The 114315-nt window shown below is 69.8% G+C and carries 105 protein-coding genes (2 of these 105 only partly in view); 59 read left to right on the top strand and 46 right to left on the bottom strand.

What is annotated here, in order from left to right:
* Positions 1–695: the 5' portion of a carbohydrate ABC transporter permease gene (locus tag CLV49_RS06095; RefSeq protein ID WP_106562740.1), read on the bottom strand. The gene continues 271 nt to the left of window position 1, outside the view; only the first 695 of its 966 coding nucleotides appear in the window; it begins with the start codon at positions 693–695; the stop codon falls past the left edge of the window.
* Entirely contained in the window at positions 692–2062 is a 1371-nt protein-coding gene (locus CLV49_RS06090) for an ABC transporter substrate-binding protein (protein ID WP_127054557.1), read from the bottom strand. The genes CLV49_RS06095 and CLV49_RS06090 overlap by 4 nt, the downstream gene beginning before the upstream one ends.
* Before the next feature lie 205 nt (positions 2063–2267).
* On the opposite strand from CLV49_RS06090, the gene CLV49_RS06085 reads away from it, so the two are divergent.
* Entirely contained in the window at positions 2268–3308 is a 1041-nt protein-coding gene (locus tag CLV49_RS06085) for a hydroxyacid dehydrogenase (protein ID WP_106562738.1), read from the top strand.
* Positions 3309–3446: 138 nt separating this feature from the next.
* Here the strand turns inward: CLV49_RS06085 and CLV49_RS06080 are convergent, their stop codons facing one another.
* Positions 3447–6353 carry a glycoside hydrolase family 9 protein gene (locus CLV49_RS06080; RefSeq protein WP_127054555.1) on the bottom strand — a complete coding sequence of 969 codons (2907 nt, stop codon included), beginning with the start codon at positions 6351–6353 and terminating at the stop codon, positions 3447–3449.
* Positions 6354–6536: 183 nt separating this feature from the next.
* On the opposite strand from CLV49_RS06080, the gene CLV49_RS06075 reads away from it, so the two are divergent.
* From CLV49_RS06075 to CLV49_RS06050, 6 genes are all read left to right on the top strand, one after another.
* Positions 6537–7643, top strand: coding sequence for a LacI family DNA-binding transcriptional regulator (locus tag CLV49_RS06075; protein WP_158261913.1), 1107 nt, complete (start codon positions 6537–6539; stop codon positions 7641–7643).
* A 1-nt stretch (position 7644) separates the two neighbouring features.
* Positions 7645–8667 carry a LacI family DNA-binding transcriptional regulator gene (locus CLV49_RS06070; RefSeq protein ID WP_106564919.1) on the top strand — a complete coding sequence of 341 codons (1023 nt, stop codon included), beginning with the start codon at positions 7645–7647 and terminating at the stop codon, positions 8665–8667.
* A 117-nt stretch (positions 8668–8784) separates the two neighbouring features.
* Entirely contained in the window at positions 8785–9948 is a 1164-nt protein-coding gene (locus CLV49_RS06065) for a Gfo/Idh/MocA family protein (protein WP_106562735.1), read from the top strand.
* Positions 9945–11141, top strand: coding sequence for a DUF993 family protein (locus tag CLV49_RS06060; RefSeq protein ID WP_106562734.1), 1197 nt, complete (start codon positions 9945–9947; stop codon positions 11139–11141). Before CLV49_RS06065 ends, CLV49_RS06060 begins: the two co-directional genes overlap by 4 nt.
* Positions 11138–12010: a sugar phosphate isomerase/epimerase family protein gene (locus tag CLV49_RS06055; RefSeq protein WP_106562733.1), complete on the top strand. Its 873-nt coding sequence runs from the start codon at positions 11138–11140 to the stop codon at positions 12008–12010. Before CLV49_RS06060 ends, CLV49_RS06055 begins: the two co-directional genes overlap by 4 nt.
* The gene (locus CLV49_RS06050) at positions 12007–12711 is read left to right on the top strand and encodes a ThuA domain-containing protein (protein ID WP_106562732.1); all 705 of its coding nucleotides are present in this window, start codon (positions 12007–12009) and stop codon (positions 12709–12711) included. Before CLV49_RS06055 ends, CLV49_RS06050 begins: the two co-directional genes overlap by 4 nt.
* A gap of 144 nt (positions 12712–12855) precedes the next feature.
* Here CLV49_RS06050 and CLV49_RS06045 read toward each other — a convergent pair whose 3' ends face one another.
* The 6 genes from CLV49_RS06045 to CLV49_RS18290 form a co-directional block, all read right to left on the bottom strand.
* Positions 12856–13755: a proline iminopeptidase-family hydrolase gene (locus tag CLV49_RS06045; protein ID WP_106564918.1), complete on the bottom strand. Its 900-nt coding sequence runs from the start codon at positions 13753–13755 to the stop codon at positions 12856–12858.
* 18 nt (positions 13756–13773) lie between these two features.
* Positions 13774–14547 carry an HpcH/HpaI aldolase family protein gene (locus tag CLV49_RS06040; protein WP_106562731.1) on the bottom strand — a complete coding sequence of 258 codons (774 nt, stop codon included), beginning with the start codon at positions 14545–14547 and terminating at the stop codon, positions 13774–13776.
* The gene (locus CLV49_RS06035; RefSeq protein ID WP_106562730.1) at positions 14544–15395 is read right to left on the bottom strand and encodes an alpha/beta hydrolase; all 852 of its coding nucleotides are present in this window, start codon (positions 15393–15395) and stop codon (positions 14544–14546) included. Before CLV49_RS06035 ends, CLV49_RS06040 begins: the two co-directional genes overlap by 4 nt.
* A complete protein-coding gene (locus CLV49_RS06030) occupies positions 15392–16684 on the bottom strand; it encodes an aminotransferase class I/II-fold pyridoxal phosphate-dependent enzyme (protein WP_158261912.1) in 1293 nt (430 codons plus the stop codon). The genes CLV49_RS06035 and CLV49_RS06030 overlap by 4 nt, the downstream gene beginning before the upstream one ends.
* A 65-nt stretch (positions 16685–16749) precedes the next feature.
* On the bottom strand, positions 16750–17625 hold the full coding sequence (locus CLV49_RS06025; RefSeq protein WP_106562728.1) for a carbon-nitrogen hydrolase family protein: 876 nt from the start codon (positions 17623–17625) through the stop codon (positions 16750–16752).
* Complete coding sequence (locus tag CLV49_RS18290; RefSeq protein ID WP_158261911.1) at positions 17618–18310, bottom strand: RraA family protein; 693 nt, start codon at positions 18308–18310, stop codon at positions 17618–17620. The genes CLV49_RS06025 and CLV49_RS18290 overlap by 8 nt, the downstream gene beginning before the upstream one ends.
* A gap of 403 nt (positions 18311–18713) precedes the next feature.
* Between CLV49_RS18290 and CLV49_RS06015 the strand changes: the two genes are divergently transcribed.
* From CLV49_RS06015 to CLV49_RS06000, 4 genes are all read left to right on the top strand, one after another.
* Positions 18714–20384, top strand: coding sequence for a dipeptide ABC transporter ATP-binding protein (locus CLV49_RS06015; protein WP_106562726.1), 1671 nt, complete (start codon positions 18714–18716; stop codon positions 20382–20384).
* A 91-nt stretch (positions 20385–20475) separates the two neighbouring features.
* Positions 20476–22092 (top strand): peptide ABC transporter substrate-binding protein, encoded by a 1617-nt coding sequence (locus CLV49_RS06010; RefSeq protein ID WP_106562725.1) that lies wholly within the window; start codon positions 20476–20478, stop codon positions 22090–22092.
* A 71-nt stretch (positions 22093–22163) separates the two neighbouring features.
* The gene (locus CLV49_RS06005) at positions 22164–23084 is read left to right on the top strand and encodes an ABC transporter permease (RefSeq protein WP_106562724.1); all 921 of its coding nucleotides are present in this window, start codon (positions 22164–22166) and stop codon (positions 23082–23084) included.
* Complete coding sequence (locus tag CLV49_RS06000) at positions 23081–23983, top strand: ABC transporter permease (RefSeq protein ID WP_106562723.1); 903 nt, start codon at positions 23081–23083, stop codon at positions 23981–23983. The genes CLV49_RS06005 and CLV49_RS06000 overlap by 4 nt, the downstream gene beginning before the upstream one ends.
* Positions 23984–24110: 127 nt before the next feature.
* Here CLV49_RS06000 and CLV49_RS05995 read toward each other — a convergent pair whose 3' ends face one another.
* From CLV49_RS05995 to CLV49_RS05970, 6 genes are all read right to left on the bottom strand, one after another.
* The gene (locus tag CLV49_RS05995) at positions 24111–25415 is read right to left on the bottom strand and encodes a glycoside hydrolase family protein (protein ID WP_106562722.1); all 1305 of its coding nucleotides are present in this window, start codon (positions 25413–25415) and stop codon (positions 24111–24113) included.
* 91 nt (positions 25416–25506) lie between these two features.
* Positions 25507–26355 carry a carbohydrate ABC transporter permease gene (locus CLV49_RS05990; protein ID WP_106562721.1) on the bottom strand — a complete coding sequence of 283 codons (849 nt, stop codon included), beginning with the start codon at positions 26353–26355 and terminating at the stop codon, positions 25507–25509.
* Positions 26345–27307 carry a carbohydrate ABC transporter permease gene (locus CLV49_RS05985; RefSeq protein ID WP_208019875.1) on the bottom strand — a complete coding sequence of 321 codons (963 nt, stop codon included), beginning with the start codon at positions 27305–27307 and terminating at the stop codon, positions 26345–26347. The genes CLV49_RS05990 and CLV49_RS05985 overlap by 11 nt, the downstream gene beginning before the upstream one ends.
* A complete protein-coding gene (locus tag CLV49_RS05980; protein WP_106562720.1) occupies positions 27304–28599 on the bottom strand; it encodes an ABC transporter substrate-binding protein in 1296 nt (431 codons plus the stop codon). Before CLV49_RS05980 ends, CLV49_RS05985 begins: the two co-directional genes overlap by 4 nt.
* 26 nt (positions 28600–28625) lie before the next feature.
* Entirely contained in the window at positions 28626–30230 is a 1605-nt protein-coding gene (locus tag CLV49_RS05975; RefSeq protein WP_106562719.1) for an FAD-dependent oxidoreductase, read from the bottom strand.
* The gene (locus CLV49_RS05970) at positions 30227–31273 is read right to left on the bottom strand and encodes a LacI family DNA-binding transcriptional regulator (protein WP_106562718.1); all 1047 of its coding nucleotides are present in this window, start codon (positions 31271–31273) and stop codon (positions 30227–30229) included. Before CLV49_RS05970 ends, CLV49_RS05975 begins: the two co-directional genes overlap by 4 nt.
* A gap of 309 nt (positions 31274–31582) precedes the next feature.
* Between CLV49_RS05970 and CLV49_RS05965 the strand changes: the two genes are divergently transcribed.
* Complete coding sequence (locus CLV49_RS05965; RefSeq protein ID WP_106562717.1) at positions 31583–32215, top strand: DedA family protein; 633 nt, start codon at positions 31583–31585, stop codon at positions 32213–32215.
* 62 nt (positions 32216–32277) lie between these two features.
* Positions 32278–32643 (top strand): bleomycin resistance protein, encoded by a 366-nt coding sequence (locus CLV49_RS05960; protein ID WP_106562716.1) that lies wholly within the window; start codon positions 32278–32280, stop codon positions 32641–32643.
* A 3-nt stretch (positions 32644–32646) separates the two neighbouring features.
* Here the strand turns inward: CLV49_RS05960 and CLV49_RS05955 are convergent, their stop codons facing one another.
* A complete protein-coding gene (locus CLV49_RS05955; RefSeq protein WP_106562715.1) occupies positions 32647–33396 on the bottom strand; it encodes a VIT1/CCC1 transporter family protein in 750 nt (249 codons plus the stop codon).
* A 110-nt stretch (positions 33397–33506) separates the two neighbouring features.
* On the opposite strand from CLV49_RS05955, the gene CLV49_RS05950 reads away from it, so the two are divergent.
* The 3 genes from CLV49_RS05950 (at position 33507) to CLV49_RS05940 (ending at position 36608) form a co-directional block, all read left to right on the top strand.
* Entirely contained in the window at positions 33507–34550 is a 1044-nt protein-coding gene (locus tag CLV49_RS05950) for an LLM class flavin-dependent oxidoreductase (protein WP_106562714.1), read from the top strand.
* A gap of 373 nt (positions 34551–34923) precedes the next feature.
* Positions 34924–36114 (top strand): GAF domain-containing protein, encoded by a 1191-nt coding sequence (locus CLV49_RS05945; protein WP_158261910.1) that lies wholly within the window; start codon positions 34924–34926, stop codon positions 36112–36114.
* A 68-nt stretch (positions 36115–36182) separates the two neighbouring features.
* Positions 36183–36608: a DUF6157 family protein gene (locus tag CLV49_RS05940; RefSeq protein WP_106562712.1), complete on the top strand. Its 426-nt coding sequence runs from the start codon at positions 36183–36185 to the stop codon at positions 36606–36608.
* A 66-nt stretch (positions 36609–36674) separates the two neighbouring features.
* Here CLV49_RS05940 and CLV49_RS05935 read toward each other — a convergent pair whose 3' ends face one another.
* A complete protein-coding gene (locus tag CLV49_RS05935; protein ID WP_106562711.1) occupies positions 36675–37181 on the bottom strand; it encodes a septum formation family protein in 507 nt (168 codons plus the stop codon).
* A 314-nt stretch (positions 37182–37495) separates the two neighbouring features.
* Between CLV49_RS05935 and CLV49_RS18285 the strand changes: the two genes are divergently transcribed.
* The 8 genes from CLV49_RS18285 (at position 37496) to glgX (ending at position 47964) form a co-directional block, all read left to right on the top strand.
* Entirely contained in the window at positions 37496–37645 is a 150-nt protein-coding gene (locus CLV49_RS18285; RefSeq protein WP_158261909.1) for a hypothetical protein, read from the top strand.
* On the top strand, positions 37642–37731 hold the full coding sequence (locus CLV49_RS05930; protein ID WP_106562710.1) for a potassium-transporting ATPase subunit F: 90 nt from the start codon (positions 37642–37644) through the stop codon (positions 37729–37731). Before CLV49_RS18285 ends, CLV49_RS05930 begins: the two co-directional genes overlap by 4 nt.
* A gap of 2 nt (positions 37732–37733) precedes the next feature.
* Complete coding sequence (kdpA, locus tag CLV49_RS05925; protein ID WP_106562709.1) at positions 37734–39407, top strand: potassium-transporting ATPase subunit KdpA; 1674 nt, start codon at positions 37734–37736, stop codon at positions 39405–39407.
* 3 nt (positions 39408–39410) lie between these two features.
* Positions 39411–41570 (top strand): potassium-transporting ATPase subunit KdpB, encoded by a 2160-nt coding sequence (gene kdpB, locus CLV49_RS05920; RefSeq protein ID WP_106562708.1) that lies wholly within the window; start codon positions 39411–39413, stop codon positions 41568–41570.
* Positions 41571–41604: 34 nt separating this feature from the next.
* Positions 41605–42213, top strand: a complete 609-nt coding sequence (gene kdpC, locus CLV49_RS05915) for a potassium-transporting ATPase subunit KdpC (RefSeq protein ID WP_106562707.1) — start codon at positions 41605–41607, stop codon at positions 42211–42213.
* Between the two features lie 3 nt (positions 42214–42216).
* The gene (locus CLV49_RS05910) at positions 42217–44709 is read left to right on the top strand and encodes a DUF4118 domain-containing protein (protein WP_106562706.1); all 2493 of its coding nucleotides are present in this window, start codon (positions 42217–42219) and stop codon (positions 44707–44709) included.
* Positions 44710–44803: 94 nt separating this feature from the next.
* On the top strand, positions 44804–45577 hold the full coding sequence (locus tag CLV49_RS05905; RefSeq protein ID WP_208019874.1) for an SDR family NAD(P)-dependent oxidoreductase: 774 nt from the start codon (positions 44804–44806) through the stop codon (positions 45575–45577).
* A gap of 347 nt (positions 45578–45924) precedes the next feature.
* Positions 45925–47964 (top strand): glycogen debranching protein GlgX, encoded by a 2040-nt coding sequence (glgX, locus tag CLV49_RS05900; RefSeq protein ID WP_106562705.1) that lies wholly within the window; start codon positions 45925–45927, stop codon positions 47962–47964.
* A gap of 76 nt (positions 47965–48040) precedes the next feature.
* Here glgX and CLV49_RS05895 read toward each other — a convergent pair whose 3' ends face one another.
* On the bottom strand, positions 48041–48640 hold the full coding sequence (locus CLV49_RS05895; RefSeq protein WP_106562704.1) for a MerR family transcriptional regulator: 600 nt from the start codon (positions 48638–48640) through the stop codon (positions 48041–48043).
* Positions 48641–48833: 193 nt separating this feature from the next.
* On the opposite strand from CLV49_RS05895, the gene CLV49_RS05890 reads away from it, so the two are divergent.
* Positions 48834–49340: a DoxX family protein gene (locus CLV49_RS05890; RefSeq protein ID WP_106562703.1), complete on the top strand. Its 507-nt coding sequence runs from the start codon at positions 48834–48836 to the stop codon at positions 49338–49340.
* Positions 49341–49359: 19 nt separating this feature from the next.
* On the opposite strand, the gene CLV49_RS05885 is transcribed toward CLV49_RS05890, so the two are convergent.
* Positions 49360–49842 (bottom strand): hypothetical protein, encoded by a 483-nt coding sequence (locus CLV49_RS05885; protein ID WP_127054490.1) that lies wholly within the window; start codon positions 49840–49842, stop codon positions 49360–49362.
* Between the two features lie 300 nt (positions 49843–50142).
* Between CLV49_RS05885 and CLV49_RS05880 the strand changes: the two genes are divergently transcribed.
* Positions 50143–50682 carry a TetR/AcrR family transcriptional regulator gene (locus CLV49_RS05880; protein WP_158261908.1) on the top strand — a complete coding sequence of 180 codons (540 nt, stop codon included), beginning with the start codon at positions 50143–50145 and terminating at the stop codon, positions 50680–50682.
* A 71-nt stretch (positions 50683–50753) separates the two neighbouring features.
* Complete coding sequence (locus CLV49_RS05875) at positions 50754–51362, top strand: GNAT family N-acetyltransferase (protein ID WP_243696744.1); 609 nt, start codon at positions 50754–50756, stop codon at positions 51360–51362.
* 34 nt (positions 51363–51396) lie between these two features.
* On the opposite strand, the gene CLV49_RS05870 is transcribed toward CLV49_RS05875, so the two are convergent.
* The 3 genes from CLV49_RS05870 to CLV49_RS05860 are packed head-to-tail and all read right to left on the bottom strand — an operon-like array spanning position 51397 to position 54699.
* Positions 51397–51747 (bottom strand): iron chaperone, encoded by a 351-nt coding sequence (locus tag CLV49_RS05870; RefSeq protein ID WP_106562699.1) that lies wholly within the window; start codon positions 51745–51747, stop codon positions 51397–51399.
* 40 nt (positions 51748–51787) lie between these two features.
* Positions 51788–53341, bottom strand: a complete 1554-nt coding sequence (locus tag CLV49_RS05865; RefSeq protein ID WP_106562698.1) for a GMC family oxidoreductase — start codon at positions 53339–53341, stop codon at positions 51788–51790.
* The gene (locus tag CLV49_RS05860) at positions 53338–54699 is read right to left on the bottom strand and encodes an alpha/beta hydrolase (RefSeq protein WP_106562697.1); all 1362 of its coding nucleotides are present in this window, start codon (positions 54697–54699) and stop codon (positions 53338–53340) included. The genes CLV49_RS05865 and CLV49_RS05860 overlap by 4 nt, the downstream gene beginning before the upstream one ends.
* A gap of 282 nt (positions 54700–54981) precedes the next feature.
* On the opposite strand from CLV49_RS05860, the gene CLV49_RS05855 reads away from it, so the two are divergent.
* Positions 54982–55881, top strand: coding sequence for an SDR family oxidoreductase (locus tag CLV49_RS05855; protein WP_243696743.1), 900 nt, complete (start codon positions 54982–54984; stop codon positions 55879–55881).
* 39 nt (positions 55882–55920) lie between these two features.
* Here CLV49_RS05855 and CLV49_RS05850 read toward each other — a convergent pair whose 3' ends face one another.
* Both CLV49_RS05850 and CLV49_RS05845 read right to left on the bottom strand, forming a co-directional pair.
* Entirely contained in the window at positions 55921–56961 is a 1041-nt protein-coding gene (locus CLV49_RS05850) for a Gfo/Idh/MocA family protein (protein ID WP_106562695.1), read from the bottom strand.
* A gap of 94 nt (positions 56962–57055) precedes the next feature.
* On the bottom strand, positions 57056–57643 hold the full coding sequence (locus CLV49_RS05845) for a TetR family transcriptional regulator (RefSeq protein ID WP_106562694.1): 588 nt from the start codon (positions 57641–57643) through the stop codon (positions 57056–57058).
* Positions 57644–57738: 95 nt separating this feature from the next.
* Between CLV49_RS05845 and CLV49_RS05840 the strand changes: the two genes are divergently transcribed.
* From CLV49_RS05840 to CLV49_RS05820, 5 genes are all read left to right on the top strand, one after another.
* Positions 57739–58779, top strand: a complete 1041-nt coding sequence (locus tag CLV49_RS05840) for an NAD(P)-dependent alcohol dehydrogenase (protein WP_106562693.1) — start codon at positions 57739–57741, stop codon at positions 58777–58779.
* Between the two features lie 115 nt (positions 58780–58894).
* Positions 58895–60088, top strand: a complete 1194-nt coding sequence (locus CLV49_RS05835; protein WP_127054488.1) for an MFS transporter — start codon at positions 58895–58897, stop codon at positions 60086–60088.
* 86 nt (positions 60089–60174) lie between these two features.
* Positions 60175–61950 (top strand): glycoside hydrolase family 15 protein, encoded by a 1776-nt coding sequence (locus CLV49_RS05830; protein WP_106562691.1) that lies wholly within the window; start codon positions 60175–60177, stop codon positions 61948–61950.
* 176 nt (positions 61951–62126) lie between these two features.
* A complete protein-coding gene (locus CLV49_RS05825) occupies positions 62127–64475 on the top strand; it encodes a carbon starvation CstA family protein (protein WP_106562690.1) in 2349 nt (782 codons plus the stop codon).
* A complete protein-coding gene (locus CLV49_RS05820; RefSeq protein WP_106562689.1) occupies positions 64475–64735 on the top strand; it encodes a YbdD/YjiX family protein in 261 nt (86 codons plus the stop codon). Before CLV49_RS05825 ends, CLV49_RS05820 begins: the two co-directional genes overlap by 1 nt.
* Before the next feature lie 119 nt (positions 64736–64854).
* Here the strand turns inward: CLV49_RS05820 and arfA are convergent, their stop codons facing one another.
* The 4 genes from arfA to CLV49_RS05800 all read right to left on the bottom strand — a co-directional run bounded on the left by arfA (position 64855) and on the right by CLV49_RS05800 (position 69737).
* On the bottom strand, positions 64855–66390 hold the full coding sequence (gene arfA / locus CLV49_RS05815; RefSeq protein ID WP_106562688.1) for an arabinosylfuranosidase ArfA: 1536 nt from the start codon (positions 66388–66390) through the stop codon (positions 64855–64857).
* A 130-nt stretch (positions 66391–66520) separates the two neighbouring features.
* Positions 66521–67423 (bottom strand): carbohydrate ABC transporter permease, encoded by a 903-nt coding sequence (locus tag CLV49_RS05810; protein WP_106562687.1) that lies wholly within the window; start codon positions 67421–67423, stop codon positions 66521–66523.
* Positions 67420–68400: a carbohydrate ABC transporter permease gene (locus CLV49_RS05805; protein WP_106562686.1), complete on the bottom strand. Its 981-nt coding sequence runs from the start codon at positions 68398–68400 to the stop codon at positions 67420–67422. Before CLV49_RS05805 ends, CLV49_RS05810 begins: the two co-directional genes overlap by 4 nt.
* The gene (locus CLV49_RS05800; protein WP_106562685.1) at positions 68397–69737 is read right to left on the bottom strand and encodes an extracellular solute-binding protein; all 1341 of its coding nucleotides are present in this window, start codon (positions 69735–69737) and stop codon (positions 68397–68399) included. The genes CLV49_RS05805 and CLV49_RS05800 overlap by 4 nt, the downstream gene beginning before the upstream one ends.
* A 292-nt stretch (positions 69738–70029) precedes the next feature.
* Between CLV49_RS05800 and CLV49_RS05795 the strand changes: the two genes are divergently transcribed.
* Positions 70030–70845, top strand: coding sequence for a hypothetical protein (locus CLV49_RS05795; protein ID WP_127054486.1), 816 nt, complete (start codon positions 70030–70032; stop codon positions 70843–70845).
* Positions 70846–70915: 70 nt separating this feature from the next.
* Positions 70916–71416 (top strand): hypothetical protein, encoded by a 501-nt coding sequence (locus CLV49_RS05790; protein ID WP_106562683.1) that lies wholly within the window; start codon positions 70916–70918, stop codon positions 71414–71416.
* A gap of 126 nt (positions 71417–71542) precedes the next feature.
* Here the strand turns inward: CLV49_RS05790 and CLV49_RS05785 are convergent, their stop codons facing one another.
* From CLV49_RS05785 to CLV49_RS05770, 4 genes are all read right to left on the bottom strand, one after another.
* On the bottom strand, positions 71543–71743 hold the full coding sequence (locus CLV49_RS05785) for a hypothetical protein (RefSeq protein ID WP_106562682.1): 201 nt from the start codon (positions 71741–71743) through the stop codon (positions 71543–71545).
* Positions 71744–71809: 66 nt separating this feature from the next.
* Positions 71810–72199 (bottom strand): hypothetical protein, encoded by a 390-nt coding sequence (locus tag CLV49_RS05780; RefSeq protein ID WP_146145354.1) that lies wholly within the window; start codon positions 72197–72199, stop codon positions 71810–71812.
* Positions 72200–72266: 67 nt separating this feature from the next.
* Positions 72267–72524 (bottom strand): type II toxin-antitoxin system RelE family toxin, encoded by a 258-nt coding sequence (locus CLV49_RS05775; protein ID WP_106562680.1) that lies wholly within the window; start codon positions 72522–72524, stop codon positions 72267–72269.
* Entirely contained in the window at positions 72521–72769 is a 249-nt protein-coding gene (locus CLV49_RS05770) for a type II toxin-antitoxin system Phd/YefM family antitoxin (RefSeq protein ID WP_106562679.1), read from the bottom strand. Before CLV49_RS05770 ends, CLV49_RS05775 begins: the two co-directional genes overlap by 4 nt.
* A 257-nt stretch (positions 72770–73026) precedes the next feature.
* Here CLV49_RS05770 and CLV49_RS05765 point away from each other — a divergent pair, with 257 nt between their 5' ends.
* On the top strand, positions 73027–73893 hold the full coding sequence (locus tag CLV49_RS05765) for a pentapeptide repeat-containing protein (RefSeq protein ID WP_106562678.1): 867 nt from the start codon (positions 73027–73029) through the stop codon (positions 73891–73893).
* Between the two features lie 146 nt (positions 73894–74039).
* Here the strand turns inward: CLV49_RS05765 and CLV49_RS18125 are convergent, their stop codons facing one another.
* Together CLV49_RS18125 and CLV49_RS05755 are read right to left on the bottom strand one after the other, a co-directional pair.
* Positions 74040–74384 (bottom strand): hypothetical protein, encoded by a 345-nt coding sequence (locus CLV49_RS18125; RefSeq protein ID WP_127054484.1) that lies wholly within the window; start codon positions 74382–74384, stop codon positions 74040–74042.
* Between the two features lie 200 nt (positions 74385–74584).
* Positions 74585–74983 (bottom strand): hypothetical protein, encoded by a 399-nt coding sequence (locus CLV49_RS05755; protein WP_127054482.1) that lies wholly within the window; start codon positions 74981–74983, stop codon positions 74585–74587.
* A gap of 81 nt (positions 74984–75064) precedes the next feature.
* Here CLV49_RS05755 and CLV49_RS05750 point away from each other — a divergent pair, with 81 nt between their 5' ends.
* On the top strand, positions 75065–75250 hold the full coding sequence (locus tag CLV49_RS05750) for a hypothetical protein (protein WP_106562675.1): 186 nt from the start codon (positions 75065–75067) through the stop codon (positions 75248–75250).
* Between the two features lie 7 nt (positions 75251–75257).
* Here CLV49_RS05750 and CLV49_RS05745 read toward each other — a convergent pair whose 3' ends face one another.
* Positions 75258–76688, bottom strand: coding sequence for a zinc-binding metallopeptidase family protein (locus tag CLV49_RS05745; RefSeq protein ID WP_106562674.1), 1431 nt, complete (start codon positions 76686–76688; stop codon positions 75258–75260).
* 89 nt (positions 76689–76777) lie between these two features.
* The gene (locus CLV49_RS05740; RefSeq protein WP_106562673.1) at positions 76778–78001 is read right to left on the bottom strand and encodes a Fic family protein; all 1224 of its coding nucleotides are present in this window, start codon (positions 77999–78001) and stop codon (positions 76778–76780) included.
* A 219-nt stretch (positions 78002–78220) separates the two neighbouring features.
* On the opposite strand from CLV49_RS05740, the gene CLV49_RS05730 reads away from it, so the two are divergent.
* Complete coding sequence (locus CLV49_RS05730; protein ID WP_106562671.1) at positions 78221–80671, top strand: ATP-binding cassette domain-containing protein; 2451 nt, start codon at positions 78221–78223, stop codon at positions 80669–80671.
* A gap of 18 nt (positions 80672–80689) precedes the next feature.
* On the opposite strand, the gene CLV49_RS05725 is transcribed toward CLV49_RS05730, so the two are convergent.
* The 7 genes from CLV49_RS05725 to CLV49_RS05695 all read right to left on the bottom strand — a co-directional run bounded on the left by CLV49_RS05725 (position 80690) and on the right by CLV49_RS05695 (position 87918).
* Entirely contained in the window at positions 80690–81619 is a 930-nt protein-coding gene (locus CLV49_RS05725; protein WP_106564915.1) for an SMP-30/gluconolactonase/LRE family protein, read from the bottom strand.
* A 129-nt stretch (positions 81620–81748) separates the two neighbouring features.
* Positions 81749–82744 (bottom strand): ABC transporter permease, encoded by a 996-nt coding sequence (locus CLV49_RS05720; protein ID WP_106562670.1) that lies wholly within the window; start codon positions 82742–82744, stop codon positions 81749–81751.
* Positions 82741–83736, bottom strand: a complete 996-nt coding sequence (locus CLV49_RS05715) for an ABC transporter permease (protein WP_106562669.1) — start codon at positions 83734–83736, stop codon at positions 82741–82743. Before CLV49_RS05715 ends, CLV49_RS05720 begins: the two co-directional genes overlap by 4 nt.
* A complete protein-coding gene (locus CLV49_RS05710) occupies positions 83733–85316 on the bottom strand; it encodes an ATP-binding cassette domain-containing protein (protein WP_106562668.1) in 1584 nt (527 codons plus the stop codon). Before CLV49_RS05710 ends, CLV49_RS05715 begins: the two co-directional genes overlap by 4 nt.
* A gap of 37 nt (positions 85317–85353) precedes the next feature.
* Positions 85354–86490, bottom strand: coding sequence for a substrate-binding domain-containing protein (locus CLV49_RS05705; protein WP_106562667.1), 1137 nt, complete (start codon positions 86488–86490; stop codon positions 85354–85356).
* Positions 86491–86659: 169 nt separating this feature from the next.
* Complete coding sequence (locus tag CLV49_RS05700; RefSeq protein ID WP_127054480.1) at positions 86660–87475, bottom strand: SDR family NAD(P)-dependent oxidoreductase; 816 nt, start codon at positions 87473–87475, stop codon at positions 86660–86662.
* Positions 87472–87918 carry a GlcG/HbpS family heme-binding protein gene (locus CLV49_RS05695; protein ID WP_106562665.1) on the bottom strand — a complete coding sequence of 149 codons (447 nt, stop codon included), beginning with the start codon at positions 87916–87918 and terminating at the stop codon, positions 87472–87474. Before CLV49_RS05695 ends, CLV49_RS05700 begins: the two co-directional genes overlap by 4 nt.
* Positions 87919–88082: 164 nt before the next feature.
* On the opposite strand from CLV49_RS05695, the gene CLV49_RS05690 reads away from it, so the two are divergent.
* From CLV49_RS05690 to CLV49_RS05670, 5 genes are all read left to right on the top strand, one after another.
* A complete protein-coding gene (locus CLV49_RS05690; protein ID WP_106562664.1) occupies positions 88083–89708 on the top strand; it encodes a GMC family oxidoreductase in 1626 nt (541 codons plus the stop codon).
* A complete protein-coding gene (locus CLV49_RS05685; RefSeq protein ID WP_106562663.1) occupies positions 89705–90115 on the top strand; it encodes a gluconate 2-dehydrogenase subunit 3 family protein in 411 nt (136 codons plus the stop codon). Before CLV49_RS05690 ends, CLV49_RS05685 begins: the two co-directional genes overlap by 4 nt.
* A gap of 30 nt (positions 90116–90145) precedes the next feature.
* Positions 90146–90709, top strand: a complete 564-nt coding sequence (locus CLV49_RS05680) for a gluconate 2-dehydrogenase subunit 3 family protein (RefSeq protein WP_106562662.1) — start codon at positions 90146–90148, stop codon at positions 90707–90709.
* A complete protein-coding gene (locus tag CLV49_RS05675) occupies positions 90706–92358 on the top strand; it encodes a GMC family oxidoreductase (RefSeq protein ID WP_106562661.1) in 1653 nt (550 codons plus the stop codon). Before CLV49_RS05680 ends, CLV49_RS05675 begins: the two co-directional genes overlap by 4 nt.
* A gap of 170 nt (positions 92359–92528) precedes the next feature.
* Positions 92529–93233 (top strand): GntR family transcriptional regulator, encoded by a 705-nt coding sequence (locus CLV49_RS05670; RefSeq protein ID WP_106562660.1) that lies wholly within the window; start codon positions 92529–92531, stop codon positions 93231–93233.
* A gap of 12 nt (positions 93234–93245) precedes the next feature.
* On the opposite strand, the gene CLV49_RS05665 is transcribed toward CLV49_RS05670, so the two are convergent.
* Complete coding sequence (locus CLV49_RS05665; protein ID WP_106562659.1) at positions 93246–94259, bottom strand: LacI family DNA-binding transcriptional regulator; 1014 nt, start codon at positions 94257–94259, stop codon at positions 93246–93248.
* Positions 94260–94427: 168 nt separating this feature from the next.
* Between CLV49_RS05665 and CLV49_RS05660 the strand changes: the two genes are divergently transcribed.
* From CLV49_RS05660 to CLV49_RS05610, 11 genes are all read left to right on the top strand, one after another.
* Positions 94428–95681 carry an ABC transporter substrate-binding protein gene (locus CLV49_RS05660; RefSeq protein WP_106562658.1) on the top strand — a complete coding sequence of 418 codons (1254 nt, stop codon included), beginning with the start codon at positions 94428–94430 and terminating at the stop codon, positions 95679–95681.
* Between the two features lie 3 nt (positions 95682–95684).
* On the top strand, positions 95685–96668 hold the full coding sequence (locus tag CLV49_RS05655) for a carbohydrate ABC transporter permease (RefSeq protein ID WP_106562657.1): 984 nt from the start codon (positions 95685–95687) through the stop codon (positions 96666–96668).
* Positions 96668–97588, top strand: a complete 921-nt coding sequence (locus CLV49_RS05650; RefSeq protein WP_106562656.1) for a carbohydrate ABC transporter permease — start codon at positions 96668–96670, stop codon at positions 97586–97588. Before CLV49_RS05655 ends, CLV49_RS05650 begins: the two co-directional genes overlap by 1 nt.
* A gap of 95 nt (positions 97589–97683) precedes the next feature.
* On the top strand, positions 97684–98727 hold the full coding sequence (locus CLV49_RS05645; RefSeq protein ID WP_106562655.1) for a zinc-dependent alcohol dehydrogenase: 1044 nt from the start codon (positions 97684–97686) through the stop codon (positions 98725–98727).
* 2 nt (positions 98728–98729) lie between these two features.
* Positions 98730–99527 carry a sugar phosphate isomerase/epimerase family protein gene (locus CLV49_RS05640; protein WP_106564914.1) on the top strand — a complete coding sequence of 266 codons (798 nt, stop codon included), beginning with the start codon at positions 98730–98732 and terminating at the stop codon, positions 99525–99527.
* A 131-nt stretch (positions 99528–99658) separates the two neighbouring features.
* Complete coding sequence (locus tag CLV49_RS05635) at positions 99659–100732, top strand: zinc-dependent alcohol dehydrogenase (protein WP_243696742.1); 1074 nt, start codon at positions 99659–99661, stop codon at positions 100730–100732.
* The gene (locus tag CLV49_RS05630; RefSeq protein ID WP_106562654.1) at positions 100729–101493 is read left to right on the top strand and encodes an SDR family oxidoreductase; all 765 of its coding nucleotides are present in this window, start codon (positions 100729–100731) and stop codon (positions 101491–101493) included. The genes CLV49_RS05635 and CLV49_RS05630 overlap by 4 nt, the downstream gene beginning before the upstream one ends.
* Positions 101490–103148, top strand: coding sequence for a bifunctional 4-hydroxy-2-oxoglutarate aldolase/2-dehydro-3-deoxy-phosphogluconate aldolase (gene eda, locus CLV49_RS18525; RefSeq protein WP_158261907.1), 1659 nt, complete (start codon positions 101490–101492; stop codon positions 103146–103148). Before CLV49_RS05630 ends, eda begins: the two co-directional genes overlap by 4 nt.
* A complete protein-coding gene (locus CLV49_RS05620) occupies positions 103145–104392 on the top strand; it encodes an extracellular solute-binding protein (protein ID WP_106562652.1) in 1248 nt (415 codons plus the stop codon). Before eda ends, CLV49_RS05620 begins: the two co-directional genes overlap by 4 nt.
* Positions 104393–104472: 80 nt before the next feature.
* Positions 104473–105510, top strand: a complete 1038-nt coding sequence (locus CLV49_RS05615) for an aldo/keto reductase (protein ID WP_106562651.1) — start codon at positions 104473–104475, stop codon at positions 105508–105510.
* The gene (locus CLV49_RS05610) at positions 105507–106877 is read left to right on the top strand and encodes an L-fuconate dehydratase (protein WP_106562650.1); all 1371 of its coding nucleotides are present in this window, start codon (positions 105507–105509) and stop codon (positions 106875–106877) included. The genes CLV49_RS05615 and CLV49_RS05610 overlap by 4 nt, the downstream gene beginning before the upstream one ends.
* Before the next feature lie 43 nt (positions 106878–106920).
* On the opposite strand, the gene CLV49_RS05605 is transcribed toward CLV49_RS05610, so the two are convergent.
* Positions 106921–108414, bottom strand: coding sequence for an alpha-L-fucosidase (locus CLV49_RS05605; RefSeq protein WP_106562649.1), 1494 nt, complete (start codon positions 108412–108414; stop codon positions 106921–106923).
* A 212-nt stretch (positions 108415–108626) separates the two neighbouring features.
* Between CLV49_RS05605 and CLV49_RS05600 the strand changes: the two genes are divergently transcribed.
* The 4 genes from CLV49_RS05600 (at position 108627) to CLV49_RS05585 (ending at position 113245) form a co-directional block, all read left to right on the top strand.
* Positions 108627–109868, top strand: coding sequence for an ABC transporter substrate-binding protein (locus CLV49_RS05600; RefSeq protein WP_127054478.1), 1242 nt, complete (start codon positions 108627–108629; stop codon positions 109866–109868).
* Between the two features lie 93 nt (positions 109869–109961).
* The gene (locus tag CLV49_RS05595) at positions 109962–110912 is read left to right on the top strand and encodes a carbohydrate ABC transporter permease (RefSeq protein WP_106562647.1); all 951 of its coding nucleotides are present in this window, start codon (positions 109962–109964) and stop codon (positions 110910–110912) included.
* Positions 110905–111876, top strand: coding sequence for a carbohydrate ABC transporter permease (locus CLV49_RS05590; protein ID WP_106562646.1), 972 nt, complete (start codon positions 110905–110907; stop codon positions 111874–111876). Before CLV49_RS05595 ends, CLV49_RS05590 begins: the two co-directional genes overlap by 8 nt.
* A 13-nt stretch (positions 111877–111889) precedes the next feature.
* Complete coding sequence (locus CLV49_RS05585) at positions 111890–113245, top strand: alpha-L-fucosidase (protein ID WP_279432423.1); 1356 nt, start codon at positions 111890–111892, stop codon at positions 113243–113245.
* Between the two features lie 26 nt (positions 113246–113271).
* Here the strand turns inward: CLV49_RS05585 and CLV49_RS05580 are convergent, their stop codons facing one another.
* Positions 113272–114072: a FadR/GntR family transcriptional regulator gene (locus tag CLV49_RS05580; RefSeq protein ID WP_106562644.1), complete on the bottom strand. Its 801-nt coding sequence runs from the start codon at positions 114070–114072 to the stop codon at positions 113272–113274.
* A 74-nt stretch (positions 114073–114146) separates the two neighbouring features.
* Here CLV49_RS05580 and CLV49_RS05575 point away from each other — a divergent pair, with 74 nt between their 5' ends.
* Positions 114147–114315, top strand: the beginning of a protein-coding gene (locus CLV49_RS05575; RefSeq protein ID WP_106562643.1) for an alpha-L-fucosidase. 1922 nt of this gene lie beyond the right edge of the window; 169 of the gene's 2091 nt are visible here — the first part of the coding sequence; it begins with the start codon at positions 114147–114149; the stop codon falls past the right edge of the window.

Raw genomic sequence — 114315 nt, 5'->3', positions numbered from 1 at the left:
CGCACGCGCTGCCACACCGATGCGCCGTCGAGCTCGGCGGCCTCGTACTGCTCGGACGGCACACCCGAGAGGGCGGCGAGGTAGATGAGGATCGCGGTACCCGCACCCGACCAGGTCGCGACGATCACGAGGCTCGGCATCGCGAGCTCGGGCGACTGCAGCCAGGGGAGGGGGCCGATCCCGACCAGTCCGAGCAGGCTGTTGACGACGCCGCCCTCACCGGGGTTGAAGAAGGTCTTCCACAGGAGGACCGAGACCACAGGGGGCACGACGACCGGGAGGTAGGACAGCACGCGTGCGAGAGTGCCGCCGCGGCGCAGCTCGGAGATGAGGACGGCGCACAGCAGGGGGATCGGGAGACCGATCGCGAGGGACAGCACCGAGAACCACAGCGTGTTGAGTGCGGCCGTGGGAAGGAGCGGGTCGGCGAAGAGGGCGTCGAAGTTCGCGGTTCCCACCCACTCGGCGGGGGAGACGAGGTTCGTGCGCTGGAACGCGAGCACCACGCTGCGGCCGATCGGCCACCATGCGAAGTATCCGAAGAGGACGAGCGATGGCAGCAGGAAGACGGCGCCGGCGACGGCCGCGCGGCGACGCGCGCTCCCCCGGCCCCGGCGACGGGCGGGGGGAGGCGCGGTCGCCTCCGCGACGCGCGGAGCAGGCGCGTCGCGGAGGCCGGGTGGCGCGATCGTCATGATGCGTTCTGCGCCAGGATCGCGTTGACGCGGGTCTCCGCGTCGTCGAGCAGGGAATCGATGTCCGCCGACTCATCGGTCAGGATGGCCTGGACGAGCGGATCGAGTGCCGCGTAGATCTCCTGCGAGGCCACGGGCGGTTCGGCCACGTATTCGAGCGAGCCGAGCGAGTCGACGTACGACGCGAAGTGGTCGACGTCCACGTTGACGTACTCGGAGATCGCATCCGTGTAGGAGGCGTAGGTCTTGTCGTCGAAGATCGGCAGTACCGGTACACCGACGGGCAGGCCGTCAGCGGCGCTCGCCTTCGCGGTCTCGGCCGCGACCTCCGTGTCGTAGTTGGGACGCAGGGCGCGGTAGTCCATCCACTTCACGGCGGCTGCGCGCTCGGCGTCCGTCGCCTTCGCGTTCACCATGAGCACGGTCGCGCCGGCCAGGGTGGCGTCCGCTCCGCCCTGCGGCATGGCACCGGCGCCGAAGGCCTCGGGGTCGCCGCCGGAGGCGATGTAGTTCGGGTAGACGTCCGGTGGGGCAGAGATCCACATGCCCACGTTGCCGGCGGTGAATTCGGCGACGAGGTCCTCCTGCTTGCCGAGCACGTTGTCGCCGAGTGAGTCGTCCTCCCACCGCATCTGCTTCCACCACTCGAGGACGTCCTTGGTGGGCTCGTCGTTGAACGATGCCGTCCAGGTTCCGTCGGAGCCCTGCTCGATGACGCTGCCGCCATACGTGTAGGTGTAGCCGGTGAGGTGCCAGCCGCCCGAGTTGTTCGTCGTGATCTCCCCGAACCCGACCTTCCCGGTCTTCTCGGTGATGGCCTTGGCCGCCTCGCGCACCTCGTCCCACGTGGTGGGCGGGGCGTCGGGGTCGAGACCGGCCTGCTCGAAGAGCGTGCGGTTGTAGACGAGTCCGAACGCGTAGCTCTTCTCCGGGATGCCGTAGACCGCGCCGTCCTCCTCGAGGAACTCCATGACGCGCGGGTTGAGCGCGTCGAAGCTCTCGACGTCGGCGAGCTCGGCGGAGAGGTCGGCCACCTGCCCGCGCTCGATGAGCGACGGCGGTTCCGTGAGCGGCACCCGGAGCAGGGTGGGTGCGCTGCCGCCGGCGAGCCGGGTCACGAAGGTCTTCGCGTCCCAGGGCACGTCGGACGCCTCGATGCGGATGTCCGGGTTGAGGTCCTCGAACTCCGCCACCTGCTTCTCGAACAGCTCGAGGGCTGCCGTGTTGGTGGCGGCGGGCTTGCCCATGATCTCGATCGTGGTGATGTCGCCGTCGTCCCCACCGGCGTCCTGGCTGCACGACGCCGTGCCCAGGACCAGCGGGACCGCGACGATGGCCGCGATGGCCGATCGCGTGCGATTCTTCATCGTTCTCCTCCAGAGGATGTCGGCTGCTCTCTCGCAGCGTCGGGTGTCGGCACGAGTTCCGGTTCGGGAGGAGATCCCGAGCACGTCGGTGTGCGTCCTCGACCATAGTGGGACCACTTCACACGAAAAGCAATAGAAAATAACAAAAGAGAAATGCAAGGTTTAAGTCTTGTGAACTTGAACCGACTGTGGTCGAATCGCTCACATGGCTCCTCCCGCGTCGTCGTCACCGTCGATCCGTCGTCCACCCGCTCTCGTCGTGATGGGCGATGCGGCGTACTCCGATCTCTTCGACGCCGGCCTCGCCGCGCGGCTCTCCGCCCTTCTCGACCTCCGCGTCCCCCCTCGCGTCAGTGAGCTGAGCTCACCGTCCACGCGGTCGCGTCTGGCCGAGATCGAGGTCCTCGTCACGGGATGGGGTGCTCCGCCGATCGACCAGGACGTGCTCGATGCCGCGCCCGCGCTGCGCGCTGTGTTCCACACGGGCGGTTCGGTGAAGTCGCTCATGACGCAGGCCGCATGGGATCGGGGCATCGTCGTCACGTCGGCGGCCGAGGCGAACGCCATTCCGGTGGCCGAGTTCGCCCTCGCGACGATCCTTCTCGAGGGCAAGCGCGCGCGGCAGTATGCGCGCGGTCTGCGCGAGCACCGCGACGGTGACGACTCCTGGCGCCGCCACGTGCCACCGGCCGTGAACTACCGCGGCACGGTCGGTCTCGTCGGTTTCTCGCGCGTCGGTCGTCGGGTCGCCGAGCTCCTGCGGCCCTTCGACCTCCGCGTCCTCGTCTTCGATCCCGTCGTGGATCCCGGGGCGGTCGCCGCGTCGGGAGCCACGTCCGTCGACCTCGAGACCCTCGCCCGCCGCAGCGACATCGTGAGCCTGCATGCTCCGGAGCTCCCCGAGACGCGCGGGATCGTGGGTCGCCGGTTCCTCTCACTCCTTGCGGACGACTCCGTGCTCATCAACACGGCGCGCGGCGGGCTCGTCGATCAGGACGCCCTCGTCGCCGAGTGCGCGAGCGGACGCCTGCGGGCCGTCCTCGACGTGACGGAGCCCGAGCCCCTGCCCGCCGACCACCCGTTCTACACGTTGCCCACCGTGGAGCTCACGCCGCACATCGCGGGGTCCATGCACGCCGAGACGCACCGCATGACGGAGTCGGCACTCGGCGAGATCGACCGCTACGTGCGCGGCCTCCCGCTGCGCCACGCGATCGACGGCCGCGCCCTCGGCGTGCTCGCGTAGCTGCAGAAACGGAAGCGGGGTGGGTCGTCCTTCCCGGTCGTTCTGCGCCTCCGTCCGTTCGTCGATTCCGGCACGCACGACTCGTCCCCCCGGAGCGCGCATGGCGCACCCCGGGGGGACGAGACGATCACCGACCGATCAAGGGATCGTCGGGCCCGCCACCGGGGTGGTCGACACCACCCCCGACGTCGTGTCGGTCGTCCGCACCGAGTAGGTGTGCGGACCCCGTGGCAGGGTCAGCGTCACCGCGTAGGCCTTCCCATCGATGACGTTCGTGTCGCTCGCCGACACGGCCGTCATCGTCTTGATCACGCCGTCGACGACGAGCTGGACGACGTGGGGCGCCTGGCCGTCCGCGTCGGTGTAGGTGGTCGTGAACGTCACGGGCGTCGTCGCGCTCGCGCTGCTCGGCGAGAAACCGGTGCCCATGAGCGTCGGCGCCGTACCCGAGGCCTTATTGGTCAGCTCCACGTCGTCGACGAAGAGAGTGCCGTCCGTGTCGGCCGTCTGCTGCAACCACAGCACGATCTTGAGCTTCGACAGGTCGAGGTCGGGGAACGCCGTCAGGTCGAAGTCGTAGTCGGTCCACGCGTTCGGCACCGCCACGGGGGTGTTCCCCGACAGCTTGTAGTTGTGGACCCCGTCGGTGACGTCGATCCTCACCCGGTTGTTCGGCGATGGACTCTTCATCGTGAGTGACAGGAAGCCGTAGCCGCGCGCGTCGATCGAGTGATGCCACGGTTGGAACTTTGCCTGAGACATCGCCGTCGCCGGGTTCTGGAAGAATTTCGCCGCCGTGCGGCCGTCCTCCGTGACGTTCGTGACCGAGCCCACCCCCGCGTGGTTGTTGTACCAGTTGACCCACGTGTATCCCTGCATGCCGAAGACGCCGTCCTTGCCGAAGCCGTCGTAGAGCAGCGGTGTGGACGGGGTCGGCAGCGGCGGGGCCACCCGGTAGTGCGTCGAACTGTAGCTGTACGCGCCGCTCGCCATCGTGCCCCTCACGTCGACGCGTGCCGTCGTGAACGGGGCGAGCGCGTCCACGTTGAACGTCCCGGTCGAGACGCCGCCGGAGCTCGTCATCGGCGTCCAGTTCGGTCCGATCGCGTGGTTCGTGAGCGACGAGCCGCTCTGGGCGAAGACGGTGACGTCACCGGTCACGTAGTCGCCCGGCAGCGGCGACGTGACGGTGAGCGCGACGGGCGGAGTGCCCGTCGAGCTCGGGGCGTCGCCTACCGCGGTGAGCCCGAAGATCGAGTAGAGGAAGCCGGCCTGGATGCTGATGCTGTACTCGTTGTACCGCCACTGCTGTCCGCTGTCCTGCCAGACGGGACGGTCCTCGTACCAGGGCATCCCGCTCGTGGGGTCGAGCGGATCGGTCGCGTTCGGTCCGCTCACGAGGGCCCCGGGGAGGACGACGCCGGTGCCGGTCTGGCTCTGCGCCTCCTCGTCGAGGCGGGTGTGCAGGAATCGGACGCTGTCGCGACCCACACCCGAGACCCAGCTCGTGTTCCACGGGTTGTTGCCCATCATCCAGTACATGCCCTTGAGCACCGCTCGCAGGGCGCGCTGGTCGCCGAAGAGCTCGTAGTAGCGCAGGGTGTCCGCCATGTAGGACGCGTGCGGCTCGTTGACGCCGAAGTTCTTGAACTGGTCGACGACGCCGTACGGGGTGTCGTCGGTCGAGGAGAGCACGTAGTCGAGCTGCTGCTTGAGGTAGCGCTGGATGTTCGTCTTTCCGCTCGCCGTTGCGACGGGGTACAGCTCGGCCATCGACAGCGGCCCCATGTCCCAGTAGTTCGTCGACGAGAGCACCGTGAAGCTGGATCCGGCGATCGTTGTCTCCGCTGCCGAGCGGTAGGCCGTCTCCCCGGTGAGCAGGTGCAGCTGCACTTGCGCGTAGAGGAGCGAGTTCGCGATGCCCGCTCGCGTCGAGTACGAGCCGATGGGCCCCGACTGGTTGGCGACGGCGTAGTCGTAGTAGGTGAGTGCCGTCGACTCCGCGAGGGCGGCGATGCCCTCGTACTCGGTCACCACGGACGGGTCGAGGTGACCGTTGTCGATGGCGAACGCGATCGCGCGAGCGGTCGCGGCGAGAGTGCCGGCTGCCTTCGCCGATCCGCCGACGCCGAGCCCGGAGATCCGCCGGTCGTCGGCCGTGCCGACGATGTTGTCGGTGTGCTTGTCGGGGTGCTGGAATCCTCCGCTACCCTTGATGTCGTAGAGTGCGCCGTCGAACTCCTCGGCGAAGCGGATGAGGTACTCGCTGCCGAATACGGCCTCGTCCACGAGGTCGGGGACGCCGTTGTCGTCGCCGTCGAACGCGACGGCCGGGGTGTCTCCGTGCCGGAGGTAGGTGATCGCGATCTGTCCGCCCACCCACTGGTTGCCGGCGTACTTGCCGTAGTCGCCCGCGTCGTACCAGCCGCCCGTGAGGTCGTAGTGCTCGGTGCCGTCGGCGGAGGCCGCGTCGTCGAGGTGACCGGCGCCGTGGAAGATCTTCTCCGACGGGGCGATGCTGCTGTAGCCGTCTGGGTACACGTCCTCCGAGGCGACGCCCGCGCGCTGGAGGCGGTAGAACGCCGTCATCTCGTCGGTGTAGCCCTCCCAGACGTTCGTCGCGATGTCGAACGGGGGAGAGGCGACCCCGCCGACCTCGAGCGTGTACCCCGTTCCGACGGTCGCGAAGGACGTGAAGTCCACGACGTAGACGCGCTTCCCCCACGTGGCCCCGCGGTCGAGCAGCGTGCAGGAGGGAACCACGACGGTTCCGCCCTGGAGGATGCGACAGGTGGACCCGCCGACGGCTCCGTCGGCGACGACCGATGCCGTCTTGTAGGCCCCGGCGCTGTACCCGCCCTGGCTCACGGCGACCTCCTGCACGGTGGCGGCGTGTGCGGGCGTCGCGCTCAGGGTGGCGAGAGCGATCGCGGCGGCGGCGACGGCGGCTGTGGTCCGCGACCATCGGGCGGTGCGATGCGCGCCGCGACGTCGCATGGATGGGGGCTCGCTCGCACGGTGCCGGCGGATGGGTCGGTCGATCATCGTCATCACTCCTCGGGCCCGCGACGACGGTGTCGCGGCGCGCGGCCAGTCTGAACGTGATCGATCATTTAATCAACATATGGAAAGCAGATTGCACGTTTGTGTGAACCAGACCGCATTGCTCACCTTTTCGTGAACCTCGTTATGCTGAGATCCGGCACCCGCCGCTGGAAGGACGTCGACATGCTGGCTGCGGAACGACGGGCGATGATCCTGGCCCTCGCGAGCGAGGGTGGCGCCGTCCGCATCGGAGACCTCGTCGATCGTCTCGGCGTCTCCCACGTCACGGTCCGACGCGACCTCGAAGGTCTCGTCGCCGAGGGTGCCCTCGACAAGGTACGCGGTGGTGCCGTGCTGTCGGCCGACGCCAACGACTCGAGCGCCCTCCGCGGCGTGCGGTCGGGGTTCTCGGGGACGATCGGCGTCGTCGTGCCGACGTCGTACTACTACCGGCACGTCGTCGACGGGATCGGGGCGGCGCTCGAGCACTCCGGCGCGGAGATGAAGCTCGTGATCTCGGACTACGACCTCGCCGAGGAGCGTCGCCTCGTGGCGGAGGCCGTCGAGGACGGGGCTGCCGGCATCCTCATGGTTCCCTCCGTGCTCGAGCACGAGGAATCGAGCGAGCTCCTCGACTTCCTCGCGGCGCTCCCCGTGCCCGTCGTGCTGATCGAACGCGAGCTGCCGGGAGGTGGTCTCGGCGACATCACGTCGGTGCGCTCGGCGCACGAACGCGGCGTGTTCAGCGCCATGCGGCACCTCCACGACCTCGGGCACCGGCGCGTCGCCATGGTGAGCCGTGGTCGGACCCAGAGCGCCGACTTCGTTCGCGCCGGCTGGGTGCACGCGCGCGATGTGCTGGGGTTCGACGCCGAGTCGTCGATCATCGGAGGGGAGATGCTCGGCTTCGGTCCCACGTGGGAGCGCGGAGGGTCGAACGTCGTGCTCGATGCCATCGAGTCGACCGGTGCGACGGCCCTCTTCAGTCACGGAGACGAGAACTCGCTCTTCCTCCTGCTGCAGGCGGCGCGCGCTCGCGGACTCTCGGTGCCCGAGGATCTCTCGATCGTCGCCTACGACGACGAGGTCTCGGCTCACGCGGATCCGCCGCTCTCTGCGATCGCTCCGGACCGCGAACGGGTGGGCGAGCTCGCGACGCGACTGCTCGTGGAGGCCATCGAGCGTCCCTCGAACGACACGCCGCTGCACATCCAGGTGGAGCCGCGACTCCTCGTCCGGTCCTCGACGGCCGCTCCCCGTGCACGTGGCGGGCGCGACGCGGGGTCGTGACGTGACCGGTCGGCGACCGGCCACGCTGCAGGACGTGGCGGACGCCGCCGGGGTCTCGCTCGCCACGGCCTCGCGAGCGCTCAACGGCGGAACCCGGCGGGTGAAGGACGAGTATCGGGAGCGCGTCGAGGCCGCCGCCGATCGGCTCGGCTACAGCGTGAACTCGTCGGCGCAGTCGGTCGCTCTCGGGCGCGCTCGCTCGATCGCGCTCGTCGTGAGCGACATCGCCGACCCGTACTTCTCCCAGCTCGCGTCTGGGGCCTTCCGCGCCGCGGCCCGCGACCGCCTCGTCGTCACCCTCGCCATGACGGAATGGGATCCGGCGCGGGAGCTCGACATCGTGCGCGAGCTCCGGGGGCAGCGCCATCGGGCGATCATCCTGTCGGGGAGCCGCGTCGACGACGAGGACGCGGCCGAGCGGCTGCTCGCCGAGCTGCTCGCGTTCGAGTCGGAGGGCGGCCGGGTGATCGTGCTCGGTCGGCCCGGCCTGCCGTTCGCGACGCTCGAGATCGACAACGCCGGTGGTGCCGCGGAACTCGCGCGTCGCCTGAGTGGTCTCGGATACGAGCGGATCGCGGTGCTCGGGGGGCCTGCGCGCCTCGATGCGGCGCGGTCGCGCGTCGGCGGCCTCGTGACCGGGTTCGCGGCGGCGGGCGTCGCGGTGGACCCGTCGCTCGTGGTCGAGAGCGACTTCACCCGAGACGGCGGGTACGCCGCGGCCGGGGAGGTCCTCGAGAGGATCGCTGACGTCGACCTCGTCGTGGCGGTGAACGACGTCATGGCCGTCGGGGCCATGACCCGCCTTCGCGAGGCGGGTGTCGCCGTGCCTGGAGACCTCGCCGTCGCGGGTTTCGACGACATCGCGATGCTGCGCGACGTAGCCCCGAGCCTCACCACCGTGCGGCTGCCCCTCGAGGACATGGGTGAGCGGGCCCTCGTGCTCGCCACGGTGGAGGGCCGCGACCCCGTCCGCGAGGTCGTGAGCGGCGAGGTCGTCCTCCGCGACAGCACGCCTTCCCGCTGAATCCGGGCCCTCCGATCCTTCACGGCTCGTCGTGCGACAGTCGTGACTAGAAACGGAAAGCGCTTTCCGCTACCGTGTGGTCACGGTCGAAGCGGACCGCTGAGCGAAGGGCAGTCGATGTCGACGAAGACGATCGGGATCATCATGAACGGCGTCACGGGGCGGATGGGGTACCGGCAGCACCTCGTCCGGTCGATCGTGGCGCTGCGCGACGAGGGCGGGGTCCTCCTGAGCGACGGTTCGAGGGTGGCGATCGAGCCGCTGCTCGTCGGCCGCGACGAGGAGAGGCTCCGGCGGATCGCCGACCGCCACGGCATCGACCTCGTCTCGACCGACCTCGACGCGGCTCTCGCCGACGACCGGTGGTCCATCTACTTCGACGCGCAGATCACGAGCGCCCGGGTGGCAGCCATCACCCGTGCGATCGCCGCCGGCAAACACGTCTACACGGAGAAGCCCACGGCCGAGAGCCACGCCGATGCCCTCGACCTCGCACGGCGCGCGGACGATGCGGGCATCGTCAACGGCGTCGTCCACGACAAGCTGTACCTTCCCGGCCTCGTGCGCCTGCGCGAGCTCATCGCGTCGGGCTTCTTCGGGCGCATCCTCTCGGTGCGCGGCGAGTTCGGCTACTGGGTGTTCGAGGGCGACTGGCGTCACGCGCAGCGGCCCAGCTGGAACTACCGCGCGGAGGACGGCGGAGGGATCGTCGTCGACATGTTCCCGCACTGGAACTACGTGATCGAGCATCTCTTCGGACGCATCGAGGCGGTCTACACCCGGGCCGTCACCCACATCCCGTCGCGCGTCGACGAGTCGGGCGTCCGCTACGACGCGACGGCCGACGACGCGGCCTACGCGATCATCGAGGTCGAGGGCGGTGTGATCGTGCAGCTCAATTCGAGCTGGGACGTGCGCGTCGACCGCGGTGAGCTCGTGGAGTTCCAGGTGGACGGGACACTCGGCAGCGCCGTCGTCGGCCTCTTCGGGGCCAAGATCCAGCCGCGCGACGGCACGCCGACCCCCACCTGGAACCCCGACCTGCCCGACGCGCACGACTACGCCGCCGACTGGCTCGCGGTGCCGACGGTCCCGCCCGGAACCGAGCCGGTGAACGGCTTCCGCGCCCAGTGGGAGGAGTTCATCCGCGACGTCCTGGCGGGGCGGCCGCACGCGTACGACTTCGCCTCCGGCGCCCGCGGGCTCCTTCTCGCGGAGCGGGCCCTCGAGTCGAGCGGAACGGGTCGGCGGCTCGCCCTTGTGGGCGGGGAGGGGGCATGACCGCGGCGACGCTCATGCTCCTCGCGAGCGACGGGACGACGACGACCGTCGAGCAGACGGAGCCCTGGCGTTTCGTGCGGCCGGAGGCACTGCGATCGCGGACCGCGTTCGCTGCGGCTCACGTCGTCCCGCGGGTCGCCGGAGACAATACGCCAGGAGTGCCGGCCGAGATCGACTGGGACAGCACTCTCGCGTACCGCCACCACCTCTGGTCGTGGGGGCTCGGGGTCGCCGACGCCATGGACACGGCTCAGCGGAACATGGGACTCGACCCCGCGGCCGTGCGCGAGCTGATCGTCCGGTCCGCCGCGGAGGCCGAGGGTGTCGCGCGGCGGCGCGGTGCGGCTGTGAGCGATGTCCTCGTCGTCGGCGTCGGGACCGATCACCTCCCCGACGATGACCTCTCCCTCGAGGCCGTCGTCGAGGCCTACAGCGAGCAGCTCGCGGTCGTCGAGGAGACGGGTGCCGGCGTCGTCCTCATGGCCAGCCGGCACCTGGCGCGAGCCGCGCGATCTGCCGCCGACTACGCCCGGGTGTACCGGGAGGTCCTCGAGCGGGCGATGAGTCCCGTGATCCTCCACTGGCTCGGTCCCGCCTTCGACCCGCGGCTCTCGGGCTACTTCGGTTCCGTCGACACCCGCGACGCCCCGCGGGCCCTTCTCGACATCATCGCGGCCTCCGACCGCGTGCGAGGGGTCAAGATGAGCCTGCTCGACGCGGACCTCGAGATCGACGTGCGGCGGCGGCTCCCGGACGGAGTCCGCCTCTTCACCGGGGACGACTTCGGCTACGTCGACCTCATCGCGGGCGACGTCGGCGGGCACTCGGACGCGCTCCTCGGCGCGTTCGCGGCGATCGCGCCGCACGCCTCCGCCGCGATCCAGCGGCTCGACGAAGACGACGTCGACGGGTACCGGCGCATCCTGGGACCGACCGAGGTGCTGTCGCGGCGGATCTTCGCCGCCCCGACGCCGTTCTACAAGACGGGTATCGCCTTCCTCTCGTGGCTCAATGGGCGCCAGTCGGGATTCTCGATGGTCGGTGGTCTGCAGTCGGCGCGGAGCCTGCCGCACCTGAGCGCGATCGTGGAGGCCGCGAACGCGTGCGGTGCCCTCGAGGACCCCGAACTCGCCGCCGAGAGGTGGCATGCTCTCCTCGCGGTGGGCGGCGTCGTGCGGATCGGTCGAACATGAGCGCGACGGGCACCGCCCGGCGGCTCTCGATCAATCAGTGGACCGTGCGGCGCGCATCGATCCCCGAGCTCGTCTCGGCTGCCGTCGGGGCGGGTGTCCCCGCGGTCGGGCTGTGGCGCGAGGCGCTCGCCGAGTTCGGGGTGGCCGACACCGCGCGCGCCGTCGTGGATGCGGGGCTCCGCGTGTCGAGCCTGTGTCGCGGCGGCTTCTTCACCGACCCGGAGCCCCGCGCCGCACGAGCCGCCCACGACGGCAATCTCCGGGCCATCGAGGAGGCGCACGACGTGGGTGCCCCCGTCCTCGTCCTCGTAGCCGGGGGCCTCCCCGCCGGGTCGCGCGATCTCGCCGGGGCGCGGGAACGGGTCCGCGACGCGATCGGCGCAATCGCCGACGCCGCTGCCGCCGCTCAGGTGGTGCTCGCGATCGAGCCGCTGCACCCCATGTACGTCGCCGACCGGGCCGTCGTCTCGACCCTCGGCCAGGCGCTCGACATCGCGGAACAGTTCCCCGCCGATGCGGTGGGCGTGGTCGTCGACACGTTTCACGTGTGGTGGGATCCCGAGGTCCTCGCGCAGATCGCCCGGGCCGGCCGCGGCGGCCGCATCGCGAGCTACCAGGTCTGCGACTTCCCCACGCCCATCCCCGCCGACGTGCTCCTCGCGCGGGGCATGATGGGTGACGGGCACATCGACTTCGGACCGCTCACGTCCGCGGTCTCCGCTGCCGGGTATCGAGGCGACGTGGAGGTCGAGATCTTCAACCAGGACATCTGGGACGCCGACCCGTCCGGAGTCGTGCGGCTCGCGCGCGAGCGCTTCGAGGCACTCGTCGCGCCTTTTCTCGATCCGGCCGCGGAGGACGCGCGATGAGGCACCTGATCGTCGCCGCGGGAGACCAGGCGGGGTCGCCGCGCCGGACCGCGCTCCTCGTCTCCGGTGGTGGGCGGTACCTCGATCCGTGGCATCCGTTCGCCGAGACGTCGGCGGCACTCGCCGGCGTGATCTCGCGCGTCGGCCTCGATGTGGTGATCGACGACGACCCGGACACGGCCTTCGCCGGCCTCGCCGAGACGGACACGCCTCCCGATCTCCTCGTGGTGAACATCGGGAACCCGAGGCCGTCCGTCCCGGGCGCGGGGGCCGCCGAGGGGATCGAGGCGCATCTCGCCGCGGGGCGCCCCGTGCTCGCCGTCCATTCCTCGTCGACCGCGTTCACCGAATGGGCCCGGTGGCGCGAGATCCTCGGCGGCCGATGGATCCGGGGCGAGACCTTCCACCCGCCGCAGGGCCAAGGGACCGTCCGGCTGGCAGAGCGCCATCCGATCACCGAGGGCGCCGGGGTGTCGTCGGTCACCGTCGTGGATGAGTTCTACACGGCTCTCGCGGTCGATGACGTAGACGCGATCGGCTGGCACGGGCACGAAGGCGTCGAGCACCCGATCGCCTGGTCGCATACGTCCGGCCATGCCCGCGTCGTCTACGACGCCCTCGGTCACGACGGCGCGGCGTTCGCGAGTCGAGCGCGCCACGCCCTTCTCCGCGCCGAGCTCGCGTGGCTCCTCACCCCCTGACCCCGCCCGGCCTCCCCAGTCCCTCGTGAGGTAGAGCTTTTGCGCCGATCTGCGGCAGAAGAGCGCCGCGAGTCGGCGCGAACGCACGACGTGGGGGGCTCTGGTGAGTCCCGGCGGACGGGGACCGGACGGGCGGGAGGGTGTTCAGGCGTCGAGGAAGCGGGCGACGACGTCCACGTAGGCGGCGCGCTCCTCCCAGTGCGGCATGTGGCTCGAGTCCTCGAACCGGTGGTGCCGTGCGTCGGGGATGAGGTCGACGAAGGGCGCGACGGTGTCGTCCGTCGCCTCGTCGTACCGTCCGTTGATGACGAGGGTCGGCACTTGGATCCGGTGGAGCCGGTCCTCCACGCTCCACTCGCGCAAGGACCCCACGACGTGGAACTCGGTCGGGCCGTTCATCGCACGGTAGACGGTGGGGTCCGCGTCGAGCTGCGCGAACGTCGCGGCGACGTCGGGAGGCTGCGGGACGACCCGGCAGACGTGCCGGGCGTAGAAGACATCGCTCGCCGAGCGGTACTCCGCGCTGTCGATCGTGCCGGCGGCCTCGTGGGCGTCGAGCGTGCGCTGCACGTCCTCCGGCAGCTGGGCGCGCAGCTCGAGGGCGGCCCGTCGCCAGCGGGGCATCGAGGCCGGGGAGTTCGCGAGGATCAACCGGCGGAGACCCGCCGGTCGCCGCACCGCGTGTTCGGAGCCGAGCATCCCGCCCCACGACTGGCCGAGCAGATCGTAGGACCCCGCGATCCCGAGGGTGTCGAGAAGCGCGTCGAGCTCTCCGAGGAAGAACTCGACGGTCCACAGGCTCGCTGGCGCATCCGGACGGTGGGTCGATCGACCGTTGCCGATCTGGTCGTAGAAGACCACCGGACGACCCGGGCGGACGAGGTCGGTGAGGCTCAGGAGGTAGTCGAGCGTGCAGCCAGGCCCCCCGTGGACCACCACGAGCGGAGTGACACCCTCGGAACCGAGGACGTCACCGTCGTGCGCGACGACGCGGTAGGCGGTGAGCGCGCCGTCGTAAGGCGAGACTCCCTCGATGATCTGCATGATGGTCACCCTTTCTGTTCAGGAGGGGAAGGTCGAGCGCGCGGTACTGGCTGCCGACCGGAGGAACGTCACGTCGCTGCCGACCGTCACGAGGAGATGTCCGCGGCTGACCCACGCGGCGGCGTCACCCGGCGGGGCGAGCGCACCACCGAGCATCATCCCACCGGCCAGCGCGAGGGACTCGGTGCGGTCGAGGGCCTCGAGGTACCGCGGGTCCTCCCACGCCCCGAAGGCACCGACCGATCCCGACAGGTCGAGCGGGCCGATGAAGAGCATGTCGAGGCCGTCGACGTCCGCGAGGTCGGGGACGGCATCCGCACCCTCGGCGCTCTCGATCATCGCGATGAGGAGGAGTTCGCGCTCGGCGCCCTCGCGGTACTCCTCCGCCTGTCCGCCCCACCCGGCTGCTCTCGACACCGTGTAGTGGGCACCGCGTGTCCCGCTCGGCGGATACCGTGTGGACGCGACGAAGCCGCGCACCTCCGCGGCGGACCGCGCATCGGGGAGGAGCAGCCCTTCCGCTCCCATGTCGAGGAGGACGGCGACCTCGGCCGGGTCCCCGCGGCGGACGCGGACGAGCACGGTCGACTCCCCGGCTGACCGGATCGCGCGCACCTGCTCGAGCGTGCGTTCCATGCTCACCGCCGTGTGCTCGCGGTCGAGGATGAGAGCATCGAAGCCGCTGCCGCCCAGGATCTCGGCCGCGTCGACATCCGCGGTGAACAGCCACGCCGCGTTCTGCGGAACGCCCGACAGCAGGCGTCGCTTGAGGGCGTTCGGACGGAACCTCATGCGAGTCCTCCCCGACCCGGAGCGGTGGTCGGCGCGCCGTCCTCGACGGCGGGGAGGACGGCGTCGAAGAAGTGCTGGGCCGCTGTCGCGAGCGGCGGGAGCTCGTGAGCGACTCCCGCGAGGACCTCGTGTCGCACCTCGACTCCGTGCGCGCGCCAGTCCCCGACGAGCGACGCCAGCCTCGCCCCGCGCGTGACGCCGGCATCGTTCGCGCCCTCGACCCAGCGCGGCTCCGTCGGGTCGACGCGGATCGCGTCGCGTCCGTCGTCGGCGGCCCCGACGACGGCGTGGACGGGCACGGACCGGAGGGCGTCCAGGTCGAGGACCGCGCCGATCACCTCGTGGACGTTCCGCACGCCGGGCCACCATGCGCGGGGGGAGCCGATGAGCGTCACGTTTCCGGGTGCCGCGATGCTGAGCGCGGAGAGCCGGGCGGGATGCGCGAGGGCGAAGCGGTGGGCGAACTGCGCCCCTCCCGAGAAGCCGAAGAGCAGGAAGCGATCCGAGGAGATGCCGAACGTCTCCGCCGCTCGTGCCACCGCATCGAGGAGGACGAGGTCGTAGCGCAGCCCGTCGCCGACGAGCGCCTTGTATCCGTTCATCTCGCCGTCGCCCCGGACATCCCCGGGGAAGAGCGGGGCGACGAGCGCGACCCCGCTCCGTTCGGCCCAGTCGCGGAACGCGGCGACGGTGCCGACGGGGTCGCGATCGCTCCCGTGCACGAGCACGGCCGTCGCGCGCAGGTCTCCCGACGGTCTGAAGCCGCACCACGACATCCTCGGGTCGAGCGGGACGGCGCGGAGGGCGTGGAAACGCCCGGCTGGTGTGGGGGCGGCCGAGGCGCTCACGAGAACCGTCCAGCGGCCGATGCGATGAGATCGGCGAGCTGCGGCATGGCCTCGACGGTGAGCCGCGAGGTCGCGACGCGGACGTGAGGGGTCCCGTCGCCGGGGAAGGACGATGAGCCGCGGAGCACGACGACGCCGCGGGCGGCGAGCTCGGTCGTGGCGGCGACCTCGTCGAGCACCGGCACCCACACGCAGAACCCATCTCGCGCTGACACGGGGATGCCCCGATCACGGAGGAGGCCGACGAACGTGTCGAGCCGCTCGGCGTAGGTCCGTCGTGCTGTGTCGATGACCGCGGCCGTGCCATCGTCCTGCAGCATCCACTGCAGAGCGGACTGGAGGATGCGCGACGTCCACTGCCGCGTGAGCCGGATCTGGGAGTGCGTGTTGCGGATCACCGACGCCGAGGCGCCGATGACGGCGAGCCGGAGGTCGGGGCCGTACGACTTCTCGTACGAGCGGATCACGACCGTCTGCTCCGGGAGGTGTTCGGCCACGGAATGATGGGGCGCGCGCGTGAGTGCCCCGAGGTCGTCGTACTCGATGACGAGGGGCCGATGGGGTCCGCGGAGCGCCGCGGCGATCTCGCGCGCGCGCTCGCGCGAGGTCGACCGGCCCGTGGGCACGTGTGCGCGGGGCTGGAAGAAGACGGCGACGGGACGCGTCGCGAGCGCCTCGCGGAACGCGCGGATGTCGAGACCCTCGTCCCCGTAGGGCACGGGCACGAGGGTGAGTCCCAGGTCGAGCATGAGGCTCACGAGCTGCGGCTGGGTGGGTGATTCGACGACCACCCGGTCGCCGGGCACCGAGTTCGACTGGAGCACCGACCACACCGCGTCGGCCCCGCCGTTCGCGACGGCGAACCCGTCGGCCGTGGTCGGCCAGCTCGGCTCGATCGCCTCCTGGAGGCCCGGAAGGATCGCCGAGTCGTAGTACTCGTTGAGGTTCGGCTGACGCGCGGCCCCGATGAGCGCCTGGTCGAGGGCCGGAAGGAGCTCGGGGTCGGGGTAGATGAGCCGGAGGTCGTTCGTCCCCGGCATGGTCGCGTACACCTCGAGGCCTTGGACGAAGCCCACGGCGCTCGCGACGCGGATCCCCGACTTCCCCGTTCCCACGAGGAGTCCGCGCTTCTTGAGGAGTCCCCACGCGGCGGACACCGTGGCGGGGCTCACGCGCAGCTCGCGGGCGAGGATGCGCACCTGCGGGAGGACGTCGCCGTGGGCGATGCGTCCGGTCCTGATGAGCTCGGCTACGTAGGACGCGATCCCGCGCGACGACACGTCGAGCACTCGGGACGCCTCAGCCCACGGGGGCAGAGTGTTCGGTGGGGCGGCCGGCCGGCCCGCGTCGGCGCTCACGGTGAGGCGGTCCGCTCCCGAGCCGTCGTGGAGACGGTGAACCGACGCTGCGCGAGGAGCGGGAAAGCGCGGCGCACGTCGTCGAGCCGGGAACGGGAGAGGCTGGACACGAGCACATCCTCCTCCGATCCGAGCGCCGATTGGACGACCCCGTCGGGCGCGACGACGACGGAGCGCCCGATCCGGAGTCCTCCCGTCTGCGCGGCCCCGAGGAGGTAGACCGTGTTCTCGATCGCCCGGGCGGCGCACAGGGTGAGCCACTGCTCCTCCTTGAGCGGACCGCGGACCCACGACGTGGGCACGGCGATGACGTCGGCGCCATCTACGGCGAGCAGCCGGGCGAGTTCTGGGAACCGGATGTCGTAGCAGGTCATCATCCCCACCCGGAAGCCGTCGACGTCGAACGTCGACACGGGGCCGTCGCCCGGCGAGAACGTGTCGGATTCCCGCATTCCCGCGGCGTCGTAGAGGTGCATCTTCCGGTAGACGGCGATGACCGCCCCCGATCGGAAGGCGACGAGGGTGTTGTACGGCCGCCCCTCCTGATCCGCCTCGGTGACGGTCGCTTCGGTGACTCCGCAGACGACCGTCATGTCCAGATCGGCGAGGCCCGCGATGAGGCCGGACAGGAAGGGCCCATCGAGGGCCTGCGCCTCCGTTGCCACGGACACGTCGTCCGAGCGGCTGGACGCCGACTCGGGGAAGACCAGGAGGCGGACGCCGCGGGAGTCTGCATCGCGGGCGATCCGCAGGCAGTCGGCCAGGTTGTCGGCCGACGACAGCGCGCTCGTCGGCTGGACGCAGGCGACGACGAGCGAGGCCGACGGTGATCCGTCGGGCTTCGGCGCGGGATCGATCACGGTGTCACTCATGCCGTCCTCCGCCGAAGTGGCGCTCGGCTCCGGTGATGCGGCCGAGGGGCGTGCCGGCGGCGACCGTCGATCGGAGTGACCGGGTGACCGGGTCGGCCTCCATCTCCGCGAGTCGTTCGCTCACGTCGGCGGCCTCGGCACGCGGGATGACGCACACGCCGTCCTCGTCGCCGAAGACCACATCGCCCGGCATTATCACGACGCCTCCGATCGCCACGGGCACGTTGATGCGTCCCTCGAGGCCGTGGATCCGGGTGGTGAGCGGAGTGGCACCGCGCGAGAACACGGGGAGGCCGAGCTCGGCGATCTCCCGCACGTCGTTGGTGCGGCCGTTGGAGATCGCTGCGACGGCGCCGGCGTCCGCCGCGATCGCGGCGAGCGTACCGCCGAAGCTCGAGCGGTGATCATCGCCGGACTGGTCGATGACGACGACGTCGCCCGGTCGGATGAGCGACATCGCGTGGTGCACGGCGGTGGAGTCGGCATGAGGGATCAGCACGGTGAGCGCGGGCCCTGCGAACGGGCGGATCGGTGCGATGGGCACGAGACCGCGCACGAAACCGAAATCGGTCACGTGTCCGAGCATCGCGGGTGACGACGTCATCAACCGCTCGAGGACGGCGGCGTCGACGCGCGGCGGCGACGGCTCGGCACGGAACGGGACCGCCACCCGCAGCGCCGTCATCGGATGCACCCGTGGTCCGAGCAGATGCCCGAACGATCCACGGCATCGTGGTCGCCCGGTCGGAAGCGCGTGGCGGGGGTGATCGTCGACGGTCGCGGCATGCGGCGTCCTCCTGTTCGCCTCGGTGAGAAGAGCCGCGCGACGAGTCTGTCGCGTGGCTCCGGGCGCCCAAGCCCCGAATGGATGAAGTTCCTGGCCAGTATGGAAAGCCTGATGAACGGAAACAATAGTTTTTGTTATCGTACAAAAAGCGTGCCTCGCGCGCGCGTGCGACATGACGGGGGACGTCGGAACCCGTCCACATCCGCCCCGTAAATTCCGCGTTACGGACGGGTGCGGATCGGGCACCCACGGCGTACGGTGGTCTCGCGCCCAAGCCCCCTCGATTCCGAGGGGTACGTCCATGCATCGTGGATCGATCACCGAACCTCAACCCGAGGTCGTGCTGTCCGTCGACGGACTCACCGTCGCGTACAGCGACACCGAGGTCGTCCGGAACGCGTCGTTCACCGTGCGCGCCGGCGAGACGGTCGCGATCGTCGGCGAGTCCGGCTCCGGCAAGTCCACGATGACGGGGGCGATCCTGGGCCTGCTCCCGCGCACGGCCAGCGTCTCCGGCACGATCACGGCGTGCGGGACCGTCGTCACCGAGGCGACCGAGCGAGACATGCGCGCGCTTCGCGGATCGCAGCTGGCCTACGTGCCGCAGGACCCGATGTCGAACCTCAACCCGGTGCTCCGCGTGGGCCCGCAGGTGGCGGAGGCCGGGGGAGTGCACCGCTCCCAGACGCGGGCTGAGGCGCGCACGCGGGCCGTCGTCGCGCTCGAACGGGCTGGGCTCGCGGAGGCGGAGTCGCGCTATCGGCAGTTCCCGCACCAGCTCTCCGGGGGGATGCGGCAGCGCTCCCTCATCGCCATGGGCATGATCAACGACCCGACCCTCCTCATCGCCGACGAACCCACGTCGGCCCTCGACGTCACGGTGCAGCGCGTCATCCTCGACAACCTCGCCGATCTCGTGGCGCGGTCGGGGACGAGCGTGCTGCTCGTGACCCACGACCTCGGACTCGCCGCCGAGCGGGCCGACCGGGTCATCGTCATGCGAGGCGGCGAGATCGTCGAGCAGGGGCCCTCCCGCGAGGTCCTCTTCGCTCCCACGGCCGCGTACACGCGACAGCTCATCGGCGCGGCGCCCGTCGGCCGCACCGCAGCCCGCGTTCCGCGCCCGGTTCCGGAGGACGCGCCGGTCCTTCTGGCGCTCGAGAACGTCGGGAAGGTCTACCCGCCGAGGGGCCACGGCTCGCGGCGCACCGCGGCGGTGAGCGCGATCGCCGGCGTCTCGCTCGAGGTGCGCGCCGGTCAGACGCTCGCCGTCGTGGGCGAATCGGGTTCGGGCAAGAGCACGGCCGCGAACATCGCGTTGAAGCTCACGGAGCCGAGTTCCGGAGTGGTGCGCTTCGACGGTGCGGACGTGACACGACTCCGCGGTCCGGCACTCACCGCGTTCCGGCGTCGCGTCCAGCCCATCTTCCAGGACCCCTACGCGTCGCTCGACCCGATGTCCACCGTCGGACGGATCGTCGAGGAACCGCTCAGGGCGTTCCGGATCGGCGACGCGCGGTCGAGGGAGGAGCGGGTGCGGGAACTCCTCGACCTCGTCGGGCTGCCGAGCGCCCTCCTCGAACGCGCGCCCAGCGAACTGTCCGGCGGGCAGCGGCAGCGCGTCGCGATCGCCCGAGCCCTGGCGCCCGAGCCCGAGCTCATCGTGTGCGACGAGCCCGTCTCGGCCCTCGACGTCCTCGTACAGGCGACGGTCCTCGACGTCCTCCAGCGCATCCAGAGCGATCTCGGCGTCGCCTACCTCTTCATCTCCCACGACCTCGGTGTCGTCGAGAGCATCGCGCACGACGTCGTCGTGATGACCGGCGGAACGGTCGTCGAGCGCGGCACCGTCGGCGACGTGTTCACGGACCCGCAGGCCGACTACACGAGAGCCCTGCTCGACGCCGTCCCCGGCCGCTCGCTCATCGACGAGCTCGCGCTGCGCGGACGCCCCGCAGACCCCTCCTCCTGATCACCGGCCACGAGCCCGGCACCCGACCGAGACCCCGGTCAGCCCCACCTCCTCACCTCCCAACCCGCACCACCTCACCCAGAGAGGCATCATGACCCTCCCCTCCTCACGGCCCGCGCGCCGGGCCGGAATCGCCGGCCTCGTCGCACTCGCCGTCGTGCTCACCGGTTGCTCGACCGGGAACACCGGCGGCTCCGACTCCCCGACGGACGCCGACGCGATCCTCTCCGTCGGCATCCAGAAGCCCACGAGCCTCATCCCCGGCAACAGCTCTGGCCTCTTCGCCAACACGGTCGTCGGGGCGCTCTTCGACGGCCTCGTCGACTACGACCCCGAGACCGGAGAGACGCGCAACCTCGTCGCCGCATCGATCGAGACGACCGACCAGAAGGTCTGGGAGATCGAGATCGAGGACGGCTGGACCTTCCACAACGGCGAGCCGGTCGACGCGGAGTCGTTCGCTCGCGCGTGGAACGCCGCCGTCGACCCCGACAACGCCTGGGTGCAGTCCGATCAGTTCTCGAACATCGTCGGGTACGACGAGGTCGCTCCCGCCGAGGGCGAGCCCACCGCCGAGACCCTCAGCGGGATCGTCGTCGACGACGACCTCCACCTCACGGTGACGCTCTCGACGCCCAACAGCCAGTTCCCGTTCCTCCTCGGGCGCTCCTACTACTCGCCGATCCCCGCCGCGGCGCTGGAAGACCCGGATGCTTTCGCTGCCCAGCCCATCGGCAACGGCCCATACGAGATGACCGAGCCGTGGACGGGAGGCGACGAGATCACCACAGAGGCGTACGACGACTACACCGGGGAAGCCCCCTCGAACGGCGGCGTGACCTTCCGGATCTACACGGGCAACGACGTCGCATACACCGACTACCAGGCCGGTGCCGTGGACATCGTGACGCTCAACCCGGCCGACATCCCGGAGGCCGACGCGGCCTACCCCGGCCTCGTGAAGAGGTCCGCGACGGACGACTGGCGGAACTACCTCAGCCTGCCCACCTACCTCCCGGGGTACGACGACCCCGACATCCGCAAGGCGCTCTCGATGGCCATCGACCGTCAGGCGATCATCGATTCGCTCCTCGACGGGGAGGCCCACGTGGCCACCGACTACGACATCCCCGTGAGCGTCGGCTACCGGGACGACGCGTGCGGCGAGAGCTGCACGTACGATCCCGACGAGGCGAAGGCTCTGTGGGACGCGGCCGGCGGGATCGACGGGAAACTCGTCGTCACCTCCGTCACCGGTACCGGCCGCGAGGTCTGGGCCGAGGCGATCGCGAACCAGTGGGCCGACACCTTCGGCATCGACGTGACGGTCGAGCAGGTGGCGTCGGAGAACACCTGGTCGGGGATCCTCGGCAAGGAGGTGCAGTCGCCCGTCGCCCTCGGCGCCCCGGCGAACTACCCCTCGCCGCTCGACACCCTCGGCCCGTCGTACTCCTCCGCCGGAAGCGTCAACGGCTCGTTCTACGACAACCCCGAGTTCGACGCGCTCCTCGCGGACGCGGCGGCAGCGGGCGACCAGGCCGACCAGCTCGACCTGTACGCGCAGGCGAAGGACCTCCTCATCGAGGACACGGCGTCGATCCTCCTCTGGACGTACGCGAGCACCTACGTGGTCTCGGAGCGCGCCTCGTCCTACGTCCCCGACTCCTTCAACAAGGGGGAGTTCGGAAGCGTCACTCTCACGGAGTGACCCCCTGAGGCTCCCGCCGGTCGCCTCGGCCGGCGGGAGCCTCAGCCCCATCCACCCACGCAGGAGGTCTCGTGCATCCCGTTCTCAGTCGGCTGCTGCAAGCCGTCGTGGTGTTCTTCGGAACGTCGCTCCTCGTCTTCCTCGCGGTGTTCGCGCTGCCGGGCGACCCGCTCGGCACGCTCGCCGGCGACGCCCAGCTCACGGACACCGTCGTCCGCAACCTGGAGGCCCGCTACCACCTCGACCAGCCCGTCATCGTCCAGTACGGGCACTACGTATGGGGGCTGCTCCACGGCGACTTCGGCACCACGGTCACGGGGGAGGACGTCGGGACGATCCTCGCGAACGCGTGGCCGATCACGGTGCAGCTCGCGCTGACGGCGTGGGTCATCGAACTCGCGGTGGGCGTGACCCTCGGCATCGTGGCCACGATCCGACCCGGCGGGATCGTCGATCGCATCGCGACCTCGGCGACCATCCTGACCCTCGCCGTCCCGACCTTCGTCCTCGCGTTCTTCGCGCAGCAGGTGATCGGTCTGCAACTCGGATGGTTCCCCGTCGCGGGGTCCGCCGCGGGGTGGCCGGTGTCCTTCATCCTGCCGGCGGCGTGCGTCGCGGCGCTCGGTGTCGGGCCGATCGCGCGGCTCACGCGGACGAGCATCCTGCAGACGGTCTCCGCCGACTTCGTGCGCACGGCCCGTTCGCGAGGGCTCTCGCCGCTGCGCGTCGGAACCCGCTACGTCCTCCGGAACGCGCTCGTACCGGTTGTGACGTACCTCGGCCTCGATCTCGGCTCCCTTCTCGGAGGCGCCGTGCTCGTCGAGGGCATCTTCAATCTCCCCGGGATCGGCCGGGCCCTCTTCACGGCGGTGAACACGCAGCAGGGCTCCGTCGTGGTCGGCATCGTCACGGCCGGCGTCCTCGTCGTGCTCGTGGCGAACGTGCTCGTCGACCTGCTGCACCGCGTCCTCGACCCAAGGATCAGCCAATGACCGACATCGCCATCCTCGCCGACGAGACCCTGGACGTCCGTCCTCGCGGCAACCGCGTCTGGCGGCGCTTGCGACGGAACCCCGAGTTCTGGATCGGTGGGGTGCTCGTCGCGTTCTTCGTCCTCATCACGGTGTGGCCGGCCTCCGTCGCGGGGTTGTTCGGCAACGGCGACCCGCGCGCGTGCGACCTCGCGAATTCGCGCGGCGCTCCGGACGCTGCGAGCGGGCACCCGTTCGGCTTCACCATCCAGGGGTGCGATCTCTACGCGAGCGTGGTCTACGGCGCGGCGAATTCGATCATCGTGGGCATCGTCGTGACGCTCGGGACGGCGCTCATCGCAATCGTCCTCGGTCTTCTCGCGGGCTACTTCGGCGGCTGGGTCGACACCGTGCTGTCGCGGATCTCGGAGATCGTCGTCTCGGTGCCGCTGCTCCTCGGCGCGGTCCTCGTCCTCAACTCGATCGAGAGCCGGAACGTCTGGTTCGTCTCGGCCGTGCTCATCGCGTTCTCCTGGCCGTCCGCGATGAGGGTGATGCGGACGTCCACGATCTCGGTGCGCTCGCGGAGCTTCGTGACGGCGGCGCGCGCGCTCGGCCTGCCGACGTGGCGGATCCTCCTCTCCCACGTCGTGCCCAACACGATCGGTCCCGTGATCGTGCTCGGCACGCTCCAGGTGGGGGCGGTCATCGCGAGCGAGGCGACGCTGACGTATCTCGGCATCGGGCTGCAGGCTCCCGCCCTCTCGTGGGGGCTCCAGCTCTCGCAGGCCGAGCCGTACTTCTCGAGCGCTCCCCACCTGCTCTACGTTCCCGCGGCCGCCCTCACTCTCGCAGTGGCCGGGTTCGTGCTCCTCGGCGAGTCGGTCCGTCAGGCCGGCTTCCACTCGCTCAACGCCTGACCCGCCTCCCCTCCTCACCCGCTCCCGCCCCTCCGCTCCCACCACATCCTGCGTTTGAGCGCGTTTACACCGATACACCGGTGTAAACGCGCTCAAACGCAGGACCTGGGGAAGGGGGTGAGGCGCGTCAGCAGGTGATCGCGGCGTACGGCGCGGTCACCGTGGCCGTCTTCGCGACGCCGTCGATGCGCACGAAGAGCGACGCGGTGACCGAACCGGCCGCGACCGATGCCGCCCCGGCGGACAGCGTCGGCGACACCGTGGCCCCGTTCGCGACGCCCGTGAACTTCCGGTCGGCGAAAGGCGTCGTGAGACGGATGTCGACGGCGCGACCCGACTCGTTGTGAGCGCTCGCGACGACTCGCGCCACGCCGTTCGCACAACTCGAGGTGGCGGTCACATCCACGTCGAAGGGCTGGTCGCTCGGGTAGGCGTCCGAGACCGCATGCGAGATGGTGGCGTCCAGGCGGTCGCCGCGCTCGTAGAAGAGGTACGTCTTCCCCTCGGCGGAGACGATCTCCGGTGACGCCACACGCAACGCGCCGCCGTTCGGAGCAGCGGTCGGAAGGGAATAGAGGAGAGCAGCCGGGCCGGTGGTCGTGAGCGTGGCGTCGATCGTGCGCGCGAGGATCTTCTTCGTGGTCGCGTGGTAGATCACGTAGAGCTGTCCCTCCCACTCCCAGAGGTTCGCAGACGAGACGTTGGCGCCCTCAGCCGAACCGCCCGTCACGATGGGCGTCGGGCGGACGACCCAGTCGAGCCCGTCGACGGACTCGGCCACGCGGATGCGGCGGCTGTTGTTCACGTTGTCCATGTAGAACATCGCGTACTCGTAGGCCGACGCCGGGTCGGGGTGGGGGAACACCCGGGCGTAGGAGGTCTCGGTCACCCCGGTGCCGCCCATGGCGTTGCTGACGGCGATCTTCTCGTAGTCGAAGGTGATGCCGTCGTCGGAGGAGGCGATGCGGGTGACGTCGTTTCCGCCGTGGAAGTAGAGGAAGAGCTTGTCGGCTTGGGTGTTCCAGATGACGTCGGGGCTGGAGACGTGGTACGTGGAGTAGTGGGGTTGCCAGACGTTGGCGACGACCGGGTTGGCGGTGTATTCGGTCCAGGGTCCGTCGAGGTCGTCGGCGTACATGAGGGAGATGCCGCCGGGGTTCTCGTGGGGTGCGTAGTAGAGGTACCACTCGCCGAGGGGGTTCGCGAAGTACTCGGACGCGTGCAGGACGCTCGGGAAGATCTGCTCGCCCGTGGGGTTGTAGGTGAGCTGAGAATCGACGGTGATCTCACCCGCCTCGGTGAACACGGGAAGCGGAGCCAGGGCCTCGGCGGTGGGCACGGCCGGAGCCGCGACCACCGCCCCGAGAGCCAGGGCCGCGGCGGCGGCCGTCGCGACGAGGTGTCGCAGACGGGGACGGGGATGACGTGACATGTTCCCTCCAGGAGGGGTCGTGCCGACAGCATCGTCGCCGTCGACGGTGGGGAGATGAGTGGTGCGGGGAGGCCGGTCGGGAAGGTCCCGGTCAGCCCTTCAGCCCGGTTTGGGCGAGGCCCTCGACGAACTGACGTTGAGCGAGGATGAAGACGATGAGCACGGGCACGGCCGTCATGGTGGCGGCGGCGAGCTGCACGTTCCACATCTGTCCGCCGTACGCGTCGGTGTACCGGGTGAGAGCCTGCGGCAGCGTGAAGAGCTCGGGGCTCTGCAGGTAGACGGTGGGCTCCAGGTAGAGGTTCCACGTGTGCAGGAAGGTGAAGATCGCGACGGCGCCGAGCGAGGCCTTCGCAAGCGGCATGGCGATCCGCCACCAGATCGCGGCCCGTCCGAGGCCGTCGATACGGGCGGCCTCCTCCAGCTCCACCGGCAGCGTCACGAAGTACTGCCGCATGATGAACGTCGCGAGCACACTCGGTGCTCCGAACGTGGTCACGAGCAGGATCGGCCAGTGCGTGTTAACGAGCCCGAGCTGGTTGAACATCTGGAACAGCGGAACGATCGTCACCTCGGACGGCACCAGCAGCCCGACGAGGACGACCATGAACAGCGCGTTGACCCCCGGGAACCGGATGCGGGCGAAGGCGTAACCGGCCATGGCCGAGAACAGCATCGTCGCGAGCGTCACGACCACGGCGATGTACATACTGTTCCAGTACTGCAGGAGGAACGGCTGCTCGGTGAACGCGTCGATGTAGGGCTGAACCGTGGGGTTCTGCGGCCACAGCGTGGGCGGGAACGAGAAGATCTCGCCGATGGGCTTGAAGGACGAGGTGATCATCCACCACGTCGGGAACACGAAGGGGATCGCGAGCAGCGACATCCCCACGTAGAAGAGGACGCGAACGGCGGGGCGACGGCGACGCTCAGTTCTCATAGAAGACCCACCTCCGGCGGAGCTGCCACTGCACGACGGTGAGGAGCAGGACGATGACGAACAGGACGAGGGCGAGCGTCGATCCGTAGCCGAACCGGTGGAACTCGAACGCCTGCTGGAAGAGGTAATACACGAGCACCGTCGTGGAGATGCCCGGGCCGCCCTGCGTGAGCACGGCGATCTGCGCGAAGACCTGCAGAGACCCGACGATCGTGATGATCGTCGTGAGCAGGATGGTCGGCGAGATGAGGGGGAGGGTGATCCGGGTGAAGATGCGTCCGGCACCTGCGCCGTCGATCGACGCGGCCTCCGTGACCTCCTTCGGAACGCCTTGGAGGGCGGAGAGGAACAGGATCATGTTGAGTCCGACGTTCTTGAAGATCTGCACGACGATGACGCTCGCCATGGCCGTCGGCCCCTCGCGGAGCCAGTTCGGACCGTCGACGCCGATGAGCTGGAGCAACCCGTTGATCCCGCCGTCGTCCTGGAGGAGGAAGCCCCATACGATCGTCCACGCGACGAGCGAGACGACGACGGGGGAGAAGAAGAGCGTCCGGAAGAAGGTGATCCCGCGGACCTTCCGGTTGAGCAGGACCGCGAGCAGGAGGGCGATCGCGAGGTTGCCGATGACGAGTCCGACGGAGAACACCGCCGTCGCGCCCATGACGGGCGCCACCTTCGGGTCGGAGAACAGTCGCTCGACGTTCTCCGTGCCGACGAACGTGAAGGTGTTCGCGAGCACGTTCCACTCGTGGAAGTTGTAGTAGACGACGAGCGCGAGCGGCACGAGGACGAAGGCGACGATCCCGAGCACCTGCGGTGCGACGAAGAGGTAGCCGACGAGGGTGTCGCCGCCGGCGAGCGTCCGCCGGCGGCGCCGGGTGGCGCGAGCGGCGCCGCGGGCTGCGGCTCCGCTCAGCGCCACCGGCGCGCGATCGATGGTTCCGCTCACTGTTCGAGGAGGGGGTCGATCGCCTCGCACACGGCGGACAGGGTGCCGGGGATGTCGGCGTCGGCGACCCAGAGGGCGTCGAGGGCCGAGCGCACCGCCTGCTGGATCTCAGCCGATCCGGTGTGCGACGGGCGCACCTCACCGGACTCCACAGCCGGGACGACGATCTCCGACAGCTGCTCCTCTGTGAGGACGGGGTTCGCGGCGACGAGGGTCTCGGCGTTCAGCTGCGACTCCCGGGCCGGGGGGAAGTACTGCGCGAGCTTCTCGGAGTTCTCCGGGTTCGTGAAGAACGCGATGAACTCGGCGGCCTCCTCCGGGTTCTCGCCCTGGGCGAGGGCCCCGACACCGGCCTGGCCGATGATCGAGTACTCGCCGGCCGGTCCCTCGGGGAGCGGTGCGAGCTCCCATGCCTGGATGCCCGATTCCTCGAGGAGGGACGCGCGCGAGATCTGGGTCACGGTGAAGGCGGCGTCTCCGGCGAAGAAGTCAGCCGTGCTTCCCGGGCCGGGCATCGACGTCGCGTCGAATGCCGCGTCGTGGAGGAACGTGAACGCGTCCACCATCTCGTCGGAGTCCATGGTGCAGTCCGCTCCGTCCTCCGACCAGGGTTCTGCACCCCAGCCGCCCCACACCGTGGAGAGGTAGTCCCACTGGGTGTACTCGAAGTCGCGGACGACGAAGCCGGCCTTTCCGGTGGCGGCGTTCACCTGCGAGCCGATCTCCGAGATCGTCTCCCAGTTCCAGTCGCCGTCGGCCTGCAGCTCGGCCGCGGTGGGCGCTCCCGCCTCGGCGAGGAGGTCGTCGTTCGCGAAGACCACGAAGGGCGACGTGGAGAACGGATACGCGGCGAGGGCGCCGTCGGCGTCGCGCCACAGCTCGGTCGCGCTCGCCGACAGATCGTCGAGGTCGTAGCCGTCGGTCGCCGAGAGGACGTCGTCGAGCGGCACGAGCGCGCCGGAGGAGACGAAGTCGGGAGCCGCGTTCTCGAGCACCCACGCCATGTCCGGCGGGTTGCCGCCGGCGAGCTGCGTGGTGAGCGTGGTGGTGTAGCTCTCGAAGTCGAGCGGGTCGAACGTGATGTCCGAGACCTCGGGGTGATCGGCCATGTACTCCTCGGCGATCGAGTCGAACAGGGCGAGCTGGTCCTCGTTCGAGGTCCACACGGTCATGCGCAGCGACACGGGGTCGTCGGCGCTCGCTCCGCCTCCGGTGCTCCCGGCGCAGCCGCTCAGGGCGAGGGCGGCGACGGCGATGGCCGCTGTCGCGCTCAGCTTCTTTGCTGATGTCATGGTCAGGTTCTCCTTCGGGAGGGTCGTCAGTAGCCGGCGACGTCGGGCCAGTGGAGCTCGACGCCGTTCCGGGACAGGAGGGATTGGAACTCCGCGAGCAGACGGGCGTCGGCGCGGACGTGGTGCGGTGTGGTCGAGCGGTCGATGCAGAACGCGGCGAGGGAGCCGGCCGCCTCCCCGATGTTCCATTCGACGGGGTGCAGTCGGAACGCGCCGTTCGTGATGTGCGTCGTTCCGATGTTCTTGCCGGCGGGGAGCAGGTTCTCCACTCCCACGGGGATCAGGGCGCCGAGGGGGATCTCGAACGGGGCCGAGGCGATGTCGAGGTAGTTGTCGCCGCCCGTCGTGGGGTGAAGATCGATGCGGTACATGCCTACGCCGACGGTGTCGTCGAAGGTCGCTGGGCGACCGTGCCCGCGGATGGCGATCGACAGGTCCTGCTCCACCACGGTGTACTCCGCGCGGATGCGTCGGGATTCGCGGATGTAGGGAGCCTGCGCGAAGCCGTCCTCGGTGCCCGCGACGTCGCCGCGGAGGCGGAGTCCCGGCCAGCCGCGGCCGCCGTCGGGGCGCGGGGCCTCCGTCTGCAGCCAGTAGAGCATCGCGAGGGACTGGCGCTTCGCGGCCGCGAGGTGCTCCTCGCGGTCGCCCGCCGTGAGCGTGCCGCCGAGGTAGTCGATCATCGGCCAGTTGACGAGCACGATGTCGCTCTCGAACGCGCCGGACTCGAAGAGTCCCTTCGCGAGGATGCGGCGGAACGTCCACAGCTCGCGGTCGCCACCCGCCGCGCGCTGATCGGCGACGAGCGCGAGGGGGTCGGTGTCGATCGTCGGCGTGAAGGTGCGCGTGAACGTCTCGAGGGTGCGCGGGTCCGGGCCGGTGAGGGAGATCATCGGGGCGCCCCAGAAGTCGGGCTCCTGGGCGAGCCACTCGTCGTAGTCCGCCGGTCGGTCGATCGTGTGGTCGGCCCCGTCGACGTGGTCGATGATGAAGCACCAGCTGAAGGCCTGCTGATTCTCGGGCTGCGCCTGCTCTGGCGCACTCGGCTCGCCCGTCTCCGAACGCGACTCGAAGCCTGTCACGAACGGCACGTCCGCGAGGGGGAGGAGCTCGCCCGTCTCGGTGGCGTCGAGCACGTAATCACCGGTGAGCAGTGTGCGGTCACCGTCGCGCGTGCTCTCGACCTCGACGGTCGCGACACGACCGCCGTCACGCGTTGCGGCGACGGGGCGGACGTTGCGGATGACCCGGATTCGTCCGGCGGAGATGTGGGGGGCCAGGAGGCCGTCGAGCACATGGACGGAGGCGCGCGGCTCCGCGCACAGGCGGCTCACGAGACCGGCGCCCGGGTTGAGGGCCACCTCGGACCGCGCGGCCGCGGTGAGCGGGTACCAGCGGCGGTAGTGCTCGCGGATGCCGTCGCGCAGGGCCCGGTAGCTGGCGGTGGCGCCGAACTGCTCGATCCAGGTGTGCTCGTCCGGCGGCACGCCCTGGCTCGTGAGCTGGCCGCCGAGCCAGTCGTACTCCTCGGTGATGGTGACGGTGCGACCGGCGCGGGCGGCGGCGAGGGCTGCGGCGACACCGCCGAGACCCCCTCCGATCACGAGGACGTCGGCGTGGAGCGGGGTCATGCGTGTTCCTTTCGGGCGGGAGCGGCGAGAGTCGCGCCGTCCGCGATGGGGCAGTCGAGCAGGGAGCGGAGTCCCTCGGTGGGCGGGTCGTCGGAGAGGATGCGCGCGAGGAGCAGCACGGCGTGCTCGCCCAGCTCCGTGCGCGGCGGGTCGAGTCGCGTGAAGTCGACGTCCTCGGGTGCGAGCCGAGGCGACGCGCCGAGGACGATGATGCTGAGGTCCGTCGGCACGTCGACGCCTTCGCGCCGGGCGCGCTCGTGGATGGCGGTGGCGACCTCGGGCGACTCCACGATGAGGAGGGTCGCGCGAGACTCGACCACGGCGGCCCAGTCGGCGTCGATGTCGGACCCGTCGGTCGGCTGGGTGCGCAGGGTCGCGTTCGAGCCGATGATGCCCTGCAGCACTCCGTCGCGCCGGTCGACGACGGACTCGCCGGTGCTGTCGACGTGCAGGTACAGCATGCGTTCGTGGCCGAGCTCGACGGCGCGACGGACGAGGTCGGCTGCGGCGGTGGCGTAGTCGATTCCGACGTAGGGGATGCCCGGCGTCTCGCGTCGTCCGACGGCGACCACACGGAACCCGCCCTCCACGAGCCGGGCGAGCTCTGCCGCGTCCATCTCGACTCCGAGGAGGAGGACGCCGTCGGCGAGTCGGAGCCGGTTCTTCTCGTGGAAGAGGCGGCGTCGACCGTTCTCCACGGGGGCGCTCGTGAAGAGGAGCAGGTCGCTTCCGAGCGTCTCCGCCCCGGCCTCGATGCCGTTGAGGAGCGGCGTGTAGAAGTCGACGCTGCGCGTGGGGAAGGCCGGCTCGTAGGTGAAGACGCCGAGGATGCGGTTGTCCATGCCGGCGAGGCGGCGAGCGGAGGGGTCGGCGACGTAGCCGGTCTCCTCGATCACGCGCAGAACCCGCTCCCGCGTCTCGTCGGGAATGCGCACGCTCGCGTCGGCGCGGCCGTTGAGGACGAGGGAGACCGTGGCCTGGCTCACGCCGGCGAGTTCGGCGATTCGGCGCTGGGTGATGCGTCCGGTATCGGTGCGGGTCATGGCCTCTCCTTCGAGACATCGAACCCGGGGGTGATGATGATAATGCGTATTATCAGCGGGTCGATCCGATGGTAATGCGCATTATCACTCTCGCGCAAGTCTTTTTTCCCTCGCCCTCGCACTCTCGCTCCCGATCCCCGTGTTCCCCCGGTCCCCCGCCCTCCCCTCCCCCCGCCAGATACCGCGTTTGAGCGTGTTTGCACCGCTATATCGGCGTAAACGCGCTCAAACGCGGCATCTGGCGGGGGTGGAGAGTGCGGGTGGGGGCGCGTTCGCTCTCCGTTCACCGGGGAGGGGGACGATGGGCGCATGGACTGGCTCGAGTCGGTGTCGGCCGCGATCGAGGCGATCGTGGTGCAGAGCGTCGCGCTGCCGTACGTGCTCCTGCTCGTGGCCGCGTGCTGCCTCGCGGACGCCGTCTTCCCCGTCGTGCCGAGCGAGTCGGTACTGATCGCGGTGGCGACCGTGTCGACCGCCACCGTGGGGCCATCCCTGTGGTCGCTCGTCCTCGTGGCGGCTGTCGGAGCGTGGATCGGCGACCACCTCGTCTTCCACCTCGGACGCGCCGTGGGCCCCGAGCGATGGGGGTGGATGCGGAGACCGCGGACGGCGCGGGCCATCGCCTGGGCCCGGTCGGCGCTCGAGCGTCGCGGAGCCCTCTACATCGTGACGGGACGCTTCATCCCGGGCGGACGCGTGGCCGTGAACTTCGTGGCCGGATCGACGCGCTACCCGCGGGGGCGTTTCGCGGCGACAGCGGCGCTGGCCGCGGTCATCTGGGCGAGCTACTCGGTGGCGGTCGGTCTCGTCTTCGGCTCGATCTTCGAGGGCCAGCCGGTGCTCGCGATGGTGACGGGCATCGTCGTCGCGTGCGCGGCGGGCCTCCTCCTCGACGCCGTGTTCGGTCGCGCGCGACGGCGGGCGGACGCAGCCGCGGACTGAGCGCGATCCGCTTCCCGTCCCGCTCGCTTCCGGCAGGGACAGGCCCTCGCTAGGCTCGGCGCATGAGCGACCGCGCGGTGCCGAACCTGCCCTCTCGTGATCTCGATGCAACCGTCGCGTTCTACCGAGGGTTCGGGTTCGAGCCGACGCACCGCGACGACGACTGGCTGATCCTGCGCCGCGGCGATCTCGAGCTCGAGTTCTTCCCGTTCCCCGACCTCGTGCCGGAGGAGAGCTCGTTCATGTGCAGCATCCGGGTCGACGACCTCGACGAGCTGTATGCGCGGATCCGGGACGCGGGCGTCGAGGAGACGACGGAGGGACACCCGCGGCTCCACCCGGTGCGGACGCAGCCGTGGGGTGGGCGTGCCGGGTTCCTGGTCGACCCCGACGGAACGCAGCTCCACCTGATCGAGAACGGCGAGTAGGGCTCACACCACCCCGGAGACTCCGAGGAGGACGCCGACGCAGTAGGTCGCGGCGAGCGCGAGCGCGCCCCCGATGACCACGCGGAGGATCGCCCGGCGGCGTGAGCTGCCGCCGATGGTGGCAGACACCCCGCCGGTGATCGCGAGTGCCACGAGCACGGAGACGAACGTGACCGGCACGCGCAGCGGCTCCGGCGGAATCAGGATCGCGAGCATCGGGAGGATCGCGCCGATCGTGAACGCGGCCGCGGAGGCCGCCGCCGCGTGCCACGGGCTCACCACGTCGGTCTCGTCGATGTGCAGTTCCGCAGACAGGTGGGCCGCGAGTGCGTCGTGCGCTGTCAGCTCCACGGCCACGGCGCGAGCGGTCGCCTCGCTGAGACCCTGTGCGCGATAGAGCCCCGTGAGCTCGTCGAGCTCCTCCTCGGGCGTTTCCTGCAGTTCCCGGCGCTCCTTCGCGATGAGGGCGCGCTCGCTGTCGCTCTGGCTGCTCACCGACACGTACTCGCCGAGCGCCATCGAGATCGCGCCTCCCACCAGACCCGCGATGCCGGCCGTGAGGATCGGTCCCGTCGCGGTGGTCACGCCGGCCACGCCCACGACGATCGCGGCTACCGAGACGATGCCGTCGTTCGCCCCGAGAACGCCGGCCCGCAGCCAGTTGAGCCTCTGCGCGACACCGCCCGTGTGGGGTTCGCCGCTGTGTCCGCCGTCGGGGGAGATCGGCCCGGTCGCGCTCTGTCCTGAGGTCATGGGGTCACTCAAACACGTCGGGCCCCCGTCCTCCAGGGCCGAAAGGACTATGACTCCTCGACGACCTGAGGCCTGCAGCGCCGCCCGATCCGACGACATAGGGTCGAACCATGACACCGGCACGCGACGCGCTCACGCGCCTCGGCTTCCTCACGATGGGCTTCTTCGATCCGGCGGAGCCGCGCGCCGGCCACGAGTCCACCCTGCGGCTCATCGAGTTCGGTGAGCAGCTCGGATTCGACAGCGCGTGGCTGCGGCACCGGCACGTGCAGTTCGGGATCTCGTCGCCTGTCGCCGTGATGGCGGCCGCGTCGCAGCGCACGGACCGTATCGAGCTGGGAACGGCGGTGACGCCGCTCGGGGTGGAGAACCCGTTCCGTCTGGCCGAGGACCTCGCGACGGTCGACGTGCTCTCGGGAGGCCGCATCACACCCGGGTTCAGTACGGGCGCCCCCATGAACTTCGACCGCTACCGCGACGCGATCTACCCGGACACGGCTGAGCAGGAGAACCTGGGCTACGACCGGCTGCTGCGGCTGCGATCGTTCCTGCGCGGTGACCCGATCGGCGCGGCGGCGGAGGCTCCTCGGCGCGACGGGATCGAGGAGTTCTCGACACGCGTCGAGCCGCACTCCGCGGGTCTCGCCGACCGCATCTGGTACGGCGCGGCGAGCATGCGTTCCGCGCGGTGGGCGGGGGAGAACGGCTTCCGCCTGCTCACGAGCAGTGTGATCGCCGGCGAGAACGGGACGAACGACTTCGCGTCGAACCAGGCGGAGCAGGTCAGGGCGTTCCGCGAGGTGCATCCCGACGGCGAGAGCGCTCGCGTCTCGCAGGGCCTCGTGGTGATCCCCACCGACAACGCGACACCGAGTCAGCGCGCGCGGTACCGCGACTACGTCGACTCCCGGTCCGGCCGTGTCGGCGTGCCGCACGGCCCGCGGAAGCTGCTCTTCGCGGCCGATCTCCTGGGCACGGCGGCGGAGATCGCCGAGCGTCTCCACGACGACGCCGGATTCCGCGAAGTGGACGAGGTGGCGTTCGCGCTGCCCTTCACGCTCGAACCCGACGACTACACGCAGATCCTCGGCGACATCGCGGGCGCTCTCGGCCCGGCCCTCGGGTGGGCGCCCGGAGCACACGCCTCTGCCTAGGTCCCGTGGTGAGGAGGGGCGAGATCCGTGGCGCCATTGCCGCGCGATCTGCTCACCTCGCGTCATGCCGGCCAGCGGCCGCCATTCGGGTGTGACGCGAATCGTCCCGCGCATGCTTTCGGGTCGCATGAACGAGACATCGAGGTTCGGCGCCCCTCCCCGAACGGTTTGGTGGGCACCCCGCTCGACGTGTCGAGCGGCGTCAAGCCCGTGTGTGCGCAGCCCGCGAGCGATACCGTGATGAGGTCGGGTGATGTCGCCCGGCCGGGCGGGTCTGGGCTCCCGTCGTTGGAAGCGCCTGCACGACCGTCCGAAGGCGCCGAACGACCTCCGTCGTCCCCGTGGCGATCCCCTCCCTGACCCCGAGGACACCGTGACCCGACCCCTTCCCCGTCCGATCGTGCGCGTGCTTCTGCGGTATTGGCTCGCCAACAGCCCGTCATCGTGGCGCCGACGGGTCACCGCGGACGACCAGCCGATCGTGCACGCCGCCGGCACCGATCCCGATCGCGTCTTCATCGTGGGAGACGGCGTCGCGAGCGGTCGCGGGGTGGTGACGCACGAGCTGGGGCTCCCCGGCTACCTCGCGCGCAGCCTCACGGCGATCACCGGCAACGCCACAGACGTGGAATTCGCCGTGCACCCGGACATGACGGTGGAGTCCTCCATCGAGGCGATCGCATCGTTCGATCTCCGTCGGTTCGACGCCGTGCTCATCTCCGTCGGGCACAACGAGGCGCTCGCCCTGATGAGTGTCGCCCGCTGGCGGGTCGAACTCGCGGGTCTGCTCGAGGAGGTGCAGCGGCGGACGCCGGCTCAGACCCAGATCTTCGTGCTCGACGTTCCCACCTTCGGTGGGAGGACAGCCCTCCCGCCGCATCTCGCACGCGTCGTCGACCGCCATGCGGGGCTGCTCAACGAGGCGACCGCCGGGCTGACGCTCGCCCCCAACATGACCGTCATCCCGCTGTCGCACGACAACGAGTTCGAACCCGAGACCCGCCACCTCTACCAGCAGTGGGCCGACGACATGGCGTTCGACATCACGAAGCGGCTCGACCCCGACAGGGTGCCCATCGAGGTGTCCGATGGTCGGGACGAGGAGGCGAGGCGGCGGGCCGTGGCCGAGCTGGAGCTCGCGGGCAGGGCGAGGGACGCCGTCCTCGACAGCATCGTCGAGACGGCACGTCAGATCTTCGGCGCGCCGATCGCGGCCATCACCCTCATCCGCGAGGACACGCAGACCACGCGGGCAGCGTCGGGGGCCGTCATCGACGACCGTCCGCGCGAGGGGAGCTTCTGCGACGTGACCGTTCGCCGCTCCTCCCACCACATCGTGGAGGACACGGTGGCCGACTCGCGATTCGCTCACTACGCCGCCGGGATCGATGCTCCACCGGTGCGCTTCTACGCCGGCTGCCCGATCATCTCGCCGGACGGACACCGAGTGGGCGCCCTCTGCGTGATGGACGATCGTCCTCGAGCATTCAGCCGACAGGACATCCGCCAGCTCCGTGCGCTCGCGGAGCTGGCGGAACGCCACCTCTGGTCGCTTCCGGAATAGGTCGGTCGGCGCAGGACCCCTGCGATCGAGGGCTGGCGCCGCGCATCACGGAGGGGCAGGATTCCGTCATGCACACCACGAACTACTACGACACGTTCATTGCGGTGGCGGAGGACACGTCGGCCCACGGCCCGGCCGAGCCACCCGTGCGCGCGACTCCGAGCATCGCGGAGGCGACGTACCGGATGATCGCGGAGGCGCCGTACGCGCACACGTCGGATGACGTCATCTTCGCGGTCTGGGCCGACCGGAAGGGCGTTCCCGACGGCGAACGGGACGCCGTCCGTGCACAGTTCTTCTCGAAGGGGCAGCCGTGCCTGAGGTCGAGCGACCTCGGCAAGCGGTACGGCTGGGGTGTCCACGCCGACGCGGACGGTCGAGTCGCCCTCGTGCCGCTCGGATCGCCGGAGTACGACGCGCTCGCAGCGGGCGAGGCGCCGGACGGTCGCACCGTTACCGTCACCCGCGCGATGCGCAGCCGACGATCCGGCTGATCCGCCGAGCTCGCCGTTCACTGAAAGGTCGGGGCGGCGCGGTCTCCGCCGCTCTGCTCGGCCGCTCTACTCGGCCGCGCCTTCGAGGCTGCCGGTGGTCTGCTCCATGCCGCCGATCAGGCAGTTGATGGTGCGGTCGCCCATGTCCCAGCCCTCCGAGACGGGCGTGTAGTAGTTGAACTCGTGGACCGAGTCCTCGTACGCCACGCCCACGAACGTCTCGAACGCCGCCATGCACTCCTCTTCGGCGATGTCCTGGATGCCGGAGTCGCCGGGGTACTCGTCCTCGGTCACGGTGACGTTCTTGTAGACCTCCCACGTGTGCGGGTCGCTGCACGGAACGGTGGGAACCTCGCTGACCTCGCCCTCCGTCGTCGCCTCGTCGTCGATGCAGTCGCCCTCCGCCAACGTGAACACGTCGGTGTCGCCGCCCTCCACGATCGCGCCGGACTCGTCGCGCGTCTCGCCGCCGAGGAGGCTGCTGATCGCGCTGCATCCGGAGAGGAGCACGACGACGGAGGTGGCGGCTGCGGCGCCGAGGGCGAGTCGGCGGATGACGGAACGTCGAGACATGGTGGGGCGTCGCTTTCCGCGGACCGCTGTCGGACCGCTGGATCGGGGGGGGGAGGGGCGGTGCGCCGGGCGGACCGGGACGAGGCTATCGGACCGGCCGACGGCGCCGCCTACCCGCTTTCGGGCGTCACCGACCCTCCGTCGGGTCCGCTCCGCACGTCCTGACGTACCGCCGACCCGGAGGTCGCCCTCCCGACGGTTCCGTCGGCGCGATCCGCGTCGCTGTATCGATGCCGTAAGGGTCTGTCGTGAGGCCGTGTGGATTCCGTTAGGACGGCCTTCCGGCCGCGTCGCGGGGTGTCTACTCGGTTGCTGTGCCCCCGTCGGGGCGACCGGATCCCACCAGGGATCGCGCCATCAGTTCTCCAGAAGGAGCAACCGTGCTCGACATCGTGTACGTGCTCGGCATCATCGCCGTGTTCGTTCTCGTCGGCCTCGTCGGCAGGGGGGTCGAGAAGCTGTGATCGTCTTCTCCCTCCTGGCCGCCGGCCTCGGAATCGCCGCCATCGTGTACCTCGTGTACGCCCTCGTGAAGCCGGAGCGATTCTGACGATGGACGTCCTCTTCACGGTGCTGCAGTTCGGCACCCTCGCGCTGATCCTCGCGCTCCTCTACCGGCCGCTCGGCGAGTACATGGCACGCATCTACACATCGCGGAAAGACCTGCGCATCGAGCGCGGCTTCTACCGCGTCATCGGCGTCGACTCGTCGGCCGAGCAGACCTGGCAGGCCTATCTCCGCAGCGTGCTGTGGTTCTCGGCCGTCGGCCTCCTGCTGCTGTACCTGCTGCAGCGCCTCCAGGTGATCCTCCCGTACTCCCTCGGGCTGCCCGCCGTGCCGGAAGGACTGTCCTTCAACACCGCGGTGTCGTTCGTCACGAACACCAACTGGCAGTCGTACTCGCCTGAGCTCACGATGGGTTACACCGTCCAGGCCGTCGGCCTCGCCGTCCAGAACTTCGTGTCGGCGGCCGTGGGGCTCGCCGTAGCCGTCGCCCTCATCCGCGGCTTCGCGCGCAGCCGGACGGGAACGCTCGGCAACTTCTGGGTCGACCTCACCCGCGGCACCTGGCGGCTTCTCCTTCCCGTCGCCGTCGTGAGCGCGATCGTGCTCCTGGCGGGAGGCGTGATCCAGAACCTCAACGGGTTCACGGAGATCGCGACCCTCTCGGGCGGAACCCAGAACCTGCCGGGCGGCCTCGTGGCCTCGCAGGAGGCGATCAAGAACCTCGGAACGAACGGCGGCGGCTTCTTCAACGCCAACGCGGCTCACCCGTTCGAGAACCCCACAGCCTGGACGAGCCTCTTCCAGATCGTCCTCATGCTCATGATCCCGTTCTCGCTGCCGCGCACCTTCGGCCGCATGGTCGGCGACAAGCGTCAGGGGTACGCACTCGTCGCCGTCATGTCGTTCTTCTACATCGCGTCGTTGACCATCCTGACCCTGCTCGAACGCGCCGGAGCCGGAACCGCGCCCCAGCTCGCGGGTGGGGCGATGGAGGGCAAGGAGCAGCGCTTCGGGATCTTCGGATCGACCCTCTTCGGCACGTCGAGCACCCTCACGTCGACGGGTGCCGTCAACTCGATGCACGACTCCTACACGGCCGTCGGCGGAATGATGCCGATGCTCAACATGATGCTCGGCGAGATCGCGCCGGGAGGCGTCGGAGCGGGCATCTACGGCATCCTGATCCTCGCGATCATCGCCGTCTTCGTGGCCGGTCTGCTCGTGGGTCGCACCCCCGAGTACCTCGGCAAGAAGATCGGCCCGACCCAGATCAAACTCGCGAGCCTCTACATCCTCGTGATGCCGACCCTCGTCCTCGCCGGCACGGCGTTGAGCTTCGCGATCCCGGCCATCCGGTCGGACGTCGAATCGACGTCGATCTGGAACCCGGGCAACCACGGGCTCTCAGAGGTGCTGTACGCCTTCACCTCGGCGGCCAACAACAACGGTTCGGCCTTCGCGGGGCTCACGGCGAACACTCCGTGGCTCAACACGGCGCTCGGCGTCGTGATGCTCCTCGGACGGTTCCTCCCGATCGTCTTCGTCCTCGCCCTCGCCGGATCCTTCGCCGCTCAGGACAAGGTCCCCGCCACCGCCGGCACCCTGCCGACCCACCGGCCGCTCTTCGTCGGCCTCCTCATCGGTGTGACGGTCATCGTGACCGCTCTCACCTTCTTCCCGGTGCTCACACTGGGTCCCCTCGCAGAAGGGCTGCTCTAGACCATGTCCACAACCACCGCACAGACGACTCCTCGGGAGACGTCGGAAACGACGCCGACCGGCGGACCGAAGAGCGCGTTCAACGCCGCTGCCCTCGTCGAGGCCGTCCCCGGCGCCATCCGGAAGCTCGACCCCCGATCGATGTGGCGGAACCCCGTCATGTTCATCGTGGAGGTCGGGGCCGTCCTCACCACCGTCATCGCGATCGCCGAGCCTTTCGTCGGCGGCCCCGAGACCTCCGGAGGGTCGGCGATCCCGCTCACCTTCACGTGGGGCATCGCGGTCTGGCTCTGGCTGACCGTGATCTTCGCCAACCTCGCCGAATCCGTGGCGGAGGGGCGCGGCAAAGCGCAGGCCGACAGCCTCCGCCAGACCCGAACGAGTACGACGGCGCACCGGGTGACCGACTACGACGCCGCGGCGGATCCATCGGCGGAGCGGGCGCACGTCGCCGATCTCTCGTCGGCGGACCTCGCTCTCGGTGACGTCGTCGTCGTCGCGGCGGGCGAACTGGTGCCCGGTGACGGCGACATCGTCTGGGGCATCGCCTCGATCGACGAGTCGGCCATCACGGGCGAATCGGCCCCGGTCGTGCGAGAGTCCGGCGGCGACCGCAGTGCCGTGACGGGCGGAACCCGGGTGCTCTCCGACCGCATCGTCGTGCGCATCACCTCGAAGCCCGGCGAGACGTTCGTCGACCGGATGATCAGCCTCGTCGAGGGTGCCGCGCGGCAGAAGACGCCCAACGAGATCGCGCTCAACGTGCTCCTCGCGAGCCTGTCGATCATCTTCGTGGTGGTCACGCTGACGATCAACCCGATCGCCTCGTACGTGGGCGCCGAGGCGAGCGTCCCCGTGCTCATCGCCCTCCTCGTGTGCCTCATCCCGACCACGATCGGTGCCCTCCTCTCCGCGATCGGCATCGCGGGCATGGATCGGCTCGTGCAGCGGAACGTCCTCGCCATGTCGGGGCGCGCCGTCGAGGCGGCGGGAGACGTCACGACGCTCCTGCTCGACAAGACGGGCACGATCACGTACGGCAACCGCCAGGCGGCCGAGTTCGTGCCGCTCGGGGGAGTGGACGCGACGGAGCTCATCCGGGCCGCGGCCCTCTCCTCCCTCGCCGACCCGACGCCCGAGGGCAAATCGATCGTCGACCTCGCGGTGGCCCGCGGCGTGGACGTCGGCCCGTCGGCCCCCGGCGAGATCGTCCCCTTCACCGCGCAGACGCGCATGTCGGGTCTCGACGAGCCCGACGGCACGCAGATCCGGAAGGGTGCGTCCTCGGCCGTCATCGCCTGGATCGAGCGCAGCGGGCGAACGGCGAGCTCGGTGATCGCCGATCTCGACGAGAGCGTCGAACGCATCTCGCAGAGCGGTGGCACGCCGCTCGTGGTCGCGGTCACCGCGCCGGACGGCACCGGACGCATCCTCGGTGTCGTGCACCTCAAGGACGTCGTGAAGGACGGGCTCAAGGAGCGCTTCGCCGAACTGCGCTCGATGGGCATCCGCACGGTCATGATCACGGGCGACAACCCGCTCACGGCCAAGGCCATCGCGGCCGAGGCCGGGGTCGACGACTTCCTGGCCGAGGCGACGCCCGAGGACAAGATGGAGCTCATCAAGAAGGAGCAGGCGGGCGGCAACCTCGTCGCGATGACGGGAGACGGCACGAACGACGCGCCTGCCCTCGCGCAGGCGGACGTGGGCGTCGCGATGAACACGGGTACGTCGGCCGCGAAGGAGGCCGGCAACATGGTCGACCTCGACTCCGACCCGACGAAGCTCATCGACATCGTCGCGATCGGGAAGCAGCTGCTCATCACGCGCGGCGCGCTCACGACGTTCTCGATCGCGAACGACATCGCCAAGTACTTCGCGATCATCCCGGCGATGTTCATCGGGATCTTCCCGGGGCTCGGAGTGCTCAACATCATGGGCCTGCACTCGCCGGCCTCGGCCGTGCTGTCGGCGATCATCTTCAACGCGATCGTCATCGTGGTGCTCATCCCGCTGGCTCTCCGCGGCGTGAGGTACCGCCCGTTGAGCGCCTCGCGCGTCCTCGGACGGAACCTGCTCGTCTACGGACTCGGCGGTGTCATCGCGCCGTTCGTCGGCATCAAGCTCATCGACCTCGTCGTCACCCTCATCCCCGGATTCTGATCCGGTCAGCAGCTCGAGAAAGAAGAAACTCGTCATGAGTGCACCACGCAGCACCCTCCGGACGGCGGGAGTCGCCGTACGGGCGATGCTCGTCCTCACTGTCCTCCTGGGCGTCGGCTATCCGCTCGTCGTCCTCGGAGTCGGCCAGCTCGCCTTCCCGGCGCAGGCGAACGGATCCACGGTGTCGGCGGACGGTGAGACGGTGGGGTCGTCCCTCATCGGTCAGTCGTTCACCGACGCCGACGGCAACCCGCTGCCCCAGTGGTTCCAGTCCCGCCCGTCGGCCGCCGGCGACGGGTACGACGCCGGTGCGTCGAGCGGATCGAACCTCGGACCGGAGAACGACGACCTCATCGCGGCGATCGAGGAACGTCGCGCGCAGGTGGCCGCGTTCAACGGAGTCGACCCCGACGAGGTGCCGGTCGACGCCGTCACGGCCTCGGCATCCGGCCTCGACCCGCACATCAGCCCCGCGTATGCGCTGCTCCAGGTGGAGCGCGTCGCGGACGAACGCGGCCTCCCCGTCGAGGACGTGCGCGCCCTCGTGGAGAGGTCCATCCAGGGTCCCGACGCCGGGTACCTCGGCGAGAGCCGCGTGAACGTGCTCGAGCTCAACATCGCGCTGCAGGAACTGGACGGCTAGCCGATGAAGCGAGGGCGGCTCCGGGTGCTGCTGGGCGCCGCCCCAGGCGTCGGCAAGACCTACACGATGCTCGAGGAGGGCAAGCGCCTCCTGGGTGAGGGCGTCGACGTGGTGGTCGCCGTCGTCGAGACGCACGGTCGGGTCGCGACGACGGCCATGACCGAGGGGCTCGAGATCGTCCCGCGTTCCGTCGTGGAGCACCGCGGGATCGAGCTGACCGAGATGGACCTCGACGGGGTCCTCTCCCGGCATCCCGATCTCGCTCTCGTCGACGAGCTCGCCCACACCAACGCGCCAGGGTCGGCGCACGAGAAGCGGTGGCAGGACGTCGAGCGACTGCTCGAGGCCGGCATCGACGTGATCTCCACCGTCAACATCCAGCACATCGAGTCGCTCAACGACGTCGTGCAGCAGATCACGGGAGTCCCGCAGCGGGAGACGATCCCCGACCACGTGCTGCGCGCCGCCGACCAGATCGAAGTGGTCGACCTCGCGCCGGAGGCCCTGCGCGATCGCTTGGCCGGAGGCCGCGTCTACCCCGCCGAACGCATCGACGCCGCCCTGTCCAACTACTTCCGGCTCGGCAACCTCACGGCCCTCCGCGAGCTGGCCCTCCTCTGGCTCGCCGACGAGGTGGACAGTGCGCTGAAGGACTATCGAGCCGAACACGGCATCGACAGCAAATGGGAGGCGCGCGAGCGCGTCGTCGTCACGCTCACCGGCGGGGTCGAGGGGGAGACGCTGCTCCGCCGCGGAGCCCGGATCGCCGCCCGCTCCGCCGGAGGGGAGCTCCTCGCCGTGCACATCACGAGCCAGGACGGTCTCCGGACCGCGGATCCGGACGCCCTGGCCCATCAGCGGGCACTCGTGGAGAAGCTCGGCGGCACGTATCACCAGGTCGTCGGCGACGACGTCCCCCGGGCTCTCGTCGACTTCGCTCGGAGCGTCAACGCGACGCAGCTCGTCATCGGTGTGAGCCGCCGCAGTCGACTCGCGGCCGCGCTCACCGGGCCCGGGATCGGAGCGACCGTCACCCGAGAGGCCGGAGCGATCGACGTCCACATCGTCAATCACGAAGCCGCCGGCGGCCGGTTCTCCCTTCCCCGTCTGGGAGGGGCCCTCACCCTGCGTCGCCGGATCGCCGGGCTGCTGCTCGCGCTGCTGGCCGGACCCCTGTTGACCTGGGTGCTCGTCGGGTTCCGCAGCCCCGACTCGATCACGAGCGACGTGCTCAGCTATCAGCTCCTCGTGATCGTCGTCGCCCTCGTCGGCGGTATCTGGCCGGCTCTCTTCGCCGCGCTGCTGTCCGGTCTCACCCTCGACTTCTTCTTCGTCGAGCCGTTCTACACCGTCACGGTCGACGAGCCCCTGCACCTGTTCGCCCTCGTGCTCTACGTGCTGAACGCCGTGCTCGTGAGCGTCGTGGTGGATCAGGCCGCGCGCCGCAGTCGGGTGGCGCATCGTGCCGCCGCGGAATCGGAGCTCCTCGCGACGGTGTCCGGCAGCGTGCTCCGCGGGGAGGGCGCGCTCCAGGCGCTCGTGAGCCGCACGCGGGAGGCGTTCAACCTCACCGGTGTCCGGCTCGTCGCGGACGGACAGGTCCTCGGTCGGGACGGCGAGCCGCGGCCCGACGACGCGTTCGCGTCGATCCCCGTCGGAACACGGGCGACGCTCGAACTGCACGGGGCCGATCTCGAGGCGTCCGAGCGGCGCCTCCTCACGGTCATCGCGTCGCAGATCGAGGTGGTCCTCGAACACGTCGACCTCTCGCGGACGGCGAGGAAGGTGGGCCCGCTCACGGAGAACGACCGGGTGCGGACCGCGCTCCTCTCGGCGCTCGGTCACGACCTCCGTCGCCCGCTCACGGCCGCGACGGCCGCCGTCAGCGGGCTGCGTTCCACCGAGGTGGAGTGGAGCGACGGGGACCGGGAAGAGCTCCTCGCGACCGCCCAGGAGAGTCTCACGACGCTGTCGTCGCTCGTCACGGACCTGCTCGACGTGAGCCGGCTCGAGGCCGGCGTCCTCGCCGTCGCCGTCCGCCGCGTCGACGCCGAGGACGTCATCCTGCCGGCCTTCGACGAGCTCGGGATCGGTCCGGCCGACGTCGAGCTCGTCCTGGACCCCGACCTCCCGCCGCTCCTCGCGGACCCCGGGCTCCTCGCTCGCGTCGTCGTGAACGTCCTCGACAACGCGAGGCGCTTCGCCCCTCCCGGCACCCGTGTGCGGATCTCGACGAGCAGCTTCGCCGACCGCGCGGAGATCCGGATCTCCGATCATGGGCCCGGAGTCGCGCCCGAGAGGCGGACGGACATCTTCGTGCCGTTCCAGCGTCTGGGCGACACCGACAACCTCACGGGCCTCGGGCTCGGTCTCGCCCTCTCGAAGGGATTCATGGAGGGCATGGGCGGCCGGCTCGACACGGAGGACACCCCGGGCGGCGGGCTCACCATGGTGATCGGCGTCCCGTTGGACGGCGGGCCGCGCCTGAACCGCTGAGCCACCCGATGCGCGAATACACCGCCCAGGTCGACCGGAGGATCCGAGCCTCGGCGCCGACCGCTTCCGTCCCAGGGCCTGGGAGGATGAGGGCATGTCGGAGAACAGGCGACGCGTGCTCGTGACCGGGGCCTCCCGCGGGATCGGACGGGCGGCGGCCGTCGCGTTCGCCGCGACGGGTGCGCGCGTGGCCGTGCACCACGGCCACAGCCGGAAGGACGCGGACGAGACGCTCTCCCTGCTCGCCGGCTCGGGCCACGTCGTCGTGGCGGGCGATCTGGCCGACCCGGAGCAGGCGCGACGGATCGCGGACGACGCGGTCCGCGGGCTCGGCGGCCTCGACGTCCTCGTCAACAATGCGGCGGTCGGCCCCTCGGCGACGAACGGCCATCCGATCGACGCGTCGTCCTACGAGTCGTGGCAGGGGGCGTGGCGCAGCATGGTCGACGTCGACCTGGTCGGCACGGCGAACCTCACGTGGTGCGTCGCCCGACACCTCATCGAGCAGGGGAGCGGCGGCTCGATCGTCAACGTCGGATCGCGCGGCGTGTTCGTCGGGGAGCCGGACTACCCCGCCTACGCGGCGAGCAAGGCAGGTCTGCACGCGCTCGGCCAGTCGATCGCGCTCTCGCTCGCCCCGCACGGCATCGCCGTGAGCACGGTCGCGCCGGGCTTCGTCTCCACAGAGCGCCAGCAGGCGAAGCTCGCGGGGGAGGTCGGTGACGCGATCCGTTCGCAGAGCCCCTTCGGCCGCGTCGGCACCCCGGAGGAGGTGGCCGCCGCGATCCTCTACCTCGCGTCACCGGACGCCGTGTGGGCGTCCGGCACGATCCTCGACCTCAACGGAGCCTCGAACCTCCGCAGCTGACCGGCGCTTCGGCGAGCCTCGGCGACCGCCTCTCGCACGGCCTCAGCCGGATTGGACGGGCGACGTGCGTTCTTCTCTTCGGCCCGAGCCCGGATGTCGGCGACCGACACGTCCGCTGCAAGATCGATGACCTCGGTGCCGAGGTCATGCAACCCGTCGGTGCTGGTCCGGTAGTCGCGCAGTCTGCTCGCCGGACGAGCACAGATCGCGGCGGTCGTCAACACCCCTGTCTACTCGGGGAGTTCCCGCATGATCGAGGGAGGCCCGCCGAGCAGGCGGCCTCCCCTCTCCCCTCAGGCCGCCGTGCGGACTCCCGTGCTGCGCGCCATCTCATCGACAGGACCACCATGGCTTCGGCGCGCTCCCTCCCGTACCCGCTCGGCTTCTCCGTCATCGACGGTCGCCAGAACTTCGCCCTCTACTCCGAGACGGCCGACGCCGTCTACGTGTGCATCTTCGACGAGAGCGGCGAAGAGACCCGCGTCCGTGTCGCCGAGCGCACCGGCCACGTCTTCCACGGCTTCGTCGAGGGTGCCGAGGTGGGCACGCGGTACGGCATCCGCGTCGACGGTCCGTGGAACCCCGAGGCAGGGATCCGCCACAACGTCGAGAAGCTCCTCCTCGACCCGCACGCCACGGCGATCGAGGGCGGCTACACGTGGGGTCAGGCCGTCTTCGGCCACGACATGAACGAGTCCGAGACGCGAGACGACACGGACTCCGCCGACGCGACGCCGCGCTGCGTCATCACCGACCCGTCCTTCGACTGGTCCGGCGACGTCGCGCCCCGCACGCTCCTCTCCGACACGGTCGTCTACGAGACGCACGTGAAGGGCTTCACGCAGCTGCACCCCGACGTGCCCGAGGACATCCGCGGAACGTACGCCGGCCTCGCGCACCCCGCCGCGATCAAGCACTTCACCGACCTCGGCGTGACCGCCGTGGAGCTCCTCCCCGTGCAGCAGTTCGTGCAGGACAGCCACCTCGAGGAGAAGGGCCTCCGCAACTACTGGGGCTACAACTCCATCGGCTTCTTCGCCCCGCACAACGAGTACGCAGCGGCGGGCGATGGCGGCGGCCAGGTGGCCGAGTTCAAGCAGATGGTGAAGGATCTCCACGCCGCCGGACTCGAGGTGATCCTCGACGTGGTCTACAACCACACCGCCGAGGGTAACCACATGGGCCCGACGCTATCGTTCAAGGGCATCGACAACGCCGCCTACTACCGCCTCGTCGAGGGCGACGAGGGCAACTACTTCGACACCACGGGAACGGGCAACAGCCTCAACGTCGGCCACCCCGCCGCGCTCGGGCTCATCATGGACTCGCTGCGCTACTGGGTCACCGAGATGCACGTCGACGGCTTCCGCTTCGACCTCGCCACGACGCTCACGCGCCAGGGCGGCGACGCCGAACTGCACAGTGCGTTCCTCACCCTCATCCAGCAGGACCCGGTGCTCGCGCCCGTGAAGATGATCGCCGAGCCGTGGGACACCGCCGGCTACCAGGTGGGCGGCTTCCCCGCCGACTGGTCGGAGTGGAACGGGAAGTTCCGCGACGATGTACGCGACTTCTGGAACAGCACGGACGCCGTGCTCGGCACGCTCGCGCAGCGCGTGCTCGGCTCGCCCGACGTGTACGAGTCGTCGCGGCGCTCGCCGCTGTCGAGCGTCAACTTCGTGACGGCGCACGACGGCTTCACCCTCGCCGACCTCACCTCCTACGCCGAGAAGCACAACGAGGCGAACGGCGAGGACAACAACGACGGCGAGAGCGACAACAAGTCGACCAACGGCGGCGCCGAGGGCCCGACCGACGACGAGGCCGTGAACGAGCGCCGCGACCGCAAGCGCCGCAACCTCCTCGCGACGCTGCTCCTCTCCGCCGGCGTCCCGATGATCCTCGGCGGCGACGAGCTCGGCCGCACGCAGGGCGGCAACAACAACGCCTACTGCCAGGACGACGAGATCTCGTGGTTCGACTGGGCGAACGCCGACCAGGACCTGCTCGCGTTCACGACGTCGCTCATCGAGCTGCGCCGCACGTCGCCCGCTCTGCGACCGACGTGGTTCCGACAGGCCCCCGATGCCGACGACGCGCGCGACACCGTCGACGTGCTGCGTTCGGACGGAGAGGGCTTCGCCGACGAGGACTGGGACAACCCCGACGCGCGTTCGATCACGTTCGTGTTCGAGCACGAGGGCGCCGATGCATTCGCGCTGCTCTTCAACGCGGCCGACAACGGCGTGGAGTTCACGGTGCCGCAGGCGCCGAACGCCGAGTGGGAGCTCGCCGCGTCGAGCGACGCCGGACAGACGGTCGAGGGCGAGGTCACGACCCTCATCGTCCGCGACGAGTCGTTCACGCTCCTCCGCTCCCGCGCGTAGTCCCACCCCCCCCACCTCCCGTGAGGTGTCGCGAATGGTCGTCATCCCTCGTCGGATGGCGACCATTCCTGTCATCTCACCGGTCTTCGGCGAGCCGGCGGTGGGCGAGGCGGCGGAGGGCGAGGATGACCGGCTCGTAGAGGGCGGTGCCGAGCACGGCGTAGGCCACCGCCTCGCGATCGCTCATCGAGGAGACGGGCGCGAGTTCCTCCCGGGCGAGGGGGAGGACCGCGTCCCAATAGCGTCGGGCGATGTCGTCGTCCCACGCGAGTCCGGCCCGCTCGAGCCCCTCGATGGCCGCCTCGAGTTGGGCTGAGGCGGGGTACTCGGGGTCGAACTCGATGCCGAGAGCCCGAGCCGTCGACGCGGCGCGCTCGGAGGTGACCGTCGGCGTCTCGACATAGGGCGGCAGCGCCGCGACCCCGTGTCCCATCGCGGCGACGAGGTCGGCATCGGGTTCGTCGATGATCGCGAGGATCTCGCGCACTTTGGCGAGGGGGAGTCCGCGGACCCCGGTCAAGGCTCCGATGAGGCCGACGCGTTCGAGGTGCTCCGGCCCGTATTCGGCGCGCGTCGCGGCGGTCACGGTGCCGCGCTCGAGCATGCCCTCGCGCAGGTAGAACTTCAGGGTGGCGATGGGCACGCCGCTCGCGGTGGCGAGTTCCGAGATGCGCATGGGGACCTTTCGTCGAGGCCGCTGTCGTCGGGTGGTCTTGCGCTGGATAGTCTAACTACCTAATATTGGGTACTGACACTATCCAACCTGGCCGGATGCCCCGGCCCCCGCGCAGGGACGGCTCCCGTGCACCCCGTCGCGGGTGTGTGGCCGCCCTCTGACGCCACCGATCCATCCCCGACTGGAGTTCATCATGGTTCCGTTCATCGTCCTCGTCGCCGCATTCGTCGCGGCCCTCCTCGTCACGGCTCGCGGCACTGCGCGGCGTCCCGATGTCACGGTGGCGCTCCGCATCGCCGTCGCCGCGATGTTCCTCGTCTCGGGCTCGAGTCACTTCGTCGGGATGAGGGAGGAGTTGATCGACATGGTGCCCGACCTGTTCCCGAATCCGGACCTCGTCATCGACCTGACGGGCGTCCTCGAGCTCGCCGCCGCTCTGGCGATGGTGTCCCGCCGCCTCGCCCCGTGGGCGGCGACCGGGCTCACGTTGCTGCTGATCGCGATGTTCCCGGCCAATGTCGAGCTCGCCCTGTCGGGAGCCGACCTGCCGTGGAATCAGACACTCGTCCCGCGCTCGGTCATGCAGGTGGTCTTCGTCGTCGCCACGTCCGTGTTGGCCGTGCGCGGCTTCGCCTCGCTCCGCCGTTCCCGCGGAGCCACGAGCGAGCGGACCACGGCGACGGAATCCACCACCGTGTGAGCGCGCGGCGAGCCGCCGGTCACGAGCCCGTGAACGGGTTGTCGTGGGGGAGCGGTGGCAGGCCGTGGGCCTCCTGGACCTGCTCCCAGGAGTATCCGGTGGGGATGAGGATGTCTCCGACGTGGATGGAGCTGCTGCAGTCGAATCCCCCGCGGCCCTCGATCGTCTCGAGCTGCCACCAGGAGCGTCCGAAGCGCGCGCAGATCGCGGCGGCCGTGTCGCCCTGCGTCACGGCGTAGAACCAATAGCCGTCGGCGTTCTGGCGTGCTTCGCCTGCCGCGTGGTCCGTCGGCCCCGAGTCGCTGAGGAGTGCGGGATCGAAGAGCGGGATCCCGGCCGGTTCGGTGGTGAATGCGGCCGGCAAGGGAAGCCGACCGGAGGCGGACGGGGCTTCCCTCGTCGATTGGGTGATCGAGCCGAGCGAGCAGGCCGCCGCGGCCGTCGTGAGCACGAGGAGCGACACGAGGACGAGCCCTCTGCGTCGGTGCTGGGCGGGTGTCACCGCGGGCTCCGGGGGAGTCGGCGTGCGCGGGGTGGCGTCATGTGCCTGCCCTCCCGACGGATGTGTCCTTCTCAGCACGCTACGTGCGGGGTGCGTCGTGGCGCTCCCCCACTTCGCAGGCCCGGACGGGGAGGGGGGTGTCGTGCGGAGGGGGTCGGGGGATGAGTTCGAGCGGCGTCAGGGCGTGTCGGGTGGACATGCCCGTCGCAGGCGTCTCTCGGGAGTGGTGCCGGCGAGGGAATTCTGGGAGGTCTCTGCGACCGATCGTAAACCTACCGTACGTACGGTATGTTTACGATCATGAGGCCGAGCAACCGATCAGACATCCTCGACGCCGCACTGCGGGTGGTCGACAGGGCCGAGGGCGCCGACATCACGTACGACTCGGTGGCGCGCGAGGCGGGGCTCACGAAGGCCGGTCTCATGTACCACTTCCCGTCGAAGGACGCGATGATGATCGCGATCATCGAGCACGTCGTCGGTCGGTGGCAGGCCGAGCTGCTCGATGTGCTCGGCGCCCCGCTCGAGGGATCGACGCTCGAGGACCGCGTGCGTGCCTTCGTGCACTTCGCCGGGTCCGGCGGTGTCACGCAGGGCGAGTTCGTGGTCTTCTCGGAAGCTGTCCGGCGCCCGACGCTCTCGCAGCCGTGGCTCGACTACCTGCGCCGCTGGTTCGACTTCGCTGCAGACGCCGATCCGACGCCCCTCCTCCTCGTCTGGCTCGCGACGAACGGTCTGTGGATCAGCGAGGCCACGGGAGTGCTCGACGTCTCCGACGTGCAGCGGGAGCGGCTCGTCGCACTGATGCTGCGAGTGATCGACGGAGAGACGGTCTCATGAGCCTCTCGACCACAACCACCACCACCTCCACCTCCGCCTCCACCACACCGACCGATACCCGAGGAGCGACCGTGTTCACCATCGTCCCCGCCACACCCGCCACCGTCGCCGACACCGCCGATGTGCTCGCGTCCGCCTTCGAGAACGAGACGGTGATGGGTTCGCTCATCACCGGGAGGAACCGCCGTTCCCGCCTCGCCGGGCTGTTCCGGGCGCTCATGGCGTCGGGTGCGCTCGCGACCGGCCGCGTCGACGTGGCCCGTCGCGACGACGACGGCGCCGTCCTCGGTGCCGCGATCTGGGAGGCGCCCGGTCACCACGCGTCGTTGTTCTCCCAGGTGCGCCGCGCCCCGGAATTCCTCCGCGCGCTCGGTTGGAGCGGCCTTCCGGCGGCTCTCCGCCTACAGGGCGTCCTCGGCACGTACCGGCCGGCCGAGCCGCACTGGTACCTCGCGCAGATCGGTGTCGGCGACGCGGCGCGCGGCGCGGGGGTGGGGTCGGCCCTCCTCACGTCGCGGCTCGCCGCGATCGATGCGTCGGGCATGCCCGCCTACCTCGAATCGTCGAACGAGCGCAATCGTGCCCTGTACCGCCGCTACGGTTTCACGACGATCGCGAACGTCGAGGGCATCCCCGGGGCCTCGCCCGCCGCGATGTGGAGGCGGGCGGCCGTCGCCTGACGCCTCGCCCGGCCCGCCGCTCTCCAACGGCAGGTCACGCCCCGTCGATCTGTGCGACCCGTCTCCGCACGAATCGCTCGAGCAGGTCGTCGGGGAGGCGTTCACCTGCGCGCAGGTGGATCGATCCCTTCGTGCTCCCGAGTCCGGCCGCGGCCACATCGTCCGCGAGGTCCGCGAGGTTCCCGTACGGGTAGACGCCGATGTGCTTCTTCGTGTTCATGACCGAGACGAGGCCCTTGCCGCGGTAGATGAGCGACGGCATGCCGTAGCTCACGCCCTCGACCGCGTCGGGCACGAGCGCTCGCGCCCGATCGTAGATCTCACGGATCCGCGACCGCTCGGGTTCCGGCAGCTCTGCGATGTACTCGCTCACCTCGTTCGCCATGACCCATGGTCCCACCGGCGGGGGCCGGCGGCCAGAGCGATCAGCGCGCGGAGGCCAAGAATCGGTCGGCCGTGCGGAGGGAGAGAGCCATGGTCGCGAGGGCCGGGTTGGCGATGAGCGAGCTCGGGAAGACCGAGTTGTCGCAGATCCACAGGTTCGGCACGTCGAAGCTGCGGCCATCGGGGTCCACGACCGCGCGTTCGCGGTCCGACCCCATACGGGCGGTGCCGAGGGTGTGCGCCGTTCGGGGCAGCACCATCGTCGCCGTCGCCCCGGCGGCCTCGACGATCGAGGTCATCGTGCGGATGGCGTGTCGGTCGATCGCGTCCTCGTTCTCGCCGGCGCTGAACGTGATCCGCGCCTTCGGGATGCCGAGGTCGTCGACCTCGTCGGCGAGCTCGAGGAGGTTTCCCTCGCTCGGCAGGCACTCGCCGTTGATGCCGATACCCGCCATGAACCTGTAGCCGTCCATCGCCTCGACGAGTTCCCGTCCCCAGAGACCTGCGCCACGGACGAGGGTCGTCGCGAGTGTGAGCGGCATGACGCCGAGGCTCTGCATGAGGTAGCCGCCCGCGAAGTCGGCACCGGCCGGCCGCACGAAGTCCTCCGAGATGATCGACGAGGGGTATCCGCGGTAGCCGCGCATCTCCTGCTCGAACCGGCCCCACACCTGCACGCCACCGTGGGCCATGAAGTTGCGGCCGACCTGGCCGCTGCTGTTGCCGATCCCGGTGTGGAGCAGGAGCCGCGGCGTCTCGACGCCACCGGCACAGAGGAACAGGTTCGCGCAGCGCTGGCGGTGGTCGACGCCGTCGCGGCGGTAGACGACGGCCGTCACGCGGCCGTCGGGTCCGCGCTCGATGCCGTGAACGGTCGAGCCCGGCCGGATCTCGGCGCCGTCCGCGACGGCCTGCGGCAGGTAGGTGGTGTCCATGCTCACCTTGGCGCCGTTGCGGCAGCCCTGGTGACATGTGCCGCAGTTGGCGCACGCGGAACGGTGGCCGCCGTGGTCGTGATCGTGGTCGCGCGTCACGAGCGCCGCCGGTGCGTCGGTAGCGCGGACGCCCACGGCCTCGCAGCCCCGGATCATCATGTCGGCCGATGCGTTGCGTGCGACGGGCGGGAAGAGGTAGCGGCGGTCCGGGTCCCACGGGTAGTGGGAAGGACCGGAGACGCCCACGAAGTGTTCGACCGTCTCGATGTAGCCCACGAGTTCCGCGTGGTCGATCGGCCAGTCCTCGCCGCGACCCGATTCGGAACGGAGTCGGAGGTCGTGCTCACTCGGGCGGGGCGCGAACGCTCCCCAGTGCAGCGTCGATCCGCCCACGCCGCGCCCCGAGTTGTTCGGACCGAACGCCGTCGGGGTCTCCCCGCCGCTCAGCCGCTCGTCCATCCAGTTGATGTCGTCAGCGGCCGCGATCTCGTCGGGGGTGTGCTCATGGGGCTCCGTGTTGTCGCCGGCCTCGAGCGCGACGACGCGGAGGCCGCGCGCAGCGAGCGCGGCCAGCAGGGGAGCGCCGCCGGCGCCCGTTCCCACGATCACGGCGTCGACGACCTCGTCGTCGGCGTAGGTGCGCATGTCGGTGAGGTTCATCGGGGGATCACGGGGAGCATCTCCCAGTCCTCTCGTTCGTCGGCGCCGAGCAGCGCGAAGCCGGTGAAGACGTCGTCTCCGCCGTTCGCGAAACCGTCGAAGCCGATGCGGGCCATCGTGGCCGGGTGGGCGAGCCACTGGCGCACGAGGTCCACGCGGGCGTCTTCGAACCACGCGGCGAACTGCGCGGCGGTGAAGTGGTCGTGCTCGTCGTACGTGCCCTCGGAGAGCTGCGCGATGACGGTGTCGAGCTCGCGCGGCGAGCGGGTGCGCAACGGGGCGAGCGCGTCGAGCGCGATGGCGTACGCCTCCCGATCGGTGGGCAGGTCGGCGTTGCGCCAGCCGTCGCCTCCCCCGCCCGCGAGCTGCGTGTCCACCCGGAGGGCGATGTCGATGGCCGGTTCGTCCTGGGGGACCACGCGGTCGGCGAGCACTCGGAGGGTCGCGAGCTGGACATCGGTGAGAGCCTGCGGGGTCGCTCGCGGGTCGTCGGCGACGGCCCGCTGCGCGAGGAGGCCACGAGTGCGGGCGCTCGTCCGCGGCGACGCGATCACGGCGGCCACGTCCGGGGGGACGGCCGGTCCGACGCCGGCCGACGTCGTCCAGAATCGACGGATGGCGTCTGCCACGGCGAGCGGTCGTTCGAGTGGCAGGAGGTGGCCGACGCCCGGGAGGACCTCGACGTCCGCGCGCGGATAGACGGTTTCGTTGAGGCGCCGTTGCGCGTCCTCGCCCAGGTCGCCGTCCTCGCCACCCGCGAGGATGAGCGCGGGGAGGTCGAGCACGCCGACGTCCGTCGAGCGGTCCTCGCGGCTGCCGGTCTCGAACCACGCGCGCCACGCGGCGGTGGAGGTACGGCGGACGTCGTCGATCGCGCGCGCGTCCGCGTCGGGCGCGAGGCCCGTGCCCACGTTCGCGTCCACGAACGTGCGCGCGTCCTCTGCGCTGATCGCGTCGCCCTGCGCCCACGAGAGCATCTGTCGGCGGCGGTCCTCCTCCATCGGCTCCGGCACGGGCGGCGACGCCGCGAGGAGCGCGACGCCGGCGAGGCCGAACAGCTCGGACTCGCCGGCAAGAGCGCGTGCGGCGACCATCGACGCGATCTTCCCTCCCATGCTGTGCCCGACGAGGATCCACCGGGTCGCACCGCTGCGCCGGATCGCGCGCTCCACGTGGCGGATGGTCTCCGGGATGCTCGTCCCGGTCATGGCGGCGGCGTCGCCGAAGCCCGGGAGATCGATCGCCTGCACGTCGAGGCTGTCGGCGAGCGCTTCGGCGACCCCGTCGAATGCTCGAGCGCTCGACCCGAGCGCGTGCAACGCGAATGCCGTCGGTCGTGAGGACGGGGACGTCGACATGAGGGTCTCCGATGCGTGGGGGTTGGGGGGACGGGCGGTGCGTCAGGGACGAGCCGGCCGCCGATTCACGATATGTCGGCCGACGAGAACGGGAGCGGCCGTTGTATTTCCAGGGTTCATGTGACACGGATCGGCTGGACGGGTCGGTGCTCTCGGATAACGCGTCCCCCCGGCATCCGTAAAGGCCTCGCGGTCGCGCTCTGGAGCCGCTTCAGTGGAAGGGCGCCGCGAGATGCGCGAGCGCTCAGGACGACCGACCACCCAGAACGACCGAGGAGACCCGTGACCCGCGACCAGTACACGTTCGCCGACCCGACCACCCTGTATCCCGTGATCTCGCCTCCCGTGCAGCAGCAGGAGGAGCCGGGGCTGCAGGGTCGTATGGATCCCGTGCCGGACCTCGGTGAGGACACCTACCGCGGCACCGGTCGGTTGGCCGGACGCCGCGCCCTCATCACGGGCGCGGACTCCGGCATCGGCGGGGCCGTGGCGATCGCGTTCGCGCGCGAGGGCGCCGACATCGCGCTCTCCTATCTGCCCGAAGAGGAGGAGGACGCGCGCCACGTGATCGGCCTCATCGAGGCGGCGGGACGCACGGCGGTGCCGATCCCCGGCGACCTCAGGGACCCGGCCTACTGCCGCCGCCTCGTGGAGGAGGCGGTCGAGGGCCTTGGCGGACTCGACGCCGTCGTCAACGTCGCCGGCAAGCAGGTGTGGGTGCCCGAGATCGCCGACCTGAGCGACGAGCAGTTCGAGGCGACGTTCCGCACCAACGTCTTCGCGGCCTTCCACGTGATCAAAGCGGCGCTCCCGCACCTTCCCGCGGGCTCGACGATCGTCAACACGGCGTCGGCGGAGGCCTACACCCCCGCTCCCGACCGGCTCGACTACGCCTCGACGAAGGGGGCGATCAACAACTTCTCGAAGGGTCTGGCGCAGCAGCTCGCGTCGACGGGGATCCGCGTGAACGTCGTCGCCCCCGGCCCCACGTGGACGGCGCTCCAGCCGTCGCACGGCGTCGATCCCGAGACCCTCCCCGAGTTCGGCTCGAGCGAGGCGCCCATCGGTCGTGCGGCCCAACCGGCCGAGATCGCACCGGCTTACGTGTTCCTCACGTCGGCGGAGTCGAGCTTCGTCATTGGCGAGACGCTCAACGTGAACGGCGGCATGGTCACGCCCTGACGCGGGCGCCGGCGTCCACCGCCGGCCCGCGGGGTGCTCCTAGCGGGAGTACTCCGCGGAGGCGTGCGCCTCCTCGATGATGGCGAGCACCTCGAGGCTGTCCGCCGGGTCGACGGGGAGGGGGCCCTCGCCGCGGATCGCCTCGGCGAGTCCGCGGTAGAAGGCGGGGTAGTCGCCAGGGAGCGTCTCCACCGGGTGCTGCTCGTCGCCGGCGCCGATGAGGCCCCAGGCGCTCTCGGGGGTGCGGCCGTAGCCGGGGTCGGTGACCGGCAGGCCCTCTCCGAGCTGCTGCTCCTGCGGGTCCGTCCCTCCGATGACGTATGCGGCGCTCGTGCCACGGACGCGGAAGCGGTCCGTCGGGAGGGCGCTCACGGTGCTGAGCGAGAGGCGCGAGCGCACCCCCGACTCGTGCAGGATCGACAGGAGCACGTCGTCGTCGGCCGAACGTCCCTGGCCGCGCGTGTCGATCTCCGCATGCACGGAGGACACGGGTCCGAGGAGCTGGATGGCCTGGTCGATCACGTGCGGACCGAGGTCGTAGAGCACGCCGCCGCCCTGCTCGACGGGCGCCTCGGCCTTCCAGCCGGCCCGGAGGGTGGGACGCCAGCGCTCCATGCGCGACTCGAACGAGAACACCTCACCGAGCTCTCCGCGGGCCGCGAGCTCACGCACCGTGAGGAAGTCGCCGTCCCACCGGCGGTTCTGGAAGACGGAGAGGATCGTGTCGCGCTCGCGGGCTTCGCGGAGCACCTCGCCGCCCTCGGCCGAGCCCACGGCGAACGGCTTGTCGACCACGACGGCGAGGCCGTTCTCGATGGCGCGCTGGGCGAGGGCCGCGTGAGAGGAGTTCGCCGTGGCGATCACGACGAGGTCGAGGTCACCGGCGCGTTCGAAGAACTCGTCGGGGCTCGGGATCACGTCGGCGTCCGGGTGCGCCTCGCGGGCGTCGTCGGTTCGCGACGGGTCTCCCGTCACGATCGCGTCCAGCCGGAAGTCGGCATCCGCTGCGAGCAGTGGTGCGTGGAACACCCGCCCGGACAGTCCGTAGCCGATGATCCCTGTCCGTATATGCTCCGTCACCCTTCCACGCTAGCGTGCACACGCCGTGCCGTCTGCTCCCGCTGGCCCCTTGCCACCTGTCTCCCGGCATTCGCGGACGCGCGGTGGGGACGGGTCAGCGCATGAACGCGCGTTCGACGGTCTCGCGGAGGATCGCGCGGCGGCGGTCGTGCTCGGTTCTCGCTTCGTCGGCGTCCGCGGCGTAGACGTTGCTCACGGGCGACCAGGCCATCGACATCGAGATGACGAGGGCCATGACGTCGAAGGGGTCGCCCTGAACGGTGATCGCGCCCGATTTCTGCGCGGCCGAGATGGCCGAGAGCTTGCCGGCGTCCAGGCGGGCGCCCTCGTCGACGAGCGTGCCTCGCGGGCGCCGCTCGAGGCGTTGCCAGGTGGCGAGGCGGATGAGGTCCGGGCGCTTGAGGTACTCGTCGTAGAGCCGGACGGCCCAGTCCGCCACGTCGTCGGCGTCGATCGGCACGACGTCGACGATGCGTTCGAGCGACGCGGCGAAAACGGTCTCGAAGAGCGCCTCCTTGTTGCCGACGTACGCGTAGATCTGTGCCTTGTTCGTCTGCGACGCTGCCGCGATGCGGTCGATGCGGGCGCCGGCGATCCCGTATTCGGAGAACTCGGCCGTCGCGGCGTCGAGGATGCGTTGGCGGGTCGCCTCGCCCTTCGGCGTGGGGGGTCTCGAGATCATCACGCCAGATTACCAACCGGTTCGTTTGACGACGGTGGGCGTGCGACGTACGCTCTGAATAACAAACCAGTTGGTAACTTTCGGAACGGATGACCATGCGATCAGCACGAGCCCTCGGCACGACCGAGCAGGGCGCGACCCCGACCGTCCGCGACATCGAGCGGCGCGACCTGCGTCCGGACGACGTGGCCGTGCGCGTCACCTTCAGTGGCGTCTGCCACAGCGACCTCCACGCCGTCGACTCGCACACGGACGGCTCGCTCCTCGTGCCGGGCCACGAGTTCGTGGGCGAGGTGACGGCCGTCGGCGCGGACGTGACGGGGTTCGCCGTCGGCGACCCCGTCGCGGTGGGGAACATCGTCGACTCGTGCGGCGCGTGCGACATGTGCCTGGCCGGGCAGGAGAACTTCTGCCGCGAGTTCCCCACGCTCACCTATGGGGGCCGCGACCGTCGCGACGGATCGACGACCCTCGGCGGGTATTCCACCGAGTACGTGGTGCGCGAGGGCTTCGTGTACCACCGGCCCGCCTCGCTCGATGCGGCGGGAGTCGCCCCGCTCATGTGCGCGGGGGCCACGGTGTGGGAGCCGCTCCGCCGGTGGAACGTGGGCCCGGGCGTGCGCGTCGGCGTCGTGGGTCTCGGCGGGCTCGGGCACCTCGCCGTCAAGCTCGCCGCGGCGCTCGGTGCCGATGTCACCGTCTTCACGACCTCGGCCGGGAAGGAGGCGGATGCGCGTGCGCTCGGAGCGCGGGACGTCGTCGTGTCCACCGACGAGTCCGCGATGACGGCCGTGGCCGCACGGTTCGACGTGATCTTCGACACCGTCGCCGTGCCGCACGAGCTCGCCCCGTACCTGCGGACCGTCGCGCTCGACGGCACGCTGTGCGTGCTCGGCTATCTGGGCTCGCTCCCCGTGAACATGCTCGACCTCGCGCTCGGCCATAAGAGTGTGAGCTCCGGGGGCAGCGCCGGACGCCCGCACACGCAGGAACTGCTCGACTTCTGCGGCGAGCACGGCATCACGGCCGACGTCGAGGTGCTCCCGTCCCGCGACGTCGCCACGGCGTTCGATCGCCTGCGCCGCAACGACGTGCGCTACCGCTTCGTCCTCGACCTCGCGGACCTCGCCGACTGAGCCGCCGAGTGATTGTCGGGCGCTGCAGTGATTGATGCAGCGCCCGACAAGAGGTGCAGCGCAACCGGGGCGATTGTGAATCCGGCGACGGAGTGTCCGGGCATACGCTCGGAGGGTGACCTCCCGACCCGCGCCCGGCTCCGGCGGTCGGGGGGAGTCGTCGCAACGGCGCATGCTCGTCGCCTTGCTCGCCGCGGGGATCGCGACGTTCGGAGAGCTATACGCGGTTCAAGGAGTGCTCCCGCTCCTCGCGCGCGACCTCGGGGTGACGCCGGCGCAGGCCGCTCTCACCATCTCGGTCGCCACCGGAGGGCTCGCGCTCACGGTGCTGCCGTGGGCCTCCGTGGCCGAACGGATCGGGCGGCTGCAGGCGATGCGGATCGCCCTCGTCGCGTCGGCGGCGCTCTCGATCGTGGGCGCCCTCGCCCCCACCTTCGAGCTGCTCATGGTGGCGCGCTTCCTCGGCGGCGCCGCTCTCGGTGCGGTGCCGGCGCTCGCCGTGGCGTACATCCACGACCGCACGACGGGCGCGCGAGCGACGGTCGCCGCCACCGCGTACATCTCCGGGACCACGATCGGCGGGGCGGCCGGGCGGATCGTCGCCGGGCTGCTCGCCGACGGACTCGGGTGGCGTGGTGCCCTCCTCGCCGTCTCGGGTGTCGCCGTCGTGAGCGCCGTGCTCTTCGTCGTGCTCGCCCCGGCCGCTCCCGCGCGACGGACGGACGCGACGATGGTCTGGAGCTCGAAGATCGCGCGGGCGCTCGGCGACCCGGTCCTCGTCCGCATCTACGCCGCCGCCGTGCTCCTCGTCGGAGCGTTCGTCTCGGTCTACACCTACGTCGGGTTCCGCCTCGAGGCGCCCCCGTTCTCCTTCACTCCGGCCGCCGCGGCCCTCATCTTCCTGGCGTATCTCGCGGGGACGGTGACGTCGCGTGTCGCCGGCTGGTGGAGCACGCGGACGGGGCGCCGGCTCGTCGCGCTCGCGGGGATCGGCGTCATGATCGTCGGTCTCGTCGTGATGCTGAGCGAGAGCGTTCCCGTGCTGCTCCTGGGGCTCGTGCTCGTGACGGGCGGCTACTTCGCCACCCACGCGACCGCGACGGCGTGGGTCGGTGCGCGGGCCGACGGGCCGTGGCGAGCGCAGGCGAGCGCCCTCTACACGATCGCCTTCTACTCCGGTTCGGCTGTCGGGACCTGGCTCCTCGGCCTCGCCTTCCAGTCCGGCGGCTGGCCGCTCCTCACCGCGATCTCCCTCTCGGCCGCCGTCCTCGCCGCCGCCTTCCTCGTCTCCACCCGCGTGCGTCCCTGACCGGGGACGGCATCCGAGCGCAACCCTCCGGCCCGGCGAGCGGAGCCGACGTCCCGCGGGGTTAATGTGGCGGGAGGAGGTTCCACATGCCGTTGCCGATCGAGGACTACGCGTTGCTGGGCGACAGCAGGGGAGCGGCCCTCGTGGGACGCGACGGCAGCATCGACTGGTTGTGCGTGCCGCGCTTCGACGCCGCCGCGGTCTTCTCGGCCCTGCTCGGCGACGAGGAGCACGGGCGCTGGCTGCTCGCCCCCGTCGCCGAGGCGACGAGCACCCGCTCGTACGAGGACGGGTCGATCATCCTCCGCACCCGGTGGAGCACGGCCGATGGCGAGGCCGAGACGGTCGAGTTCATGCCCACCGACGGCGATACCTCGTCGGTCGTGCGACGGGTGACCGGCATCAGCGGAACGGTGCGGTTCCGCCAGGCCCTCACCGTGCGCCCCAACTTCGCCGACATCATCCCGTGGGTCCGCCAGCTGCCGCAGCGCGCCGACGCCCACCGTCTGCTCGCGATCGGCGGACCGGACGCGATCCTCGTCACCGGGCCGCGGCTTCACGCTGACGGGAACAGCCACGTCGGCGAATTCACCGTGAGCGCGGGCGAGACGGTGGACGTCGTCCTCACGTGGTACCCGTCGTGGCAGGAGACGCCGCTCGTCGGGAGCGTCGACGTGCTGCTCGCGGAGACGCTCGCGCGCTGGGAGGGCTGGCAGCCCGACAACGCCCACGACGGTCCGTATGGGCCGATGGTGTCTCGCTCGCTCACCCTCCTCCGCGCCCTCACCCACGACCGCACGGGCGGGATCGTCGCCGCCGCGACCACGTCGCTGCCCGAGGCGTTCGGCGGCGAGCGCAACTGGGACTACCGCTACGTCTGGCTGCGCGACGCGTCGCTCACAGTGTCGACGCTCCTGCGGCACGGTTTCTTCGACGAGGTGGGGCACTGGCGTTCCTGGTTGCTCCGAGCGATCGCCGGAGACCCGGACGACGTGCAGATCATGTACGGCCTCGCGGGCGAGCGCGAGCTGCCGGAGCGCGTCGTCGAGCGGCTCCCCGGCTACGAGGGTGCGGCCCCCGTGCGCACGGGCAATGGCGCCGTCGATCAGTTCCAGGCCGACGTGCTCGGCGAGGTGCTCGTGTGCCTCGACGACGCGCGCGAGGCCGGGCTCGTCGACCCGCCGGAGTCGTGGGCGCTGCAGCGCGCGCTCCTCAAGCGGCTCGAGCGCACGCGCGCGGATCCGGACAACGGCATCTGGGAGATCCGCGGGGCGCAGCAGCACTTCGTGCATTCGCGAGCGATGGTGTGGGCGGGATTCGACCGGGGGGTCAGGGGCGTTCGCCGCTACGGGCTGCCGGGCGAGGCCGAGCGGTGGGAGCGCTTGCGCGACGAGGTGGCCGCCGACGTCGCGACGAACGGCGTGAGCGCGAGCCACGGCGGCTTCACCCAGTACTTCGGCACGGACGAGGTGGATGCCGCCCTGCTGCAGCTGCCGCAGGTGGGCTTCTGCGCGTACGACGACCCGCGGATGCTCGCGACGGTGGAGCGGATCGAGCGCGACCTCATGCCCGACGGTTTCGTGCTGCGCTACCGCGCCGAGACGGGTGTCGACGGCGTGCCGGGCGCGGAGAACCCGTTCCTCACGTGCTCGTTCTGGCTCGTGGAGCAGTACGCGCGCACCGGTCGACGCGACGACGCCGAGGCCCTCATGGCGAAGCTCCTCGCCGTTGCGAACGACCTCGGCATGCTGAGCGAGGAGTACGACCCCGTCGCGAAGCGCCAGGCGGGCAACACTCCGCAGGCCCTCACACACCTCGCGCTCATCCGCGCCGCCGACGCGCTCGGGGGAGGGCTGGGCTGAACCTCCTCGGCGTTCGCCCGGGTGGATCATCCGTGAGGGCGGCACTTCGGTGCCGAGGGCGGTAGTTCTATGTGGCGCCCTCGCTCGGGAGTAGCCCTTTCGGGGAGGGGTGCGCGTGGCTGTGGATCCGCTGTTAGCCTCGTCGGACGACCACCACCTTTGAGGGAGGAATCGTCATGGGCAGCGACGCCGGACGACAGGACCACGCACGCGATCGAGCGGACCGACGGGGAGGTGGACGAGCAGACCGACGGGGTGGGGCGCAGACACCCGCGGCAGGCGGCGAGGCTGAACCCGTCCTCGTGCAGGACCCGGAGCTCCCGCCCACCGCTCTCGACGATGCCGAACACGCCCCGAAGTGGACGCCACCGAAGGTGATCGTGTGGGTCGCGATCGCGCTCCTCGGAGGCGTCGCGTGGACGATGCTCGCCCTGATCCGTGGCGAGACCGTCAACGCGATCTGGTTCGTCTTCGCCGCGGTCTGCACCTACCTCATCGCTTATCGGTTCTACTCGAAGTTCATCGAGCGGAAGCTCCTCCGCCCCGACGACCGCCGCGCGACACCGGCCGAGTACAAGGCCAACGGCAAGGACTTCGTCCCCACCGACCGCCGGGTGCTCTACGGCCACCACTTCGCCGCGATCGCCGGAGCCGGCCCACTCGTCGGCCCGGTGCTCGCCGCGCAGATGGGCTACCTGCCCGGCACCCTGTGGATCATCATCGGCGTCATCCTCGCGGGCGCGGTGCAGGACTACCTCGTCCTCTTCTTCTCCATGCGCCGCGGCGGCCGCTCGCTCGGCCAGATGGCGCGCGACGAGCTCGGCATGATCGGTGGAACGGCCGCGATCATCGCGACCCTCGCGATCATGGTCATCATCGTGGCGATCCTCGCGCTCGTCGTGGTCAACGCCCTCGGCGAGAGCCCGTGGGGCGTCTTCAGCGTCTCCATGACGATCCCGATCGCCCTCTTCATGGGCGTGTACCTGCGGTACATCCGTCCGGGTCGTATCACCGAGATCTCGATCATCGGCTTCGTGCTCCTCATGTTCGCGATCGTCGCGGGCGGTTGGGTGGCCGAGACGGAGTGGGGTGCCGCGGTCTTCACGCTCGACCGCACCGTGATCGCGATCGGCATCATCGTGTACGGCTTCATCGCCGCGATCCTGCCCGTGTGGCTGCTGCTCGCCCCGCGCGACTACCTCTCCACGTTCATGAAGATCGGGACGATCGTCATGCTCGCGGGAGCGATCGTGCTCGTCCGCCCCGAGATCACCGTGCCCGCGTTCAGCGAGTTCGCCGGCGGCGACGCAGGTCCCGTCGTGAGCGGCTCCCTCTTCCCGTTCCTCTTCGTCACGATCGCGTGCGGAGCCCTCTCCGGCTTCCACGCACTCATCGCTTCGGGCACCACGCCGAAGCTCGTGGAGAAGGAGCGTCAGACGCGCTTCATCGGCTACGGCGGCATGCTCATGGAGTCGTTCGTGGCGATCATGGCGCTCGTCGCGGCCCTCTCGATCGACCGCGGCATCTACTTCGCGATGAACTCGTCGGCCGCGGCCACGGGCGGAACCGTCGAGGGCGCGGTCGCGTTCGTGAACTCGCTCGGCCTGACGGGTGTGAACCTGACGCCCGACATGCTCACGTCGACGGCCGCGAACGTGGGGGAGGAGTCGATCGTGTCGCGTACGGGCGGCGCGCCGACACTCGCCCTCGGACTCGCGCACATCATGCAGCAGCTCATCGGCGGCACCGCGCTCATGTCGTTCTGGTACCACTTCGCGATCATGTTCGAGGCGCTCTTCATCCTCACCGCCGTGGACGCCGGAACGCGCGTCGCCCGCTTCATGCTGCAGGACACCTTCGGCAACATCAACAAGAAGTTCCGCGACCCCGACTGGCGTCTCGGAGCCTGGATCTGCACGGGCGTGATGGTGGCGGCGTGGGGCGCGATCCTCATCATGGGAGTGACCGATCCGCTCGGCGGCATCAACACCCTGTTCCCGCTCTTCGGCATCGCGAACCAGCTGCTCGCGGCCATCGCGCTCGCGGTCTGCATGGCGATCGTGGCGAAGCGGGGCAACTTCCGCTGGTTGTGGATCGTCGCGGTTCCGCTCGCGTTCACCGCGGTCGTCACGATCACGGCGTCGATGTTCAAGATCTTCTCTCCGGTTCCGGCCGTGGGCTACTGGGCGCAGAACGCGGCGTTCCGCAACGCGCTCGCGACGGGCGAGGAGAGCTTCGGCAACGCGCCGACGCGCGAGGCGATGGAGGCCGTCGTGCGGAACACGACCGTGCAGGGCGTGCTGTCGATCCTGTTCGTGACGCTCGCGATCATCGTGATCGCCGCGGCCGTGTGGCACACCGTGAAGTCGTTCCGCACGGGCGGCGGCGCGAGCTCGGAGGACCCGGCGGTGCCGTCGCGGCGCTACGCCCCCTCCGGTCTCCTCGCCACCAAGGCGGAGAAGGCGCTGGAGAAGCAGTGGGCCGAGGTGGACGCGGACAAGCGTCCCGAGCGGGCGAGCCACTGATGAGCGCGCACGGCGGCGCGTTCCGCGGACCGGACGGGAGGCCGGCTGAGACGCTCGGCGCGCTCGTCGGCCGCGGCGTGCGTCGTGTGTGGTCGTCGGTGCGATGGTTCGTCACGTCGATGATGGGCGACACCGCCTACGCGACGTACGCGGAGCATCACCGCCGCGTCCACCCCGACACCCCGGTGCCTGACGAGCGCACCTTCTGGCGCGAACGCTTCGCCGAACAGGACCGCACCCCCGGCTCCCGCTGCTGCTGACCGCGCCCCTACCCGCCCCCACATGCAGCTTTTGAGCGCGTTCACACCGTTACAACGGTGTAAACGCGCTCAAACGCTGCATCTGGCGGGGGCGGCGGAGCGGGAGAGAGGCGGCGGGGTCAGGCGCGGGCGGTGTCGAGGAGGACGACGGACCAGGAGAGCGGCGGGAGGGTCGCGCGGACGGCGCCGTCGACCACGTCGACACCCCGCAGCGGCGTGAGGCCCACGCGGTCCTGGTCGTCCACGACGTTCGCGACGAGGCGGTCGCCGCCCTCCGGCACCGTGAGTACCTCGGCCGAACGGACCGTCGTGGCGCCGAGACCGCGCAGGTCCACCGTGAGGTCGGACGCCTCCGTGAGCGAGCGGTTCGCGAGGAACAGCGCGATCGTGCCGCTCTCCTCGTCCCACGTCGCGGCGGCGTCCACCACATCGACGTCGCCGTAGCGCTTCGTGGACACCTGCGACGAGTCGATCGCGAGCCGCAGGATGCGTCCGCGGGCGTGCTGAGCGATGCGCGCGAACGGCCAGAAGATCGACTGCCGCCACGCGGGCCCGCCCTCCTCTGAACGGATCGGCGCGATCACGTTGACGAGCTGCGCCTGGTTGGCGATCTTCACGCGGTCGCCGTGGCGCAGAAGGCTGTGGAGGAAGGTGCCCACGACGACCGCGTCGGTCACGTTGTACGTGTCCTCGATGAGGCGCGGGTGCTCCCGCCACTGCGCGGCGACGAGGTGCGGCTGGTCCTCGGTCTCGAGGCCGCTCTGGTACCAGACGTTCCACTCGTCGAACGAGATGTCGACCTGCTTGGTGTGCTTGCCCGCCGCCTTCACCGCGTCGACCGTGGCGATGACACCCTCGATGAACGCATCCATGTCCACGGCCTCGGCGAGGAACGAGGCGGCGTCGCCGTCGTGCTCCTGGTAGTAGGCGTGCATGGAGATGTAGTCGACCTCGTCGTACGCGTGGGTGAGCACGGTGTGCTCCCACGAGCCGAAGGTGGGCATCTGCCGGTTCGACGAGCCCACGGCCACGAGCTCGATCGACGGGTCGACGAACTTCATCGCCTTCGCCGTCTCCTGCGCGAGGCGGCCGTACTCCTGGGCGGTCTTGCCGCCGATCTGCCACGGTCCGTCGAGCTCGTTGCCGAGGCACCACAGCTTGATGTCGAACGGGTCGGCCGCGCCGTTCTGGCGGCGGAGGTCGGACCAGTAGGTGCCGCTCGGGTGGTTCGCGTACTCGACGAGCGCGCGCGCTTCCTCCACCCCGCGGGTTCCGAGGTTGACGGCCTCCATGACCTCGACGTCGGCCTCCTTCGCCCACTCGACGAACTCGTGGAGGCCGAATGCGTTCGTCTCGATCGTGTGCCACGCGCCGTCGAGGCGGCGGGGCCGCTTCTCGACCGGGCCGACGCCGTCCTCCCACAGGTAGCCGGAGACGAAGTTGCCGCCCGGGTACCGCACCACGGTGGGGCCGAGCTCCTTCACGAGGGCGAGCACGTCCTTCCGGAACCCGCGAGCGTCGGCCTGCGGGTGGCCGGGCTCGTAGATGCCGGTGTAGACGCAGCGGCCCATGTGCTCCACGAAGGAGCCGAAGAGGCGGCGGGGCACGTCGCCGATCGTGAAGTCGCGGTCGATGGTGATGCGGGCGGTGGTCATGACTCTCCTTGCTGGGCGGTCGGATGGTCGGTCTGCCGAGTGGATGGCAGGCGGTCGATGTGGTGTCGTGGCGCGGACGACCGATCGGCGCGGGCGAGTGCCCGCGCCGATCAGGGACCGAGGGGTGCGGCTACTGGCCGCCGAAGCCGGTCGTCGCCACGCCCTTCACGATCTGCTTCTGGAACACGAGGAACACGGCGATGAGCGGCAGCGCGGCGAGCACGGCCTGCGCCATCACCTGGGCGTACTGCACGCCATAGGCGCTGATCACGGTCTGCAGTCCCACCGGCAGCGTCATGAGCGTGGTGTCGTTGATCACCAGGAACGGCCACAGGAAGTTGTTCCACGCGCCGATGAACACGAAGATCGCGACGGCCGCAAGGATCGGTCGCGAGAGCGGCAGCACGATCGACCAGAAGATCCGGAACCGACCGGCGCCGTCCACGCGGGCGGCGTCCTCGAGCTCGATCGGCACGCCGTCGAAGAACTGCTTGAGGATGAACACCATCGCCGGCACCACGACCTGGGGAAGGATGAGGCCCCAGTAGGTGTCCACGAGGTTGAACGCGAGCATCTGGTAGAAGAGCGGGATGATGAGCGCCTGCGGCGGTACGACGATGCCGGCGATCACGACGGCGAAGAGCCACTTCCGGCCGCGGAAGTCGAGCCGCGAGAACGCGTAGGCCGCGAGGGCCGAGATCGCGAGCGTGATCGCCGTGATCGCGACCGAGGTCGCGAGGCTGTTCCACGCCCAGAGCCACACGTTGCCCTGGGAGAGGATCGCGGTGAACGCGTCCGCCGTGGGCCCGCTCTCCCCGATCCAGGTGGGGGAGCCGGACGCGGCGTCGTTCTCGGTCTTGAAGGCCGTGGCGACCGCCCACAGGAACGGCAGGAGCCAGCCGATCGCCATGAGCAGGAGCACCGCGAAGGCGGCGATGCGCAGGGGGCCGAAGGGGCGGTCGCCGGGCTTGCGCGGGTGCGCCTTCTCCTTCGCCGCCGGGACGGCGATGCTGCGGGTTGCGGTGACGGTCATCGCAGGTTCCTCCTCCGGGAGACGACGAGCGCCTGGGCGACGCCGATGATGACGATGAGGGCGAAGAAGATGTAGGAGATGGCGGCGGAGAAGCCGAACCGGTATCCCACGAATCCGGCCTCGTACATGTACTGGACGATCGAGCGGGTGGTGTCGCTCGAGACGCCGTTGAGCATCTGGTACGCCTGGTCGAACAGCTTGAGCGAGGCGAGCACTTGCAGCATCACGATGAGCACCGTGGCCGGGCCGAGCTGCGGGATCGTGATGCTCCAGAGCTGCCGCCACGGGCCGGCGCCGTCGAGCGAGGCCGCCTCGTACTGCTGGGCCGGGATGTTCTGGAGGGCCGCGAGGTAGAGCAGGAAGTTGAAGCCCACCGTCCACCACACGGTCGCGATGACGATCGCGTACATGTTGGTGTCGGCGTTCTGCAGCCACGCGATGGGTTCCATCCCGAATGCCTTGAGGATGTTGTTCGCCGCGCCGATCTGCGGGTTGAAGATCCACACCCAGATCTGCGAGATCACGGTGGAGGCGAGCAGGAACGGCATGAAGAACGACAGCCGCCACAGCCACTGGCCGGGGATGCCGCGGTCCACGAGCACCGCCATGACGAGGGCGACGAGCACGAGCGGCACCGTGGAGAGCACGGTGAACCAGAGGGTGTTCCCCATCGAGCGCCACATCGTGGGGTCGCTGAGTGCTTCGACGTAGTTCGCCACGCCCACGAAGCCGCCGCCTGTTCCGGTGAGGGACTGGTCGGTGAAGCTCAGGTAGATGCCGTGGATGATCGGCCACACGAGGAAGAGGACGAACGCGATCATGAACGGGGCGAGGAACGCCCAGCTCACGAGCTGCTCTCGGCGGTTCTTCGAGCCGACGCGTCTCGGGTGGGCCGAGCCGGTGACGATTGCGCGCGTCGTTGCGCCGGTGGTGGGTGCCGCGCCTGTCGCGCGGGCGGTCTGGGGTGCGGTGGTCATGATCCGAACGTCCCTTCGGGGTCGGCGGGGTTCGGCTTGGCGAGGAGGTTGTCGACGCGGCGGCGGAAGTCGGTGATCGCCGCGGCCGGGTCGTTCCCATTGAGGAGCACGCCCTGGACGGCTGCGCCGAACTCACTCTGGAAGTTCGAGCCGGAGCCCGTGAACCAGGCGGGCGGGTCGTAGTTCACGTAGTCGGCGGCGTCGGCGTAGTTAGCCTGCGGCACGAGGTCGGCGTAGTCGGGTGATTCCGTGACGGGCAGATACGCCGGGATGTGTCCGGCTTCCGCCCAGTCGAAGGAGCCCTTCAGGAGGTCGGCGACGAATTGGTAGGTGAGCTCGCGCTTCTCCTCGTCCGGGTTCGTCTGGTGGGGGAGCACGAAGGAGTGGGAGTCGGCGTAGACCGCGTCCGTTCCGTACAGGGTGGGGATGCGCGACGCGTTGAAGTCGAAGCCCGCGGCCTGCACGGTGCGCAGCTCCCACACGCCGGTGAGGAGCATGCCGCTCTTGCCCGTGGCGAACTCGGCGACCGCGGTGCCGTAGTCGGCCTGCGCCGCCGCGATCTCGCCGTCCAGCAGGGTCTGCATGTAGGTGAGGGACTCGATCGCGGCGTCGTCGTCGAGCACGCTCTTGCCGCCCTCGGGGGTCTCCATCGCGAGGCCGTGCTGCGTGTAGAGCGTGTAGAAGAGGCGCCACATCTGGGCGCCGTCGCCGAGGTAGCCGTACGAGAGAGCGTGCCCTCCGGCGGCGGCCGCGACCTCGCGGGAGAGGTCGACGAACTCCTCTGGGCTCGTGGTGGCGTTGAGGTTGCCGTCGCTGTCGAGCACGCCGGCCTTGTCGCAGATGTCGGTGTTGAACATCATCACGAAGGGGTGGGCGTCGAGCGCGACGCTGTAGAGGCTGCCGCCCGCGTTGCCCTTCTCCCAGATGGGTTCGGGGAAGGTGGACTCGTCGACGCCGAGGGAGGCGAGCTTGTCCACGTCCCACGGGTCGAGGAGGCCGCCGGGCGCGTAGCCGGCCACGCGGGTGGCGTGCATGATCGCCACGTCGGGCGCCCGCCCGCCGGCCGCCGCCATGGCGAGTTTCGTGTAGTAGGGCGTGCCCCACGCGAGCACCGTGGGGCGCACGCGGTAGGCGTTCTGCGAGGCGTTGGCCGTGTCGAGCAGACCCGACATGGTCACGCCGTCACCGCCCGAGAGCAGATGCCAGAACTGCAGAGTCTGAGCCGCCGACGAGCCGCCCATGGTGGGGGCGCACCCGGACAGGAACGCGGTACCCGCGAGGGCTGCCGCCGTTCCCGCGAGCATCTGCCGTCGAGACAGCTGGGGAGAGGGATTCATGTCACTCCTTCGTGACTTGTACCTACCGGATACCCGACAGCATTACATCGATGTAATGGGTTTGCAAGAGGTTGTTGGGCGGGCGGTGGTCTCCGCCGTTTCTATGCGCCTCGATCAGGCTGGAGAAGGTGAGTGAAATCGTCGTCCTCGCCTCCGTGTCTTTACGAAGTGAGTCGTACCGCTTAGTCTGGAAGGACGAAACGCACTACTCGGTGGCCGGGACGAGGCCCCAGCGGAGTCGTTCGAGCTTCGATTCTCGACCCGGCCTTTCACAGGAAGGCGGGAAGAGACAATGCCCATTCAATGGAGACTCTCACGGGGGATCGCGGCGATCGCTGCTTCGGCGCTCCTCACCGCGGTGCCGGCTGGCGCCGCGCATGCGACTCCCACCCCGGCTGCGTCGGCGCAGGCTGCCAGCGATGCCGGGTGTCTGGACGGCAGCGCTCAGCTACGAGACGACTACCGACAGGCCAACGGCTTGGACGATCAATCCACGGTCTACGTCGCGTGCACCGAGGGCACGCCGACGGTCTGGGCGCCGGACTCAGCCGGCCAGCCCGTCGGGCCGCACAGCGTCGAGCCCGCCGACGGGAGCGGTGACGCTGCCGCCCGCGATGTGGAAGGATTCGCCTGCACGATCACCGATGTGTGGGAAGTCGAATGCCAGTGGGGCACGACCTACCGCAAGTACACCGGTGACACTCTCGTCTGGGAGCGGCACATCAGTGCCTATGCCCTCATGAACCTTCAGCAGACATCGCACAAGGTGTACATGCGCTTCACGAACGACAGCGGCGTCTCGATGGACACCTCCGGGAACGTGATCCTCCAACGACAGCAGGGAATCACTCCGCCCACCTTCGAGAACTCGACCGATTTCGACTTCGGCCCCGGTACGCAGACCTCCGGTACCGAATGGGTCGATCGCACAACGACCGATGAGGGCAAGTACTCGGTGATCTTCAATCTGGAATGGGTCTACGACAACGCGGAGAACATGGCCATTCCGATCGTCGGCGATCCGACGTCGCCCCGGTTCCAGTGCTATGCCTCCTCTGCGCAGACAAACTGTGAGTACCCTAACGGCCAAGAGGCTGGCGTCTTCTGATCGCTATCAACCCGGGTGGGAGCGGCCGTGACGCGGCCCCCCACCCCGCCTCAACCAGGAGCTCTCCACCATGACGCTTGCCCCCGTCGACAATCTGCTCGACCACCTCCTCGACGCACGCAACTTTCCCGACCGCCCTGCTCGGTATCGCGTCCACGGTGTCTGGGAATCGCGATCGACCATCGTCCATTACGACATCACCGTCGACGACGACCTGGAGGAATGGACCGCGCGCGATCTCGCGACCCAGACGCTCTCGACCTACCGCGGTGGGGTTGTGACCACCGGTGCGGATCAGAGCCCGTCGCAGTCCTACCGCGCCCGGGTCACCAATCCGGCGTTGCAACTCCTGTTCCCCGAGCATCTGCCCGTCTGGGGTCGCGGCTCCCGCGACACAGATGCGCCCATCGAGACGGAACGCCTGGACGACTCGCACACCCTCGTCGTGCTGCGCTCCACACAGGACCCCGCGTTGCGCAAGACGCTCGTGATCGACGACCGGACCGGGTTCGTCGTGCGCTTCTACGACGCACTGACGGTCACGGTGCTCCAGGATCTCACCGTGGTCTGACGGCTCGTGCGCCTGGTGGTGAGGGCCGCGGACCTGCCCTGATACCGGCGGGGTATCAGATCGTGCTGGCGGCTGCGAGGAGCATCCCTCTACCTGTCGCGAACGGCTCCTCGGATCGTGTGCGCCTCAAGGCCGCGGATCGCCTGGCCCCCTGTGCCCCGCGTCGCGGCCGAGTTCGCGTTGCTCGGCGGCGTGCTTCCGCAGCGCGGAAAGGACGGCACCGCGGATGATCAGCCACAGGATCAGGCACGAGACGATGAACGCGAGCAGCGAACCCGTGACCCAGACGATCAGGAGGGACTGGGCGGGGGTGAGGTCACCGAACATGGTCTCACCGTAGTCGTGGAGTGTGGACGGATCGTGGCCTGCGGCGGCAGACGGATCGGGCGGACGTCAGTAGCCGCGAGACCAGTACGACACATAGACCAGGAGCTGTCCGTCCCTGGAGGTCATCGAGCCACGACAAATGCTGCGCGGATCGATCACGTTTCCCGGCGAGCACTTCTCCGTGGACAGTTCCATGCGAGCTGCGAGTTCGTCGGGGGACTCTCCGTCAGGCGGCACCACCGTCGCTTCCTGCCAGCACCCGCCGGATGCACAGATCTTCTCCGACCCGATCACGTCGGCTCCAGTTGGGATGGCGGGAAGGGCGGTCGTCGGGGGAATGGCTGACTCATCGAGTGAGATGTAGGCGAGATTGGCAAGCCACGCGGCCATAGCCAGCCCTCCTGCGCCCAGGAGAACGGCGACCAGCAGCCTCCGCTTTGTCTTTTGTCTCGTCACGCGTGTCCCTTCGCCGCCCTCGAGCCGATGCCGGGTCGTGCCGGAAGCGCCGACGGGGGAGGGTGGCTCACCGCTCGTAGACATCGCGCCGGTGCCCCAGCGTCACAACAACGACGAGGAGGATGTCGTCCTGAATCGTGTACACGATCCGGTAGTTGCCGACTCGAACTCGGAAGCCGGGGCGCCCCTGGAGGGCCTTCGCTCCGGGCGGTCGCGGGTCCTCGCCCAGTAGCGCGATGGCGCCACGGATTCGGCCCCGATCCTGATGGTCGATCTGTTTCAGCGCGCGGATCGCCGCTGGACGCAGCTCGATGCGGTACGTCACGCCCAGCCCAGGTCGGCCTTGACCTCGGCCCACGGAACGTCGGGTCCCTCCTCGGCCATCGCCTCGTCGAACGCGGCCACGTCCTCGGCGTCTTCGAGCGCTTCCATCATCCGCTCGTACTGCTCCGGACTGATGACGACCGCTGCGCGCTGACCGCGGCGCTCGATGAACACGGCCTCGTCCTTGGAGCGGGAGATGACATCGGAGAGGTGCTTGCGGGCATCCGCGACACTGACGATCGACATAGGTCAAGTGTACATCTAACGAGCTCACATGTACACGAGAGTCGAAGGAGGCTCCTGCGGTGGCTCGATGAGAACGGGCTCCAGTGGGGTATCAGATCGCGCTGGCGGCTCCGAGGAGCGAGATAACCGGGGTCGTACTGGAACGTCGTTGAGGTGAGCCGTACGACCGCGATCCCACGAAGCGATGCGTGGGGTCACTTCCATCGCAGAAGACTGTTCCGGCCGACACGGGCCTCGACAGCACTACCGTTGAACGGGTGAGCGGACGGACGCGGGTGGAGCTGGGGCGCCGGGAGGATCTCGGCGCCGATTGCGCGAACTGCTTCGGGCTGTGCTGCGTCGCGCTGGCGTTCGCGAAGTCCGCCGACTTCCCGTTCGACAAGCCGGCGGGGGAGCCGTGCGAGAACCTCGACGGCGCCGACGGGTGCCGCATCCACCCGCACCTGCGCGATCGCGGGTTCAAGGGCTGCACGGTGTTCGACTGCTTCGGCGCCGGTCAGAAGGTGTCGCGGCGCACGTTCGATGGGCGTTCGTGGCGGGACGACCCGCAGACGCGCGCGGCGATGTTCTCCACGTTCCCGATCGTGCGGAGGCTCCACGAACTCCTCTGGTACCTCGACGAGGCGATCACGCTCGTCGAGCAGACCCGGGACGCGGGGCCGTGGTCCGCCGCCTTCGAACGCGTCCGGGAGCTCAGTGACGGCAGCGCCGACGAGCTCGCGGCCCTCGACGTCGACGCGGAGTACGACGCGGCACGCGCTCTGCTGGTCGAGGCCAGCGAGATCGCCCGCGCCGGTATCGCGCAGCCGACGCGCGAGCGCGGACACCGTGCGCCGGGCCCGAGGAGTGACCTGATGGGCGCCCGGATGGCCGGTGCCGACCTGCGCGGGGTGACCCTGCGCGGGAGCATCGCGATCGCGGCCGATCTCAGCGGCGCACAGATGGACCGCTGCGACGTGCTCGGCGTCGACATGCGTGACGCGGATCTCAGCGGCACCGACCTCGCGGGCGCCATCTATCTCACGCAGATGCAGGTCAACAGCGCCCGCGGCGACGCGCGAACGCTGCTCCCGCCCGGCTTCGAGCGTCCCTCGCACTGGGCCGGGAGTCCGGTCGCGGGCTGACGGCGTCGGGTCGCGCGCCGTTCTCCCGGGTCGATGAAGCCCGGACGGCAGGCAAACGCGCAGACGGGCCACCCGGGGTGATGGCCGGAACAGGCGGCCTTCACATCAGCGGGTCCCGGGCGCGGGCCGCGGGTTCGTCGCTTCGTCTAGGCGGTTCGATGGGGTGCACGCCAGCGCGAGATGGTGTCGACGGCGTCGATCTCGAAAGCTCGTTTGAGCTCGGCCTCGGTCGTCGCCGTCAGCCGGGTCTCCGTCGCGACGAAATCGCCGGCGATATTGCAGGCTGCACTCGCCGAGACAGCATGACCACGTTGCCGGGCGTCGAGGGTCAGGGCCCAGAGAGACTCGTGCCGGCTCGCCGCGGCGTGAAGGACCTGAGCAAGCGTGCGTAGATAGAAGTCGATTTCGACAGCCACGTTGTCGAGACGCTCGTCCCCTACCCGTGCGCGGATGGCGGCGGTCTCGAAGCTGCCGCGGCGGCCGGAGCGCACGACCCCGGTCTCCGTGCGACCGGGGGCGCACGCCGCCCGCGAGCGAGCGGAACGATCGAGAGTCCGAATGGACACCCGTGCATGGAAGCCGGGTCCCCGATCCCGGATCAGGAGGTCGCTCACCTCGCCGACGATGGCGTAGGTCTCGAGGGAGACAAGAGACGGCTGGGGGAGTTCGAGGACGAACGTCTCCACGTGAGTCACGCGATCCTCGCCGTGCGTTCCTGTCGTCCCGCGGACAGGTTCTCCACGACAGAGCCCGATGCCGCGATGACCGCCATCGCCGTCGCTGTCGCCATCACCGTGTTCGCCTCCAGTCCGGCGAGCGCGACCGAGACGACTGCCGCCGACGCCGCGGCCGCGAAACCGGAGGACGCGATCCAGCCGAGGGCGGGCGCAATGCGGCCGCCCCAGTGGAACATCGCGCGCATCAGGACCCACAGGACGAGTCCGACCGCGGCCCCGATGGTCCCACCGATCGGAGCGCCGTACAGCATCAGTCCCCACGAGGCCGGGGGTGACGATGCCGCAACGGCTCCGCAGAGGATTCCGGCGCACGCCCCGACGAGCGCTGCGGCCACCGGGCGTGCCCATCGCATCCTGTGCGTCGCGCGGATCTCCATGCTTCAGTGTCCCACCCGGTCCGTCTGGCGGAAGATGGTCGAGTGAGAGATCAGCCCATGGACCGTACGACGCGCACGCTGTTCCTGATCGGCTCCGTCCTCGCCATCGTGGGCATGGGGGCGCAGCTCATCGCCCTCCTCGCGGAGATCCGGTGGCTACTCCTGCCCGCGACCGTGCTCTGGATCAGTGGGGGCGTCGTTGTTCTGGTGGCGAGCGGTCGCTACATCGCCGGTCGTCGGTGACGCGCGGCTAGCCCCGGCGGCGGAGAAGGAACCAGCCGATGCGGGCGAGGGCGCGGAGTTTCGCGAGCTTGCTCGGGAGGCGCACCGTTCCGAACGTCGCTCGGTCGGCGCTCCCCGCGAGGTGCTGCTGGAGGGCGCGGAAGCTCTCGACCTGGCGGGCGAGGGCGTCGATGTCGACGATGTCGGCCGTGGTCTCCGCGAGGAGATATTCGGGGCCGGTCACGAGGGCGACAGTGGGGATCCGGTGCTCGAAGAGGGGTTCGCCCTCGCCGAAGTGGATGACGGCGCCGGGCCGGATCGGGGTCGCCGCGTGCGGGTCGGCGCCGCGCCAGGCGGTGCGGGTGAGCTGCGCCAGTTCGGCGGTCGTCGCGTAGATCAGTTCGGGTTCGAGCGCGCCGTCGGCCTCGTACGCACCCGTCGTGGGGTCGACTCGCAGGTGCTTCGCACCGAGGTGCTCGATCACCAGCCCGGCCACGGCGGAAAGCCCGCCGGTGGTGCCCGACCAGAGCTCGGGGTGGGCCTCGAGCCACGCGTTCGTGGCCTGGCCGTGCGATGTGACGGCGGGGATCCGCAGGTGCCCGGCGGTGAACACGAACACGATCGACCGGTCGTGAGGTGCCTGCGCCGCAGCCCGCGCGAGGGCGAGGAGCCCGATGCGGCCGTTCTCCTCCACGGCGTTGCCGCCGTCGCTGTGCGTGACGACGAGCACCGACTCCGTCGCCCGTGGTCCGGTGCCCGGCGAGACGGCCCAGAGCGTGTCCATCGAGGCGTGCGGATCACGCGCCGCATGGAGTGTGAGCGTCGCCGTGTCGCCACGACGTGCGGCGGCGAGCACGTCGTCCCGCTCGCTCTCGGGAACCCACACCGCGGGGAGTCCCTGGTAGCCGCGCGTGAACGGAAGGTACTGGCCGCGCGCGGCCGCATCCGACAGCCCGCGCCACACGGCGATCACGCCGAGCGCCCCGGCCGCCTTCGCTCGGGAGAGGTCGGTGCCCGCCAGCTCGGAGCCGACGACGGGGTTGGTCACGTCCTCGAAGGGCACCCCGCCGCCCCACGACTCGACGAGGAGCGATGCGGGAACGGGGAAGTTCTCCACCTCGATCACGGCGATCTTTCCTGCTGCCGCCCTCCAGTTCTTCCGCAGACCGGAGAGGAGCACGAGCGGCGCTGTCACCCCGTCGGCCGGGGTCTCGCCCGAGTACGGCCAGGCGGAGGAGATGGGAACGGGGCGGTCGCCGATGCGCAGGCCCAGCGATTCCGGATCGACCTCCCAGCGCTCGAAGCGATGCGCGTCGCGGTGCACGTCGAACCCGAGCGCTGTGAGATCGGCGGCCACGTCCTCGATGAGCGCCCGATGCGCGTCCGAACCGGAGGGGCGCGGGCCGAGATCGATGAGGCGACGGACCTGTTCCGCGAAGAGGGAGTGCTCGTCGATCATGGTCACGCCTTCCACATGTCTGAGGTTCGCCTCGCCCGAATCGAATCGTAAACGACGGCAGCACTCCCTATTCGTCTCGTACGACTCGCCTACGCCGGACTGCGACGTCGTCCGGCGCGCGCCGCGAAATCGTCGAGGGCCGCGAGGATGTGCTCGGCCAGCCAGATGCGATTCCGTCGCTTCGAGTTCGCGGGCCGAAGGACACCACGCTCCACGAGCGTGTCGAGAGCACGGAGCGCGGTGACAGGAGCGACGGACAGCTCGCGGACCACCAGGTCGTAGTTCAGAACCGGATGCGCGATGGCCAGCACTGCCACGCGACGAGCGGCGGCATCGGCACGAATTCCGAGCAACTTCTCGTCCCATCCGGCCTCCGCGTCACGAACATCGCGCACGAGCAGGCGTCCATTGACCACGGCGTAGTCGGCGGCGCGAGCGAACGCGGCGATGATCGGGCGGATGTCGCCGCGGCGGTAAGCGGTCAGCGCGTCGTAATAGCCGTCGACGTCGTGGAGGAGGCCGGCGGAGACCGGGACGGTGATGTTGGACGTCACCTCGCTGCGGCGGAGCAGCGCCTGGACGATCGCCCGGCCCGTGCGTCCGTTGCCGTCCGCGAACGGATGGATCGTCTCGAACTGGGCATGGGCTATCGAGGCGTGCACGAGCGGAGGGATGTCGGATCGACCGATGAAGTCGACGAAGTCGCCCATCGCGGCGGAAAGGCGGTCGTGGTGCGGAGGAACGAAGTCCGCGAGGTGGGGGCTGAGCGACCCGCCACCGATCCACACCTGCTCCTCACGCCACCCGCCCGTGAGCTCGGGAGCGACGGCGCCGAGAAGGGCGTCCTGCATCGAGATGATGCTCGACTCGTCGATGGTGTCGGCGAGCGCGAGCGCCGCTTCCATCGAGCGGACGTTGCGGACGATCTGAGCCGCGTTCCCGGTCTCACGCTCACCGAGCTCAGCCTCGGCGATCGCTCGCGCCCCACTGGTCAGGTGCTCGATCTCCGAGGACGATGCCGACTCGCTGCGGAGAAGTATCGACGCGAACGGAAGTCCTGACGGCCCTGTCTCGGCGTCGAATCGAGCGAGCTGCGTCGTTGCTTCGTCCACGTCCGCGGCGAGGTCACGGGGGACGTCGAAGGTGAGGCCCGCGATCGGGGGAGCTACTGCGGACGAATACGGCAGCCTGATGCGCTCGCGTTGCGATCGTGTGAGATCCTGCGGATTGAGCCGCGATGTCCAGGCGTGCTCCTCGTGCTGGATCGCTGGCCAGCCGGTTCCGTGAGGAGGGTCTCCCGCGGTCGATTTCACCTCGACGCTCGCTTTCTCCGTGCGAACAGGCTTGTACGCTATTTACACTTAGGAGTGTAAGTGTAAATAAGGCTATGCGAAACCATGGGTTTCGTCCTGTCTGCGGGGGGGGGGGGGGGGGGGGGGGGGGGGGGGGGGGGGGGGGGGGGGGGGGGGGGGGGGCGAGCGGGGCCGTCGGGCCCATGGCAACCACCCGGCCCCGGGGCTAGGCTCGGTCGAATGGCTTCGTCCGGAACACCCGCGCCCTCCCTCACCTCGTCCGAGCCTCTCGACTCCGCGACCCGCGACGGCTTCATCCGCGTGCGTGGGGCGAACGAGAACAACCTGCAGAACGTCGACGTGGATGTGCCGCGCGACAGCATCGTCGCGTTCACGGGGGTCTCCGGTTCGGGAAAGACGTCGCTCGCGTTCGGCACGATCTTCGCCGAGGCGCAGCGCCGGTTCCTCGAATCCGTCGCTCCCTACGCGCGGCGGCTCATCGCGCAGGGGAACACCCCGCACGTCGACTCGATCACGGGACTCCCGCCGGCTGTCGCGCTGCAGCAGCGGCGCGGCGCTCCGAGCTCCCGCTCCACCGTCGGCACGCTCACGACCCTCTCCAACTCCGTGCGGATGATGTACTCGCGCGCCGGCACGTATCCGGAGGGCGCCGAGCGGCTCGAGTCCGACTCCTTCTCTCCCAACACCGTCGCGGGAGCGTGCCCCCGCTGCCACGGCCTCGGCATCGCGCACGAGGTCACGGAGGCCACCGCGGTCCACGACGACTCGCTGAGCATCCGCGACGGCGCCATCACCGCGTGGCCCGGCGCGTGGCAGGGCAAGAACCTCCGCGACGTCACCGCGGTCCTCGGCTACGACATCGACCGTCCGTGGCGCGACCTCTCCCGCGAGGACCGCGACTGGCTCCTCTTCACCGAGGAGCAGCCCGTCGTGGAGGTGACGCCGCAGCGCGACCGCGTCGCGAAGCCGTACAAGGGCCGGTTCTGGAGCGCACGCCAGTTCGTGATGCACACCCTCGCGGACTCGCAGAGCGAGAGCCAGCGGACGAAGGTGCTGCAGTTCGTCGAGTCCGGTCCGTGCTCCCTGTGCGGCGGCAGCGGGCTCACGCGCGCGGCGCTCGCCGTGACCGTGGCCGGTCGCACGATCGCGGAGCTCAACCGTCTTCCGCTCACGGACCTCGCCGACGCGTTGCGCCCCATCGCCACGGCGGAGCACGCGACGGCGGCCACGTCGCGCGCCTCGTCGGGCGAGGGATCGGAGGTCGCCGTCGCGATCTCGCGCGACCTGCTCTCCCGCGTCGAGGTGCTCACGGGACTGGGGCTCGGCTATCTGAGCCTCGACCGGTCGACGCCCACGCTCTCGCCGGGCGAGATGCAGCGCCTGCGCATCGCGACGCAGCTGCGGAGCGGGCTCTTCGGCGTGGTCTACGTCCTCGATGAGCCGAGCGCCGGGCTCCACCCGGCCGACGCGGAGCCGCTCATCGAGGTGCTCGAGGGTCTGCGCGCGAGCGGCAACAGCGTGTTCGTCGTCGAGCACAACATGGACATCGTCCGACACGCGGACTGGATCGTCGACGTGGGGCCGAGCGCCGGCGCGGGCGGAGGCGACGTGCTCTACAGCGGGCCGGTCGCGGGCCTCGCGGACGTCGATGCGTCGGTGACGCGTCGATTCCTCGAGCCGACGGGCGACGCCGAGGAGTCGCGCGAACCGAGGACGCCCGCGGCGACGCTCGAGCTGCGCGACGTGTCGCTCCACAACCTCCGAGACCTCGACGTGGACGTGCCGCTCGGTGTCCTCACCGCGGTCACGGGAGTGTCCGGCTCGGGCAAGTCGACGCTCGTGGGGAAGGTGCTCGCGGAGCGGGCCACCGAGCACCCGCTCGTCACCCGTGTGGTGCAGGTGGACCAGAAGGCGATCGGCCGCACGCCGCGCTCGAACCTCGCCACCTATACGGGCCTCTTCGACGCCGTCCGACAGGTGTTCGCGGCCACGGACGAGGCGCGAGCGCGCGGCTGGACGGCCGGTCGGTTCTCCTTCAACGTCGTCGGCGGGCGCTGCGAGGTGTGCCAGGGAGAGGGCTCCGTGTCGGTGGAGCTCCTGTTTCTCCCCGGCAGCTGGGCGCCGTGTCCCGAGTGCCACGGTTCCCGCTACAACCCCGAGACGCTCGAGGTGACGTGGAACGACGCATCGATCGCTGACGTGCTCGCGATGACGGTGGACGAGGCCGCCGGCTTCCTCGCCGAGGTGCCCGCCGCGTCGCGAGGCCTGGAGACGCTCCGCCAGGTGGGGCTCGGGTACCTGCGGCTCGGGCAGCCGGCGCCGCAGCTGTCCGGCGGCGAAGCCCAGCGCATCAAGCTCGCCACGGAACTGCAGCGCGCTCGTACCGGGCACACCCTGTACCTGCTCGACGAGCCGACGTCGGGACTGCACCCGTCCGACGTGGAGCTGCTCGTGACGCAGCTGCAGCGCCTCGTCGACGCGGAGAACACCGTCGTGCTCGTGGAGCACTCGATGAGCGTCGTCGCGGCCGCCGACCACGTGATCGACATGGGGCCGGCCGGCGGAGACGAGGGCGGCCGCGTGGTCGCCGCGGGCGCCCCGAGCGAGGTCGCCGCCGCCGCGGGCAGCCGCACGGCGCCCTATCTGCGGCGGAGCCTTCCCTCGCACTGAACCGATCGAGCGGCGTCCTCAGGGTCGCTGGATACCGGTGACGTTGAGGAAGACGGCGTAGAGCGACGTGGTCGCCGTGATGTAGAGACGGTTCCGGTCGGGTCCGCCGAACGCGACGTTGGCGGCCGCCTCGGGCACGCGGATCTTCCCGAGGAGTGTCCCGTCGGGGTGCACGCAGTGGACGCCGTCACCCGCGCCGATCCAGAGCCGTCCGGCGTCGTCGACGCGGAGACCGTCGGGGATCCCCGGCATGACCTCCACGAGGACCTCCCCGCCGGAGAGGGTGTTGTCCGCTCCGACGTCGAAGACGCGGACGTGACGCGGTCCCGTCGGATCCGGGAGGTATCCGGAATCGACGATGTAGAGCCTCGACTCGTCGGGCGAGAAGGCCAGGCCGTTCGGCTTGACGAAGTCGTCGGCCACGAGCACGGGGTCGCCGCCGTCGGCGTCGAGGCGGTAGACGCCGTCGACCTCGACCTCGCGCGGGCGCGGGGTCCCGACGAAGCTCGTCTCGCGGCCGTAGGACGGGTCGGTGAACCAGATCGTCCCGTCGGACCTCACGACCACGTCGTTGGGTGCGTTCAGCCGCTTCCCTCCCACCGAATCGGCGAGCACGGCGACCGAGCCGTCCGGCTCCGTCCGGGTCACGCGACCCGCTCCCTGCTCGCACGTGATGAGTCGCCCCTGACGGTCTCGCGTGTTGCCGTTCGCGTTGTTCGAGGCGCCGCGGAACAGCGTGACTTCGCCGGACTCCTCGTCGTAGCGCAGGATCCGTTCGTTCGGGATGTCGCTGAAGAGCAACGCGTGGTGGTCGGCGAAGTAGACGGGACCCTCGGCCCAGCGCAGCCCTCCGTGGAGCCGTTCGAGTTGCGCCACGAGGTCGATGCACTCGCCGAAGCGCGGGTCGAGGATCTCGTAGATCGGCTCGCCCGTCGGCAGGGAACTCATCGAATCGGACTGAGCTTTCGCCCCGGACGGGACGGAGGAGAAGTACCCCATCGATGACCTCCAGTGGTCGTGATGCCGGAATCCGGATTCAGTCCTTTCGGCACCGCGGGCGGCGGTGCCGAAAGGACGCTAGCGACGCGCGATCGGGTTACGGGACAGCGCGAGAACGAGGACGATGAGCGCGCCCTGGATGATGAACTGCCATCCCCCGCTGAGGCGGGTGATGTTGGCGAGCGTCGTGAGCAGGGTGAGGAGCACCGCGCCGGCCCAGAGGCCCGACACGATCCCGCGACCTCCGGCGATGAGCGATCCGCCGAGGACCACGACGGCGATCGACGCGAGCTGGTAGCTCGTCCCCAGTCCGAGTGAGGGACCGCCGCTGTACGCCGCGAGGAGCACGCCGGCGAGGCCGGCCATGGCTCCCGAGATCACGTAGGCCGACGCGCGTATGAGGGCCGGTCGCGTGCCCGCGTAGCTCGCCGCCACCGGGCGCTGCCCCACGGCCTCGATGCGGCGCCCGTAGCTCGTGCGCTTGAGGATGAGCGCGAAGGCGACGGCGATGGCGATCCCGACGACCCCGAAGATCGGGATCGGGCCGATCTGTGCCGTCGTGAACTGCGACAGCGCAGGGCTCGCGACACCCACGACGCTGCCCGAGTACACGAGGGTGATCGTCTGCAGCGCGAAACCGACAGCGAGCGTGCCGACGAGCGGCGGCATCCCGATCAACTCGATGAGGACGGCGCTGCAGACCCCGGCGGCCGCGCCGGCACCTACGGCGATGAGGATGCCGGCGGCGATGTTCACGTCCTGCCCGGCCATGATCTGGCACGCGAGGAAAGCGCTGAGCGTCATGACGTACGACACGGAGAGGTCGATGCCGCCGTTGCCCACGGTGATCACGAAGAGCTGGCCGATGCCGACGATGACGAGGAACGTCGCGATGATGATGCCCGCGCTGATGGTCTCGACGAGACCGCGCCCCGCGATCGCTCCGATCGCCAGCCAGATCGCGAGCATCCCGATGAACGCGGGGACGGCCGGGTGCCGCAGCACGCTCATCGCGGTGGCGCGGGGTGCCGGCTTGTCCGCCGACACGGTCGGTGTGGGATCGAGAGTGGTCACAGTGTCCTCCGAGCCTTCCGGATCCAGTGGGCGACGGCCCGAAGCACGAGCACGAGAACGAGGACGAGGCCCTGTGCGGCGGCCTGGAAGCTCGATTGCACTCCGATGAACTGCAGGAGGGAGCCGAGTAGGCCGACGACGAGGCCACCCGCGACGGCGCCGACCACGGAGACCTCGCCTCCCCTGAACGTCCCGCCGCCGACGATGACGCCCGCGATGCTGAGGAGCACGTAGCTCTGCGCGATGTAGGGATCGCCTCCACCGGTCTGTCCGCTCAGGTAGAGGCCGGACAGGAGGCCGAAGATCGCGGCGAGGACGTAGAGTCCGACCTTCGCGCGGATGACGGACCACCCGGCGCGGCGGACGCCCTCGGGGTTCGAGCCCGAGCCGCGGAGGACCGCGCCGTACTTGCTGCGGTGCAGAAACACGGCGACGATCGCGGTCACGAGGGTGAGGACGATGATGACGCCGGGGACGACGGGCGTGTTGAAGCGGACGAATCCGACGATGCCCTCCGACACCGTCCCTCCGGGGGTCGGCAGGATGAGGATGGCGACGCCGAGCCAGACGAACGACATTCCGAGTGTCACGACGATCGACGGCAGTCCGCGGACGGCGATGAGGACGCCCATCGCCGCGTAGGCGAGGACCATGCCGACGAGGAAGAGGATGCCTCCCGCCGCATTCGCGGGGAGGACGACGGCGATCACCACGTTCGCGAGGCCGATGAACGAGCCGATGCCGAGGTCGATGTCGCCGGCCGCGATCACGAACATCTGCGCGAGGACGGCGAACACGAGGGGGATGAGAGGCGCGAGCACGAGGGTCAGACCCGTGGGTGAGGCGACGAGCGGCCGCAGCGCGATCATGAGCCCGAAGATGATGAGCGCAGCGAGGCTCGGGAGCAGCCAGGGGCCGATCGCGCTCGTGAGGGGCGGACGTGCTGCACGGCCCGTCGTGCCGGGCGCCTCGGGAAGCGTTGTCGTGCTCATCGGAGCGCTCCGTCCATGTCGATCGGTTCGCCGTCGCGACCGCCGAAGGACAGTGCGATGACGGTGTCCTCGGTCGCCTCGGCGCCGGTGATGGTCGCGACGATCGTCCCGACCCGGAAGACGAAGACGCGGTCGCAGTTGCGGAGCTCCTCGTTCTCGGTCGAGTACCAGACGATCGTCTGGCCCTCGTCGGCCTGCTGACGGAGGAGGTCGTAGACCTCGCTCTTCGTGGCCTGGTCGACGCCGCGCGTGGGGTCCTCGAGGAGCAGCAGGTCGGAACCCACGGCCATGGCACGCGCCATGAGGGCCTTCTGCTGCGTGCCTCCGCTGAGGCTCGTGATGGGGTCGGTCGGGCTCCCCTTGATGCCGAGGCGTCCGTACCACTCCCGCGCGAGGTCGCGCTCGGCGCGCGCTCGGATGAGTCCGCCCGACGTCAGCCGTCCGAGGGAGGAGAAGCTGATGTTCGTCTCCACGCTCCAGAGCGGGAGGATGCCGCGCACGCCACGGTCCCCGCTCACGTACGCGGCGTCTCCCGTCACGGAGATCGCGTGGTGGGGGGTACGACGAGTGTGACCGGCGGCCGGGCGGCGTCCGGAGGAGCGCCGCCCGGCCGCGCGGTAGACGGCGTCGAGCGCCACGAGCTGGCCGTGACCCTCGAGGCCTGCGAAGCCGATGATCTCGCCCTGTCGGATCTCGAAGACCTCTGTGCCCCCGTCGGTGGACTCCTGCTCCAGACGGACCACGACGGAACCGTCCGTCACCGGGGCGGCCTCCGTCGTGGTCACGAGGTCGCCGCCGGCGGTCGCGGCAGCCGGTCGCGGCTCCTCGTGCGAGGCGAGACCCATCGCGGCGACGATCGAGTCCTTCGTCGCCGTGGCGGCGGGCTGCTCGCCGAGCACGCGACCGTCGCGCATCACGTAGATGCGGGACAGGTGGTCGATCATCTCCTGCAGTCGGTGGGTCGTGATGATCACGGACACGCCCTCGGCCGCCTTCCGCTGCAGGTAGTCGTAGAACCCTGCGGTGGAGGAGGCGTCGAGCGAGGAGGTGGGCTCGTCGAGGATGACGAGCCGGGGAGGGACCGAACTGTCGATCATGGTGCTCGCGCACTCGATCATCTGTCGGCGAGCGATGGAGAGCTCGTGGATGCGGGCGTCCGGGCGGATGCCGTGCCCCGGGAACATCTCGTCGAGCACGCCGCGCAGGTTCCGCCACGCGGCCGACCGCCAGCGGATCCCTCGGGCGGAGTGGTCGAAGATCGCCGCCGTCTCGTCCACCCGGAGGCTCGCGCACAGCGAGAGCTCCTGGTACACGGTGCGCACCCCGAGCTTCTCGGGGTGCGCGACCGCATCCGTCGCCGGACGGACGATGCCGTCGATCGTCACCGTCCCACTGTCCGCGCCGATGGTGCCGTTGACGATCTTGAGGATCGTGCTCTTACCGGCGCCGTTGTGGCCCGCGATCCCGATGAGTTCGCCCCGACCGACCGTGAACGACGCGTCGTCCACGGCCAGGGTCGAGCCGAATCTCTTCGAGACGCCCTGGACGATCAGGGTGTCGGGTGATGGTGCTTCGGGCATTGTCCGTCCTTCTCCGCTGGCGTTCGCTGTCCGGGGCTCACTCGCTCGGGGGCAGCGGCTCCTCCTGGAGGACCGGGTCGCCGTCGATGGCGGCCTTCACGTAGTCCTGTGCCTGCTCGAGGGTCGTCGGGTTCTCGGCGATCTCGGTGTACTCGAGGGCGTCGGCCCAGGCGTCCCTGTTCTCCTCCGGGATGATGAGGAGCGGGGCGTAGACCGTCTTGTCGGGCAGCGACGACGCGTCGTTCTGGTCGTTGATGAGCATCCACGACAGCCACAGGGCGGTCGAGGAGATGCTCGGCTGCGACGAGATCGACATGGTCTTGTAGTCGGGGTTCTCCTGTGCGACCTTGACCCAGCCCTCGAGCCCCTGGCCCGAGTTGCCCTGGATCACGAGCGGGACGGGGGACGTGCCGGCCTGCAGGAAGGCGTCGAGCGTTCCGCCGCCGTCGTTGCCCTGCGTGAGGACGCCGTCGATCTTCGGCAGCGACGGCAGGATCTTCGCGACCTCCTGCTGGGCGGTCGACTCGGTGAACTCTCCGTAGACCTCTCCGACGATCTTCATGTCGGGGTAGTCCTTCAGCACTTCGGTCGCGCCGTTGTAGATGTCCTCGTCGACGGTGATGCCGGCGATGCCGCGCACGAAGAGGATGTTCCCCTTCCCTCCGAGCTGGTCCGCCATGAACTGCGCCTCGGCGCGTCCGTAGGCCTCGTAGTCGAAGGCGACCTTGTATGCGCACTCGGCCGTGGCAAGGGAGTCGAAGACGACGACGGTCACGCCGGCGTCGCACGCCTCCTGGATCGCACCGTTGAGGGCCGTGGGGGAGGCTGCGTCGATGATGATCGCGTCGTAGCCCTCGAGGACGAGGGACTGGATCTGCTGAGCCTGCTGGGGAGCGGAGCCGTCCGAGTTCACGACCTTGAACTCACTCACCTGGTCGGGGTTCGCCTTGGCCGTGGCCTCGAAGCTCGCCTCCATCTGCTTGCGCCAGATGTTGCCGTTGAAGTAGTTGCTGAGAGCGATCTTGATCGGCTTGTCGCCGCCACCGGCGTCACCGCCACCGGAACCGCCGTCTGTCCCGCCGGCTGCACAACCGGAGAGGACGGCCGCCGAAGCGACGATCAGCGCGCCGGCGGCGAACCGACGGCGCATGCCCGGGCGAAAGGGATTCATCATGTTTCGTTTCTCCTCGTTGAGAACGGTCTGAGCGGCAGGGCGTGGCCGTGGCCGCGTCAGGGAATCGGGTCTTGGATTGTAGGATCGTCGTACAACCGCGACCTCAAGGTAACCCCGACCGACGACGCGGCGCAACTACTTTTCCGAGTGCGTCGCCATCGACGTGGCGTCAGGACGCTCCGCCGTCCACCACGAGTGCGTGGCCGGTCACGAACGACGACGCGTCGGTGGCGAGGTAGAGGAACGCCTCGGCGATCTCGGCGGAACGACCCTGGCGCTGCAGGGGGACCCCGGCCCGCACGGCGTCGTCCTGGGCGGCGCGCCCACCCATGTGGGAGACGATCGGGTCGTTGAAGGGCGTGTCCACCCAGCCAGGAGCCACGCAGTTGACGCGGATGCCCTGGGGGCCGAGCTCGGCCGCCAGTGTGCGGGTGAAGGCGATGATGGCGCCCTTCGAGGCCGAGTATCCGGCCAAGCCGGCCGGCGCCTTGAATCCGCCGACGGACGCCATGTTGACGATGGCCGGGGAGACGCCGCCGTCGAGGAGGTATGGGACTCCGTATCGAGCAGACAGGAAGCACGACCGGGCGTTCACCGCCATGTGGAGATCCCAGTCCGACTCGGTCATCTCGGTGATGGGGGATGACCTCTGCACGCCCGCGTTGTTGGCGAGGACGTCGATACCGCCCATCTCGTCCGCTGCCGCTCGCAGCAGATTCTGCATGGAGTCGCCGTCGGAGACGTCCGTCCGCACGAAGAGGGCGCGCCCGCCGGCAGCGGTGATGCGCTCGGCCGTTGCGGCGGCGCGCTCGTCGATGTCGCCGATGACGACGGAGGCGCCCTCCGACGCGAAGAGCTCTGCCGCTGCCGCGCCGATGTTCGCCGCGGCGCCGGTGATGACGACGCGGCGGCCCTGTGCCCGCCCGCCCGTCTGTGCCCGGCCTTCCGTCTGGGCCCGCCCGCCCGTCTGGTCCCGCCCGCTCATCGCTGCCACCCCGCGAAGAGCTCGACGGCGGCCGTCGCGATCGCGACGTCCTCCTCGATCGAGCCGCCGCTCGCGCCGACGGCGCCAGCGACCTCCCCGTCGACGATGAGGGGGTACCCGCCCGCGAACGTGATGAGGCCGCGGGTCGAGCCGTGGGCGAGTCCGGCGAAGGGGCCGGTGGGCGACGTGGCCGCGGCCAGGTCCCCGGACGGCTGGCGCAGGGAGGCCGCGGTGTAGGCCTTGGCCGTGGCGACCTCGCCCGTGAGGAGCGGTGCCCCGTCCTGGCGACCGAAGGCCACGACCTCGCGAGTCGCGTCGAGGATGGAGACGCTCGCCGGGACCCCGATCTCCTCCGCGCGGCGCAGTGCCGCATCGAGGAGTTCGCGCGCTTCCGCGTAGCTCAGGGCTCTGACCATCCGGGCGGCTGGTGGAGTGTTCGTCATCGTCGACGTCCTTTCTCGCGGTCGGCGTCGACTTCCGGAACGAGAACGGCGACGTTGACCTGTGACTTCAGTTCGTCATACGATCGTACAGAAATCGGGACACGCGAAGCGAGAGTTTCGTGCGCCATTCCCGGATTTCATCGTCGAACGAAGGTGTTCAACAGATGGAGCTCTCCTCCTCCCATGACCGGGCCGACGTCGTCATCGTCGGCGCCGGACCGGCCGGTGCCGTCGCGGCTCGACGATTCGTCGAGGACGGGTTCAGCGTGGTCTGCATCGAGCAGGGCGACTGGCCCGACTACTCCCGATCGCACGTGGCCGACGAGTACCTCGAGCTCAGCGCCGGCAAGGAGTGGAACCCGCAGCCCACGGTGCGCCGGTCGTTCAGCGACTATCCGATCGACACGTCCCGATCGGACGTCGAGCCCTTGATCTGGAACGGTGTCGGCGGCAGCGCCGTGATGTACGCCGGGATCTGGATGCGGCTCATGCCGTCGGACTTCCGCGTCCGCAGCCTCGACGGTGTCGCTGACGACTGGCCTCTCAGCTACGAGGACCTCGCCCCCTTCTACGAGCGCATCGAGCGAGACTTCGGCGTCTCCGGGTACCCCGGCGACCCCGCGTTCCCCGACATCGACTCGTACCCCATGAAGGCGGCGCCCATCGGTCCGCACGGGCGCATGATGGCCGAGGCGCACAATCGGCTCGGGTGGCACTGGTGGCCGGGGAGCAATGCGATCGCCACGGAGGACTACCGCAACCAGGGCGCCTGCGTGCAGCGCGGCGCCTGTATGTGGGGCTGCATCAACAAGGCGAAGGCCTCCCCGGACGTCACGCACTGGCCGGACCTCCTCACGCAGGGCGTCCGTCTCATCACGCGGGCGGTGGCCCAGGAGATCGAGACGGACGCGGCCGGGCGTGCCACGGCTGTCGTCTACACGGGCGATGACGGCGTCACGCGTCGCCAGGAGGCCGACGTGGTCGTGGTCGCCGCCAACGGTCTCGGAACCCCGAGACTCCTGCAGCTGTCGACGAGCACACGCTTCCCGAACGGTCTCGCGAACGGCTCCGGTCTCGTCGGCAAGCGGCTCATGATGCACCCCTTCGCCACGGTCGTCGGCGTCTTCGACGACAAGCTCGACCCGTGGAAAGGCGTATGGGGCCAGCCGGTCTACTCGCTCGAGTTCTACGAGACGGTCAAGGAGCGCGGTTTCGTCCGCGGCGCGAAGTGGAACGTCACACCCACAGGGGGCCCGCAGGCCATGACGGCCGCCTTCCCCTGGGGAGGGTCGGAGATCTGGGGCGAGGGGTTCCACGACACCGTGCGCGACCGGCTCGGGCACTCGCTCGCCTGGGGCATCGTCGCGGAGGACCTCCCCGAGGAGCACAACCGCGTCGAGCTCGACCACTCGACTCGCGATCGCGCCGGTCTGCCCGGCGTGCGGATGACCTACAGGACCTCGCAGAACACGAAGGACCTCCTCGCCTTCAACGTGGAGCGGGCGTCCGAGTCCCTCCGCGAAGCCGGCGCGAAGGAGACGATCGTTGCGCCGATGATCCGCGAGACCGGCTGGCACATACTCGGGACCGCCACGATGGGCGAGGATGCGGCATCCTCGGTCGTGGACCAGTGGGGTCGCGCGCATGAGGTGCCGAACCTCATCATCGTCGACGGGAGCACGTGGCCGACGTCGTCGGGCATGAACCCCACGCCGACGATCGCGGCGTTCTCGTTGCGCGCGATCGAACACGCCGTCACGGAGCGGCGCTCGCAGGCGGTGTCGTCGTGACCGCTGCGGAGCTCACCGCCGCGGAGCGCTCGAAGCTCGCGGCCGTCGCAGACCTCCTGATCCCACGCGCCTCCGGCATGCCGAGCGCGTCGGAGGCTCTGGTCCACGAGGAATTCATCGACCGCGTGTTCTCGGTCCGACCCGACCTCGCCGACGGCGTGCGGAGCGGGCTCGCGGACATCGCCGATCCCCTGCCCGCCTCCTTCCCGGAGCTGCAGGCGCGCGCTCTTCCCCGGGTGCGCGCGCTCGCCGAGGCCGTCACGGCCGCGTACTTCCTCAATCCGCAGGTGGCGCAGCTCGTCGGCTATCGCAAACGCTCGGTCATCCCGATCCGTTTCGACGAGGACCTCGACGCACTCGTCTCCTCCGTCAACGCGCGCGGCCCGATCTACCGGCCGACGCCCTGACCTCCCTCCCCTGAATAGAAAGGACACCGCGTGGCTTTCGATCACCGCGACGGCGCATCCGGCCCGAACCCGTACGCCCCGCAGATGGGGCGCACCTTCGCGCCGCTCGACCTCTCCGGCCCCTTGACCGTCCTCGACCCCGCCCGCGCGACGACGCTCACGGCCTGGGTCGCGCGTCTCATCCCGGGCAACGCCGACTGGCCGTCGGCCGCCGATCTCGACACGGTCAACTACATCGACGAGATCGTCCGGCAGGCCCCGACGCTCCGCCCCGTCCTGATCGGCGGTATCGATGCGGTGGACTCCACCGCCCGGTCCCGCGACGGACGACCCTTCGTCGACCTCGACGCCGACCGACAGACGGCGATTCTGCGCGACATCGAGGCCACGGGTGCACCTGCCGCCTTCTCGATGGTGCTCGAGCTCTGCTACGAGGCGTACTACCGCGCGCCTCGGGTGCAGCGAATCGTCGCGCAGCGCACCGGTTTCGAGGTGCGCAACACCGTGGACGGCAAACCCATGAAACCCTTCCCCGTCGAGCGCCTCGCGACCGTGCGCACCCGACCAGATCACTTCCGGAGTGTGAACGCATGACCGATACGACCGCGAGCACGGGCCCCGGATCGACGCCGGACGACGGACGCGACACCGACGACGGCCGCGACACCGCCGACGTCCTCGTCATCGGGGCGGGCGCGGCCGGCGCGGCCGTGGTGTGGAGTCTCGCGCGCCGCGGCCTCGACGTCGTGTGCCTCGAGCAGGGCGACTGGGTGCCGCAGGATCAGATCCCGAAGAACCACGCCGACTGGGAGGTGCGGGGTCGCCACTACTGGAACCCCAGCCCGGGCAAGCGCCGGGGTCCAGCCGACTACCCCGTCACGAACCTCGGGGAGAACCCGGTGGACGTGTACATGTATTCGGCCGTCGGCGGGAGCGCGATCGGGTACGGAGCGCACTTCTGGCGCTTCGAGCCGTCCGACTTCAAGGCGAGGACGCTCGACGGCTTCGGCGTCGACTGGCCGATCGACTACGAGGACCTCGTCCCGTACTACGAGCTGAACGAGAAGATGATGGGCATGTCGGGGTCCGGAGGCGACCCCGTCCAGCCCGGCCGGCCCGAGGTGCCGCTCCCTCCGATCCCGATCGGGCGACAGGGCGAACGGTGGATCGACGGCTTCGACAAGCTGGGCTGGTACTGGTGGACGCAGAGCCAGGCCCTCCTCTCCGAGGACTACAAGGGTCGACCGGCGTGCGTCAATCGCGGTTTCTGCGCTTTCGGGTGCCCGAGCGGGGCTCTCGCGCTCCCGTCGAACACGTACTGGCCGGAGGCCCTCGAGGCCGGCGCCCGGCTCCGCACCAACGCGCGCGTGCGGGAAGTCACGGTGGACGACGACGGCAACGCGACCGGTGCCATCTACTACGACGCGGACGGACGCCTCCGCGAGGTGCGGGCGACGACCGTGGTGATCTCGGGCAACGGCGTCGGGACGCCACGGCTGCTCCTCATGTCGAAGTCCGCTCGGTTCCCGAACGGACTCGCCAACAGCAGCGGACAGGTCGGCCGGAACTTCATGCCGCACGTGCAGACGATGGTCATCGGTCATTTCCTGGAACCGACCGACGCCGACCACGGCGCGTGGGGAGGGACGGTCTCGTCGCGGCACTTCTACGAGACGGACCCCGAGAACGACTACGTCCGCGGATTCACGATGGTCGCCATGCGAGGGTACTCGCCCCTCAACACGGCGCTCGCGACGGCGCCATGGGGCGACGGGCACCACGAGGCCCTCGAGCATCACGTGAACCACGAGGCGACGATCTGGGTCTGCGGCGACGACGAGCCGGAGGAGCACAACCGCGTGGAACTGGACGAGGTGAACCTCGACGACTTCGGCCTCCCGGGCGTGACGACGTACTACACGCTGAGCGAGAACTCGAAGCGCCTCGGGGAGGACGGCGTGCGGAAAGCCACCGAGCTGGCCCGCGCGGCGGGGGCCGACTCGGTCCGTACGACGGGCTTCGACTCGATCCTCGGCTGGCACCTGCTCGGTACGGCACGGATGGGCGACGACCCCACGAACTCCGTCGTGGACGCGAACAACCGGGCCCACGACGTGCCGAACCTCTACATCGTCGACGGTTCGAGCTTCTCCACCGGCGGCGCCGTGAACCCGACCCATACGATCCAGGCCCTCGCTCTCCGTGCGGCTGACAAGATCTGGGAGGCGTTCGATGCACGCTGAGGAGGGGGACTGCGGCGTCGAGGTGGCAGGATGGACGTGGGTCTCCGGTTCGGGGGAGCGGTCCGGGGCTAGAAAACCGCGACCGGTCGGGACGGTCCCGTCGCATGTCTCTCGCTGAGGGGGAGACGGCGACCGCCCGGGTCGTGCCGCCGATGCCAGAGAGGACTGTGATGGCGAGCAACTCGCTGTCTGACGCGTGGGCCTCCGAGCCCATCGGGAGAGTGGCTGCGCCGCTGCGCGAGCAGGTGACGGATTCCATCCGGCAGGCGATCATGGACTTCGATCTCCAGCCGGGTCAGCGACTCGTCGAGCGCGAACTCATGGAGCGCCTCGGTGTCTCGCGGACGACCATCCGCGAGGCCATCCGCGAACTCGCAGCCGAAGGTCTCGTGACGGTCGTGCCGCAGAAGGGTGCCGTCGTGACGGCACCGTCGCTCGAGGACGCGATCGATCTCTACGAGGTGCGGGCGTCGCTCGAATCGCTCATCGTCCAGCGCTTCGTCGAGCGCGCCACCGACGAGCAGGTCGAGCGTCTTGCCGGTGCCGTCGACTACCTCGAATCCGTCACGACGGCGACGTCGGAGATCCGCGAGGTCCTCCGGGCGAAGGACCGCTTCTACACGGTCCTCCTCGAGGGCGCTCGGAGCGCCGCTCTCCAGCAGATGCTCGACAGCATCAGGGCGCGGGTCCAGGTGCTGCGCGCGACCTCGCTGTCGGAGGCCGGACGGCCGCTCGAAGTCGTCAGGGAACTCCGTTTCATCGTGGAGGCCGTCTCCCGCCGCGACGTCACCCAGGCCTCGGCTCTCTGCGCGATGCACATCCGCGCCGCGTCCGTCACGGCCCTCGCCCACCTCCGCGCGGAGCAGCGCGCCTGACGGGCCCTGCCGCTAGAGGCGCGGGGTCGAGCTCGCCCGGGTCTTGAGGGTGTGCTGCAGCGTGACGTCGCGCGTCGGCAGATCGCGGGAGTCGTAGCGTTCCGCCAGGAGCCGCACCGCCTCCTCGGCCATACCGCCGACGTCCCAGGCGATCGTCGTGAGGGGAGGGGCCGTAAATTCCGCTTCGTCGATGTCGTCGAACGCGGCCACCCCGATCTGGTCGGGCACGCGGATGCCGAGGGCGTACAGGCCGCTGAGGACCCCGGCGGCGACGGCGGTGTTGAAGCAGAGCACGGCGTCGGGTCGCGGCTCCATCGCGGCCAGGATGTGCGCGGCCCCCGCCCCGGCCGCGCGACTGTAGTCCGGGACGTCGATGACGAGGTCGTCCTCGAACGGGATTCCGTTGCGTGAGAGCGCGAGTCGGAAACCCTCGTCGCGGAACTGGCTCGCCTGGAGATGCGCGTCCGATCGGATGCCGACGGTGGCGATGCGCCGGTGCCCCGTGTCGATGAGATGCTGCGTGATCTCGTCGGCGGCCGAGACGTTGTCGGCCACGACGCGGTCGGCGACGAGTTCGAGGCCACGTTCGCCGAAGAGCACGATGGGGGTGTCCCTGGCGCGGTCCTCGACGTCGTCGTCGGTCAGGGACTCGGGGTGCAGGATGATGCCGTCGACGAGGTAGGGCATCGTGCTCACGACAGTGTCCTCCGATGCCTTCCGACCGCCCGTCTCCTCGATCAGGACGGTCCAGTGGTGCCGTTTCGCCGCCTCGATCACCCGCCCTGCGAGCTCGGCGAAGTGCGGGTTCGACAGGCTGGGGACGGCGAGGGCGATGAAGCCCGTGCGCCCCCGCCCCATGCTTCGGGCTGACAGATTGGGTCGGTAGCCGAGGTCGGAGATCGCAGACTCGACCTTCTGCCGGGTCGTCGCCGAGATATACGGGTATCCGTTCAGGAGGTTGGAGACCGTCTTCTCCGACACGCCTGCGCGAGCGGCGACGTCGGCGAGGCGTGGACGTACGTGCATGGTTTCTCCTTCGTCCCGACAATCTATTGGCAATCTACAGCGCTGCAGGATCCGCGTTCCACCAAATCTACAGCGCTGAAGATTTTTCTTTACCGTCGATCTACAGCGCTGTAGAGTCGGGCCAATCGCTCCGACGACGGGGCTCCCGATGCTGACAAGGAAGTCACAATGAGGAAAAGACTGGTGCTCGGCACCGCGGCGATCATCGCCCTCACTCTCTCCGGTTGTACGGGCGGTGCCCCACAGACGGACTCGGACCCGGATTCCATCCGCTACCTCATCGGCCAGCCCGAGGACACCGCGGATCTCGACCTCGTCAAGGAGGACCTCAAGGCCTTCGAGGAGGAGACCGGGATCTCCGTGAAGCTCGACGTCGTGCCGTCCGAGAACATGCGGACCGTCCTCCAGACGCAGCTGCGCTCCGGCGAGGGTCCCGACGTGTTCGGCTACGACACGGGTCCCGGTTTCGCCGGCGCGCTCGAGAAGGCCGGGCTCCTCTACGACCTCACCGACGCGTACGCCGAGAACGACTGGCCCATCTACGACTTCGCCCAGGAGCGCGTCACCTTCGGCGGGAAGCTCGTGGGCATCCCGAACGACATCGAGAGCGTCGGACTCTTCTACAACAAGACCATGTTCGACGATCTCGGAATCGAGCAGCCGCAGACGCTCGACGACCTCACGGCCGCAGCCGAGACCATCCGCGACAACGACGTCATCCCCTTCGCCGTGAGCGACAAGGAGGGCTGGCAGGGTGGCCACCTCCTGAGCATGGTTCTCTCGAGCGAGCTCGGCGGAGACGCCATCGAGGAGCTCATCGCTGGCGACGCCTCGTGGGATTCGCCGGAGGTCGTCGACGCGCTCTCGGTGCTCGCCGACTACAACGCCGACGAGTTCTTCACCCCCTCCGCGACCGCCGTCACGTACGACAATGCCAACGCGCTGTTCTACTCCGGCAAGGCCGCGATCAATCCGACGGGCAGCTGGCTCGCGCAGGACATCGAGCGGAACGTCGACTTCGAGGTGGGATACATGCCCTTCCCGGCCTCCGACTCGCCCGGCATCTTCAGCGGCGGACTCGGCTCGGGTCTCTTCATCTCGAAGTCCACGTCGAAGGCCGACGCGGCCGTGCAGTTCTTGAACTGGAACGTCACGGAGGAGCACGGCAAGTGGCAGGTCGAGAACCAGCAGAGCATCCCGGCGTTCCCCGTCGACACGACGGACATCGAGGCGTCGCCGCTCTTCACGCAGATCCTCGCGGACGCGGCGAAGATCGCCGACGGAACGGGCGACTTCGGCTACAACGTCGACGTCCTCATGTCCGACACCTTCAACGAGGCGATGTGGGACGGCGTCCAGGCCCTGCTCACCGGCCAGAAGAAGCCGGACCAGGTGGCGGCCGACCTCGAGAAGAACTACTGATCCATGACCACCGCATCCCTCCCGGCCGCCGCGGCGGCGACGACTCCCGAACGTCGTCGCCGCGGTGCACGGGGACCCGTGAACTCGTCACCGCCCGTGACCCGCCGGGCGCAGACCCGACTCGGTCTCATCCTCGTGGCGCCCGTCATGATCCTCACCGTCGTGTTCTTCGTCTTCCCGCTCGCCAACGCGCTCTACTACTCGGTCGTCGACTTCGACGGGATCGACCCGAACCCGTCGTTCGTGGGTCTCGCCAACTTCCAGGAGATGTTCCTCGACCCGGAGGTGTGGCACGCCCTCGGCAACAACCTCATCTGGATCGTCATCGGCACGGCGGCCCCGCTCGTCATCGGACTCCTCGTCTCGGTGCTGCTCTGGACGACACGGGCGGGCACCTCGCCGTACCGTGTCATCTTCTTCCTGCCGTACGTCCTGCCCGGCGTGGCCATCGGCATCGTCTGGGGTTGGATCTACGACCCGGTGAGCGGATGGCTCAACCAGGCGCTCACCGTGGTGGGGCTCGGCGACCTCGCGCGCGGATGGCTCGGCGATCCGAACCTCGCCCTCTACGCCGTGCTGGCCACCGCGGTGTGGGCGTCGACCGGCTTCGTCATCGTCATCCTGCTGTCGGCCCTGCGGAACGTCGACATCGAGCTCGTCGACGCCGCACGCATCGACGGCGCCAACCCGGCGCAGCGGCTCTGGTACGTCATCCTTCCGCAGATCATGCCGGTGTTCCTCATGGTGCTGACCCTCACGCTCGTCGGTGGATTCAGCGTCTTCGACATCATCTTCATCATGACCGGTGGCGGTCCCGCCGGTGCCACGAACACGATCGGCACGTACGCCTACAGCCAGGCGTTCGAGCTGAGCCGCATCGGCTACGGCACCACGCTCGCGCTCCTCATCACCGTGCTGTCGGTGCCGGTCGCGGTCTTCCTCAACCGTCTGCAGAGACGGCTCTCCCTCGACGGATCGGGTGCCTGATGGCGAACACGACTCTCGGCTCGACACCGAAGCGCCGCACCGACGCTCGCACGACCCGACCAGATGACCGTCCGAGCGCGCCGCCGCTCCCCACGCTGCGGAAGCCGAAGCCGCAAGTCGGTCGGCACGTGCTCCTCGCCGTCCTCGCCCTCTTCACGCTCTTCCCCGTCCTGCTCGTGGTCTCCACGACGCTCAAGACGCCGGAGGACGTGCGGGTGAACCCGTTCGGGTTCTTCTCCACGATCTCGCTGCAGAACATCGTCGATGCGTGGACGGTCGGGAGGTTCAGCGACTACCTGTTGAACAGCATCCTGCTGACCGTGCCGAGTACGATCCTCGTCGTCGCGTTCTCGACGATGGCGGGGTACACGTTCGCCCGGCTCCCATTCCGCGGGCGGACCGCGATGTTCTATCTCGTGGTGCTCGGCCTGCTCGTGCCGTTCTTCACCTACATGATCCCGCTCTACTTCCAGCTGCGGTCGATGGGGCTCCTCGACACCCTCCTGGGTGCCGTGCTCCTCCTCACGTCGGGAGGGCTGTCGTTCGGGACCTTCTTCATGCGGGCGTTCTTCTCCGACCTGCCCGTGGAGCTCGAACAGGCGGCGCGCGTCGACGGCGCTTCCGAGCTGCAGATCTTCCTGCGGGTGATGCTGCCGCTCGCCCGATCCGGGATGGGTGCGCTCACCGTCTTCACGTTCCTCGGCAACTGGAACAACTTCCTCATCCCGTTGCTCTACCTGCCGGGCGGCGACTTCCGTCCCCTCACGTCGGGGCTCTACATGTTCACCGGCGGACGGTCGCTCGACATCGGTCCGCTCGCGGCCGGAACGCTCATCACGATCCTCCCGATCATCGTGCTCTTCATCGTCCTGCAGCGTCAGGTGACGCAGGGCTTCCTGTCGGGGGCGGTCAAAGGATGACGACCCGGCCTTCGACGACCTCCCCGCAGCCGCTTCCTCCCCCTCGTCCCGTGCACCCGCACAACATCACCGTTCTCGAAAGGACACCGCAGCCCATGGGTCGCATGATCAGCTTCACCTCCCCTCGCGTCGCCGAGGTCGTCGACGAGGAATCGCCGTCGCTCGCGCCGGACGAGGTCCGCATCTCGACCCTGTACTCCGGCATCTCCGCCGGCACGGAGCTGACCGCGTACCGGGGGACGAACCCGTACCTCAACAAGAGGTGGGACGAGGAGCGGCGCCTCTTCGTCGACGGGTCGACGAGTTTCGAGTACCCCGTGAACGGCTGGGGCTACGAGGAGGTCGGCGAGGTCGTCGAGGTGGGCTCCGACGTCACCACCGTGGCCGTCGGTGACGTCATCTGGGGCACGTGGGGCCACCGCACGGAGACCATCCAGAAGGTGGAGCGCGCCGAGAAGAGGATCCTGCCGAAAGACGCAGACCCGCGCATCGGCATCTTCTCCCACATCGGGGCCATCGCCCTCAACGTGATCCTCGACGCCGACATCCACGTGGGCGAGACGGTCGCCGTGTTCGGTCTCGGCGTGCCCGGGCAGCTCGTCGCGCAGCTCGCGCGCCTCAACGGGGCCCGGGTGATCGCCGTGGACGGCGTCGCATCCCGCCGTGAACTCGCGAAGGAACTGGGCGCCGACGAGGTCATCGACGCGACGGCCGGGGGAGTGGCTGAGCGAATCCGCGAGCTCACGGGCGGCCTCGGCGCCGACGTCTGTCTCGAGGTCTCGGGCAACTACGCCGCGATGCACGAGGCCATCCGCTCCGTCGCCTACAGCTCTCGGGTCTGTGTGGCCGGGTTCATGCAGGGTGAGGGCACGGGCCTCCGTCTCGGCGAGGAGTTCCACCACAACCGCGTCGCCGTCATCGCGTCGCAGATCTCGGGGGTCGCGCCCGTGCTCCGCCATCGTTGGGACGAGTACCGGCTCCAGCGCACCGCCGTCGGTCTCGCCGTGTCCGGCAAGCTCCGGGTGACGGAGCTCATCTCGCACACGATGCCGCTCGAGCAGGGTCGCGCGGCGTTCGAACTCCTCGACGAAGCCCCGCGCGACGTGCTCCAGGTCGTGCTCGACGCGAAGGCGGTGTGATCGTGGCCTTCAAGCTCGCCGCGCAGGAGTCCACGTGCGAGGGCGACACCCTCGAGGAGAAGTTCGCGTTCGCGCAGTCCGTCGGTTTCGACGGCATCGAGCTCTCGGGCCGCGGGAACGGCGTCTTCGTCTCCCGCATCCCGGAGCTCCAGGCAGCCCGTGCCGCTGCCGTCGTGATGCCGAGCGCCGTCGCGCACACCGATCACTTCATCGGCGACTTCGACCCCGAGATCCGCCGGGGCGCGATCGACGAGCTGAAGGACCTGCTCGGCGCGATCGCCGCGGCGGGAGGGAACGGCTTCGTGACGCCGCACGCCTTCGGTCTGTTCTCGCGGCACCTGCCGCCCTTCACTCCTCCGCGCAGCGACGAGGACTCTCGCCGTCTCCTGCTCGAGGCGCTCGACGAGGTGGCCGCGCATGCCGCCGGCCTCGGGGTGGTCGCGTATCTCGAGCCGCTCAACCGCTTCGAGGACTTCGTCGTGAACACGCTCGCGGACGCGAGCTGGTACGTCGACGAGATCGGCTCCCCGGGACTCGCCGTCGTGGCCGACACATGGCACATGTCGATCGAGGAATCCGACACGGGCGCGGCCATCCGCGCCGCCGGCGCACGGATCGGTCACGTGCAGCTCGGCGACAGCAACCGCCTCGAACCGGGCGCCGGTCACTACGACTGGGACGACACCCTCGATGCGCTCGACGACATCGGGTACGAGGGCTGGCTCGCCATGGAGTGCGGGCTCAGCGGCCCCGCTCGCGACGTGCTGCCGCGCGTGGCCTCTCTCCTCCGACGCGAATAGTCGCCTACCGCCCCTCCGACGCCGGAGGGGCGGTATTGGTATGAGCAATCCGTCCCAGACGGGATCGATATCGCGAGGATGCGCTCCTGGTCGTAAATTGATACGATGAATCTCCAGTCAAGGGAGATTGTGTGCGCACCGTTCAGTACAAGAGGGATCGCCTGTTCGTCGAGGCCGAGGAAGCCAGGCACGCGCCGGCCGCCGGCCAGGTGCAGGTCGAGGTGGCCTACGTCGGCCTGTGCGGCACCGATCTGCACATCTTCCACGGCTCGATGGACGGCCGCGTCGGCGCCGACGCGGTGATCGGCCACGAGATGAGCGGGCGCGTCGCCGCCGTGGGCGAGGGTGTCGATGGCTGGTCGATGGGCGACGCCGTCACGGTGATGCCTCTCGACTGGGACGGCACGTGCCCGGCCTGCCTCGCGGGCAACCAGCACATCTGCCAGAACCTCGACTTCATCGGCATCGACTCGCCCGGAGCGCTCCAGCAGTGGTGGAACGTGCCCGCCCGGACCCTCGTGCGCGTGCCTGAGGGGCTGCGCCTCGATCACGCCGCTCTCGTCGAACCGGTCGCGGTCTCGGTGCACGACGTGCGCCGCTCCGGGCTCGTCCCCGGGGAGAAGGCCGTCGTGATCGGCGGAGGACCCATCGGCGTGCTCATCGCCACCGCCGCTCGCGACTTCGGGGGAGAGGTCGTCGTCGTCGAACTCGACGCCACCCGTCGCGCCGCCGTCGCGGACCTCGGCTTCGAGGTGCTCGACCCGCGTGCCGTCGACCAGGTCGTGTGGGTGGACGAGTGGACGGGAGGGGCCGGAGCCGACGTGGTCTTCGAGGTCTCGGGATCCGCGGCCGCCGTGCTCGGCGCGACCTCGCTCGCTCGCGTCCGTGGACGCGTCGTCGTCGTGGCGATCCACCCGGAGCCCCGGCCCATCGACCTGCAGCGCGTGTTCTGGCGCGAGCTGACCCTCATCGGCGCGCGCGTCTACGAGCGGCGCGACTTCGAGACGGCCGTCGAGATGCTCGCCCGTGGCGTCGTGCCCGCCGAGGCTCTCATCACCAGGATCGAACCGCTCGCCCGTGTCGGCGAAGCCTTCGCGGAACTCGAGGCCGGCCGGGCGATGAAGATCCTCATCGACCTGGAGGCGTCGTCCGACGCCGAAGCCGACGCAGACGACGACAGCGCCACGACGGGGGACCGCTCGTGAGCGACCCGTTCGACCTCACCGGCCGCCTCGCGGTCGTCACGGGGGCGCGGCGCGGCATCGGCCTCGCCATGGCCGAGTCGCTCGCCCGCGCCGGCGCCGACATCGTGGGTGTGAGCGCGGCGATGACGAGCGACGGCGGAGAGGTGGGAGACCGCGTCCGCGCGCTGGGCCGTGAGTTCCGCGGCATCGCGTGCGATCTCGGGGACCGGCAGGCGGTCCTCGACCTCGCCGCCGATCTCGACGACCCCGCTCGACCCGTCGACATCCTCGTCAACAACGCGGGGACGATCGAGCGGGTGCCGGCGGTCGACCACCCCGTGGAGCTGTGGGACCGGGTGCTCGAGGTGAACCTCACCGGTCCGTTCCTCCTCGCGCAGGCGCTCGCGAAGCCGATGCTCGCGCGCGGCTCCGGCTCGATCATCTTCACCGCGTCGCTGCTGAGCTTCCAGGGCGGCATCACCGTGCCGGGCTACACGGCATCGAAGTCGGCCGTGGCCGGCCTCGTCAAGGCGCTCTCGAACGAGTGGGCCGCGCACGGCGTCCGCGTCAATGCGGTGGCGCCCGGCTACATCGCGACAGACAACACGGCCGCGCTCCAGGCGGACGAGAACCGGTCCCGCTCCATCCTCGAACGCATCCCCGCCGGTCGCTGGGGTGCGGCCGACGACATCGGCGGCGCCGTCGTCTTCCTCGCGAGCGACGCCTCGACCTACGTGACGGGGATCACCCTGCCCGTCGACGGCGGATGGCTGGGCCGGTGAGCGGAGAACCGGCCCCGGACGCGACGGCGGACGTCGTCGACCGTCTGGCGCGAGCCGGTGTCGTCCCGGTGGTCGTGATCGATGACGCGACGCACGCCGACGGTCTCGGCGACGCGCTCGTCGCGGCCGGGATCACCGCGGTCGAAGTGACCCTCCGAACCACGGCGGGGCTCGACGTCGTGCGCCGGCTGGCGGCGCGCGGCGACCTGCTCGTCGGTGCCGGGACCGTGCTCACGGCTGCCCAGGTCGACGAGGTCGCCGACACGGGTGCGACGTTCGTGGTGAGCCCGGGTCTCGACGCCGACGTCGTCGCGCGCTGTCTCGACCGCGGCGTCCTGCCTCTCCCGGGCGTCGCCACAGCGACGGAGGTGCAACGGGCGGTCTCGCTCGGCCTTTCCGTCCTCAAGTTCTTCCCCTCCTCCCAGCTGGGCGGGCTCCCCACGATGAGCGCCCTCGCCGGGCCGTTCCCCGGCGTCCGCTTCTTCCCGAGCGGGGGCGTCGGCCCCGACGAGGCGCGTGACCTGCTCGCGAGTGAGCTCGTCGTCGCGGTGGGTGCCAGCTGGGTCGCCCCGCGGTCCGACATCGCCGCCGGCGATCTCGACGGCCTCGCCACGCGGGCGAAGGCGGCCCTCGCGCGGGTGCTCGGCGACGGGCACTCCGGTACGGAACCGGCGCAGCGGGCGTCCGATCCCACGGAGGGTACTCCGATCGTCACGCTCGGCGAGACCATGCTCCTCTTCCACCCGCCCGGCACCGGCACGCTCGCCCACACTCCGAGCGTGGCCGTGGGGATCGGTGGTGCCGAGTCGAACGTCGCCATCGCCCTCGCCCGCCTCGGCGCGCCGGCCACATGGGTCGGCGTCGTCGGAGACGACGGTGCAGGCGATCGCATCGTCCGCGAGCTGCGCGGTGAGGGAGTGGACCTCATCGTGCGCGTCGATCCGTACGTGCCCACCGCGGTCATGCTCAAGGAGCGCCCGACGCCCGGCACCGCCCGCATCACGTATCACCGTCGCGGGAACGCCGGGAGCCGGATCGGGCCGGCGGACGTTCCGCTCGACGCGATCCGTTCGGCGTCGTGCCTGCATGTGACGGGCATCACGCCGGCCCTCTCCGACTCAGCGCGCGACGCCGTGCTCCTCGCCGTGGACACGGCCGTGGCTGCCGGAGTCCCCGTGTCGTTCGACGTGAATCACCGACCCTCGCTCTGGCGGGATCGCGATCCCGTCCGGCTGTATCGGCGTCTCGCGTCGGCGGCGACGCTCGTCTTCGCGGGGGAGGACGAGGCTCGTCTCCTGCTCGGCGACGATGTCTCGGTCGATGCGGACGTCTCGTCCGTGGCCGCGGCGCTCGCCGCGTTCGGTCCGCGCCATGCGGTCGTCAAGCGAGGCGCCGACGGCTGCGTCGCGGTGGTCGACGGCGTCCAGTACGAGCGAGCGGCCGTGCCCGTCGCCGTCGTCGACACGGTGGGGGCGGGGGACGCGTTCGTCGCCGGGTACCTCGCCGAGTTCGTATCGGGTCTCCCCGTCGAGGGCTGCCTCGAGACGGCGGTCACCGTCGGGGCCTTCCAGTGCTCGGTGCCGGGCGACTGGGAGGGTCTTCCGCGTCGCCGGGACCTCGCCCTGCTCGCAGCGACGGAACCGGTGACGCGATGACCGCGGTGTTCTGGGGTCGGGGTGGAGACGGGTTCCAGGCGTCCCTCCGTGCGCAACGAGGGCCGGAACTCGCGGACGGCGGGATCGACCTCGACGAACGATGGCTCGGACTCCCCGAGCTCGAGCACGCCCTCTTCGAGACCCCGGCCTGCCGCGACGGCGACGTGGACCTGATCCTCGTGCCCGCCGACTGGCTGCCGCGACTCGCGAGCTCCGGTGCGATCCGTCCCCTCGACGAGGCGATGGACGCTGCACCCATCGATGACTGGCCGGCGGCCTGGTCTCCGGCTTTCGTCGACGTCGTCAGCTTCGGGGTTCGAGAGGGCGCCGCCTCGACCTGGGGCGTGCCGTTCCACGACGGCCCTCCCCTGCTCATCTGGCGGACGGACCTCTTCGAGTCGCCGAGCGAGCGGCTCGCGTATCGGAAGGCGACCGGCCGCGACCTTGTCCCGGCCGAGACGTGGGCGGACTTCGACGCCCAGGTGGCCTGGTTCACACGACCGGCCGACGATCTGTGGGGGACCGTCCTCGCCGGAGCCCCCGACGGTCACAACAACGTCTACGATTTCGTCACCCAGCTGCGCGTGCGCGGCGCCGACGTGCTCGACGACGACGGCCGCCCGGACTTCGGAGGCGACGCCGGTCGCTCCGCGCTCCTGTGGATGCGCGACCGCGTGACGAGCGGACACGTGCCGCCGTGGTCGCACGAGCTCGACAGCGTGCAGAGCGGGGCGGCCTTCGCAGCCGGCAGCGTCGCCATCATGGTGAACTGGGCCGGATACGTACAGCTCGCCGAGTCGCCCGGCAGCCGCGTGCGCGGTCGCGTGGGGGCGGGGATCGCTCCGGCGCGGGCAGACGGGACGGCGACGCCCGTGGTGAACGCCTTCTGGGCGCTCGCCGTGACGTCGGGGGCCCGCCACGCCGACGAGGCCTGGGCGGCCGTGCGACGCATCGCGACGGCCGAGGGCGATGTGCGCACGACCCTGGCCGGATCCTCCGGCACGCGGCTCGACACGTGGGCCGACCCGCGCGTGGCCTCGGCCTCGCCCGCATTCTTCCTGTTCGAGGAGGCGCATCGCGCGTCTCGTCCGTTGCCGATGGTGCCGGAGCTCCCCGGGCTCGTACAGGTCATCAACAGCCTGGTCGATCGGGTGGTGTGGCTCGGCGAGGACGTCGATCGGGAACTCGCGCACGCCGTGGGCGACGCCCGCGACCTGTTGTCTGGTGAATCACCTGACGGGTGAGATCATTCGGGCTATCGCAGCGAAGCCGACGTCCCTATTCTGAGTAATCATCATATCTATCGCATCATTCTGGAGAGCCCGTGCGAACGACGATCATCGGCGACGGAGTTACCGTCACCACCCTCGGACTCGGCACCGCCCAGTTCGGGAATCTGTACCGCCCCACGAGCGACGCTGAGGTCGCCGAGGCGTTCGACGCGGTCTGGGCCGACGGTGTCCGATACTTCGACACCGCCCCGCACTACGGGCTCGGCTTGTCGGAGCGTCGACTCGGCGCGCTCCTGCGCGGGCGTCCGCGGAGCGAGTTCACGGTCTCGACGAAGGTCGGGCGGCTGATCGAGCCGAACCCCGACCCTCGGGGCGCCGACCAGCAGGACACGCAGGGATTCGCCGTCCCGGCGACGTCCATCCGCCGCCTCGACTACTCGGCAGACGGCGTGCGTCGCTCGCTCGACGCGAGCCTCGAGCGCCTCGGACTCGACCGGGTCGACATCGTCTACGTCCACGACCCCGACGACTATGCGGACCAGGTGCTGGACGAGGCTCTGCCCGCCCTCATCCGACTCCGCGAGGAGGGCGTGGTCGGGGCGATCGGCGTGGGTATGAACCAGTCGGCGCTCCCGGCCCGGTTCGTGGCCGAGTCCGACATCGACGTCGTCATGCTCGCCGGGCGCTACTCGCTCCTCGACCAGAGCGCCCTCGACGATCTCCTGCCCCTCGCTGTGGAGCGTGACGTCGCGATCGTGATCGCCGGCGTCTACAACTCCGGACTGCTCTCGACGGACCGCCCGTCGCCCGACGCGCAATACGACTACGAGACAGCGTCGGCCGGGCTGGTGGAACGCGCCGACGCGATCGCCGACGTGTGCGAGCGGCACGGCGTGACGCTCCCCGAGGCGGCCCTCGCCTTCCCCTGGCTGCACCCGGCCGTCGCTGCTGTCGTCGTCGGGATGCGCGGGCGGGCTCAGGCCGTCGAGAACCTCAGGCGCGCGCGGGTCGCGGTCCCCGACGACCTCTGGAGCGACCTCGCCGCCGAAGGTCTGCTCCACCCGGGCGTGCCCGGCATCACGGCGAGAACGGCGGCCGGAGCCGCCCCCACGAAAGGACCTGCATCATGACCACCATCACCGCCGTGGACGTCCACGACGTCCGGTTCCCTACGTCGCTGAGCGCCGACGGGAGCGACGCGATGAACAAGGACGGCGACTACTCGGCGGCGTACGTGGTGCTCCACACCGACGACCCCTCGCTCAGCGGCTTCGGATTCACGTTCACGATCGGTCGCGGAAACGACCTGTGCGTCGCCGCGGCGATCCAACGAGCGCAGCCGCTCATCGGCCGGGAGGTCGAGGCGATCGTGGCCGACCTCGGCGGCATCTACCGCGAACTGCAGAGCGACTCGCAGCTGCGGTGGCTCGGTCCGGACAAGGGCGTCATCCACCTCGCGCTCGCCGCCGTGATGAACGCCGTGTGGGACCTCGCTGCGCGCGTCGCCCGCAAACCGCTGTGGCGTCTCCTCGTGGACATGACACCGGAGCAGCTCGTCGACATCGCCGACCTGCGGTACCTCTCGGACGCGCTCACCCGCGATGAGGCCCTCGCCCTGCTCCGCGACCTCGAGCCGACGAAGCAGCAGCGGATCTCCGAGCTCGATCGCGACGGCTACCCCTGCTACACGACGTCCGCCGGGTGGCTCGGGTACAGCGACGAGAAGCTGCGTCGACTCTGCCAGGAGGCCGTGGACCAGGGCTACAAGCACATCAAGCTCAAGGTGGGGGCGAACCGTGACGACGACTACCGTCGACTCTCCATCGCGCGCGAGGTCATCGGCTGGGACGCCGACCTCATGATCGATGCGAACCAGGTGTGGGACGTGCCGGAGGCCATCGAGTGGGTGAACACGCTCGCCGAGTTCAAGCCGCTGTGGATCGAGGAGCCGACGAGCCCCGACGACGTGCTCGGGCACGCGGCCGTGCGCAAGGCCGTCGCGCCCATCGGGGTCGCCTCGGGCGAGCACGGCATGAACCGCGTGCTGTTCAAGCAGATGTTCCAGGCGGAGGCCCTCGACTTCTGCCAGCTCGACTCCGCTCGGCTCGGCAGCGTCAACGAGATCGTCGCCGTCTATCTCATGGCGGCCAAATTCGGCGTGCCGGTGTGCCCCCACGCCGGCGGCGTGGGGCTGTGCGAGCTCGTGCAGCACCTGTCGATCTTCGACTACGTCTCCGTGTCCGGGAGTCTCGACGGGCGGGTGACGGAGTTCGTCGACCACCTCCACGAGCACTTCGTGGAGCCGTGCATCGTGACCGACGGCGCGTACCGTCTGCCGGGAGCGCCGGGCTACAGCGCGGAGATGTTCGGCTCGACCATCGACGAGTTCTCGTTCCCGAACGGGTCCTATTGGTCCGCGCCCTCCGCTGCGGTGGCGGCTGAGGACGCTCCGTCCGTCGCGGAGGCCGCCGACGCGCACTCGGTCGGCGTGGCCTGACGCGAGAGCGGGCCGCGGTTGCTCGCGGCCCGCTCCGGGTGGGTCAGTCGCCGAGGCCCACGATGTCGATGCGGCGGGGGCGGGTCGCCGGAACGAGCGGCGTCACACGGAACGACGTGAGGGTCCCGACGGCCTCCGACGGAACGTCGATCACGAGCGCGTCGGGCTCCCGACGCCATGTGACCTCGCCGGCGTGGCCGAGCAGCGCGACGCTCTCGATGTCGCGCGGCAGCAGTCCCGTCGACGACCCGAGGGAGCGGATCCGCACCGTCTCGCCGGCCGGCGCGAGCACCGTCGCGTAGACGTGGTCGCGGGCGGACGTGAACCGGATGTCCTCGGCCGTGAAGGGCTCCCTGGCCGTGTCGGTGAACGCCCCCTCCGTCACCGCCGTCGGCCCCTCGCCCGCGATGGTCCACGGACGTGTTCCGTAGATCGCCTCGCCGTTGCGCGACAGCCACGCGCCGATGGTCTCGAGCAGCTCGACCTCGGCCTCGGGGATCGTCCCGTCGGCCTTCGGTCCCACGTTGAGGAGCAGGGCGCCGTTCTTGCTCACGATGTCCACGAGGTCGGCGATGAGGTCGTCCGCTTGCTTGTAGTCGTGGTTCTCCACGTAGCTCCACGAGTTCTTCGAGACCGAGGTGTCGGTCTGCCAGAAGTCGGCCCGCGTCTCGGCGAGCTGACCGCGCTCGACGTCGAAGACGCCGGTTCCCGCGGGGAGGGCGTCGTACTTGTAGTTGACGGCCACCGGTCGTCCCCACTCGAGCGCTCGCGTGTAGTAGTAGGCGAGGAACCGCTTGAGGTACGGGGCGAACGACGGCCGCTCGATCCACCAGTCGAACCACACGAGCTGCGGACGGTAGAGGTCGACGAGCTCGGTCGTGCGCACGAGCCAGTCCTCGAGGTACTCGGTGGTCGGCTCCGACTCCTCCCGCTGCGCCGGGCCGTACAGGTCGAGAGACTCGGTCTGGGTCACGTCGCTGTCGAAGCGGGCGCCGCCGTTGAAGAAGAACCAGTGCTCCGCGCGGTGCGAGGACGCCCCGAAGACCATGGACTGTGCGCGCACGGCCTCGGAGAGCTCGCCGATGACGTCGCGCTTCGGCCCCATCTCCGTGGCCTTCCACCGCGTGAAGGAGCAGTCGTAGAGCGGGAAGCCGTCGTGGTGCTCGGCGACGGGCACCACGAACTGGGCCCCGGCGCGCCGGAAGATGCGAGCCCATTCGGCGGCGTCGAAGCTGTCGGCAGTGAAAGAGGGGATGAAGTCCTTGTAGCCGAACTCCGACTGGTCGCCGTAGGTCGCGCGGTGGTGCTCGAACTCCGGGGTGCCCTCGATGTACATGTTGCGCGGGTACCACTCGCTCCCGAAGGCGGGCACGGCGTAGGGACCCCAGTGGATGAAGATGCCGAATTTGCCGTCGACGTACCAGTCGGGGGCCGTGGTCTGAAGCGCGTCCCACGAGGCGTCGAGGGGGCCCTCCGCGATCGTTCGATCGATCTCGGCGAGGCGTGAACGGTGGAGGGGTGTGTCGAAGCGGGTCATCGTCGTCCCTTGGTCGGTGTGGATGGATTTGTCGTCGGATTGATCTTATCAATTCCTGGGAAATGTCCGAACATAGCCGGAATTCGTCATTGACAACGGCATCTTAGCGAAGCACACTGAGGAATCATCTGATCCATTTGTCAGATGGCCTAGGTCTGAGAGCACCGCCACGAAAGTGGAGACGGAGCCGGACCCCTCAACGAGGAGGAACAGTGAAACGCAGGTCCCTGGGATTGGTCGCCGCGGCGGCAGTCCTCGTACTCCCGCTCGCCGCGTGCAGTTCGGGCGGCTCGTCCGGCACCGATGCCGACGGCAACACGACCATCAACTGGTCGGTCTGGGCGGGGTCGGAGGTCGAGACGGCTGCGTGGCAGCATCTGGCCGACATGGTCCACGAGGAGGACCCGACGATCACCGTCAAGCTCACGACGGCCGCCTGGCCCGACTACTGGACGAAGCTCCCCACCACTCTCGCCGGCGCCGACGCGCCGTGCATCGCCGGGCTGCAGATGGCGCGCGTCCAGCAGTTCGCGAACTACTTCGTCCCGCTCGACGACGAGCTCGACGCCGCGGGCATCGACACGGCCGATTTCGACTCGTCGATCATCACGGCCCTCCAGGCCGACGGCAAGCAGCTCGCGATCCCGTACGACCTCGGCCCCTACATGGTCTTCTACGACAAGGACGCCTTCGCGGCGGCCGGTCTCGACGAGCCGGTGGACGGCTGGACGATCGACGAGTTCGAGACGGCGGCCAAGGCGCTCACGAGCGGCGGGAAGTACGGCTTCGCCGCGACCAACGCGATCGACGCCATGAACCAGTGGGGTCCGACGATCGGCGGGGACCAGGCCGCGACGGAGGACGGCAAGCTCAACCTCACGAGCGCCGGCCAGGAGAAGACGATGGAGTGGTACGCGAGCCTCGTGAGCGAGCAGGGCGTCGCCGCCGAACTCGCCACCGACTCGAGCGACGGCTCCCAGTTCCTCTCGGGCAACGCCGCCATGTACGTGACCGGCCCGTGGGACATGATCAACGTCAAGGACCAGGCCAAGTTCGACGTCGGCGTCGTCACACTGCCCGTCGGCGACGCCGGCCCGGGGACCGCCGTCGGCGGATCGGGCTTCGGGATCACGACGAAGTGCAGCACCCCCGATGTCGCCGCGAAGGCGCTCGCGATCATCACCGGCAAGGACGCCCAGGACTACCTCGGCACCCAGGGTCGGGCATTCCCCGCCCGCACCGCCGAGCAGTCGACCTGGTACGCCTCGGCCGTCGACGGCGCGCAGGAGACCCTCGAGTCCGCGCTCGAGACCGGCCAGCCCTACCTGTCCACCCCCACGTGGACGCAGGACGGACTGAGCTTCTCGCAGGGTGCGATCTCGGTCATCAACGGTCAGAGTGACGCGAAGTCGTTCCTCGAGAGCGTGCAGAGCAGCAGCGGCAGCGCCGGCTGATCCCGACGATGGGGGCGGCCCGCCCGGGCCGCCCCCATCACGGGCGCATGCGGCGCCCACGCACCCCTGACACGAACGATGCGAAGGAGCGTCATGTCACTCGCCATCTCCCGGAAACGGGCTGAAGCGGCAAACGGGTCGCCACCCGGTTCGGCCGCCACGCCACGACGCAGACGACGGGGTGACGGACTCGCGGCCGCCGGCTTCCTCGGCCCGAGCCTCGGCGGCTTCGCCATCTTCACGGCCTTCCCGATCATCGCGTCCATCGCCGTCGCCTTCACCGTGTGGCCGCTCGCCGGGACACCGACGTTCACCGGCATCGACAACTTCGTCCAGCTGCTCACGAACGACCCGGCCTTCCTCAAGACCATCGTCAACACCCTCGTCTTCGTCGTGGCCTATGTGCCCGTCAACCTCGCGTTCTCCATGGCCATCGCCGCGTGGATCTCGCCGCGAATCCGCGGGGCGAACGTCTACCGCGTGCTCCTCTTCGTCCCCGTGGTCACCCCGATGGTCGCCAACGCCGCCGTGTGGCAGATCATGCTCATCCCGAACGGGCTCATCGACGGCGTGTGGCGCTCCCTCTTCGGGGTCGCGGCCCCCAACTTCCTCGGCGACACCTCGACGGCCATGATCAGCGTCGTCGTCATGTCGCTCTGGCAGGGTTTCGGCTACAACCTCCTGATCTTCTCGTCCTCGTTGCAGGCGGTTCCGGAGACGCTCATGGACAGTGCCTCGATCGACGGAGCCGGGCCCATCCGCCGCTTCTTCAGCATCAAGATCCCCCTCATGTCGCCGTCGATCTTCTTCGCCGCGACGATGACGCTCATCACGTCGTTCCAGGTCTTCGCCCAACCCTTCGTCCTCACGAACGGCGGCCCGGACAGCTCGACGACGACGATGGTGATGTACCTCTACCGGACCGGGTTCCAGTACTTCAACCTCGGTCTCGCCTCCGCCGTCGGGGTGATCCTGTTCGTCATGATCCTGGCCGTCACCGGACTGATGTTCGTGGCTCAGAAGAAGTGGGTGCACTATGAGTGACCGGACCATCGACGTGCCGGCCGTCGCCCCGACGGACTCCCCGAGCCGGGCGACGTCCGGGCGCCGCGCGGCCCCGGCGACCGCCCGCTCTGCTCGTGACGAGCGCGACACGAAGCTCCTGCGGACGGCGAACGAACGCCGTCGCCGTCGGAACGACAGGATCTCGCAGCTGCTCCTCACGGTCTTCGTGATCGTGTTCATGATCCCGCTCATCTGGATGCTCGCGACGTCGCTCAAGCCGGGCGCCGAGGTGTTCTCCTCCCCGCCGTCGCTCGTCGGCAGCGAGGTGCGCTGGCAGAACTACGCCGACGTGTGGAGCTACGTGCCCTTCGGCCAGTACATGCTGAACGGCGCGATCGTATCGGTGCTCGGAACGGCCCTCGTCGTCGCGACGAGCGTGCTCTCCGCGTACGCGTTCTCCCGCCTCCGATTCCGAGGCCGCGACGGGATCTTCTTCGTCTTCCTCGGCACCCTCATGGTGCCGCAGGAGGTCGTCGTCATCCCGATGTTCCTCTTCATGACGCAGCTCGGCTGGGTCGACTCCTACCAGGCGCTCATCGTGCCGTGGGCCTTCACCGCGTTCGGCACCTTCCTGCTGCGGCAGGCGATGCTCTCGGTGCCGATGGAGCTCGAGGAGGCGGGCAAGCTCGACGGCGCCTCCCACCTGCGCATCCTGCTCGGCATCATCGTGCCCGTCGTGAAGCCCACGATCGCCGTGCTCGTCGTGTTCACGTTCATCAACTACTGGAACAGCTTCCTGTGGCCGCTCATCGTGATCAACGATCCGTCGTACGCCACCGTGCCCCTCGGTCTCAACAACTTCCTCGGCCAGGGCGGCAGGCAGTGGCAGCTCATCATGGCCGCGTCGACGATCTCGATGATCCCGACGGCCGGCCTCGCGATACTGCTGCAGAAGTACCTCGTGAAGGGCATCGCCCTCTCGAGCGGCATGGGCGGCAAGTGAGCCGACGTACCACATCGGGCGCGACGCGCCCCGGAGCCGGCGGTCCCGCCGTGCCTCCACGACGAAACGAAAGGACCACTCGACGATGAGCTCCACCCCAGCCCCCTGGTTCACGCACGACCGCTTCGGGATGTTCGTGCACTGGGGCCTGTACGCCCTGCCGGCCCGCCACGAGTGGGTGATGAACTACGAGAAGATGCCGACGGAGGAGTACGAGAAGTACGCCCGCTACTTCGAGCCCGACCTCTACGACCCGCGGGCGTGGGCGCGTGCGGCGCGCGAGGCCGGCATGACGTACGTGGTCCTCACCACGAAGCACCACGACGGCTTCTGCCTGTGGGACTCGGCGCTCACCGACTACAAGGCCACGAACACGCCGGCCGCGCGAGACCTCGTGCGCGAGTTCGTCGACGCCGTGCGTGCCGAGGGCCTGCATGTGGGGTTCTACCACTCGCTGCTCGACTGGCACCACCCGGACTTCACGATCGACGGCCGCCACCCGCGCCGCGACGACACGGAGGAGGAGATCGCCGCGCTCAACGAGGGCCGCGACATGGCGCGGTACCGCGAGTACCTGCACGGCCAGGTCCGCGAACTGCTCACGGGCTACGGCCGCATCGACTACCTCTTCTACGACTTCTCCTACGCGAACGACCACCACCACCCGGTCTGGGGTGGGAAAGGCGCCGAGGACTGGGGCTCGGAGGAGCTCATGGCGCTCACACGCGAGCTGCAGCCCGACATCGTCGTGAACGACCGCCTCGAGATCCCCGGCGACATCGTCACGCCCGAGCAGTACCAGCCCGACCGTCCTATGGAGGTCGACGGGGAGCCCGTGGCGTGGGAGGCCTGCCAGACCATCAACGGCAGCTGGGGATACTTCCGCGACAACCACCAGCACAAGGATCCCGAGCTCATGATCCGGATGCTCATCGACGGCGTCTCGAAGAACGGCAACATGCTCCTCAACGTGGGGCCGACGGCACGCGGCGAACTCGACCCCGTCGCCACGAGGACCCTCTCCGAGTTCGCGCGCTGGATGCACCACCACGAGCGCTCGATCCGCGGTGCGGGCGCGTCGGAGTTCCAGGCACCGTCGGATGCGCGCTACACGCAGCGCGGCGACCGCCTCTACCTGCACCTCTTCGCGTGGCCGTTCGAACACGTGCACCTCGCGGGCCTCGGCGGCAAGGTCGCGTACGCGCAGCTGCTGAACGACGCCTCGGAGATCCCCTTCCGGGAGATCTCACCCGACGTGAAGCCGCTCACCACCGGCATCGGGGGACAGGCGCCCGGAACGCTCACGCTCACGCTGCCCGTGGTTCGCCCCGACGTCGCCGTCCCCGTCGTCGAGCTGTTCCTCCGGTGACCTCTGGCGGCAGCCGCCGCCTCCGCTCAGGACGAGAGGGGGTGCTCGGCGAGGAAGTCCTCCACCTCGAGGAGGTGGACGGACATCGCGAGCCGGGCGCGGTCGGGGTCGCCGGAGGCGAGGGCCTTGAGGATCGCGCGGTGCTCCTCGTGGGTCCGCGGCACGACGCCCTGCTCGGTCAGGGCGCGCCACGTGCGCGCCCTGACCGTGCGGTTCGCGAACGCCTCGATGAGCGCTTCGAGGGCAGGGTTGCCTGCCGCGTGGGCGATCACGCGGTGGAAGCGGATGTCGACGTCCATGATCGCGTCGTGGTGCGCCTCGACCGGCTCGTCGACGATGTCGGAGATCGAGTCGAGGAGCCCCTCCGCGTCCGCGAGCTCCTCAGCCGTGATCCGGAGCGTCGCGCGGGCCGCGGCCTCGACCTCGAGGAGGCGGCGCACGGAGGCGAGGTTCTCCGATTCGTCGGGGGACTGCAGGTTCACGAGGAACTCGAGCGGCGCGAGGAGCAGCGACGCATCGAGCGAGGTCACGTAGGTGCCGTCGCCCTGGCGGCTCTCGAGCACACCCATCGCGGCGAGGGATCGCACGCCCTCGCGGAGTGGGCTGCGGGAGACGCCGAGGCGCGCGGCGAGGTCCTTCTCGATCGGCAGCCGCGACCCGGGGCCGAGGTCGCCGCGCACGATCATCGCCTTGATCTCATCGACGACGAGGTCCGTCTGCGATCGCGGGTTCTGCCGCTTCTCGGCCGGTCCACCCGGTGCAGCGGGCGGCGTCGCGCCCGTCGTCGCCGCATCGCTCACCGGTCCGCCGGTCGTCTCATCGTCCATCCCGTCACTGTAGCGGCCGTCCGCCCAGTCATCACATCAATCGACGCACTCGATCGGTCCCGAAAGGACACCCCATGACCATCGCAGCCCCCACAGCCTCCGAGCGCACCGACCGGGCCACCACAGCGGCCCCTCTCGACGGGTTCCCGCACCGCACCGTGCACCTCGACTTCCACACCGGTCCGGCCGTCGAGGGCGTGGGCGCCGCCTTCGACCCCGACGCCTTCGCGCGCACCTTCGTCG

This window comes from Labedella gwakjiensis (assembly GCF_003014675.1).
GTDB lineage: Bacteria > Actinomycetota > Actinomycetes > Actinomycetales > Microbacteriaceae > Labedella > Labedella gwakjiensis.
The sequence above is the reverse complement of the archived record's forward strand: the minus strand, read 5'-3'. Positions and strand labels throughout refer to the sequence as shown.

Bases quoted from the DNA above. Each gene is read 5' to 3' on its own strand.
- CLV49_RS06090 (WP_127054557.1), bottom strand. From the start codon at position 2,062: ATGAAGAATCGCACGCGATCGGCCATCGCGGCCATCGTCGCGGTCCCG.
- CLV49_RS06085 (WP_106562738.1), top strand. From the start codon at position 2,268: ATGGCTCCTCCCGCGTCGTCGTCACCGTCGATCCGTCGTCCACCCGCT.
- CLV49_RS06080 (WP_127054555.1), bottom strand. From the start codon at position 6,353: ATGATCGACCGACCCATCCGCCGGCACCGTGCGAGCGAGCCCCCATCC.
- CLV49_RS06075 (WP_158261913.1), top strand. From the start codon at position 6,537: ATGCTGGCTGCGGAACGACGGGCGATGATCCTGGCCCTCGCGAGCGAG.
- CLV49_RS06065 (WP_106562735.1), top strand. From the start codon at position 8,785: ATGTCGACGAAGACGATCGGGATCATCATGAACGGCGTCACGGGGCGG.
- CLV49_RS06060 (WP_106562734.1), top strand. From the start codon at position 9,945: ATGACCGCGGCGACGCTCATGCTCCTCGCGAGCGACGGGACGACGACG.
- CLV49_RS06055 (WP_106562733.1), top strand. From the start codon at position 11,138: ATGAGCGCGACGGGCACCGCCCGGCGGCTCTCGATCAATCAGTGGACC.
- CLV49_RS06050 (WP_106562732.1), top strand. From the start codon at position 12,007: ATGAGGCACCTGATCGTCGCCGCGGGAGACCAGGCGGGGTCGCCGCGC.
- CLV49_RS06045 (WP_106564918.1), bottom strand. From the start codon at position 13,755: ATGCAGATCATCGAGGGAGTCTCGCCTTACGACGGCGCGCTCACCGCC.
- CLV49_RS06040 (WP_106562731.1), bottom strand. From the start codon at position 14,547: ATGAGGTTCCGTCCGAACGCCCTCAAGCGACGCCTGCTGTCGGGCGTT.
- CLV49_RS06025 (WP_106562728.1), bottom strand. From the start codon at position 17,625: ATGAGTGACACCGTGATCGATCCCGCGCCGAAGCCCGACGGATCACCG.
- CLV49_RS18290 (WP_158261911.1), bottom strand. From the start codon at position 18,310: ATGACGGCGCTGCGGGTGGCGGTCCCGTTCCGTGCCGAGCCGTCGCCG.
- CLV49_RS06015 (WP_106562726.1), top strand. From the start codon at position 18,714: ATGCATCGTGGATCGATCACCGAACCTCAACCCGAGGTCGTGCTGTCC.
- CLV49_RS06010 (WP_106562725.1), top strand. From the start codon at position 20,476: ATGACCCTCCCCTCCTCACGGCCCGCGCGCCGGGCCGGAATCGCCGGC.
- CLV49_RS06000 (WP_106562723.1), top strand. From the start codon at position 23,081: ATGACCGACATCGCCATCCTCGCCGACGAGACCCTGGACGTCCGTCCT.
- CLV49_RS05995 (WP_106562722.1), bottom strand. From the start codon at position 25,415: ATGTCACGTCATCCCCGTCCCCGTCTGCGACACCTCGTCGCGACGGCC.
- CLV49_RS05990 (WP_106562721.1), bottom strand. From the start codon at position 26,355: ATGAGAACTGAGCGTCGCCGTCGCCCCGCCGTTCGCGTCCTCTTCTAC.
- CLV49_RS05980 (WP_106562720.1), bottom strand. From the start codon at position 28,599: ATGACATCAGCAAAGAAGCTGAGCGCGACAGCGGCCATCGCCGTCGCC.
- CLV49_RS05975 (WP_106562719.1), bottom strand. From the start codon at position 30,230: ATGACCCCGCTCCACGCCGACGTCCTCGTGATCGGAGGGGGTCTCGGC.
- CLV49_RS05970 (WP_106562718.1), bottom strand. From the start codon at position 31,273: ATGACCCGCACCGATACCGGACGCATCACCCAGCGCCGAATCGCCGAA.
- CLV49_RS05965 (WP_106562717.1), top strand. From the start codon at position 31,583: ATGGACTGGCTCGAGTCGGTGTCGGCCGCGATCGAGGCGATCGTGGTG.
- CLV49_RS05960 (WP_106562716.1), top strand. From the start codon at position 32,278: ATGAGCGACCGCGCGGTGCCGAACCTGCCCTCTCGTGATCTCGATGCA.
- CLV49_RS05955 (WP_106562715.1), bottom strand. From the start codon at position 33,396: ATGACCTCAGGACAGAGCGCGACCGGGCCGATCTCCCCCGACGGCGGA.
- CLV49_RS05950 (WP_106562714.1), top strand. From the start codon at position 33,507: ATGACACCGGCACGCGACGCGCTCACGCGCCTCGGCTTCCTCACGATG.
- CLV49_RS05940 (WP_106562712.1), top strand. From the start codon at position 36,183: ATGCACACCACGAACTACTACGACACGTTCATTGCGGTGGCGGAGGAC.
- CLV49_RS05935 (WP_106562711.1), bottom strand. From the start codon at position 37,181: ATGTCTCGACGTTCCGTCATCCGCCGACTCGCCCTCGGCGCCGCAGCC.
- kdpA (WP_106562709.1), top strand. From the start codon at position 37,734: ATGGACGTCCTCTTCACGGTGCTGCAGTTCGGCACCCTCGCGCTGATC.
- kdpB (WP_106562708.1), top strand. From the start codon at position 39,411: ATGTCCACAACCACCGCACAGACGACTCCTCGGGAGACGTCGGAAACG.
- kdpC (WP_106562707.1), top strand. From the start codon at position 41,605: ATGAGTGCACCACGCAGCACCCTCCGGACGGCGGGAGTCGCCGTACGG.
- CLV49_RS05910 (WP_106562706.1), top strand. From the start codon at position 42,217: ATGAAGCGAGGGCGGCTCCGGGTGCTGCTGGGCGCCGCCCCAGGCGTC.
- CLV49_RS05905 (WP_208019874.1), top strand. From the start codon at position 44,804: ATGTCGGAGAACAGGCGACGCGTGCTCGTGACCGGGGCCTCCCGCGGG.
- glgX (WP_106562705.1), top strand. From the start codon at position 45,925: ATGGCTTCGGCGCGCTCCCTCCCGTACCCGCTCGGCTTCTCCGTCATC.
- CLV49_RS05895 (WP_106562704.1), bottom strand. From the start codon at position 48,640: ATGCGCATCTCGGAACTCGCCACCGCGAGCGGCGTGCCCATCGCCACC.
- CLV49_RS05890 (WP_106562703.1), top strand. From the start codon at position 48,834: ATGGTTCCGTTCATCGTCCTCGTCGCCGCATTCGTCGCGGCCCTCCTC.
- CLV49_RS05880 (WP_158261908.1), top strand. From the start codon at position 50,143: ATGAGGCCGAGCAACCGATCAGACATCCTCGACGCCGCACTGCGGGTG.
- CLV49_RS05870 (WP_106562699.1), bottom strand. From the start codon at position 51,747: ATGGCGAACGAGGTGAGCGAGTACATCGCAGAGCTGCCGGAACCCGAG.
- CLV49_RS05865 (WP_106562698.1), bottom strand. From the start codon at position 53,341: ATGAACCTCACCGACATGCGCACCTACGCCGACGACGAGGTCGTCGAC.
- CLV49_RS05860 (WP_106562697.1), bottom strand. From the start codon at position 54,699: ATGTCGACGTCCCCGTCCTCACGACCGACGGCATTCGCGTTGCACGCG.
- CLV49_RS05845 (WP_106562694.1), bottom strand. From the start codon at position 57,643: ATGATCTCGAGACCCCCCACGCCGAAGGGCGAGGCGACCCGCCAACGC.
- CLV49_RS05840 (WP_106562693.1), top strand. From the start codon at position 57,739: ATGCGATCAGCACGAGCCCTCGGCACGACCGAGCAGGGCGCGACCCCG.
- CLV49_RS05830 (WP_106562691.1), top strand. From the start codon at position 60,175: ATGCCGTTGCCGATCGAGGACTACGCGTTGCTGGGCGACAGCAGGGGA.
- CLV49_RS05825 (WP_106562690.1), top strand. From the start codon at position 62,127: ATGGGCAGCGACGCCGGACGACAGGACCACGCACGCGATCGAGCGGAC.
- CLV49_RS05820 (WP_106562689.1), top strand. From the start codon at position 64,475: ATGAGCGCGCACGGCGGCGCGTTCCGCGGACCGGACGGGAGGCCGGCT.
- arfA (WP_106562688.1), bottom strand. From the start codon at position 66,390: ATGACCACCGCCCGCATCACCATCGACCGCGACTTCACGATCGGCGAC.
- CLV49_RS05810 (WP_106562687.1), bottom strand. From the start codon at position 67,423: ATGACCGTCACCGCAACCCGCAGCATCGCCGTCCCGGCGGCGAAGGAG.
- CLV49_RS05805 (WP_106562686.1), bottom strand. From the start codon at position 68,400: ATGACCACCGCACCCCAGACCGCCCGCGCGACAGGCGCGGCACCCACC.
- CLV49_RS05800 (WP_106562685.1), bottom strand. From the start codon at position 69,737: ATGAATCCCTCTCCCCAGCTGTCTCGACGGCAGATGCTCGCGGGAACG.
- CLV49_RS05795 (WP_127054486.1), top strand. From the start codon at position 70,030: ATGCCCATTCAATGGAGACTCTCACGGGGGATCGCGGCGATCGCTGCT.
- CLV49_RS05790 (WP_106562683.1), top strand. From the start codon at position 70,916: ATGACGCTTGCCCCCGTCGACAATCTGCTCGACCACCTCCTCGACGCA.
- CLV49_RS05785 (WP_106562682.1), bottom strand. From the start codon at position 71,743: ATGTTCGGTGACCTCACCCCCGCCCAGTCCCTCCTGATCGTCTGGGTC.
- CLV49_RS05770 (WP_106562679.1), bottom strand. From the start codon at position 72,769: ATGTCGATCGTCAGTGTCGCGGATGCCCGCAAGCACCTCTCCGATGTC.
- CLV49_RS05755 (WP_127054482.1), bottom strand. From the start codon at position 74,983: ATGCGATGGGCACGCCCGGTGGCCGCAGCGCTCGTCGGGGCGTGCGCC.
- CLV49_RS05750 (WP_106562675.1), top strand. From the start codon at position 75,065: ATGGACCGTACGACGCGCACGCTGTTCCTGATCGGCTCCGTCCTCGCC.
- CLV49_RS05745 (WP_106562674.1), bottom strand. From the start codon at position 76,688: ATGATCGACGAGCACTCCCTCTTCGCGGAACAGGTCCGTCGCCTCATC.
- CLV49_RS05730 (WP_106562671.1), top strand. From the start codon at position 78,221: ATGGCTTCGTCCGGAACACCCGCGCCCTCCCTCACCTCGTCCGAGCCT.
- CLV49_RS05725 (WP_106564915.1), bottom strand. From the start codon at position 81,619: ATGAGTTCCCTGCCGACGGGCGAGCCGATCTACGAGATCCTCGACCCG.
- CLV49_RS05715 (WP_106562669.1), bottom strand. From the start codon at position 83,736: ATGAGCACGACAACGCTTCCCGAGGCGCCCGGCACGACGGGCCGTGCA.
- CLV49_RS05710 (WP_106562668.1), bottom strand. From the start codon at position 85,316: ATGCCCGAAGCACCATCACCCGACACCCTGATCGTCCAGGGCGTCTCG.
- CLV49_RS05705 (WP_106562667.1), bottom strand. From the start codon at position 86,490: ATGATGAATCCCTTTCGCCCGGGCATGCGCCGTCGGTTCGCCGCCGGC.
- CLV49_RS05700 (WP_127054480.1), bottom strand. From the start codon at position 87,475: ATGAGCGGGCGGGACCAGACGGGCGGGCGGGCCCAGACGGAAGGCCGG.
- CLV49_RS05695 (WP_106562665.1), bottom strand. From the start codon at position 87,918: ATGACGAACACTCCACCAGCCGCCCGGATGGTCAGAGCCCTGAGCTAC.
- CLV49_RS05690 (WP_106562664.1), top strand. From the start codon at position 88,083: ATGGAGCTCTCCTCCTCCCATGACCGGGCCGACGTCGTCATCGTCGGC.
- CLV49_RS05675 (WP_106562661.1), top strand. From the start codon at position 90,706: ATGACCGATACGACCGCGAGCACGGGCCCCGGATCGACGCCGGACGAC.
- CLV49_RS05670 (WP_106562660.1), top strand. From the start codon at position 92,529: ATGGCGAGCAACTCGCTGTCTGACGCGTGGGCCTCCGAGCCCATCGGG.
- CLV49_RS05665 (WP_106562659.1), bottom strand. From the start codon at position 94,259: ATGCACGTACGTCCACGCCTCGCCGACGTCGCCGCTCGCGCAGGCGTG.
- CLV49_RS05660 (WP_106562658.1), top strand. From the start codon at position 94,428: ATGAGGAAAAGACTGGTGCTCGGCACCGCGGCGATCATCGCCCTCACT.
- CLV49_RS05655 (WP_106562657.1), top strand. From the start codon at position 95,685: ATGACCACCGCATCCCTCCCGGCCGCCGCGGCGGCGACGACTCCCGAA.
- CLV49_RS05650 (WP_106562656.1), top strand. From the start codon at position 96,668: ATGGCGAACACGACTCTCGGCTCGACACCGAAGCGCCGCACCGACGCT.
- CLV49_RS05645 (WP_106562655.1), top strand. From the start codon at position 97,684: ATGGGTCGCATGATCAGCTTCACCTCCCCTCGCGTCGCCGAGGTCGTC.
- CLV49_RS05620 (WP_106562652.1), top strand. From the start codon at position 103,145: ATGACCGCGGTGTTCTGGGGTCGGGGTGGAGACGGGTTCCAGGCGTCC.
- CLV49_RS05610 (WP_106562650.1), top strand. From the start codon at position 105,507: ATGACCACCATCACCGCCGTGGACGTCCACGACGTCCGGTTCCCTACG.
- CLV49_RS05605 (WP_106562649.1), bottom strand. From the start codon at position 108,414: ATGACCCGCTTCGACACACCCCTCCACCGTTCACGCCTCGCCGAGATC.
- CLV49_RS05595 (WP_106562647.1), top strand. From the start codon at position 109,962: ATGTCACTCGCCATCTCCCGGAAACGGGCTGAAGCGGCAAACGGGTCG.
- CLV49_RS05590 (WP_106562646.1), top strand. From the start codon at position 110,905: ATGAGTGACCGGACCATCGACGTGCCGGCCGTCGCCCCGACGGACTCC.
- CLV49_RS05580 (WP_106562644.1), bottom strand. From the start codon at position 114,072: ATGGACGATGAGACGACCGGCGGACCGGTGAGCGATGCGGCGACGACG.